Annotated in this window: 94 protein-coding genes, 1 tRNA gene, 2 pseudogenes and 2 CRISPR repeat arrays (1 of these 99 only partly in view); of the genes and pseudogenes, 42 read left to right on the top strand and 55 right to left on the bottom strand. The window is 65.5% G+C overall.

From position 1 onward, the window contains the following. Positions 1 to 64: 64 nt before the first annotated feature. From IEX91_RS13520 to glpA, 6 genes are all read right to left on the bottom strand, one after another. Positions 65 to 661, bottom strand: coding sequence for a zinc metalloprotease (locus IEX91_RS13520; RefSeq protein WP_188879619.1), 597 nt, complete (start codon positions 659 to 661; stop codon positions 65 to 67). Next, positions 658 to 1,938 carry a TraB/GumN family protein gene (locus IEX91_RS13515; RefSeq protein WP_188879617.1) on the bottom strand — a complete coding sequence of 427 codons (1,281 nt, stop codon included), beginning with the start codon at positions 1,936 to 1,938 and terminating at the stop codon, positions 658 to 660. Before IEX91_RS13515 ends, IEX91_RS13520 begins: the two co-directional genes overlap by 4 nt. Before the next feature lie 295 nt (positions 1,939 to 2,233). Further along, entirely contained in the window at positions 2,234 to 3,274 is a 1,041-nt protein-coding gene (locus IEX91_RS13510; RefSeq protein ID WP_188879615.1) for a ferredoxin--NADP reductase, read from the bottom strand. A gap of 46 nt (positions 3,275 to 3,320) precedes the next feature. Next, positions 3,321 to 4,658 carry an anaerobic glycerol-3-phosphate dehydrogenase subunit C gene (locus IEX91_RS13505; RefSeq protein WP_188879613.1) on the bottom strand — a complete coding sequence of 446 codons (1,338 nt, stop codon included), beginning with the start codon at positions 4,656 to 4,658 and terminating at the stop codon, positions 3,321 to 3,323. After that, the gene (glpB, locus tag IEX91_RS13500; RefSeq protein WP_188879611.1) at positions 4,655 to 5,905 is read right to left on the bottom strand and encodes a glycerol-3-phosphate dehydrogenase subunit GlpB; all 1,251 of its coding nucleotides are present in this window, start codon (positions 5,903 to 5,905) and stop codon (positions 4,655 to 4,657) included. The genes IEX91_RS13505 and glpB overlap by 4 nt, the downstream gene beginning before the upstream one ends. Further along, positions 5,895 to 7,634, bottom strand: a complete 1,740-nt coding sequence (glpA, locus tag IEX91_RS13495; RefSeq protein ID WP_188879609.1) for an anaerobic glycerol-3-phosphate dehydrogenase subunit GlpA — start codon at positions 7,632 to 7,634, stop codon at positions 5,895 to 5,897. Before glpA ends, glpB begins: the two co-directional genes overlap by 11 nt. Positions 7,635 to 7,756: 122 nt before the next feature. Between glpA and IEX91_RS13490 the strand changes: the two genes are divergently transcribed. The 5 genes from IEX91_RS13490 to IEX91_RS13470 all read left to right on the top strand — a co-directional run bounded on the left by IEX91_RS13490 (position 7,757) and on the right by IEX91_RS13470 (position 12,508). Next, positions 7,757 to 8,215 (top strand): hypothetical protein, encoded by a 459-nt coding sequence (locus IEX91_RS13490; protein WP_188879608.1) that lies wholly within the window; start codon positions 7,757 to 7,759, stop codon positions 8,213 to 8,215. 151 nt (positions 8,216 to 8,366) lie between these two features. Then, complete coding sequence (glpK, locus tag IEX91_RS13485) at positions 8,367 to 9,899, top strand: glycerol kinase GlpK (RefSeq protein ID WP_188879606.1); 1,533 nt, start codon at positions 8,367 to 8,369, stop codon at positions 9,897 to 9,899. Positions 9,900 to 9,903: 4 nt separating this feature from the next. After that, a complete protein-coding gene (locus IEX91_RS13480; RefSeq protein ID WP_188879605.1) occupies positions 9,904 to 10,980 on the top strand; it encodes a hypothetical protein in 1,077 nt (358 codons plus the stop codon). 59 nt (positions 10,981 to 11,039) lie between these two features. Continuing rightward, positions 11,040 to 12,212 (top strand): Cdc6/Cdc18 family protein, encoded by a 1,173-nt coding sequence (locus tag IEX91_RS13475; protein WP_188879604.1) that lies wholly within the window; start codon positions 11,040 to 11,042, stop codon positions 12,210 to 12,212. 110 nt (positions 12,213 to 12,322) lie between these two features. Then, complete coding sequence (locus IEX91_RS13470) at positions 12,323 to 12,508, top strand: hypothetical protein (RefSeq protein WP_188879603.1); 186 nt, start codon at positions 12,323 to 12,325, stop codon at positions 12,506 to 12,508. A gap of 30 nt (positions 12,509 to 12,538) precedes the next feature. On the opposite strand, the gene IEX91_RS13465 is transcribed toward IEX91_RS13470, so the two are convergent. Genes IEX91_RS13465 through IEX91_RS13455 form a run of 3 tightly spaced genes read right to left on the bottom strand, consistent with a single transcriptional unit; the run spans position 12,539 to position 17,037 of the window. Further along, complete coding sequence (locus IEX91_RS13465) at positions 12,539 to 12,934, bottom strand: hypothetical protein (RefSeq protein WP_188879602.1); 396 nt, start codon at positions 12,932 to 12,934, stop codon at positions 12,539 to 12,541. A 42-nt stretch (positions 12,935 to 12,976) separates the two neighbouring features. Continuing rightward, on the bottom strand, positions 12,977 to 13,912 hold the full coding sequence (locus tag IEX91_RS13460; RefSeq protein WP_188879601.1) for a DUF368 domain-containing protein: 936 nt from the start codon (positions 13,910 to 13,912) through the stop codon (positions 12,977 to 12,979). Positions 13,913 to 13,917: 5 nt separating this feature from the next. Then, a complete protein-coding gene (locus IEX91_RS13455) occupies positions 13,918 to 17,037 on the bottom strand; it encodes an oligosaccharyl transferase, archaeosortase A system-associated (RefSeq protein ID WP_188879600.1) in 3,120 nt (1,039 codons plus the stop codon). Between the two features lie 149 nt (positions 17,038 to 17,186). On the opposite strand from IEX91_RS13455, the gene aglG reads away from it, so the two are divergent. Genes aglG through IEX91_RS13440 form a run of 3 tightly spaced genes read left to right on the top strand, consistent with a single transcriptional unit; the run spans position 17,187 to position 20,392 of the window. Continuing rightward, positions 17,187 to 18,104: a glucosyl-dolichyl phosphate glucuronosyltransferase gene (gene aglG, locus IEX91_RS13450; RefSeq protein ID WP_188879598.1), complete on the top strand. Its 918-nt coding sequence runs from the start codon at positions 17,187 to 17,189 to the stop codon at positions 18,102 to 18,104. Positions 18,105 to 18,141: 37 nt separating this feature from the next. Beyond that, positions 18,142 to 19,299, top strand: coding sequence for a glycosyltransferase (locus tag IEX91_RS13445; protein ID WP_188879596.1), 1,158 nt, complete (start codon positions 18,142 to 18,144; stop codon positions 19,297 to 19,299). Continuing rightward, the gene (locus IEX91_RS13440; RefSeq protein ID WP_188879595.1) at positions 19,292 to 20,392 is read left to right on the top strand and encodes a glycosyltransferase; all 1,101 of its coding nucleotides are present in this window, start codon (positions 19,292 to 19,294) and stop codon (positions 20,390 to 20,392) included. Before IEX91_RS13445 ends, IEX91_RS13440 begins: the two co-directional genes overlap by 8 nt. Here the strand turns inward: IEX91_RS13440 and IEX91_RS13435 are convergent. Both IEX91_RS13435 and IEX91_RS13430 read right to left on the bottom strand, forming a co-directional pair. After that, complete coding sequence (locus tag IEX91_RS13435) at positions 20,389 to 21,693, bottom strand: sulfatase-like hydrolase/transferase (protein WP_188879593.1); 1,305 nt, start codon at positions 21,691 to 21,693, stop codon at positions 20,389 to 20,391. The two genes, IEX91_RS13440 and IEX91_RS13435, sit on opposite strands and share 4 nt — an antisense overlap. A gap of 39 nt (positions 21,694 to 21,732) precedes the next feature. Beyond that, a complete protein-coding gene (locus IEX91_RS13430) occupies positions 21,733 to 22,410 on the bottom strand; it encodes a glycosyltransferase family 2 protein (protein WP_188879591.1) in 678 nt (225 codons plus the stop codon). Positions 22,411 to 22,697: 287 nt separating this feature from the next. Between IEX91_RS13430 and IEX91_RS13425 the strand changes: the two genes are divergently transcribed. After that, positions 22,698 to 23,705: a glycosyltransferase family A protein gene (locus tag IEX91_RS13425; protein ID WP_188879590.1), complete on the top strand. Its 1,008-nt coding sequence runs from the start codon at positions 22,698 to 22,700 to the stop codon at positions 23,703 to 23,705. Next, the gene (locus tag IEX91_RS13420) at positions 23,702 to 25,237 is read left to right on the top strand and encodes a flippase (protein ID WP_188879589.1); all 1,536 of its coding nucleotides are present in this window, start codon (positions 23,702 to 23,704) and stop codon (positions 25,235 to 25,237) included. Before IEX91_RS13425 ends, IEX91_RS13420 begins: the two co-directional genes overlap by 4 nt. Here the strand turns inward: IEX91_RS13420 and glmS are convergent, their stop codons facing one another. The 6 genes from glmS to IEX91_RS13390 form a co-directional block, all read right to left on the bottom strand. Continuing rightward, positions 25,238 to 27,052, bottom strand: coding sequence for a glutamine--fructose-6-phosphate transaminase (isomerizing) (glmS, locus tag IEX91_RS13415; RefSeq protein WP_188879588.1), 1,815 nt, complete (start codon positions 27,050 to 27,052; stop codon positions 25,238 to 25,240). It lies immediately after the preceding gene. A gap of 2 nt (positions 27,053 to 27,054) precedes the next feature. Further along, positions 27,055 to 28,209, bottom strand: coding sequence for a sugar phosphate nucleotidyltransferase (locus IEX91_RS13410; protein WP_188879587.1), 1,155 nt, complete (start codon positions 28,207 to 28,209; stop codon positions 27,055 to 27,057). After that, on the bottom strand, positions 28,206 to 29,153 hold the full coding sequence (locus IEX91_RS13405) for an NAD-dependent epimerase/dehydratase family protein (RefSeq protein ID WP_188879585.1): 948 nt from the start codon (positions 29,151 to 29,153) through the stop codon (positions 28,206 to 28,208). The genes IEX91_RS13410 and IEX91_RS13405 overlap by 4 nt, the downstream gene beginning before the upstream one ends. After that, positions 29,150 to 30,130 (bottom strand): NAD-dependent epimerase/dehydratase family protein, encoded by a 981-nt coding sequence (locus IEX91_RS13400; protein WP_407647968.1) that lies wholly within the window; start codon positions 30,128 to 30,130, stop codon positions 29,150 to 29,152. Before IEX91_RS13400 ends, IEX91_RS13405 begins: the two co-directional genes overlap by 4 nt. After that, positions 30,045 to 31,187 carry an NAD-dependent epimerase/dehydratase family protein gene (locus IEX91_RS13395; protein WP_188879583.1) on the bottom strand — a complete coding sequence of 381 codons (1,143 nt, stop codon included), beginning with the start codon at positions 31,185 to 31,187 and terminating at the stop codon, positions 30,045 to 30,047. Before IEX91_RS13395 ends, IEX91_RS13400 begins: the two co-directional genes overlap by 86 nt. An 82-nt stretch (positions 31,188 to 31,269) precedes the next feature. After that, entirely contained in the window at positions 31,270 to 32,130 is an 861-nt protein-coding gene (locus IEX91_RS13390; protein WP_188879582.1) for a TrmB family transcriptional regulator, read from the bottom strand. Between the two features lie 271 nt (positions 32,131 to 32,401). Here IEX91_RS13390 and aglJ point away from each other — a divergent pair, with 271 nt between their 5' ends. The 8 genes from aglJ to IEX91_RS13350 all read left to right on the top strand — a co-directional run bounded on the left by aglJ (position 32,402) and on the right by IEX91_RS13350 (position 39,060). Further along, on the top strand, positions 32,402 to 33,310 hold the full coding sequence (gene aglJ / locus IEX91_RS13385; protein ID WP_188879581.1) for an S-layer glycoprotein N-glycosyltransferase AglJ: 909 nt from the start codon (positions 32,402 to 32,404) through the stop codon (positions 33,308 to 33,310). 521 nt (positions 33,311 to 33,831) lie between these two features. Next, entirely contained in the window at positions 33,832 to 35,019 is a 1,188-nt protein-coding gene (locus IEX91_RS13380; RefSeq protein ID WP_188879580.1) for an orc1/cdc6 family replication initiation protein, read from the top strand. 404 nt (positions 35,020 to 35,423) lie between these two features. Continuing rightward, entirely contained in the window at positions 35,424 to 36,341 is a 918-nt protein-coding gene (locus IEX91_RS13375; protein ID WP_188879578.1) for an NAD-dependent epimerase/dehydratase family protein, read from the top strand. 333 nt (positions 36,342 to 36,674) lie between these two features. After that, positions 36,675 to 36,980, top strand: a complete 306-nt coding sequence (locus tag IEX91_RS13370; protein WP_188879576.1) for a toxin-antitoxin system TumE family protein — start codon at positions 36,675 to 36,677, stop codon at positions 36,978 to 36,980. After that, complete coding sequence (locus IEX91_RS13365) at positions 36,970 to 37,401, top strand: HVO_A0114 family putative DNA-binding protein (protein ID WP_188879574.1); 432 nt, start codon at positions 36,970 to 36,972, stop codon at positions 37,399 to 37,401. Before IEX91_RS13370 ends, IEX91_RS13365 begins: the two co-directional genes overlap by 11 nt. Positions 37,402 to 37,726: 325 nt before the next feature. Beyond that, positions 37,727 to 38,251: a hypothetical protein gene (locus tag IEX91_RS13360; RefSeq protein ID WP_188879572.1), complete on the top strand. Its 525-nt coding sequence runs from the start codon at positions 37,727 to 37,729 to the stop codon at positions 38,249 to 38,251. Between the two features lie 154 nt (positions 38,252 to 38,405). Next, positions 38,406 to 38,894 (top strand): type II toxin-antitoxin system death-on-curing family toxin, encoded by a 489-nt coding sequence (locus IEX91_RS13355; protein ID WP_188879571.1) that lies wholly within the window; start codon positions 38,406 to 38,408, stop codon positions 38,892 to 38,894. A gap of 25 nt (positions 38,895 to 38,919) precedes the next feature. Further along, on the top strand, positions 38,920 to 39,060 hold the full coding sequence (locus IEX91_RS13350; protein ID WP_188879570.1) for a hypothetical protein: 141 nt from the start codon (positions 38,920 to 38,922) through the stop codon (positions 39,058 to 39,060). Positions 39,061 to 39,236: 176 nt separating this feature from the next. Here the strand turns inward: IEX91_RS13350 and IEX91_RS13345 are convergent, their stop codons facing one another. The 6 genes and pseudogenes from IEX91_RS13345 to IEX91_RS13320 form a co-directional block, all read right to left on the bottom strand. Then, positions 39,237 to 40,436 carry an orc1/cdc6 family replication initiation protein gene (locus IEX91_RS13345; protein WP_188879569.1) on the bottom strand — a complete coding sequence of 400 codons (1,200 nt, stop codon included), beginning with the start codon at positions 40,434 to 40,436 and terminating at the stop codon, positions 39,237 to 39,239. 542 nt (positions 40,437 to 40,978) lie between these two features. After that, a pseudogene (locus tag IEX91_RS13340) lies at positions 40,979 to 41,287 on the bottom strand (SDR family NAD(P)-dependent oxidoreductase); the annotation flags it as partial. Positions 41,288 to 41,434: 147 nt separating this feature from the next. After that, the gene (locus IEX91_RS13335; RefSeq protein ID WP_188879568.1) at positions 41,435 to 41,944 is read right to left on the bottom strand and encodes a hypothetical protein; all 510 of its coding nucleotides are present in this window, start codon (positions 41,942 to 41,944) and stop codon (positions 41,435 to 41,437) included. Then, positions 41,945 to 43,606 (bottom strand): sodium/proline symporter, encoded by a 1,662-nt coding sequence (locus IEX91_RS13330; RefSeq protein WP_188879566.1) that lies wholly within the window; start codon positions 43,604 to 43,606, stop codon positions 41,945 to 41,947. Next, positions 43,599 to 43,745: a hypothetical protein gene (locus IEX91_RS13325; protein WP_188879564.1), complete on the bottom strand. Its 147-nt coding sequence runs from the start codon at positions 43,743 to 43,745 to the stop codon at positions 43,599 to 43,601. The genes IEX91_RS13330 and IEX91_RS13325 overlap by 8 nt, the downstream gene beginning before the upstream one ends. Positions 43,746 to 44,548: 803 nt before the next feature. Then, a complete protein-coding gene (locus IEX91_RS13320) occupies positions 44,549 to 44,731 on the bottom strand; it encodes a M48 metallopeptidase family protein (protein WP_229772882.1) in 183 nt (60 codons plus the stop codon). Positions 44,732 to 44,863: 132 nt separating this feature from the next. On the opposite strand from IEX91_RS13320, the gene IEX91_RS13315 reads away from it, so the two are divergent. Then, on the top strand, positions 44,864 to 45,382 hold the full coding sequence (locus IEX91_RS13315; protein WP_188879561.1) for a DUF7342 family protein: 519 nt from the start codon (positions 44,864 to 44,866) through the stop codon (positions 45,380 to 45,382). 4 nt (positions 45,383 to 45,386) lie between these two features. Then, positions 45,387 to 45,830, top strand: a complete 444-nt coding sequence (locus tag IEX91_RS13310; RefSeq protein WP_188879560.1) for a hypothetical protein — start codon at positions 45,387 to 45,389, stop codon at positions 45,828 to 45,830. A 34-nt stretch (positions 45,831 to 45,864) separates the two neighbouring features. On the opposite strand, the gene IEX91_RS16335 is transcribed toward IEX91_RS13310, so the two are convergent. Beyond that, entirely contained in the window at positions 45,865 to 46,701 is an 837-nt protein-coding gene (locus IEX91_RS16335; protein ID WP_229772881.1) for a restriction endonuclease subunit S, read from the bottom strand. A gap of 183 nt (positions 46,702 to 46,884) precedes the next feature. Here IEX91_RS16335 and IEX91_RS13300 point away from each other — a divergent pair, with 183 nt between their 5' ends. The 3 genes and pseudogenes from IEX91_RS13300 (at position 46,885) to IEX91_RS13290 (ending at position 49,616) form a co-directional block, all read left to right on the top strand. Beyond that, positions 46,885 to 48,207: a transcription initiation factor IIB family protein gene (locus IEX91_RS13300; protein WP_229772880.1), complete on the top strand. Its 1,323-nt coding sequence runs from the start codon at positions 46,885 to 46,887 to the stop codon at positions 48,205 to 48,207. A gap of 79 nt (positions 48,208 to 48,286) precedes the next feature. Next, positions 48,287 to 48,514 (top strand): annotated as a pseudogene (locus IEX91_RS13295) (IS6 family transposase); the annotation flags it as partial. Positions 48,515 to 48,707: 193 nt separating this feature from the next. Beyond that, positions 48,708 to 49,616: a bile acid:sodium symporter family protein gene (locus IEX91_RS13290; protein WP_188879559.1), complete on the top strand. Its 909-nt coding sequence runs from the start codon at positions 48,708 to 48,710 to the stop codon at positions 49,614 to 49,616. A gap of 310 nt (positions 49,617 to 49,926) precedes the next feature. On the opposite strand, the gene IEX91_RS13285 is transcribed toward IEX91_RS13290, so the two are convergent. Next, positions 49,927 to 50,187, bottom strand: a complete 261-nt coding sequence (locus IEX91_RS13285; protein WP_188879558.1) for a hypothetical protein — start codon at positions 50,185 to 50,187, stop codon at positions 49,927 to 49,929. Between the two features lie 153 nt (positions 50,188 to 50,340). On the opposite strand from IEX91_RS13285, the gene IEX91_RS13280 reads away from it, so the two are divergent. From IEX91_RS13280 to IEX91_RS13270, 3 genes are read left to right on the top strand one after another with little or no spacing between them, the layout of a single operon-like run. Beyond that, positions 50,341 to 51,918: a TrkH family potassium uptake protein gene (locus tag IEX91_RS13280; RefSeq protein WP_188879557.1), complete on the top strand. Its 1,578-nt coding sequence runs from the start codon at positions 50,341 to 50,343 to the stop codon at positions 51,916 to 51,918. After that, positions 51,915 to 52,121: a hypothetical protein gene (locus tag IEX91_RS13275; RefSeq protein WP_188879556.1), complete on the top strand. Its 207-nt coding sequence runs from the start codon at positions 51,915 to 51,917 to the stop codon at positions 52,119 to 52,121. The genes IEX91_RS13280 and IEX91_RS13275 overlap by 4 nt, the downstream gene beginning before the upstream one ends. 37 nt (positions 52,122 to 52,158) lie before the next feature. After that, entirely contained in the window at positions 52,159 to 52,836 is a 678-nt protein-coding gene (locus IEX91_RS13270) for a potassium channel family protein (RefSeq protein ID WP_188879555.1), read from the top strand. Between the two features lie 268 nt (positions 52,837 to 53,104). Here IEX91_RS13270 and IEX91_RS13265 read toward each other — a convergent pair whose 3' ends face one another. Then, a complete protein-coding gene (locus IEX91_RS13265) occupies positions 53,105 to 53,848 on the bottom strand; it encodes an Lrp/AsnC family transcriptional regulator (protein ID WP_188879554.1) in 744 nt (247 codons plus the stop codon). A 444-nt stretch (positions 53,849 to 54,292) separates the two neighbouring features. Here IEX91_RS13265 and IEX91_RS13260 point away from each other — a divergent pair, with 444 nt between their 5' ends. Then, positions 54,293 to 56,626: an amino acid permease gene (locus IEX91_RS13260; RefSeq protein WP_188879629.1), complete on the top strand. Its 2,334-nt coding sequence runs from the start codon at positions 54,293 to 54,295 to the stop codon at positions 56,624 to 56,626. A gap of 246 nt (positions 56,627 to 56,872) precedes the next feature. Next, positions 56,873 to 58,526: a CRISPR direct-repeat array (repeat unit 37 nt; unit sequence GTTTCAATCCCGTTCTGGGTTTCTACCGCGCTTCGAC). Between the two features lie 117 nt (positions 58,527 to 58,643). Here IEX91_RS13260 and cas2 read toward each other — a convergent pair. From cas2 to cas6, 9 genes are all read right to left on the bottom strand, one after another. After that, positions 58,644 to 58,916, bottom strand: a complete 273-nt coding sequence (gene cas2, locus IEX91_RS13255) for a CRISPR-associated endonuclease Cas2 (protein ID WP_188879553.1) — start codon at positions 58,914 to 58,916, stop codon at positions 58,644 to 58,646. Continuing rightward, complete coding sequence (cas1, locus tag IEX91_RS13250) at positions 58,913 to 59,908, bottom strand: CRISPR-associated endonuclease Cas1 (RefSeq protein ID WP_188879552.1); 996 nt, start codon at positions 59,906 to 59,908, stop codon at positions 58,913 to 58,915. Before cas1 ends, cas2 begins: the two co-directional genes overlap by 4 nt. Further along, entirely contained in the window at positions 59,905 to 60,528 is a 624-nt protein-coding gene (gene cas4 / locus IEX91_RS13245; RefSeq protein ID WP_188879551.1) for a CRISPR-associated protein Cas4, read from the bottom strand. The genes cas1 and cas4 overlap by 4 nt, the downstream gene beginning before the upstream one ends. A 1-nt stretch (position 60,529) precedes the next feature. After that, positions 60,530 to 62,677, bottom strand: coding sequence for a type I-D CRISPR-associated helicase Cas3' (cas3, locus tag IEX91_RS13240; protein ID WP_188879549.1), 2,148 nt, complete (start codon positions 62,675 to 62,677; stop codon positions 60,530 to 60,532). Then, positions 62,674 to 63,429: a type I-D CRISPR-associated protein Cas5/Csc1 gene (gene cas5d, locus IEX91_RS13235; protein ID WP_188879548.1), complete on the bottom strand. Its 756-nt coding sequence runs from the start codon at positions 63,427 to 63,429 to the stop codon at positions 62,674 to 62,676. The genes cas3 and cas5d overlap by 4 nt, the downstream gene beginning before the upstream one ends. 3 nt (positions 63,430 to 63,432) lie before the next feature. Then, complete coding sequence (cas7d, locus tag IEX91_RS13230) at positions 63,433 to 64,419, bottom strand: type I-D CRISPR-associated protein Cas7/Csc2 (RefSeq protein ID WP_188879547.1); 987 nt, start codon at positions 64,417 to 64,419, stop codon at positions 63,433 to 63,435. 2 nt (positions 64,420 to 64,421) lie between these two features. After that, on the bottom strand, positions 64,422 to 64,859 hold the full coding sequence (gene cas10d, locus IEX91_RS16555) for a type I-D CRISPR-associated protein Cas10d/Csc3 (RefSeq protein ID WP_188879546.1): 438 nt from the start codon (positions 64,857 to 64,859) through the stop codon (positions 64,422 to 64,424). Further along, positions 64,856 to 67,357 carry a type I-D CRISPR-associated protein Cas10d/Csc3 gene (gene cas10d / locus IEX91_RS13220; RefSeq protein ID WP_188879545.1) on the bottom strand — a complete coding sequence of 834 codons (2,502 nt, stop codon included), beginning with the start codon at positions 67,355 to 67,357 and terminating at the stop codon, positions 64,856 to 64,858. Before cas10d (IEX91_RS13220) ends, cas10d (IEX91_RS16555) begins: the two co-directional genes overlap by 4 nt. A 288-nt stretch (positions 67,358 to 67,645) precedes the next feature. Further along, positions 67,646 to 68,494 (bottom strand): CRISPR system precrRNA processing endoribonuclease RAMP protein Cas6, encoded by an 849-nt coding sequence (gene cas6 / locus IEX91_RS13215; RefSeq protein ID WP_188879544.1) that lies wholly within the window; start codon positions 68,492 to 68,494, stop codon positions 67,646 to 67,648. A gap of 174 nt (positions 68,495 to 68,668) precedes the next feature. On the opposite strand from cas6, the gene csa3 reads away from it, so the two are divergent. Continuing rightward, positions 68,669 to 69,301 carry a CRISPR-associated CARF protein Csa3 gene (csa3, locus tag IEX91_RS13210; protein WP_188879542.1) on the top strand — a complete coding sequence of 211 codons (633 nt, stop codon included), beginning with the start codon at positions 68,669 to 68,671 and terminating at the stop codon, positions 69,299 to 69,301. A 116-nt stretch (positions 69,302 to 69,417) separates the two neighbouring features. Beyond that, positions 69,418 to 70,697: a CRISPR direct-repeat array (repeat unit 37 nt; unit sequence GTCGCAACGCGGTAGAAACCCAGAACGGGATTGAAAC). 293 nt (positions 70,698 to 70,990) lie between these two features. Here csa3 and IEX91_RS13205 read toward each other — a convergent pair. Beyond that, positions 70,991 to 71,302 carry a hypothetical protein gene (locus IEX91_RS13205; protein WP_188879540.1) on the bottom strand — a complete coding sequence of 104 codons (312 nt, stop codon included), beginning with the start codon at positions 71,300 to 71,302 and terminating at the stop codon, positions 70,991 to 70,993. A 156-nt stretch (positions 71,303 to 71,458) separates the two neighbouring features. Then, entirely contained in the window at positions 71,459 to 72,169 is a 711-nt protein-coding gene (locus tag IEX91_RS13200; RefSeq protein WP_188879539.1) for a hypothetical protein, read from the bottom strand. Positions 72,170 to 72,317: 148 nt separating this feature from the next. Between IEX91_RS13200 and IEX91_RS13195 the strand changes: the two genes are divergently transcribed. Then, on the top strand, positions 72,318 to 74,576 hold the full coding sequence (locus IEX91_RS13195) for an NADP-dependent malic enzyme (protein WP_188879537.1): 2,259 nt from the start codon (positions 72,318 to 72,320) through the stop codon (positions 74,574 to 74,576). 216 nt (positions 74,577 to 74,792) lie between these two features. Here the strand turns inward: IEX91_RS13195 and IEX91_RS13190 are convergent, their stop codons facing one another. The 4 genes from IEX91_RS13190 to IEX91_RS13175 form a co-directional block, all read right to left on the bottom strand. Next, a complete protein-coding gene (locus IEX91_RS13190) occupies positions 74,793 to 75,758 on the bottom strand; it encodes a 1,4-dihydroxy-2-naphthoyl-CoA synthase (protein WP_188879536.1) in 966 nt (321 codons plus the stop codon). A gap of 37 nt (positions 75,759 to 75,795) precedes the next feature. After that, positions 75,796 to 76,224, bottom strand: a complete 429-nt coding sequence (locus tag IEX91_RS13185; RefSeq protein WP_188879534.1) for a hypothetical protein — start codon at positions 76,222 to 76,224, stop codon at positions 75,796 to 75,798. 120 nt (positions 76,225 to 76,344) lie between these two features. Further along, positions 76,345 to 76,776, bottom strand: coding sequence for an adenylyltransferase/cytidyltransferase family protein (locus tag IEX91_RS13180; protein ID WP_188879532.1), 432 nt, complete (start codon positions 76,774 to 76,776; stop codon positions 76,345 to 76,347). Continuing rightward, a complete protein-coding gene (locus tag IEX91_RS13175) occupies positions 76,773 to 77,267 on the bottom strand; it encodes a Mov34/MPN/PAD-1 family protein (protein ID WP_188879530.1) in 495 nt (164 codons plus the stop codon). Before IEX91_RS13175 ends, IEX91_RS13180 begins: the two co-directional genes overlap by 4 nt. Positions 77,268 to 77,424: 157 nt before the next feature. Here IEX91_RS13175 and IEX91_RS13170 point away from each other — a divergent pair, with 157 nt between their 5' ends. Further along, on the top strand, positions 77,425 to 79,314 hold the full coding sequence (locus IEX91_RS13170; protein ID WP_188879529.1) for a DHH family phosphoesterase: 1,890 nt from the start codon (positions 77,425 to 77,427) through the stop codon (positions 79,312 to 79,314). A 31-nt stretch (positions 79,315 to 79,345) separates the two neighbouring features. Here the strand turns inward: IEX91_RS13170 and IEX91_RS13165 are convergent, their stop codons facing one another. Further along, the gene (locus IEX91_RS13165) at positions 79,346 to 81,040 is read right to left on the bottom strand and encodes a phospholipase D-like domain-containing protein (protein WP_188879528.1); all 1,695 of its coding nucleotides are present in this window, start codon (positions 81,038 to 81,040) and stop codon (positions 79,346 to 79,348) included. A 90-nt stretch (positions 81,041 to 81,130) separates the two neighbouring features. Here IEX91_RS13165 and IEX91_RS13160 point away from each other — a divergent pair, with 90 nt between their 5' ends. Beyond that, positions 81,131 to 81,376 carry a hypothetical protein gene (locus IEX91_RS13160; RefSeq protein WP_188879527.1) on the top strand — a complete coding sequence of 82 codons (246 nt, stop codon included), beginning with the start codon at positions 81,131 to 81,133 and terminating at the stop codon, positions 81,374 to 81,376. Here IEX91_RS13160 and IEX91_RS13155 read toward each other — a convergent pair. From IEX91_RS13155 to IEX91_RS13130, 6 genes are all read right to left on the bottom strand, one after another. Next, on the bottom strand, positions 81,373 to 82,761 hold the full coding sequence (locus IEX91_RS13155) for a HEAT repeat domain-containing protein (protein ID WP_188879526.1): 1,389 nt from the start codon (positions 82,759 to 82,761) through the stop codon (positions 81,373 to 81,375). The genes IEX91_RS13160 and IEX91_RS13155 overlap by 4 nt on opposite strands. A 26-nt stretch (positions 82,762 to 82,787) precedes the next feature. Beyond that, complete coding sequence (locus IEX91_RS13150; RefSeq protein ID WP_188879524.1) at positions 82,788 to 83,513, bottom strand: protein sorting system archaetidylserine synthase; 726 nt, start codon at positions 83,511 to 83,513, stop codon at positions 82,788 to 82,790. Positions 83,514 to 83,653: 140 nt separating this feature from the next. Then, entirely contained in the window at positions 83,654 to 84,280 is a 627-nt protein-coding gene (locus IEX91_RS13145) for a 30S ribosomal protein S3ae (protein WP_188879523.1), read from the bottom strand. Beyond that, positions 84,277 to 84,528, bottom strand: a complete 252-nt coding sequence (locus IEX91_RS13140; protein ID WP_188879522.1) for a KEOPS complex subunit Pcc1 — start codon at positions 84,526 to 84,528, stop codon at positions 84,277 to 84,279. Before IEX91_RS13140 ends, IEX91_RS13145 begins: the two co-directional genes overlap by 4 nt. Continuing rightward, positions 84,525 to 85,631, bottom strand: coding sequence for a hypothetical protein (locus IEX91_RS13135; RefSeq protein WP_188879521.1), 1,107 nt, complete (start codon positions 85,629 to 85,631; stop codon positions 84,525 to 84,527). Before IEX91_RS13135 ends, IEX91_RS13140 begins: the two co-directional genes overlap by 4 nt. A gap of 6 nt (positions 85,632 to 85,637) precedes the next feature. Then, complete coding sequence (locus tag IEX91_RS13130) at positions 85,638 to 86,105, bottom strand: 30S ribosomal protein S15 (protein WP_188879520.1); 468 nt, start codon at positions 86,103 to 86,105, stop codon at positions 85,638 to 85,640. A gap of 229 nt (positions 86,106 to 86,334) precedes the next feature. On the opposite strand from IEX91_RS13130, the gene IEX91_RS13125 reads away from it, so the two are divergent. Further along, positions 86,335 to 86,406: transfer RNA gene (locus IEX91_RS13125), tRNA-Ala, on the top strand. A gap of 104 nt (positions 86,407 to 86,510) precedes the next feature. On the opposite strand, the gene IEX91_RS13120 is transcribed toward IEX91_RS13125, so the two are convergent. Further along, positions 86,511 to 90,344 (bottom strand): Eco57I restriction-modification methylase domain-containing protein, encoded by a 3,834-nt coding sequence (locus IEX91_RS13120; RefSeq protein ID WP_188879519.1) that lies wholly within the window; start codon positions 90,342 to 90,344, stop codon positions 86,511 to 86,513. 492 nt (positions 90,345 to 90,836) lie between these two features. Here IEX91_RS13120 and IEX91_RS13115 point away from each other — a divergent pair, with 492 nt between their 5' ends. Continuing rightward, positions 90,837 to 91,283 carry a hypothetical protein gene (locus IEX91_RS13115; protein WP_188879518.1) on the top strand — a complete coding sequence of 149 codons (447 nt, stop codon included), beginning with the start codon at positions 90,837 to 90,839 and terminating at the stop codon, positions 91,281 to 91,283. A 15-nt stretch (positions 91,284 to 91,298) separates the two neighbouring features. Here IEX91_RS13115 and IEX91_RS13110 read toward each other — a convergent pair whose 3' ends face one another. Continuing rightward, entirely contained in the window at positions 91,299 to 92,408 is a 1,110-nt protein-coding gene (locus IEX91_RS13110) for an NAD(P)-dependent alcohol dehydrogenase (RefSeq protein WP_188879517.1), read from the bottom strand. Positions 92,409 to 92,665: 257 nt separating this feature from the next. Next, positions 92,666 to 93,394, bottom strand: coding sequence for a metal-dependent hydrolase (locus IEX91_RS13105; protein ID WP_188879515.1), 729 nt, complete (start codon positions 93,392 to 93,394; stop codon positions 92,666 to 92,668). A gap of 148 nt (positions 93,395 to 93,542) precedes the next feature. On the opposite strand from IEX91_RS13105, the gene IEX91_RS13100 reads away from it, so the two are divergent. After that, positions 93,543 to 94,526, top strand: coding sequence for an aldo/keto reductase (locus tag IEX91_RS13100; RefSeq protein ID WP_188879513.1), 984 nt, complete (start codon positions 93,543 to 93,545; stop codon positions 94,524 to 94,526). A gap of 45 nt (positions 94,527 to 94,571) precedes the next feature. Then, on the top strand, positions 94,572 to 95,309 hold the full coding sequence (locus tag IEX91_RS13095) for a fumarylacetoacetate hydrolase family protein (RefSeq protein WP_188879511.1): 738 nt from the start codon (positions 94,572 to 94,574) through the stop codon (positions 95,307 to 95,309). 6 nt (positions 95,310 to 95,315) lie between these two features. Here the strand turns inward: IEX91_RS13095 and IEX91_RS13090 are convergent, their stop codons facing one another. Then, positions 95,316 to 95,663 carry a hypothetical protein gene (locus IEX91_RS13090; RefSeq protein WP_188879509.1) on the bottom strand — a complete coding sequence of 116 codons (348 nt, stop codon included), beginning with the start codon at positions 95,661 to 95,663 and terminating at the stop codon, positions 95,316 to 95,318. A gap of 94 nt (positions 95,664 to 95,757) precedes the next feature. After that, positions 95,758 to 96,216: a transporter gene (locus IEX91_RS13085; protein WP_188879507.1), complete on the bottom strand. Its 459-nt coding sequence runs from the start codon at positions 96,214 to 96,216 to the stop codon at positions 95,758 to 95,760. A 178-nt stretch (positions 96,217 to 96,394) separates the two neighbouring features. Here IEX91_RS13085 and IEX91_RS13080 point away from each other — a divergent pair, with 178 nt between their 5' ends. The 5 genes from IEX91_RS13080 (at position 96,395) to IEX91_RS13060 (ending at position 100,341) form a co-directional block, all read left to right on the top strand. Then, positions 96,395 to 97,354, top strand: a complete 960-nt coding sequence (locus IEX91_RS13080; RefSeq protein ID WP_188879505.1) for a C-terminal binding protein — start codon at positions 96,395 to 96,397, stop codon at positions 97,352 to 97,354. A gap of 54 nt (positions 97,355 to 97,408) precedes the next feature. Then, positions 97,409 to 98,521 (top strand): histidinol-phosphate transaminase, encoded by a 1,113-nt coding sequence (gene hisC / locus IEX91_RS13075; RefSeq protein WP_188879503.1) that lies wholly within the window; start codon positions 97,409 to 97,411, stop codon positions 98,519 to 98,521. Then, complete coding sequence (locus tag IEX91_RS13070; protein WP_188879501.1) at positions 98,518 to 99,054, top strand: adenylate kinase family protein; 537 nt, start codon at positions 98,518 to 98,520, stop codon at positions 99,052 to 99,054. Before hisC ends, IEX91_RS13070 begins: the two co-directional genes overlap by 4 nt. Beyond that, on the top strand, positions 99,051 to 99,662 hold the full coding sequence (locus IEX91_RS13065) for a CDP-alcohol phosphatidyltransferase family protein (protein ID WP_188879499.1): 612 nt from the start codon (positions 99,051 to 99,053) through the stop codon (positions 99,660 to 99,662). The genes IEX91_RS13070 and IEX91_RS13065 overlap by 4 nt, the downstream gene beginning before the upstream one ends. A 160-nt stretch (positions 99,663 to 99,822) precedes the next feature. Beyond that, entirely contained in the window at positions 99,823 to 100,341 is a 519-nt protein-coding gene (locus IEX91_RS13060) for a multiprotein bridging factor aMBF1 (protein ID WP_188879497.1), read from the top strand. Positions 100,342 to 100,373: 32 nt separating this feature from the next. Here the strand turns inward: IEX91_RS13060 and IEX91_RS13055 are convergent, their stop codons facing one another. Further along, on the bottom strand, positions 100,374 to 101,006 hold the full coding sequence (locus IEX91_RS13055) for a DUF981 family protein (protein WP_188879496.1): 633 nt from the start codon (positions 101,004 to 101,006) through the stop codon (positions 100,374 to 100,376). A gap of 119 nt (positions 101,007 to 101,125) precedes the next feature. Between IEX91_RS13055 and tpiA the strand changes: the two genes are divergently transcribed. Together tpiA and IEX91_RS13045 are read left to right on the top strand one after the other, a co-directional pair. Beyond that, on the top strand, positions 101,126 to 101,773 hold the full coding sequence (tpiA, locus tag IEX91_RS13050) for a triose-phosphate isomerase (RefSeq protein ID WP_188879494.1): 648 nt from the start codon (positions 101,126 to 101,128) through the stop codon (positions 101,771 to 101,773). Between the two features lie 71 nt (positions 101,774 to 101,844). Then, positions 101,845 to 102,225, top strand: a complete 381-nt coding sequence (locus tag IEX91_RS13045) for a hypothetical protein (protein WP_188879493.1) — start codon at positions 101,845 to 101,847, stop codon at positions 102,223 to 102,225. Here IEX91_RS13045 and dinB read toward each other — a convergent pair. Beyond that, positions 102,222 to 102,960 carry the 3' portion of a DNA polymerase IV gene (gene dinB / locus IEX91_RS13040; RefSeq protein WP_188879491.1) on the bottom strand. It continues 503 nt past the right edge of the window, so only the last 739 of its 1,242 coding nucleotides appear in the window; its start codon lies off the right edge, out of view — the gene reads right to left on this strand; the stop codon is at positions 102,222 to 102,224. The two genes, IEX91_RS13045 and dinB, sit on opposite strands and share 4 nt — an antisense overlap.

Below are 102,960 nucleotides of genomic sequence, written 5' to 3'. Positions count from 1 at the left end.
ACGCCGTAGACCACAATATCCCAACGGCGGTCGGGAATCCTCGCGCTTCAGCGCGGGGAGGATGTCAAACGTACAACGCGTAGGCGGCGAGGGCGATGCTCGGGACGGCCACCGCGACGTAGACGGCCGTGCTCCACGAGCGGACGGTGTTGCCGTCGAGCGGCCCGACGGGGAGCATGTTGAACCCCGCGAGCAGGAGGTTGATCGTCACGCCGCGCCACGCGAGCGCGCTCCCGACGGCCGCGAACGGCGCGAAGAGCGCGGCGAGCGCGAGGTTCGTCACGGGGCCGGCGAGCGCGATCAGCCCGGATTGGCGGTCGGTGAGCCGACCGCGATGGACGACCGCGCCCGGCGCGGCGAAGAGGAAGCCCGCCAGCCCGCCGAGGACGGCGAGCGCGAGCAGGCCGTAGTCCGCGCGGAACGCCGCGACCTGTCCGTAGCGGACCGCGACAACCTTGTGGGCGAGCTCGTGCAGGAGGAAGCCGATGCCCGCCGTGAGGAGGCTGACGGCGAGCGCGACGAGGAACGCCCCGGAGGTGAGGACGGGGCCGAGCGTGGTGATCGTGATCCGCTCGTAGAAGAACGCGAACGCGACGCCGAGGGCGAGCCACGCGACGAGGAGGTCGCGCAGCTCACGCGCGCCGAAGGAGAGCCGGGTCACGCCACCAGCCCCCGGAGGAGTTCGAGGCTGTTCTGTGCGCCCTGCACGAGGACGGAGACGACCTCGCTCGCGCTCCCGAGGTCGCCGCCGACGAGCGGGAGGACGAGCGGGATGAAGAGGAAGCTGGCGACCATGCTCCCGAGGTTCGTGAGCGCGACGACGGCGATGAGCCGGAAGAGCGGCACCTCGGTCATCCGCGAGAACACCTCGCGGATGGGGAGCGCCTCGTCGTTGAGGATGTCGTTCAGCTGGCCGACGTCGCTGATGCGGACGGGCGTGTAGCGCAGTTCGACGTACCCCGCGAACCACCCGGGTGCGAGCAGGGGGTTGACGCTCGTCAGCCACGCCACCGCGCCGCCGACACCCGCGGACGTCCAGTGCGCGCCGCCGAGGAGCGCGAGACCCGCGGCGACGACGCCGTTGAACAGGAACCACGCGACGAAGAGCCGCAGGAGCGTCCCGTTGCTCACGCCCGCCATCAACACGAGCCCGAAGAAGGCGAGGAAGCCGAGCGTGAGGAGGCTGCCGAACGCCTTGAACAGCGAGAAGCGCTTCTCGACGCGTCCCGTCAGCGAGCTCATCGGCGGGAGCTCTTCGGGGTGGTCGAGGTACCGCTCGATCCCCTCCTTGTGACCGGCGCCGACCACCGCGACGACGTGCTTGCCCTGCGAGCGGAGGTCGTGGATGTTGTGCGCGAGGTAGGCGTCGCGTTCGTCGATGAGCGCCCGTGCGCCCTCCGGGCTGAACTGGCGGAACTCCGCCATCATCGCCGAGACCACGTCCGTGTCGGTGAGGTCGTCCATCTCCAGCTCCTCCTCGTCGCCGCCGATGCCGACGACGGCGAGGAGGAGTTGCCCGACGAGGCGGAGTTTTTCGACGAACCCCATCCGCGCCCAGAAGCGCTGGATCGTCACCTGGATGTCCCGGTCGACGAGCGCGACCTCGGAGCCGACGCGTTCGGCCGTCTCGACCGCCGCGAGCATGTCCGCACCGGGGTCGATGTCGAAGCGTTCGCCCATCCGCTGTTGGACGTAGGAGAGCAGCCAGTACGCGAGGAACTGCAGGGCGACGCTCCCCTGCAGGAGGTCGGCGGGCGCGATCTCGTCCGGCGTCCCGCCCTTCATCTGCCGGTAGCGTCCCTCGTCGAGTTCGACCGCCACCGCGTCGGGTTCCTCCTCCTCGATGACGCGTTCGACCTCCGCGACGCTGTCCGCGGAGACGTGCGCGGTCCCGACGAGTCGCACCGACCCCTCGCCGTCGCGCGCGCTGTCACTCATTGTCAGGAGCGTAGTCACCACCGGGCCTTACGTGTGTCGTCACCGCGCGCCGCACGGACCGGTCTCCGTGGGGCCGACCGGCATAACCGTTATGTCCTACGCCTCACGACGCAGCGCTCTCCCGACGACATCGAGACGGACCCGGAGCGGACCGCGAACGGTCAGTGATCCACGAGTGAACTCGTGGGTTTCCGCGCTGCTATTGTGTGAGCTGGAGCGGCTCACTTCGCTCGATGGCCGACCCGTCGCTCCCTCCCTCGTCCGCGGCGATGCGCCGTGACGCCCTGACGCCGTGTTACCCGTAGCCTTCGCCGCGGATGTCGCCCCCGGAGACGCCGACGCATGAGCACACGTCCTCGAGCGTCTGCACCATCGCTGAGACCCCGCAGGCGTACACTTCGAGGTCCGCGGGATCGATCCGCGCCGCGATGTCCGTCTCCGGCTCCGCGTCGAGGTACGCTTCGAGGTCCGGGTCGAGGTCCGGCGCGTCGACGTCCTCGGCGACGTACTTCAACAGCGTCTGCTGGACGTAGTCGGTCTCGCCCGTCCAGCCCGTGAGGTAGCGCTCTCTGGTGAGACACGGCACGAAGTGGAAGTGCTCGTGGGCGTCGTCGAGCGCCCGGAACTCCTCGCGGAACGCGAGGTCGTCCTCCCACGACGCCCCGAGGAACACCCAGATGTCGCGTGGTTCGCCCTCGTAGGTGTCCCGTCCCTCCTCGAAGACGTAGTTCACCATCGAGCGCAGCGGCGCGATCCCCGTCCCCGTGGCGAGGAAGGCCATGTCCGTCGGGGCTGGGTCCTGGAGGGTGAACTCGCCGTTCGGGCCGCGGAGCTCCGGGAGGTGATCACCCGGCTTCAGCTCCGCGCAGAGCTTCTCGGAGAGCCGCCCGCCGGGGACGCGTCTGACGCAGAGGGACATCTCCTCGGCGTTCGGCGACGACGCGATCGAGTAGGGCCGTGGCGTCCCGCGAAAGCGGATGGTGACGAACTGGCCGGGCGCGAAGTCGAACGGCTCCTCGGGATCGAACGCGACTTCGACGAGCGACGGGAAGTCCCGCTCGTCGCGCTCGCGGAGCGTCCGGAGTTTCTTCCGCGTGACGTCCGGCAGATCGAGCTCCGCGGTGGCGTCGAGGAGCGGCGTCCACGCGATGCTCTCCTCGCCGATGTAGCGCGTGACGTCCGCGCCGTGCTCGCGCAACAGACGGTGGACGGCGCGGCGGATCTCGTCGTGTCGCTGCTCGTCGAGCGCCTCGACTCGCGTCACGGTCGCCGTGTCCGTCAACAGGGGGAGTTCCTCGACCTGCTCGTCGAGGCGGGGGTGCGTGCCCTCGGTCATGCCTACACCCTCGGGGTCGAGCGCCGTAAGCGCGACGGGCGCGCTCTCAGGAGACGAGTGCGGACTCGACGATCTCCAAGGGGTGTCTGATCTCGTAGCCGGTGCCGTGCTCCATCTGCATCGCGCAGGTCGGACACTCCGTCATGCCGACCTCGCCCTCGACGTCCTCCATGTGGTCGAACATCTCCTCGCCGATCTTCATCGAGGTATCGTACTTCTCGGACTTCCAGCCGTAGGTGCCCGAGATCCCCGAACAGGAGTCCCCGACGTCCGCGGCGTCGACGCCCGCGAGGTCCGCGAACAGTTCGAGCGCCTGCCCGTCGAGGCCCTGATTGCGCGCGTGACACGGGGCGTGGTAGGCCAGTTGGGCGAGGTTCTCGTCCTCGACCGTCGCGGCCGAGAGCTCGCCGGAGAGGTCCTCCTGCACGCGGAGGTATTCGAGCGCTTCCCACGTGTTCTCGGCGAGCTCGTCGATCCCCTCGATGTCGAACAGCTCGGGGTACTCCTGGCGGAGCGCCATCGAACACGAGGTACAGGAGGCGATGGCGTCGTACCCCTGCTCGATCAGGTCGCCCATCGAGGAGACGTTCACCTCGGCGTGGCGCTCCGCGTCGTCGAGCATCCCGTTGGCGAACATCGGCGTTCCCGAACAGCGCTGTTCGGGGACGACGAGCTCGTAGCCGAAGTGCTCGAAGACCCGCACCATCGCCTTCCCGACCTCGGGGGTGTTGTAGTTCGCGTAACAGCCGTGGAAGTACGCGACCTTCTTCTCGGCGTCGGCGTCCTCGCCGCGTCGCTCGCGCGCCGCCCGCGCCCGCTCACGGGAGCCGTCCGCGCCGCCCTCGCGCTCCCACCACTCGCGGAAGGTCTCCGTGGCGAACGCGGGGAACTCGCGCTCGCTCGTGATGCCGAAGACGCGGTCCATCGCCCACCGCGCCGGCCCGAAGTTCATCGCGGCGTTCGCGATCCGGGGGACTTTGCTGGCGAAGAACGCGGAGGTCCGGTAGTTGGCGAGGATCCGGTTGCGCCAGTAGGTGAGACTCGTCTTCGAGAGCTCTTCCTCGACGTACTCGGCGCGCGCGGTGTTGTGCATCTGCGAGAGCGGCACGTCGCTGGGGCACGCGGAGTCACAGCGCATGCAGTTCGAACACTTCGAGATGGAGTCGTCCACCGAAGTGTCCTCCTTGCGCTTGAGACGCCACTGCTCGGGGCCCTGGAACTTCGGTCCGGGGAAGTCGTCGTCGACCTCCGCGACCGGACAGTTGGTATCGCAGGTCGAACACTTATAGCAGTCGTCGGCGCCCGGCCGGAGGTCGGGCGTCTCGTTCTCCGGGAAGACCTCGATCGGTTCGAACTCGTCGTTCGGGGATTCTGCGTCACTCATTGTGTATCACTGCCCGCGGCGGTTCCGGCGGCGTCGCCCGTCGCCAGACTGACGCCCGTCCCGGAGCACTCCGCGGCGAAATCGGCGCCGCCGACGACGCTGCCGGCGGCGCGGAGGTTCTCGAATTCGATACCGCCCGTCGCGTCCCGCGGTCGCAGATCGTCGTCGACGACGACGCCGAACCGGGGGTACGGCTGGTCGCCGAACGGGTCGTCGACGAACCACTCGTACCGGTCCGCGGGGTGTGGGACGTGACAGTCGAAGACCGGTTCGTGGACGCCCTCTCGGTCCGAATCGATGCCCTCGCCGACCAGGCCGCCGGTGGCGAGGACGAACGCGTCGGCGTAGTGGGGGACGCGCTGGCCGTTTCGCTCGACGAGCACCGCGGTCAGGCGGCCGTCCCCGTCCGTCTCGTAGCCGTCGACGGGCCGGCGGACGACGTTGACGCCGGCGTCGCGCAGCGCGCGCTCGTAGGCGGCCTCGAGGCGCATCCCGGGGAGGCTCGGCGGCCCCATCGGGACCTCGAAGACGTCCGCGTCGAGGGCGTCGGCGAGCGCCGTCCGGACGGCCGCGTGGTGCGACTCGCCGAGCACTGCGGGGAAGCCGACCCTCGGTTCGCCCTCGTGGACGCGCTCGACGCGTGCCGCGAGGCGCTCGCGTTCGTCGTCGTCGTTCTCGTCGAGGGCGTGGGCGTAGCGCGTGATCTTCGCGTCCGCGCGCGGCGCGCCGGGGAACGACACCGTCGCGCCTCGGACGTCGAACGGGACGTCGGCGGCGCGCAGGTGGTCGGCGGCCAGCGGCGCGTCGAAGTCGCTCAGCGTCTCGAAGCCGACGAGCAGGGCGTCGCGCTCGTCGCTGGCGAGACCCGCAGCGGCGCTCGCGGGGTAGCGCGCTGTCGGTTTCACCGCCCCGCCGTGCGTCGGCAGGAGGGCGTTCGCGTCGGTGTACCCGCCCCGGTAGAGGTCGCCGGTGACCGCGTCGAAGCGCGCGAGGCCGTCGCGGACCGCCTCGACGCCGACCTTCGCGTACGGGTGGTCGGCCGGGAGGTCCCCGATCGCGTCGAACGGGTCCGCGATCAGCTCCTCGTCCGCGTAGCCGAGCACGTCGACGAGCCCGCTCGCGTGCCGGAGCGTGCTCTGGCTCTTCGTGACGAGTCGAACGGACGCCCCCGTGTCGGCGGCCGCGAGCGCCGCGGTCATCCCCGCGACGCCGCCGCCGACGACGATGACGTCGTCCTCAATCGCCATGCGCGCCCTCCGCGTCGCCGCCCGCGGTCGATCCGCCCTGCGCGTCCTCGGCGTCCGCTCCCGCGCCGTCATCGAAGGCGTCCCACTCGACGGACGCGCCCGTCCGCGCGGGGTCGCCGTCCTCGTTGAGCGTCGCGCCGTGGAGCGCGTGGTTCAACATCGCTTGGGAGAGCTGCTCGCCCCAGAGCGCGTGGCGCTGGCCCTTCCAGCGCTCCGCGCGGAGCTCGTCGAGCGCCGCGCGCGCGCTCTCCTCGTCGTGTTCCGGGTGGAGCTCCGCCGCCATCCGGTGCGCGCAGCGGCCGCCTTGACAGTTGCCCATCGACGCGCGCGTCCGCAGGCGCACGGCGTTGAGGTCCGTCCCGGCCTGTTCGATGGCGTCCCGCACTTCCGCGCGGGTGACGCCCTCGCAGCTACAGACGACGGGGTTCGGGTCGCACGACGCGAGGACGTCCTCGGTGCGCGAGCCGAGTCGGTCCGCGCTCCGGCGCGCGACGGGCGAGCGCAGGCCGAAGCGCTCCATCGCGGCCTCGATGTCGCCCTCGCGCTCGCTCCCCGGGAGCGGGACGTCCGCGGTGTCGCAGGTCGCGGAGACGCCGAGCTTCTCGCAGACGTGATCGGTGATGGACTCGGCCATCATCCGGTAGGTCGTGAGCTTCCCGCCGACGATGCTCGTCATGCCCGGCACGTCGTCGCGCTCTGCGTGATCGAGCGTGAAGTAGTCGCGCGTGATGTCCGTGGGGTCTTGGGTGCCGGTCCCCGGCGGCTCGTACAGCGGCCGGACGCCCCAGAAGGAGCGGATCGTCCGGGCCTCCTGGAGGATGGGGACGAGCTCGCTCAGCGTGTCGATGACCAGATCGACCTCCCACTCCTCCTCGGGGTAGTCCTCGGGGTCGCCGACCTCCTCGTCCGTCGTGCCGAGGATGCAGGCGGTCTCGTGGGGGACGATGATGTCCGCGTCGCCCTTCGGTCGACAGCGGTTCACGACCGTATCGACCTGCCGGGTGTTCATCACCGTCATCACGCCCTTCGAGGGGCGGACGGCGACGTCGAGACCCGCGAAGTCGCCGATCCGGCCCGCCCACGCGCCCGCGGCGTTCACGACGTGGTCGGCGTAGATCTCCTCCTCCTCGCCCGGCGTCCCGTGCTCGCGGGGACCCTTCCCGGACGCGTGACGGACCGTCGCGCCGACGATCTCGCCCGACTCGACGAGGAGGTCGGTCACCTCGGCGTGCGTCTCGATCCGCGCGCCGTGGTTCTCGGCGTCGACGGCGTTGGCGACGCAGAGGCGGAAGGGGTCGACGGCGGCGTCGGGGACCGCGATCGCCTTCTCGACGTCGTGTGCGAGATACGGTTCGCGCGCGCGCGCCTCCTCGCCCGTGAGTACCTCGGCGGGGATGTCGCAGTCACGACACCCCTGCAACTTCTCCTGAAAGTACTCCTCTGAGTCCTCGGGACGCTTCACGAAGAGCCCTCCCGTCTCCTCGACGCAGTGGCCCGCGATGTCCCTGAGGACGCGGTTCTCCTCGATGCACTCGCGCGCGCTCGCCTGATCGGAGACGGCGTACCGCCCGCCCGAGTGGAGCAGGCCGTGCATTCGCCCGGTCGTTCCGTTGGTGAGGTTGCCCTTCTCGACGAGGGTCACGTCGACGCCCCGGCGCGCGAGGTCGCGGACGACACCACAGCCAGTCGAGCCCCCGCCGATGACGAGGACCTCGGTTCTCGTGCCCATACAGTTCGCCTCTATGTCTCTTCCGGGGCACCTTATGTTTATTCCCCCCGGTAGGGTGGGCGTAAACGGTCGCCGAAGCCAACGGCGCAACGTACTTCGGGCAGGGACACCCTTCACGGGGCATGAGCCTCGACGTCGAGACCCCCGATCCGCCGGAACTGGAGACGGACACCGACCCGAACGCGTACGACGACGTGGACGTCTCGGGCGCGAACGACACGCACCGATCCGATCTGGAGGCGTTCCTCCGCGAGGGCGCGTGGGACGAGGCCTTCGCCGAGTGGGCCCGGCAGAGCGACCTCGACGAATCCGAGTGGCGGATCGTCGTCGACCTCGGGCTGATCGAGCGCTTCGACTTCTTCTGGGACGACTTCGCCGACCGCGTGGGCTACCACGCGCCCGGCCTGCCGGAGGACTGGAAGGAGCGCGACCTCCACCCCGCCCTCGACTCGTGGAGCACCGTCTCCGCGATCAACGCCGAGCTCACCGAGCTCGGCCGGATCGTCTCCGACCGCATGAAGGCGGACTACGTCGACTGGGACGCCGACTACGAGGCGCCCGACGACCTCCCCGACTTCTGAGACGGGACGGGAGACGCCGTCGTCGCCCGCGCCCGACGCGCGTGCGAACGTTCACCCGACTCAGGGCGTCGGAGAAACCTTTATTATTGTTAGTATTTATCTATCCATAGGGCGGCGACATCGGTAAAGAATTCGTCGCCAGAGGGTATCTATGGACGACACATACGTCGGTTCGATCGACCAGGGGACGACGGGAACGCGCTTCATCGTCTTCGACCACGGCGGCGAAGTCGTGGCGAACGCCTACGAGAAGCACGAGCAGATCTATCCGGAGCCCGGATGGGTCGAGCACAACCCCGTCGAGATTTGGGAGAACACGCAGGCCGTCGTGACGCGCGCGCTCGACGATGCGGGTCTCGACGCCGATCAGTTGGCGGGAATCGGCATCACGAACCAGCGCGAGACGACGGTCGTCTGGGACGCCGAGAGCGGCCGACCGATCCACAACGCGCTCGTCTGGCAGGACCGCCGGACCACCGACCGCGTCGAGGAACTGGAGGACGCGGGGCGCGCCGAGGACATCCGCGCGAAGACCGGTCTCGAAGTCGACGCGTACTTCTCGGCGACGAAGACCGAGTGGATCCTCGACAACGCCGAGCCGCTGAAGCTCCAGTCCTCGCGCTCGCAGGACCTCCGCGATCGAGCGCGCGATGGCGAACTGCTGATGGGCACCATCGACAGCTGGCTCATCTACAACCTCACCGGCGAGCACGTCACGGACGTCACGAACGCCTCGCGGACGATGCTCTTCGACATCCACGAGATGGAGTGGGACGACGAGCTCCTCTCGGAGTTCAACGTCCCCCACGAGATGCTCCCAGAGGTCCGACCCTCCTCGGACGAGGACTACTACGGCCACACCGACGCCGAGGGATTCCTCGGCGCCGAGGTGCCGGTCGCGGGCGCGCTCGGTGACCAGCAGGCCGCGCTCTTCGGGCAGACCTGCTTCGACGCCGGCGACGCGAAGAACACCTACGGGACCGGCTCGTTCTACCTCATGAACACCGGGAACGAGGCCGTCGAGTCCGAGCACGGCCTGCTCACCACCGTCGGCTTCCAGATGTCCGGCGAGCCGGTCCAGTACGCCCTCGAAGGGTCGATCTTCGTCACGGGCGCGGCGATCGAGTGGCTCGAGGACGTCGACCTGATCGACAACGCCGCCCAGACCGCGGAGCTCGCACGCTCCGTCGACTCCACCGACGGCGTCTACATGGTCCCGGCGTTCACGGGCCTCGGCGCGCCTCACTGGGACGGCCGCGCGCGCGGCACCATCGTCGGGATGACCCGCGGGACGAAGAAGGAGCACATCGTCCGCGCGACGCTCGAATCCATCGCCTACCAGACCCGCGACATCGCGGAGGCCATGGAGGCGGACTCCGGCGTGGAGACCACCTCGCTGCGCGTCGACGGCGGCGCGGTGAAGAACAACTTCCTCTGTCAGCTCCAGGCGGACATCCTGGGGACGGAGATCGCACGTCCGGTCGTCGACGAGACCACGGCGCTCGGCTCGGCGTACGCCGCCGGACTCGCCGTCGGCTACTGGGACACCATCGAGGAACTCCGCTCGAACTGGCAGATCGACCGCGAGTTCGAAGCCGAGATGGATTCGGAGGATGCCGATCGGATGTACGGCCGCTGGGACGACGCGGTCGAACGCTCGCTCGATTGGGCACAGGAGGAATGATAGCATGTACGCACCACTCCAGACGATCCCGGTCCTCGACATGGGCGTCGAGCCGTTCCTCGTCCTGCTGGTCACCGCCCTGGCGGGCGGCGCGTTCGGCGCGGCGCTCGGCGCGCTCCCGTCCTTCGTCTTCACCGGCTTCGTCGTCCTCCTCGGTGAGGGCGTCGGCATCCTACAGGGCCAGTTGAACGGCCTCGACGCGATCAACGGGAGTCTCGCCGCGGGGATCACCGGCACGCTCGGCTTCGGGATGGTCGTCGGCCCGCACGTCGCCTTCGCGGGCGGCGTCGCCGCCTCCGCGTACGTCGGCAAGAAGTATCCCGAGATGAACCCGAACGGGTGGGACTACCACCTCGGCAAGGACATCTCCTCCGCGTTCGGCACCAAGCCGGACATCCTCGCCGTCGGCGCGCTCTTCGGCGCGCTTGGCATGCTCATCACGCAGATCGCGGGCGGTCTCGGGTTCCCGACCGACAACATCGCGCTGTCGGTCTTCCTGACCGCCATGATCGCGCGCGTCGTGTTCCGCTACCCGCTGATCGGCTCGCCCGCGGGCGACGGACTCCTCGACATGGGACCGTTCGAGCGCAACGAACCCCGTGAGCAGCCCGACGACGTCCCCGAGGGGAACGCCGGTCGACTGGCCGTCGAACCGTGGCTCGGCCACCAGTACAAGTGGCTGAACGTCACGGTCATCGGCGTCGTCGGTGGGATCCTCGGTGGCTACATCTGGCTGGAGACGGGGAGCGTCTTCCTCGGCTACGGTATCTCGGCGGCCAGCCTGCTGTTCCTCAACCTCGGCGTCGCCAAGATCCCGGTCACGCACCACCTCACGCTGATCGGCGTCGTCGGCGCGATGATCGCCGCCCCGATGGTCGGCGGCGAACTCGTGCCGCTGCTCGCCGCCGGCGTCTTCGGCGCGCTTTCGGGCGTCGTCGGGGAAGGAGCCCAGCGGATCTTCTACTCGCACTCCGGGACCCACGTCGACCCGCCCGCGATGGCCATCGCATCGATCATGTTCGTCGTCGGCGTCCTCTACCTGCTCGGCCTGCTCCCGAACGCCGGCTATCTCGGCCTCTGAGGTCGGATCCGTCGGCTTTTGAACACGCACGCAGTACGAGAGAGACGACCACACTCACCATGGACATCGACGCGCGAATACGACGACGGCGACACCGGGCCGACTCGCAGCGGCTGATCCGCGAGTACGGCGCGCTCTCGCCGGTCGCACACGTCGAGGACCCCGCCGGACGCGGACCGGTCGTCGAGCGCCTTCTCGATCACCTCGACCCGGTGTTCGACAGTCGCCTCCCCCGGAACGCGTACGTTCACGGGCCCTTCGGCGCCGGAAAGACCGCCGTCGTGACGGCGTTGTTCGCGCGTCTCGACGACCTCTCCGTACAGAGCCACTCCACCATCCACACGAGCACGCGCGCGAGCGCCTCGACGACGCCACGGTTCGTCTACGTCGACCTCCGCGAGACGGCGAGCGAGTTCGCGTTCTACCGGCACGTGCTCGACGCCGTCGTCGACGAGACGATCCCGGAGCACGGCATCGGCACCGAGGAGATCCGCGCTCGCCTCCACGACGCCCTCACGCGCTCGCCCGGCGGCGCCGTCGTCGCCGTCGATCACGTTGGCTCGCCGCGCGTGGACGCGAACGCGATCCGCGAGCGCCTCGACGCGCTCCCGGACGGCGCGCGCTGGCTGGCGGTCGGCCGCCCCGCTCCCACGGAGTGCCCGCTCGTCACGGCCGCCGTCGACGCCATCCGGATCGACGCCTATCGACGCCGCGTGCTCATCGACGTGCTGATGACGCGCGCGTCCGCGGGACTCGCACAGGGCGCGCTCGATCACGCGCTCGCCCGTCGGATCGCCGACTGGGCCGACGGGAACGCCCACGACGCGCTCGCGGCGCTCTTCGCGGCGGCAGAACACGCCGCCGAGACCGACGAGGCCCGCCTCAGCGAGGCCGATATCGACGCGGCCTGTCGCTCCGTCCCGCGTCCCGCGGTCTCGCTCGGCGAGATGCTGGCGCTCTCGACGAACAAACAGCGCGTCCTCCGGGCGCTCGTCGACTTGGACCGCGACGAGGGAAGCTCGGTCACGGAGACCGCGGAGGGGATCGCCGACGCCGACGCCGTCGACCTCTCGACCGGCACGATCGAGCGGTACCTCTACGAGCTCGCGGAGACCGGCGTCCTCGAACGCGTCCGCATGACCGACGGCGGCGGGAAGGGCCGTTCGCCGAGTCGCGTCGAGCTCCGCTTTCCCCCCACCGTCTTTCAGAAGCTATACGACCTCCGGCAGTGATTCGGCCGGCCGTCTTCGGCGGCGGATACCGCCGTATAGACGCTTCTAAACGCCGAAATTCCGGACTTTCGGGGGAAGCGTTTTTACTCCACGATCGTGTACGTCTGCCCATGTCACACTCACCGGAGAACGTGGCGCGATACGTCTGTAGCGACTGTCAACTCATTCACGCCGGGGTACCGCGACGGACCGCGACCGGCAAACGAAGCTTCGATCCGCCCGAGACCTGCGGCGGGTGCGGGGGAGACGACCTCATCCCCATCCAGAACTGGGTCCACCACCACAGCGCCGAGTAGCACCGCTCGCGACGACCTCACTCCGTTCTTTCAGCGCCGGAGAACGAGCGCACCGCCGTCGTCACCGTCGCCGACATAGCTCTCCTCGTCACCGCTGAGCGCCGCGGCGAACGCGCGCTCGTGGGCAGCTCGCACGGCCTCGCGGACGGCCGCGTCCCAGTCGAGACGCGACGCGAAGTCTCGCCAGACGCGCTCGTCCACCGCGAGGTAGTAGGCCTCGGCCGTCCGCTCGACGAGCGGGTCGTCGCGGAACGCGTTTCGCCACTCGTAGACGAGGTCCTCGACGCTCTCGACGCCGGGCGAGTCGCTAGCGAGCTTCTGGAGTGCGGCGAGCGCCGCGTCGAGCCGGTCGGCGGGGACATCGCGCTCCGCGAGTACCTCGTCGATCTCGCTCGTCGACACCGGGTGATCGTGATCGTCGTCCATACCGGTCGTCGGTCCCGCGACGCCTTCAGGGATGCGCCCCGGTCAGTAGCCGACGGTCCCGCTCGCGCGTTCGAGGGCGACGAGGACGACCGCGCCGACGAGCGCGAGGAGGACGAAGCGTCCGACGACGGCGACGTCGAGCGCCGGAACGTCCCCGAACGCGAGGCGGAGCGGCGCTCGCAGCGCCCCGGCCATCAGCGCGACGAGGAACGTGAGCGTCGCCGTGCGGTAGTGTTCGAACGCCCACGCGACGACGCGCGCGGAGGAGAGCAGTCCGACGAAGGCGCCCACCGCGAAGACGACGAGCGTCGTCACGTGCTCACCGAACGCCCCGACATCGCCGGCGAACGCCGCGGCCGTCGCGCCGTGGACCGCGCCGGTCATCCGATCGTACTGGCCGAGCGTCAGGAGGATCAACGAGCCCGAGATCCCCGGCAGGACCATCGCGCAGATGGCGAGCGCGCCGACGAGAAACGTCGTGACGGGGTTCGCGGGGAGGTGGGCGCCCGCGCTCCCGCTCGCGACGAACGCGAGCGCGAACCCACCGACGGCGGCGGCTACGTGACGCGGCGTCCCGAGGCTGACGTCGCCCGCGAGCACGAGCACCGAGGCGAGGACGAGCCCGAAGAAGAAGGCGTACGTCGCCACCGGATCGGTGGTGAGGAAGTACTGGACGACGTTCGCCACCGTGACGACGGCCGAGACGACGCCGATGCCGAGGACGCAGAGGAACGGCACGTCCATCCCGACGAGTTCGTCGCGGACGGTCGCGCGGGCGTCGGCGTCGATCGGCGTGCGAACGGCGGGGCCGAGCAGCGCGAAACACGCGCGCGGGTCGAGGCCGGCGATCGCGTCGATCAGCCGGGTGTAGATCCCGGTGATGAGCGCGATCGTACCCCCGGAGACGCCGGGGACGGCGTCCGCGGCGCCCATCGCGGCACCGCGGAGGTAGACGCCGAGCCACGCGCGCACACTCATGTCGTTCAGGCTGCCCGTGCGGTCGGCTCCGTCACGGCCGCGGTGGTGTCGCTCGCGGTGCCGTCAGTGCTGGTGCTACTACCGCCGTCGCTGCTACCGCCGCTACCACTCTCGCTACTGCTACTGCCACTCGAACTACCGTCGCCGCTCTCGCTACTTCCGCCGAGGAGCGACGAGAGGTCGAGCTCGCTCATCGAGACCTGCGTGGCGGAGTCGTTCGCACCGTTGACCTGCCCCTCGGTCACGTCCGCGGAGCCCGTCCAGTAGGTGCCGTTCGCCGTGGCGCTGAACGTGTAGTTCCCGGTCGAGCGGACGCTGACGTTCGTGTAGCCGTTCTCCGGGCCGTACTCGTCGTAGCCCGTCGTCGAGTACGGCAGCGTCATCGTGAACTCACCGTTCGGCCCGGTCTGGGCGCGCTGCGTGTAGGTGAAGTTCTGATTCTCCCCCTGCTGGGTCGAGTACATCGTCACTGACGCCGTGACGTTCGCGTTCGCGGGGCCGCTGCCCTGGACCGTCGCGCCCGGCACGCGCTCGTAGAGCTTCGCCCACGCCGGCATGTTCGAGAGCTGCTGGCTCGGTGCCTTCGAGCTCAGTCCGACGAGCCGGTAGTGCTCTAAGGCGGGGACGTACTCGCTCGGGTAGCGCCCGACGCCGCCGATCTGCGACGTCGAGTCGTTGGCGACGTACGCCTCCGCTTCGGCCGTCGTATTGAACTGCCGGACCGTCGACGACGACCCCTGACCGTTGGAGAGGTAGTACGGCCCCTGGCTCCGGTCCCAATCGACCACGATCGGCTCGGGCGACATCGCGGAGCCCTGATAGCGGAACAGCCGGACCAGCATCGTCTCGTAGTAGTCTTGGGAGTGGACGTACGCCTGGAGCTGGTAGCCGCCGTTCTGCGTCTGACTCAGCAGCGGGCGGTAGAAGTCGTAGCGGTTCACGCCCTCCCGGTCGTCGTAGAAGACCGTCGGCGCGCTGAACTTCGAGTTCACCGCGGCCATCTGCCAGTCGACGGCGACGTAGCGCGTCGTCTCGTTCGCGTCGCCCTTCGAGTCGAGGATCTCGTTGGCGTGCGTCTCGTTCTGCGCGAGCAGGTAGTTCGCGGCGTACGTCGCGCCGCCCTGGAACGGGTTCGCGTCGGGGATCCGCTCACCGAGCACGGTGATCCAGTGGCCGTAGTCCCACCAGCTCATCACGCCGTAACTCCCCTTCGGGTAGTCGTAGTCGTCCGTCTGGTGGTACGTGCCGTAGTAGTCGAGCTGATCGGCGTTACCCGCGCCACCGTAGTTGCCCTCTGCAGGCGTGTTGTTCTGCATCCAATCGAGCATCGGCGCCCATCCGGTCACGCCACCGGGGCCGGCGGACGCGCCCGTCTGGACCGCCGTGGTCGTCTGGAAGTTGCCGCGATCCGTGCTGAGCGTCACCGACGCCGCGAGCGGCGCGATCAAGACGAGCAACACGGCGACGACGGCGATGACGTGGATCGCCTCGACGTTCTCTGCGGACTCGCGGACCGCAGCGATGTCGACGTAGTCCGAGCGGAGCAGCGTCGCGCCCGCGTAGCCGCTGATCACTGCCACTGGCACCGCGAGGTAGTAGTTGAAGCGCACCTGCGTGAACGCCGCCGCGATCAGGAACAGCGTCCAGACGACCACGAAGGCCTTCTCCGCGTCGTGATCGCCGATGACGACGGAGGCGAAGAGGAGACCGCCGACGACGACGATTCCCGTCCACGTCGGGTTCAGCCCGAGGGTGCCCGCGATCGTCGGCAGCAGGCCCGGGAGAAGGGAGACGATCGCCGTGACGACGAGCGCGACGACGGCGAACCAGCGCTTCCGACTGCTCGCGTCGATGAAGGGCCGCCAGAGGAGCCACGCGAGACCCGCGAGCATCGCGAAGAACGCGAGGCCGTACTGGCTGAAGAACAGCGCGAAGCGCGACCCGCCGTAGTTCGAGAGGCTGCCGAGCCACGGCTGGGCCTCGCCGATAGTGCGCTGTGACGCGCTCGCGTCGAACGCGACGAAGCGCTGGAGGTTCGAGAAGATCATCGCAAAGACGTCGGGAAGGAGGACGGCGACGAGTCCGGCGCCGACGGCCGAGATGAGGAGGACGACGACGGGATACGCGCGCCGATCGACGTCGCGCGACTCGAAGGTCCGCGAGAGCCACGCGAGGAAGAGACAGGCGACTGCGACGGCGAACGCCGCCAGTGGTTGTAGGAGGGAGAAGCGCGACGCCGAGAACCCGATCGTGTCGAAGGGCAGGAGGAGGAGGGCGCCGGTGACGACCGAGCTCGTCACGCCGACGAAGGCGAGGTGATCCGGGCTCGTGCCGTTGTAGTGGTTGCTCGCGAGCTGCAGGAGGAAGAAGACGCCGACGATGCCGACGAGGAGGACGCCCGGCGGCCACGTCCACATGTAGAGGGCGGTGGCGATTCCTGCGAGTGTACTCCACCCGAGAACCGGTTTGAGTGCGTCCCACTCGCGCGCACGGACCTGCTCCCAGACCGGGCTGTCGCGCTCCGCGACGTGGAACGCGACGAGGAGGGCGAGCACGGCGAGCGACTGGAAGAGCGGCTCGACGATGTTGTGGTCCGCGGTGCCGACGAGGCTCCGCTGGAGGAAGACGCCCGGGATAAAGCCGAGGACGGCGACGGAGAGGACCCCTCCGGCGCGGCCAGCGAGGCGCTTCCCGAGGTAGTACATCGGAATGGCGACGAGCGTCCCGACGACGACAGGCGTGAAGAGGACGACCAGACGGATGAGGTGATCGCTCGGGCTTCCGAGTCCGATGATCAGGGCGACTGTCGCCATCACTTGGTCGAACAGCGTCCCGAACTGGCCGACGCTCGTTCCGGTGGGGAATTGCGTCCAAATTTCGAACGGTCTCGTCGCCGGCCAATGGTGGACGACGTATTCCGTGCTTCGGAGATGGTACCACGGGTCGTTCCCGCTGAGGAGGATCTGTCCGTCTTGTACGAAGTTCTGCCACGACTGCCCGCGCACCCACAGCATGAACGCCATGAGGAGCGCGACCACGGGGACTGGATACCAGTCCGCTGCGATGTCGAGGACTGAGCGTCCGCCGCTGGAGGGACCGGCGGACTGGTCAGTATCGTCGCTCATTGTGTGCGTGGAGACGCAAAGTGAGGATAAGCCTTGTCATATACCCACGGCTGAGCGCGCGTCTCGCGTCCGTCAGACGGCGAACCCTTTCGTCAGTCGGCCGCCGGTAGCAACCCCTTTGTCGCCGCTCCCGCTAGGTGGAGGAAACGATGCGCGTCTCCGTCGTCCTCTGCACCTACACGCTCGACGAGTACGACAACTTCCGCGAAGCCGCGAATAGCGTGCTCGCCCAGACACACGACGACGTCGAGCTCGTCGTCATCGTCGACGGCTACGAGGACGTCTACGACGTCGTCACGGACGACTACGGCGACCACCCCGACGTGCAGGTCCACTGCAACGACGAGAACGAGGGCCTGCTCGTCAGCCGCAACCGCGGCGCCGAGCACGCCACCGGCGACGTCGTCGCGTTCATCGACGCGGACGCCGTCGCCGCCCCTGACTGGGTCGCCGAACTCGTCGAGAGCTACGAGACGCACGACGCCATCGCGGCCGGCGGGAAGATGACGCCGCGCTGGGTCGCCGGCCGGCCGTCGTTCCTCCCCGAAGAGTTCTACTGGCTCGTCGGCGTCACCCACCGCGGGTTCGCCGACGGCGAGGGCGAAGTCCGCAACACCTTCGGCTCGAACATCTCCTTTCGGGCGGACGTGTTCGCAGAACTCGGCGGCTTCGACCCCGAGATCGGCGGTCGGAAGGGCGAGAAGAACCTACAGGGCGGCGAGACAGAGCTCTGCGCGCGAATGCGTCAGGAGTACGGCGAAGGCGTCTGGTACGACCCCGACGCCGTCGTCGAGCACAAGGTCTTCGACTACCGCACCGACCCCCGCTGGCTCGCCGACCGGGCGTTCTGGCAGGGCTACTCGAAGCGGGCGATGGAGACGATTTTGCCAGATTCGAGCAGTGAAGAGACCGCTTTCTTCAACCACCTCCTCACTGACGCGACGCCCGCGCACGTCCATAATGTCGTCCGGCAGCCGTCATTCGCGAGCGTCGCGCAGTTCGTGATGCTCTATGTCTTCACCGTGCTGGTCGGACTCGGCTACGTCTACGGCTTCCGGAAGTGGTAGCGGCACGCTTTTCCACAACACCCCGCTTCTCAGGGGTATGGAGCGGTCAGCCCGAGACGACACCGAACCACCGGACTTCGACGACCTCAACGTCGCCGTCGCCCACTGGCACGTCAACGCGTGGGGTGGCGCGGAGTACCTCGTCACGAAGCTCGCCGACGCGGTCGGTGTCGACACCGTCTACACGCTTGGCCCACCCGACCCCGACGACCCGAACCCCTACGGGGACGTCGCGTTCGTCGACGTGACCCCGACGCTCGACTACGCGCCCGTTCGCCGACTCCAGCGTCGCGCCGGGCGGGTGTTCGAGTACGCGCAGTGGGAGGACGTCGACTGGCGGGCGTTCGGTAACCCGGACGTCCTCGTCACCTCGGGTGCGACGACTCGCGCCGTCATTACGCCCGTCGACACCCTGCACGTCAACTACTGCCACTCGCCGCCGCGGTGGTTCTACGACCTCTACCACGACCGCAAGTCCTCGCTCGCCGGCATCGCCACCCGCCCGCTCGTGCGGTATCTCCGGATGCGGGACGCGACGCTCAACAGCCGAGTCGACCACTACTTCGCGAACAGCCCCATCATCGAGCGCCGCCTCTGGAAGTATTACAAGCGCGGCTCGGAGGTACTCTACCCACCGCTCGACCTAGAGAAGTATCACGAGGACGGCGACGGCGGTTACTTCCTCCACCTCGGCCGCCTCGACGAGGAGAAGGGCGTCCCCGCCGTCGTTGAGGCGTTCGAGGGTCTCGACGAGCGTCTCGTCATGGCCGGCGGCCGTGGTGACGTCGACGACGACGTTGTCGAGCGAGTTCGACGCGCCGACAACATCGACTACCGAGGGTTCGTGAGCGAGGAGGAGAAACTCGACCTGCTCGCCAACTGCACCGCAGTCGTCTTCAACGGCAAGAACGAAGACTTCGGTATCGTGCCGATAGAAGCGAACGCGAGCGGCAAGCCCGTGCTCGCACGTGACGAGGGGTTCCCAGGGGTGTTTGTCGAGGACGGGACGAACGGCTACCGCCATGACGGGACGGCCGAGGATATTCGGGACACCGTCGAGCGAGTACAACAGGACACGTACTCCATCGGTGGGGCGGTCGTCGCAGAGTTCGCACTCTCCACGTTCGAGGCGGAGATACAACGGTCGCTCGTCGACTGGTACACCGACGTCGTGACCGGGAAGACCCATGACTGAGGTCGCGATAGTCGCCACGCCCGACGACGGGTCGTGTGGTGTCGGAACCTACGCCGGCGACCTCCGCAGCTACCTCGACTGTGACGTCGAACACGTCGAGCTACACACGAACAGTACAGATCCCACCCATTTCGCGCGGGTCGCGGTCTCCGCCGGCACAACGGCTGCCGACGTGGTCCACGTCCAACACGAGTACGGCCTGTTCGGAGCGAAGACGCTGTATTGGTGGGTTTTCTTTCCGCTCCTCTGGGTGAGCGCGCGTTTGACGTCGGCCCCGGTCGTCCTTACAGTTCACGAAGTATGGGACGCGGAAACTGCCGGCGACTCCCTGCGATGGCTTCAACTGCTCTACATCCGAGTCGTGAACCTCAGTATCACACTGGTCGCCGACCACCTCGTCTTCCTTTCGGAGACGAGCGAATCGGCGTTTCACACGGCGACGCCGGTCGCCGTCCAGTCCACGAGCCGGCTTCCACACGGTGTCAACGTCGGGGAGACGAAAGACGTAGCACCGGCGGAGGCGAAGTCGACGTTCGGGTACGAGCCGAGCGATACTGTCGTCGTAGAGCCCGGGTACGTCTCCCGGCAGAAGGGTGTAGACGTCTTCGTTGAGCTAGCCGATCGCTTCCCGGACCACGAGTTCCTGCTAGCTGGTGGACCCCGTCAAGCGGCCGACGAGGCGTTCGTCTCCGACCTCCGCGACCGCAGCCCCCCGAACGTCCAGATAACCGGTGTTCTCAACGACGACGACTTCCACGACGCCTTCCGTGCCGCCGACCTCGTCGTGCTCCCCTACCGGAAGAACGGACAGAGTGGCGTCTTCAACTGGTGTGCCGCCTATAGTCTGCCGGTCGCCGGGAGCAGCTGTGACTATTTCGAACGGGTAGCTGCCGAGTGGGGCTGTATGCAGCTATTCAACCCGAGCGACCTCGACGACACGGAGTCGGTGACACGGACGTTGCTACACGACGACGAGCAGCGTAGAGCCCTCCGTGAACGGATGAGCGCGTTCAGGGAAGCAAACCGGTTCGAGCGCGTCGCGGCAGAGCATCGGTCCTTGTACCGTGAGTTGGCGGAGAGAAGAGCCGGTTAGGCGTAGCCCAAGTCTTCGAGCTGCTGGCGCGTCTCGGCGTCGAGTTCGCCTTCACGTGCCTCCACTGCGTCACGGTCGGCGGCGAACTCGTCGACCACGTCCCGATCGTCGCCGACGAAGCCGTCGAACGTCTCGTAGTGGTACCCCGATTCGGTAACGACGCCGTAGAGCGGGCGGTCGTATCTCTCAGCGTCGTATCCACGCTGTTCCATTCCTTCGATGTGCTGCGAGGAGAGCCCGTGGTACTCCACACCGACGGTCCGACCGTCCGTCTCGGAGAGACGACGGAGGTCCGCTCCGTGTGACTCAGTCGAGACACCGGCGATTTCCGAGACTGTCCGGTGGACGTCGAGCAACGAGACTGGCGAATTCGTCGACTCGAGCGTCTCGTCGGGCGCGTAGACGGAGAGTGGGACGTTCGTCACTTCGGGTGGGATACCATACCAGTGTTGCCACACTCCGTCCTCCCCCAGCGATTCACCGTGGTCGGCACAAGTGACGACCACGTCGAAAGACGACTTGACCGCCTCGAATAGGTCCTGGTACAGATCGGAGAGATATCGGACCTCGTCCTCGTAAGCAGTCCGAATCCAGTCCGGATCGTCGTAGCCGTCGCCGAGTGTCGCGTCGAGCCAGCGGAGCCCTGGCGCTTCGACCCGCCGATACTCCTCGGGAGCACTGTACGGCCAGTGGGGCTCAACGAGGTTGATGAAGAAGAACTCCTGGTCGCCGAACGACGTCGTCGTGGCCATATCGAGTGCCTCTCGTGCACCGTCGTCGGCGAACTCACCGCTCCTGTCGCGATACTCGTTGAGCTTCAATCGCGCACCGTACTTCAGTGACGGAAGGGTGTCGCAATCACTCCGTAGACACTCCCACAGGGCGAGCGGGAATCGTTCAGGGCCGTCGTCGCTATGGCGGGCGATGAACGAATTCCAGTCGAAGAGGTCGCCACGCGGGATCTGGCGAACTCGCCAACTCCCCTCGAACTCGTCGAACCCTTGGTCGAACCCGAACTTCCACGAGAGGTACGCGTTCGCGCTGAACGCCCGTGTGGTGTATCCCTCCTGTTGCAGTTGGGTGGGCAGCCACGGTACGGATTCGGCCGGAAACGAAGCGGCCTTCTTGGTCGCGGGCACGTCACTACCGTACTTGCCCGTGAACATTGACGCGTGCGCCGGGACGGTCCAGTGACTCGTGCTCCACGCGTTGTCGTACGAGACGCCCGGTAGCCAGTCGAAGTAGTCATCGAACGAGTCCTTTCGTAGCGTGTCGAGGACGATTACGGCGATATTTGTCATCTGGATTCTCTCACTTTCGACAGTGTGTTGGGCAGGCCATCAGTGTTCTCCACGGTACCGGATGTCGTCAACTCGGTCCCAGAACCCGTGACGCCAGAGCCAATCGTTGATCCGACCGAGTATCGTATCAGGAACGATGATGTCCGAATACTTCTCGGGATACTCTCGTTCAAGCCGTCGCTCGTTCTCTTCGATGATCTCCGCTCGGGGGCGGTCCTTGTGGACCATGTACATTCGGTCGTCGTATCGGGCGGTGCCCTCCGCCTCGATACGCCAGCCGAACTCGGTGTCTTCACGCCAGTATTCGTACTCCGGTCTAAATCCACCCGCACTCTCTATCGCCGAGCGGCGGACCGCGAGGTTGCAGGTGGGATATTTTCGAGTTCCGTCGTAGTTACCGTACCCACCGACCGGTCCCTCGAGTATGACCAGGTCAGGGTCGTCCCGGAACGCTTCGGCGATGACGCTGAGCCATTCTGATGGTGGCTCGCAATCGTCGTCAGTGAACGCGATGACGTCGCCGCTCGCTTCCTCAACCCCCCGGTTCCGGGCTTCACACACGCCAAGACTCTCATCGACGACGAAGATGGCCTCAAATTCGTCGAGCTGTTGGTTGCGGAGAGCGGAGACAAGCGCCGAGAGATCGTGGTCCGGAAGGCTCGGAACGACGACGGAGAGATACGGGTCGGGGTGGGTTATCCGGTGCTCGACAGTCATATCTGGAGATTATAAGGGTGAATAGCTCGACCGTTCGATTCGTTGGTCTTTTCGAATATTAAGTCCGTCGCTGGAGACGTATGAAATCGAACAGCGTATATGACCACCCGTTGAATAAATACGAGAACGATGATTTTGCGTCCGGTGACTCTGTTCTACGGTCGCGAGACTAGTGTGAAGGTCCAGTCCGGCGGATGGCGGCTATTCCGGGGCGAGCGTCACGTTACCGGCGGCCACCGACTTGCGGAAGCGATGTTCAAGTCCACACGGCGTCCCCAGTCGCTATAATGAACGAGTCAGACGGGTACTCGATAACGGTCGGTATTCCGACCAGAAATAATAGTGACACCATCGAGCACACGCTTCGGATGCTGGTCAACCAGACCCGTCCACCCGACCGTATTCTGATCGTTGACGCGAGCTCCGACGAGACGCCGCGTATCATCCGTGAGTTCGCAGAAGGAACTACGGTCTCGATCGACTGCTACGAGCAGTCGTCACGAGGACGCGGTGTGGGCGCCGCCCGACAAGATATCTACGAGCGATTCACCGGCGACTTGCTCGCCTGTCTCGACACGAACCGCCACGTCGCCGACAACTGGATCGAGCGGCAAGTGGCGTTCCACAGGGCTAACCCGGAGTACGATGTCCTCTCCGCGACCTATTTGTCGTCGTGGGACCAGCAGGTAGACAGCCCGAAGAGTGGTTTTTTCTTCCAGCAGGCGAACTGCAGCATCAAGAGGGAGGCGCTGGACCGGGTCGAGGGATGGGACCCGTGGCTTCCGCGGGGTGAGGATTGGGACATGCAGATTCGGCTGTGGCTGTCAGGAGCGAAGGCGTACGCTAAATCCAGTCTGCATGGCGACGAAATAGCTGAAACCGAGGAGAGTACACTCAACAAGGCACTGGGACGGCCGAGCTCGGTCGCGTTTCTCCGGAAGTACGGCTGGTGGTACGCGCGGTTCCATCCGGAACATCCGACGGGTGATGCAGCCTCGGTCTTCTCGGTTTTGGCCCTGCTCGCGACGCCGCTTCTCCTGCTTTCCGTGCCGGTCCTCGGTGTCCTATCGCTTCTCACGGTCGTCGCGCTGACCGTCGTGTTCATCTACATGAAGGCCATCCGCTATCGTTCGACGTTCGAACTCCGAGCCAGGGATTTCCGGTTGGCGCCGCGCTTTTTCGTCCTCGGATACACTGCACTCCGCGAGTTCCGATCCGGCGATTTCTCGTGGAACTACGGCGGCATGAACGATGGCGATGAACGCGATGGGGCGAGCCCTGGCCCGCAGAGATGACTGACGAAGACGGTTTCGCGACTATCCGCTCGCTATTCAAGGGCGGAGGTGTCGTCCTGCTGGGTCTCGTTCTCGAACTCGCGATCTCGTTCATCGCGAAGGTCCTCATCGCACGCTCGCTGGGCCACGTCGATTACGGGGCCGTCTCGCTCGGCATTACCACGGCCGCAGTCACCTCGACGCTAGTCATACTTGGTCTCCACAGTGGTATCGGTCGGTATCTCCCGCGATACGAGAGCCGGGCAGATCGCCGGTCGGTCCTCGTCTCCGCGTTTCGAGTGGCTTTTCCACTCTCCCTTCTCGTCGGGGCCGCTCTATTCGTGCTCGCCCCCTTCCTCGCGACACGGGTATTCGACGACCCGTCCCTAACATTCATCTTTCGAATATTCGCCGTCGCGATTCCGTTCGGCGCAGTGATGAAGCTCGCGCTCGGGTCCGTGCAGGGCATGCAGGAGTCGCTTCCGAAGGTCGTGGTTCAGAACGTCACGTTCCCTGTCGTCCGATTCCTGGGCATCGTGGTCGCCCTGCTGTTCGGCCTCGGCGCAATCGGCGTCTCGTACGCCTATCTCGCGTCGTATGCGGCGGCAGCGCTCGTCGGGCTCGTCTATCTCTCGCGACGGACGCCTCTCTTCGACCGTACCGTGTCGACGGTGAGCCGTGAACGCGAGCTACTGTCCTTCTCGCTCCCGCTCGTGGCGAGCGGAGCGATGACAATAGTCATCTCCGATATCGATTTCTACATGCTCGGCGCGTTCGGTGGCACGGGTGCTGTCGGCGTCTATAACGTCGCGTATCCGCTCGCACAGCTCCTGATGACTGCGATGACGGCGTTCGGGTTCGTCTTCATGCCGATCCTCTCGGAGCTCGACGCGAGCGGCGAGCACGACCAGATGAAGCGCCTCTATCAACTGGCAACGCGGTGGGTGGTACTTGCGACACTCCCCCTCTTCTTGCTCCTGTTCCTGTTCCCGGAACAAGCGATTCGCTATACGTTCGGAGCCGAGTACGTCTCCGGTGCTGCGGCCCTTTCAGTTCTGGCTGCCGGGTTCTTCATTCACACCACATTCGGCCTGAACAAGGGTACGTTGACCTCGCTCGGCCACACGCGCCTGATAATGCTCGACGACATCGCGGCCGCGGTACTCAACGTCCTACTCAATCTCGTTCTCATTCCGAAATACGGCCTCCTCGGTGCGGCGTACGCGACCACGGCGTCGTACCTCCTGTTGAACCTCCTCTACTCGATACAGCTCTATCGGCGCACGCGCATCCAACCGTTCACGCGCTCGCTCCTCCTTGCACCAGCAATCGGTGCTGCGACGTTGCTCGCACTAACCGTGTTCGGCCCGACCGTCGGGATGTCGCTCCCGAGACTGGTCGGGATATTTACCGTCTTCCTCCTCGTCTACGGTGTCGCTGTCGTCCGGTATGGTGTCGAACCGGAGGACATCCGTCTCCTCCTCAGCTTCGAGGAGCGCTTCGGCGTTGACCTCGGACCGCTAAAAGAGATCGCGAAGCACTTGATGGGCTGACTACTCCACGGTGACGCTCTTCGCCAAGTTCCGTGGCTTATCTATCGCGCGCCCCTTTAGGTTCGCGACGTGGTAGGCGAACAGCTGCAGGTAGACGTTCGCCACGAGCGGACTCATCTCCCCGATTTCGGGAACGTCGAGCGTGTCGTCGAGGAGTTTCTCGCCGCGTCCGTCCGAGAGGCAGCCAATGACCGGCGCGCCGCGTGACTCAGCCTCTTTGACGCTGTTGAGCGTCGCGTCTGCGTTCGCGCCGTCGGTGAGCACCGCGAGGACCGGCGTCTGCTCCGTCACCAACGCGAGCGGGCCGTGCTTCAACTCCCCCGCGGGGAAGCCCTCGGCGTGGTCGTAGCTGATCTCCTTGAGCTTGAGCGCGCCCTCCAGCGCGACAGGATGACCCAGGTGCCGCCCGATGAAGAAGAACGCCTCCGAGTCGGCGTATTCCTCTGCAACCGCTCGCACCTGTTCGTCGGCGTCGAGGGCCTGCTGGACAGCACCCGGGAGTCCGCGGACGTCGCCGAGAATCGCGCTCGCTTCGGTCGCGCTGAGCGTGCCGCGCACGCGCCCGACGTGCACCGCGAAGAGCGCGAGCGTGGCGACTTGCGAGACGAAGGTCTTCGTGGCGGCGACGCCGATCTCGGGGCCGGCGCGGATGTAGAGCGCGTCGTCGGCCGCCCGAGTGACCGACGACCCGACGGTGTTCGTGACGGCGAGCGTGCGGGCCCCGGTACGCGCGGCGTCGCGGAGCGCGCCGAGCGTTTCGGCCGTCTCGCCGCTCTGCGTGACGGCGACGACGAGCGTCCGCCACGGGTCGCGCCCGCCGCGGAACGCGTACTCGCTCGCGACGTGGACCGTCACGCGGACGTCCGCGTGCGTCTCGATCAGGTGGGCGGCGTAGAGTCCCGCGTGGTAGGACGTCCCGCAGGCGACGATCTGGATCTCCTCCAGCGAACGCAGGTACTCCGCGGGGAGGTCGAGACCGAGGTCGACCGTGCCCTGTAGCTCGTCGACGCGCCCCGAGAGCGCCTGGCGTAAGGCCTGTGGCTGCTCGTGGATCTCCTTGAGCATGTAGTGCTCGTAGCCGCCCTTCTCGGCGGCGTCGGCGTCCCACTCGATCTGCTCGACGGGGCGCTCGACGGACTCGCCGTCGTGCTCGACGGTGACGCCGTCGAGCGTGACGACCGCGAGGTCGCCGTTTTCGAGGTACGTGACTTCGCGGGCGTGTTCGAGGAAGGCGGTGACGTCGCTGCCGACGAAGGTCTCGCCGTCGCCGTGGCCGACGCACAGGGGGGAGTCCTGGCGCGCGAGGTAGATCTCGTCGCTGTCGCCGACGACCATCGCCAGCGCGAAGCTCCCCTCCAAGCGGTCGAGGACCGCGCGGAACGCCTCTTTCGCGCTCTTGCCGTCCGCGAGTTCGTCCTCGACGAGGTGCGGGACGACCTCGGTGTCCGTCGCGCTGGCGAAGGTGTGGCCCTCCCCCTCTAACTCGGCTTTCAGCGCGTCGTAGTTATCGATGATGCCGTTGTGGACGACGGCGACGTCGCCCGTGCAGTCCGTGTGCGGGTGGGCGTTCTCGTCCGTGGGCTTCCCGTGCGTCGACCAGCGCGTGTGGCCGATCCCGACCGTCGCCTCGGAGGATACGGGGACCTCCGCGCGGAGCGCGTCCACCTCGCCGACGGTCTTGTAGACGGTGACGCCGTCGCCCTCGCGGAGCGCGACGCCCGCGGAGTCGTACCCGCGGTACTCCAGGTTGAAGAGCCCGCCCGTGAGCAGCGGTAGCGCGTCGCGGCGGCCGGCGTAGCCGACGATTCCGCACATCGTCAGGCCCTCCGTACCAGCGCGTCGCTCTCGATCCGACCGTCGGCGTGACTCCCGGTCTCAACGTCGACGCGATTGCCGAGCACCGTCCCGGGTGCGAGCGTCGTCGCACCCCCGACGTGCGCGTTGTCGCCGACGACGCCGCCGAGGCGCACGTCCGCGTGGACGCGGCCATTCACGGGAACGTCACTTTCGCCGCCTTCGACCGTGACATTCGGGCCGACGGTCGCGTTCTCGCCGACGACGGCGTCGCGGACGACCGCGCCCGCGCCGATGGTCGCGTCCGGCAGGACGACGCTGTTCGCCACGACGGCGTTCGCGCCCACGGTGGCGCTGTCGCCGAGCGCCGTGCCCGTGAGGACGCGCGCGCCTGGACGAACACGGACGTCGTCGCCTACCGCGACGTCGCCGAGGACGCTCGCGCTCGCGTCGATCTGCGCCGATTCAGCGGTCTCGGCCGTCACGATGGAGGCGTTGACGCGGAGGAGGTCCCAGAGATACGAGACGTCGATCCACTGCCCATTGAGCATCACCGCCTCGACTTCGCCCGCGCCCACGAGCCGTTCGAGCGTGTCCGTCACGGCGAGCTCACCCTCGGCGGTCGTCTCGCGGAGCGCGTCGAAGATCGAGGGGCTAAAGCCGTAGATGCCGGCGTTCACGACGTCCGACGGCGCGGCGTGCTTGGGGGGTTTCTCGACGATGTCGACGACGCTGTCCCCCTCCAGGCTGACGACGCCGTAGTCGCTCGGCCGCGAGGCGCGCGAGACCGCGAGCGTCGTCTCGCCCGTCTCGCGGAGCGCGTCGACGACGCGTTCGATGTCGTCGCTCTCCACGATCCGGTCGCCGTTGAGCGCGACGAACGGCCCCTCGACGAACGACTCGGCCTGCAGGACCGCGTGACCGGTCCCGAGCTGCTTCTCCTGGATCGCGTACGTGACGTCGACGCCCCAGTCGTCGCCGTCGCCGAAGTAGCTCTGGATGCGTTCGCGCCGGTAGCCGACGACGAGGACGATCTCGTCGATCCCGGCGTCGCGGACCGCCGTGACGACGTGTTCGAGGAGCGGTCGGTTCGCCACCCGGAGCATCGGCTTCGGCCGGGACTCGGTGAGCGGCTGGAGGCGGGTGCCCTCGCCGGCCACGAGAATCACGGCCTTCATTCCGCCAACAACCCCCTGACCGTCTCCTCGACGGTGTGGTGTGCCTCGAAGCCGATGGCTTCCTGCGTCGCGCTGGTGTCGACGGTGAAGTCCTCGCCCGCGGCCTCCGAGCCGCGCGGGTTCTCGACAATCTCGACGTCGATGTCCGCTCCGCGGACGTCGGCGGCCGCTTCTCGAACGATCTCGGCGATCTCGAGGATGGAGTGCTCCTCGCCGCTCGCGATGGGAAGCGTCGTCGCGCCCACCTCGGCGCCGAGGAGGACGTCAAGCGAGCGTGGGTACGCCCGCGCGACGTCCTTCACGTGGATGAAGTCACGGGACTGCGTCCCGGGCGCGTGGACTTCGAGGTCTTTCCCCTGCTTCGCACGGTCGACGAAGATGTTGATGACGGTGTTCTTCCCGATCGTCTCACCGTCGATCTCGTGGTGGCCGTAGAGGTTCGACTTCATGTAGACGTGTGCGGGGAACTCGTCGCGCGCGAGATCGTGGACGTCGGACTCGCTCATTTTCTTCGTCAGCCCGTAGTGGTTGACGGGCGCTCGCGGATGGTCGGCAGTGATGGGAAACTCGGTCGGTTCGCCGAGGATGGCCATGCTGCAGGGGAAGACAAGCGGGAGGCCGCGTTCGCGTGCGAACCACGTGACGGTCTCAGTCCCGCGGACGTTCACGTCGAACGCCTCACGCTCGTTCTCGGCGCAGGACTGGACGCCGCTCACGGCGGCAAGATGCATCACGGCGTCCACGTCGTCGAAAGCATCGCGGAGCGCGTCACCGTCTCGGACGTCGAGTTCTCGGACTGTGCGGCCGTCGATTTCGGTGACGTCCCCGTAGCTAAAGTCGTCCACGGGGACGACGTCGTGGCCGTCGGCGAACAGTTCGCGTGTGACGCGCGAACCGATGTAACCGGCGGCGCCGGTGACGCCGATGGTGTGCGTTTCGGTCATGCTTGGAACTGTGCGGCGAGGGCTGAAATACCTTCGCGCAGGTCGTGCATCGGTTCGAAACCGCGCTCGTGCATCCGGTCGAAGTGGACGTGATAGGACGGACCGGGGTCTCGCTCCGCGAGGTAGTCCGTCTCGATGTCGCGTTCGGCGACGTCGGCGACGGCGTCGGCGATCTCGTCGATGCGGAAGTTATCGAGGCCGACGTTGTAGGTTCCGGCGGGCCAGTCGAGCGCGGCCTCGAAGGCGCGCGCGGTGTCCTTGACGTGGAGGAACGGCCGCCAGTTCGTCCCGTCGCCGTACACGGTGAGCGGTTCGCCGGCGAGCGCGCGGAAGACGAAGGAGTTCACGACGAGGTTGAAGCGCACGCCCGGCGAGTAACCGAAGTTCGTTGCGAGCCGTAGGTTGACGTCGGTGAAGTCGCGCGCAGCGACGATATCTTCGCAGGCGAGTTTCGACTCCGCATAGGGGTTGCCGGGCGCAGTCGTCGACTCCTCGTCGAGTTCCTCATCGTGGGTGTCGCCGTAGACGTTACACGAAGAGGCGAGGACGAACGTCTCGACGCCGGCGGCCTCCGCGGCGTCCGCGACGACTTCGGTGCCGTGAACGTTGATGTCCTCGACGCGCTCGCGCATCCCGTGGGACTGCGCAGCGCCCGTGACGGCGGCGAGGTGGATCACGGCGTCAACGTCCGCCATCGCCACGTCGACGGCGTCACGCTTGCGGATGTCGCCGCGGTGGAAGTCGACATCGGAGAGCGACGATCCCATCAGATTGCGGGGGGTGGAGAGGCTGAAGTCGTCGAGGACGCGGACGTCGTAGCCTCCGGCAAGGAGGCGCGGGACGAGCGCGCTCCCGACGTAGCCCGCGCCGCCGGTGACGAGGATGGTGTTGCTAATCGGAGAGCACCCCCGGCAGGAAGCGGTCCTCGTGGGCAGCGATGCGTTCGTCGTGCTCGACGAGCGTCGAAAGAACGTCACGGATGCCCTCTTCGAGGCTTGTCTCGTCGTCGACGAGCGAACGGAAGCGCTCGTTATCCATCTCCATCTCGTGCTCCTCGTCCTCGTCACGCGGATTCTCGAAGTGCTCGACGTCGGCATCGAGATCGAACTCTTCGCCGACCTCGGCGATGGTCTCGGCGAGTTCGACGATGGCGACGGGACGATTCACCTGATTGTAGACGGTGACGTCGTCATCCGCCGCAGGACCAGCCTCAACGAGGGAAACGAGGCTCTCAACGGTGTCCTCGAGCGTGACCATCGGCTTGCGCTGCTCGCCCTTCCCGTACACGGTAATGGGATAGCCTGCGACGGCCTGCGCGCAGAAGCGGTTCACGACGGTGCCGAAGTAGTAGTCGAAGTCGAAGCGCGTCGGCGAGGCGTGCTCGCGCGTCTCCGCCGTCTCGGTCCCGAAGACGATGGCGGTGCGGACGTCGCTAATGGGCATGTCCCACTCGCCGCTTGCGAGGCGCATGTTCCCGGCGTCGAACGCCTTCGTCTGGTGGTACCAGGAGCCGCCCATCGCGGGGAACGGTACGTCGTCGCTCTCCCCACTGTTCGACATCTCGGTGGGGCCTTCAGGAATGGGGAACTCGGGCGCGCCGTAGACCCCCGTGGTCGTCGTCTCGATGAAGTGCGTGTCGTCGAGGCCGGCCTCGTGCAGGCAGTGGAGGAGGTTGAGCGTCATCGAGACGTTGTTCTGCTGGGTGAAGAGCGCACGCTCGCCGTTGATTCCCGCATAGACGGCGGAGGGCTGGGCGGCGGCGTGGAGGACAGTGTCCGGCTCGTACACCTCGATGAGCTGCTCGACGAACTCCCGATCGGCGAGATCGCCCTCGACGTAGGAAAGACCGTCAACGGCCGCGAAGCGCTCTTCGGGGGAGTCGATGGGCACCGCGGAGACGCTGCCGGATTCGGCGACCCACTCGCGGCGATAGCCGTTGTCGACGCAGACGACGCGGTCGTCGAGACGGTCGGCGAGTCGGAGGGCGGTCGGCCAACCAACGTAGCCGTCGGCACCGGTGAGGAGCACGGTCATAGTTACTCAAATTGTGAGTAACAGAAGGCATAAGTCTTCCGTCCGCTCGCGTCACAGCGTTCGAAGCCCGCGTAGGAACGACCTACTCGTTGATACTGTCCGCGCTCGCCGCCTCGTATTCCCAGACAAGGTCGAAGAAGCGTTCGAGACCCGCGACGAACGAGCCGTTCTCCGTGACCGCCGCCTGCCGCATCGAGAGCGGGACGTCGCGTTCCTCGACGAGGAGGATGGCTCGGCCGGTCTCGTAATCCATGCTCGGGTCCACGAACGTCCCGCGCCACGGCAGCTGCTCGCGACTGAATCGTACGTCAACCGAGGGATAGGTCTCGCGGAGATACGCGACGATTTCGTGCTGGATCTCGCGGTTCGTCTCGGTAAGATGTGAGGGGTGGAGAAAGAGGACATCGACGTCGACGCCGCGAGAGAGCGCGTCCGCGAACGCTTCCTCGACGCGCTCGAAGTACTCGAAGGACTTCGTGATCACCGACACTGACTCTTCGGCCTCCCGATAGAGCGAGCGTGTCTCCTGCTCGGAGGGATCCCCAACGTCCACGACCCAGAAGAGCTCTTCCGTGGGCGTGACGCCCTCGCTCGCCCCCTCGTACATCGGCTCGAACGTGTCGAGAAACTCTTCGCGCATTGCCTCGACGTCCTGCCGGTAGCGCTCGAACGCTTGGCGCTCGTTCTCGACGGCGCGCTCGAGGATGCGCTCGGGTGGCTTCGGTTGGTAGTGCTTCGGGCGGCCCGGAATCACCTTCACGTAGCCCCGGTCGGCGAGCCCGTCGAGGACGCCGTAGATGCGGGCCTTCGGGATGCCGGTCGCCTCCGAGAGGTCGGGCGCCGTCGTCCGCCCGAGCGCGAGGAGTTCCGCGAGTGCTGTCGCCTCGTACTCGGTGAGGTCGAGACGTTCGAGCACGTCCGCGGGTTCGTCGTCTCCGATCATACACGAACTTCGGGTGGTGGTGCGCAATAGCGTGGCGGTCGATTGGCACAACTCTTATCTCGACGCGGAGAGTTACTCGAAGTATGAGTAACCAAGATGGTGCACACCTGGACGATGTCGAAGACGGTGCCGGTTGCACCGAGATCTGGGAACGCCTCAGCGAGAGCCGCGAAGAGTAGGGCAGTCTCCCGCGACGCCGTGAAGTTCGTGAAGACGACGCAGTAACCGAACACGCAATCCTTTTTCCCTCTCCGCGTCGCGTTTCGAATCGATGCCGGACTACTCCGAGGTCTGCGTGCTCATCCCGACGCTCGACGAGGCGGAGACCGTCGGCGACGTCGTCGACGACTTCCGGGCGGAGGGGTTCGAGTCGATCCTCGTCGTCGACGGTCGCTCGGACGACGATACCCGGGAGATCGCGCGCGAGCACGGCGCGGACGTCATCACGCAGTCCGGGTCGGGGAAGGGCCAAGCCGTCCGCGAGGGCGTCGCCCACGTCGACGAACCGTACGTATTGATGCTCGACGGCGACGGCACCTACCGGGCAGAAGACGCCCCCGCGATGCTCGACCCGCTCGTAGAGGGCGACGCCGAGCACGTCATCGGCGATCGCTTCGCGGACATGGAGGAGGGCGCGATGAGCACGCTCAACGGCCTCGGGAACTCGGTGATCAATCGCGCGTTCGCGTTCATCCACGGCTACGACTACCGGGACATCTTGAGCGGGTATCGCGCCTTCAGCGTCGAGTCCTTCGAGCGGATGCACCTCACCGCGGACGGCTTCGCCATCGAGACGGAGATGGCCGTCAAGTGCGCGAAACACGACATCGAGACCCGCGTCGTCGACATCACGTATCTCGCGCGCCCGGACGCCTCGGACACGAACCTCCGACCGTTCCGCGATGGGGCGCGCATCATCTTCGCACTCTACAAACTCGCCAAGACGAACAACCCGCTCTTCTACTTCGGGAGCGTCGGCGTCGTCTCGACGCTGGCCGGCGCCGTCACCGCGATCTACGTCGCCGTCGAGTGGTTCACCGCCGGTGTTTCGCACAACATCATGGCGCTCTTCTCAGCGTTCACCGTCCTCCTCGGGATCCAACTCCTCATGTTCGGCGTCCTCTCCGACCTCCTCGTCACGCTCCACCGCGAGCAGCTCCGGCGACTGGAAGACGACTGAGGGCGAGTCGACAACCGCTGTCGCCGATCAGTCGGTCGATAACGCTCGCCCCAGAAGTTCGAAGATGTGGACTGATTCGCACTCCTTGTTTTTGTTGTTCCCTGTGGTTTCGCCGACTGTCCAGCCGACGACGGTCGGACTTGACCCCATCAATACGGCCGCGACGCCGTCGTGAGTACCCGATATAGAAAGGGCACCACACTCTCGCGGACCACCACACAGCCGTTCCCCTCTCCCAGCGGTGCAGACTCGGAGTCGCCTACTGGCTTCCGATGCCTCGGACACCACCGCCAGATTGTTTTGGTGAGCAATTGATCGGTGGACAACGAACACACGCACACCACCGTCAGATTGCTCCGCGATATACTGCTATCTGGGATTCTAAGATCCACCTTCAGAATGTATCCTCAGCCATTAAATCCTCAAACATCTACCAGTGTCCTTTCCACATACCACCTATTGTTGTTTCAGACACCACCGTCAGATTGTTAATGGTGGTCTCTGTAGGAGAAGTAACTACCATGGGAAAGGCAGAGAATCCATTCACATCGCTTAACGAAATCTGGGCAAACAGAGACGTCCTACACGAGGATTACACGCCAACCGAAATTCTCGAGCGAGAGTCGGAACGCGACAAGCTTGCTGCACATCTCGCACCCGTCGCAAACGGAAATCGTCCCAACAACATCTTCCTCTATGGGAAGACGGGCGTCGGCAAAACCGTCGTGACGGAGTATATGCTGGGGAAGCTCGACGAATTCAAAGATCCAACCGTCGATCTCTCCGTCGTCACTCTCAACTGCCAGAACTGTTCGTCCTCCTATCAAGTCGCGGTCGCACTCGTCAACGAACTCCATGACGAAACCGATCAGATCAGTCCCACTGGCTATCCAGCGGAAACGGTCTACCAGTACCTCTATGATGAACTTGATCAATTAGGGGGCACTGTCCTCGTCGTCCTTGACGAGATTGACGCAATCGGTGATGACGATGGATTGCTCTACGAACTCCCACGAGCACGATCGAAAGGCGACGTTGAAAACGTCAAACTCGGCGTCATCGGTATCAGTAATGACCTCGAGTTCAAGAAGAACCTCTCCTCGAAAGTGAAGTCGACTCTCTGTGAGAAAGAACTCGTCTTCACACCATACGACGCCACCGAGTTGCAGACTATCGTCATGGACCGCGCTGAGTCAGCATTCCTCGATGACGTCGTTCAAGACGGTGTTATCGAGCACGTCGCGGCAATCGCCGCAAAGAACAGTGGTGATGCACGCCAAGCTATCCGGCTGCTGCGAGAAGCCGGTGATCTCGCGAAACAATCTGAAAGTGGGGCGGTCGTGACCGACGACATCGTCGAAGCAGCAAAAGAGGAACTCGAAGCGAGTCGAATCGAGCGCGCGGTTGACGACCTCCCACTCCAGACGAAACTCGCAACACTCACACTCGCCTTCCGTACAGAAGCAAGCAGCGGCCCAATCCGAACAGCGGCCCTCCACGACACCTATTGTCAAATAGCGCGTGAAAACGGTGTCGAGCGGCGTTCACACGATGCGTTCCGTGATCAGCTTGATGACCTCGATATGCTTGGCATCGCACTCAGGCATCGACACAACGAGGGACGCGGTGGCGGAATCTACTACACCTGGGAGAGTGACATCGCGTACGGGGTCGTTCGTGACGTTCTTGATGAGTTGAACACCCCCTGAGAGAACATCCTCGCCGGTATCGGACCCCCACTCGACGCTAACAATCTGAGGGTGGTGTCTCTGCTGGAAAGTGGTGCCCCCAAGCAGGCGACGAGATGGAACAATCTGAGGGTGGTGTGTCTCCCTCAATTTTCGTCTCGCGTAAGCAAAACGATGACCTCGAAACGAAGACACACGAGTTCAAAGAGAGGCGCTCGCGGCTACGCGACGACGTTGAGGCGGAGGCTTCTGTACGAGGTCCGCTTCACGCACAGTATCCTCCAGATCTCCATTCGCGTCGGTCGACGTGGTAGAGTATCGACGCGGTCACGCCCGCGGAGTCCGATACGCCTCCGTTCTGAGGCGAACCGTCACGGAGACCGACGACGGCCAGATACATATATATCGACCGACCAGACTGCGGTATGCAGAACCAGCGGATCCTCGTCACCGGGGGTGCGGGCTTCATCGGGTCGAATCTGGCAAACCACCTCGCCGCGGACAACGACGTCCTCGCGCTTGACGACGGCTATCTTGGCACGCCCGAGAACCTCGACGACGACGTGGAGTACGTGGACGCGAGCGTCCTCGACGACGATCTCCCGACGGACGTCGATGTCGTCTTTCACCTCGCCGCGCTCTCGTCGTACGCGATGCACGAGGAGAACCCTCAGCGCGGTGCGCGCGTGAACGTCGAGGGATTCGTCAACACCGTCGAGCAGGCCGTCCAGGACGGCTGCGAGACGATCGTGTATGCCTCGACGTCCTCCATCTACGGCAATCGGACCGAGCCGAGCCCCGAGGACATGGACGTCCACGTCAACACGGGCTACGAGGCCTCGAAGCTCGCCCGCGAGAAGTACGCCGAGTACTACTCGAACTTCCACGACATCACCTGTGCGGGCATGCGCTTCTTCTCGGTGTACCAGGGCTACGGCGGGAGCGAGGAACACAAGGGCGAGTACGCGAACGTCATCGCGCAGTTCGCCGACGACATGGCGCACGGCGACGCCCCAGTCCTCTACGGCGACGGCACGCAGACCCGGGACTTCACGCACGTCTCCGACATCGTCCGCGGCCTCGAACTCGCCGCCGACGAACGCCTCGACGGCGTCTACAACCTCGGCACGGGCGAGAGCTACTCCTTCAACACGCTCGTCGAGATGCTCAACGACGGGCTGGGCACCGACATCGAACCCGAGTACGTCGAGAACCCCATCCCCGAGGACGTCTACGTCCACGACACCATGGCCGACATCACGAAGATGACGGAGGCGACCGGGTGGGGACCCCGAATCTCCTTCCAGGAGGGCATCGAAGAGGTCTGCGCTCAGTATCAGTAGAGTCGCTCAATCGAAGAGTTGCACCGCTTCCTCAGTGGAGAAGTCAGCACGAGCAGGGAAGCGGCCTGCCCCTCCGTTCAGCAACGCTGCTTGAACACAGACGGAAACGTCTGATTCCACCGAAGGAGCCCGACTGTCGCTTGGTCCCCCCTTCTTCGCCGCGGTATAGCGTGGGAGAAAGAGCGAGCACGACGCGGGGCCGGCTTGAGGAGCAGCGAGACGTCCTCGATGCGCTCGCTGGTAGTGACCAGTCAGATGAAGGCAGCAACAAATAGTACTATTGGCTATTAGCCAATAATCTTATTGTATATTGGGTTGTACCCTCTAGTATCGATGGCTGAGGGCGACGTCCACGTCGATGAAGACATCATCCTCGCGGATGGGACACGAATCCGGCTCTTCGCCGTCGAGAGCACGGACTATCCCGGAGGGTACAACTACCGGTTCCAGTACTATGACCCGGAGACCGGCGACGAGTTCCTTCGGTACGATAGCTCTCAGATCCCTCTTCACGACGCTGGCCATCACCATCGCCACGAATGGACCAACGGCGAAGAAGACGTCAACGGCATCAAATTCGAGGACCTCAACGCCCACCTCGCCAACTTCCGGGAGGAAGTAACCGACTATGAACGATAACACCCATTCCGACGACCCCGAGGCCGACGCAGAGAACTACCCCAGCACCCTCCGTATCACCGTCGGCGGCATGGACGATGTCTTCGACCGCGCCATCGACCAAGCCGGCTCCGAGGGCGTTGCGGACGAAGCCGTGCGGACGTTCGAGAGCGTCGCCGAGATCCGCAAGCTTCTCACCGACCGTCGCCTGGCGGTCATGCGCGCTATCATGACCGAAACACCGGACAGTATCAGCGATCTCGCCGACCGCCTCGACCGCAACTATGCCGATGTCCACGCCGACGTCCAGGTTCTCGCCAACCAACACATCGTCTACTTCGAGCAGGACGGCCGCGCAAAGCGCCCCATCATCCCCTACGAACGCATCCACCTCGACATCGAGGTCGTCGGCGAGCCGGGCAGTGAACGCGCTCACGCATGACGTCGTGAAATGATGTCCAAACGGCATTGAGTCGCCCCGTCCTAGTCGCTTGGGGTCGAAGCGAAAGAGAAAGAGCCGTTGGTAGTCGCTTGAGTGACTCTGTCTGATTGGACGGACGATGTCGATCTCGGAAGCGAAGAACCAATGCGGCATCGAGAACGACAGCGAAGAGTGAGGGTCGACGTGTGGCCCACGATGTCGGTCTGAGTCGACACTCATCTCGTCGTAATACCGAGAGCAGAACGAGAGGTCGCACTCAGCCCACACCGAAGCGGATCGAGTCGACGGAAGGATTTTGCGCCCGCTCCGCGAATCGGAGATACCTATGGGGATGTACGACCCGCTCGTCGTCGAAGACGAGATTGACCTTCCGAAGTTCCCCGCAGACCGACGGCCGAGCGAGATCGAGTGGCAGACGAAGGACATCGGCTACCCGGCCGGACAGCAGTACAAGCTCACTACGGATGGACGCCTTCTCCGCCACGAAGAGGAATTCCGGGAGAAGACGGAGTCGGAGAAACGAGCTGAGGCGGAATCGCACGGCTTCGACTCGTGGGCGGACTACGTCGCGTTCTGTGAGGACGCGACTCTGAGCGACTGCCTCGAACGGGGGCTCTCCCCGGCGGCACCGCGAACGCAGACCGTCGCCGAAGAGTTCTGGCTTGACCACAACATGCACGGAACCTTCGAGTTCCACGGGTCGCGCGACGACATCAGGGACGGATTCTTCTGGTCGTACGAAGCCCGTTTTACCCGCGGCGCCCTCGACGCCATCGTCTTCCTCGGCCGCCGTGGTGGCGATGGTTCCGACTCGTTCAAACCCGACGAACCTGACACAACCCAGTTCTAGAAGAGAGAGGGCGCCATGTCCTACACCGCGATAGTCGATAGTCAAATCGTTAGGTCACGACGAATGCACTGCTCAACAGTAGTGGGGGATTCAGCGAAGCCCGATTCTGGACGACGAAAAGGGTTACACCGACTCAGCTTGGAAGTACAACCGAATGGCTGAGTCGTTCTGGTATCCATCCGTGGGGAACGTTCTTGCCATCTACGACGATATCGTCGCAGAATACACAGACACAGCGTCCGGTATCCAGAACCAGGGAGACATTGCGTTCGCGCTGACCTACATCGAAGAGGGGGCGTTTGGAGCGGTACCTGAAACGATTCACGAGAAGGCGTTTCACCTGCTCCGCCTGTTGGTGACTAACCATCCGTTTGTCGACGCCAACAAACGGACTGCACTCAACACGACGTCAGTCTTCTACTTTCTCAATGGCTACCAATTCGACTACGACGACGAGATCATCTCGGTCCTCAAGCAGTTCGGAACCGATGAGGCAACCGTCGACGAAGGAGAGACGATCGATTACCTGCGATCACAGACCGAGAACATAGACTTGGCGGGAGAAATCGAACAGTGGCGTGACGACATCATTCAGTACGGACTAGCGGAACTAACCGGTGACTCAGCAGACCCGAACGATTAACGGCACTCGGACCGGGATCTCAATCATGGCGACTGAGGAAGGAGCTGAATCAGCCACTCCGCTTGACGACGTGATGGAAGACATTCGAGGAGAACTCGTGCGTCGAGTCGCAGCAGCAGACCGGGACGCGAACCGCGGGATCTACGACGCACTCGAACACGAGTGAGAGGCAGTACGTTTCGTATGCTTTTGGAGAGCAGCAGAGAGTGATCCGTTGTGCTGTGTCCTCCAACACAGTACGTTTCGTATGCTCTCCACATCGGACGACACGAGAGGACAGCACTGTTCGCAGGCGTCTTGAAGACGGATCAAGCAATCTGTTTCGATGCTCTCGTCACGTATTCAGCGAATATCGGCTCCCTCGATCGTCTGGCGCGTCTCCAAAACGAGATCCGCGTCAAGGTCGAGCTCGTACTCGTAGTGTTGTCCACCACTTAGGCCATCGTTTTTGTCGTGACGGGTAAGGAAGCCAAGCATGTGGAGGTCCGCGAGGTGATCCTGAATGCTCTTGAGCGTGGTAAGGGGATCAGAGGCCCATGACTCTGCAACGCCCTCGTAATGCTCCTTGATCTCCTTGGAACGTGTCGGTGCACGATCCCTTTGCTCAAGAAGTGCGATCGTCTCAAGGACGTATTGGGCATGCTGCGTCTGATCGCGAATTCGGTTCTGCAGACGCCCACGCCGTACCCGCTCTTGAGCATCGCTGATGTGGGCGTCGGTGACTTGTAAATCGCCGTTCTCCTCAGCAACTTCAGCGCCAACCCGGAGCATATCGATCGCTTGGCGGGCGTTCCCCATATCGCGTGCCGCGAGAGCTGCTGCTTTCGCGATGGCTGCCTCGTCGCATGTCCCCTCAACGAATGCGCGTTCAGCTCTATCCGAGAGGATTGTCCGCAACTCCTCTGCATCGTACGATCCGAACGAGATTTCCGTCTCCATCAGGGTGTCTCGAACCTTCGACGAGAGACTCTTCCGGAACGTGTAGTTGTTCGAGATTCCGATCACGCCGACCTTAGCGTCGGTGAGCTTTCCGTTCGAGGGCGCTCGCGGGAGTTCGTAGAGTAGGGTGTCGACGTCGTCGAGGTGATCGATCTCGTCGAACACAAGAAGATGTGTGCCGCCCCGTTGATTGAGTTGATCGTAGAGTTCTTCAAACGCGTCAGTGACCCCAAGGCCACGTTTCGGAAACTCACTCGCGTTCGGCGGGAGGAGGTCGTTGACGAGATAGCGGAGCGTCTGGTAGAGGGTCATTCCGTTGCAGTTAATCTGGTGTACGTAGAGGTCATCCGCTGCGGGGCGCTCTGCGACTGCCTCTTGAAGCTCAGCCATCATGTAGTTCGTGACCGCAGTTTTTCCAAGTCCGGCCTTCCCGTAGAGCATGATGTTCTCCGGATCGCGACCAAATAGAATGTCTCGGAGGGCGTAGTGATATTGCTCAATCTCGTCATCGCGTTCGAGAATCTCGTCAGGTTGGTGGCGCTCAGTGAGGACGCTCTTGTCTGCGAAGAGCGTATCTGTGAAATCATCGAACGACGTGACCATGTGCGTAACAGAGCCATCGGCGAGTTAACATATAAAACTACCTTTCGCTTGCTTCGATTGCTAATATCGTCCGCCTCATATAGTTCTAAGACCGCATTTATGGGCAGATAACATACGAAATGTACTGTCCCCCGCCGATATATTGTCGGCCCATCGGGACGAACGTGGGGAAAGCATACGAATTGTACTCCCCCGATGAGGGGACTGGAGAGACCACCTGCGACAAAGCATACGAAACGTACTGTCTCCGTACGATCAACCAACGACACGACACAAAGAAGGGAGACGCGGTTGTCCCGAGATGGGTCAGCGGGACTTCTGTGCATCTGGCAGGGTAGTCTGCAGGAACAACATCCAAGTCATTACCAAGATGATTATTTTCCAGATCATGAGCTTCTACTACATATAGGAGAGTGACATCGCGTACGAGGTCGTTCGTGACGTCCTTAGTGAATTGAACACCCCTTGAGAGAACACTCCCCGCAGGTATTGGACCGACTACTCAACGCTAACAATCTGGAGGTGGTGTGTCTCTCTCAGTTTTCGCCTTTCACAACGTCCCTGTCCATGAGGCCGGTCCACGACGCCGCGCTCGCGTGGTTCACGAGGACGTCCACGGGGCCGAATTCCTCGCGGACGGTCCCGAAGGCCTCGCGGATCGCCTCGACGTCCGCGAGATCGACCGTGACCGCGAGTCCCTCACCCGGATCGGGGGGGTCGTCGGCGAGCTCCTCGATGTACGCCGTCGAGCGCGCGAACAGCGCGACTCGACAGCCCTCCGCGGCGAACGTTCGGGCGAGTGACGCACCCAGTCCGGGGCCGACACCGGCGATGACGGCGGTTCGTGTCATAGCGACGCGTTGGACTGCCGATCCGAAATGCGTTCGGACACCGGCGACACGGGACGAGCGCGAGGAGCGCGGCGTAGACGTGCCCTCGGTGCGTGAAGGGGAGACGCTCCGTCGATCTCCACTTCTCGCCGCGAGAGGACGAGTCGATCAGCCGTCGAGGCGCGACTCGTCGCCGGTGGCGCTGTCGACGATGACGTCGCCGTCGTCGCGCTCGGCGAGCCAGAAGAGCTTGCGGGCGTCGACGCCGCGCCCGAGGTCGACGTCGGGAGCGCTCCCGAGCGCGAACTTCCGCGCCGTCCACTCGAAGACGGTGTCGTGGGCGCGCTCGCGGCAGAGCTCCGCGGGGAGGTCGGCGGGGAGCACGAGCACGTCGTCGACGTCGTTCGATTCGACGTCCGGGACGGTGTCGGCGCGGAGGACGAGGTTGCGTGCGCGGTCGACGCTCGCGACGTACGACACCTCGCGCTCCGGGAGGAACGCCCGCTCGATCGTGGCGTTCGCCTCGTAGACCCGGTAGGGGTAGGCGACGGCGCCGACGCGGCCGTCGGCGTCCACGTCACCGCGCTCAACGTGCGGCGGGATGACGTCGAGGGTCGCGGACGCACGACGCGTGCCGGTTCGCGGGTCGGGCGCGTCGTCGGTGGGTTCGGCGGCCATCTACTCCTCCCAGTAGTCCGCGGCGTCGACGTGCGCGCGGATGGTGTCGGTCTCAGTGACGGCCTTCGGGGCGTAGTCGCGCCCGCCGTCGGTCGCGTACTCCGGGGTGTCCTCCTCGACGACGGCCGCGAGGGGTTTATCGAAGACGTCGAAGTGCTCGTCGACGCCCTCCGGGGGCTGGGTGAGGAGGGAGACGACGACGAGGACGAGGACGGAGAGGATGAACGCGGGGAAGAGCCCGTAGACGCCGAGGAAGTTCGCAACGAAGCCCGAGCCCTCGGTGAGGCCGCCGAGGCCGAGCGCGCCGAGGACGGTCGAGAGCTGCGTCCAGAGGATCATCGTCCCGGCGCCGACGATCATGCTCGCAGCGGAGCCCGTCGCGGTGACGCGCTTCCACCAGAGCGCGGCGATGAGCGTCGGGCCGATGGCGGCGCCGAGGCCGCCCCAGGCGTAGTCGAGGACGAGCGTGTAGATGGGAGTGTCCTTCGCGACGTACGCGAAGACGATGCTGCTGGCGCCGAGCGCGAGCGTGACGAGCTGGGAGTACCGCACGAGGGTCTCGTCGCTCGCGTCGGGGTCGACGAAGCCGTGGTAGACGTCCTCGACGACGGCGCTGGTGGCGACGAGGAGCTGGGAGTCCGCGCTCGACATCATCGCGGCGAGCGCGGCGGCGAGGATGATGCCGGCGAGCCAGCCGGGGAAGAGGTCGAGGGTGAGCATCGGCATGACGTTGTCCGTGTTGGAGATACCGCCGCCGAAGACGACGAGGCCGTAGAGGCCGACGAAGCCGGCGCCGATGTACGCGACGAACATGAAGAGCTGGGCGACGACGGCGGCGAGACGGATGTTCTCGACTTCGTCGATGCCCATGAAGCGCACCATCACGTGCGGGTTGCCGGGGATGCCGAGGCCGATCGCGGCGTAGCTGATGATGCCGAAGACGGCGGCCCAGCCGGTCATTCCGGCGGTGACGCTGGAGAGGCCGCCGCCCATCGCGGCGAGGTCGTCGAAGGGGAGTCCGTAGGTGGTGAACGCGAGGACGGGCAGGAGGATGAAGGCGGCGAGGATGATGGCGCCCTGGAAGTAGTCGGACCACGCGACGGCGAAATAGCCGCCGAGCATCGTGTAGCCGACGACGATGACGCCGCCGGCGAGGATCCCCACGAGCGGGGAGACGCCGGTGAGGACCTGGAGGAGGGTGCCGGCGGCGACGATCTGCGCGCCGACGTAGCCGCCCTCGAAGAGCATGAGCAGCACGGCGGAGATGCCCTTCACGAGGCCGGTGTCGTCCTGGAGGCGCGTCGCGAAGAACGTCGGGAGCGTGACGGCGCGGACGATCTCGGAGTACTTGCGGAGGCGCTTGGCCATGCCCGCCCACGCGAAGAGGTCGGCCGGGATCATGCCGAGGCCGTTGTAGAACGCCATGACGCCGGTGTTGTAGGCGTCGCCGGGGACGCCGAGGGTGAGCCAGCCGCTCATCTCGGAGGCGCGCTCGGAGAACCCAGTGACGACGGGGCCGACCTCGCGGCCGCCGATGACGTAGTCGTCGACGGTGTCCATCAACTGCGAGGAGTAGAGGCCGATCCCGAGGAGGACGAGGAGGTACGCGGCGAACGTGCCGAGCACCCACGTGCCCGCGGCGCCCGCGATCCCACTAGGCATGCTCGCCCTCCGTCTCGTACGTCTCGTGGAGGCGACGCTCCCGTCTGCCCTCCCAGACGTAGTAGACGACGAGCATCGCCAAGTACACGGCGAACGGCCCGAACAGGTATAACAGGGTAGTCGAGTTTCCGTCTGGCATCGTTCACCCGTCCGCCCCATCTATGTATAAATGCTTTGAATAAAAAGCCCATGTGGCGTGTTAGAGCGGGATATTTAGGATATAACTACACGTATGTCTAACTTCGACGCGGGGTACGGCGCGCTTCTCCGACGCGTACCGGATAGAGCGCGGGCTCGAAGACACAGACGAGTCGGTCTGGTGCAGTCGGCGACGACTCGTCGATCGCGGAGCGAGTAGCGTCGCCGAGACGCTCGGCGATGAGTGAGAGTCGTTCGAAATCGATCGGGACACCATCACCCACGTCGAGTTCGAGCGTCCCGTCACCGCTGCTCACGCGGGGGACTGCTGGTCAGCGAGACCGTCGTCCGCACCGAGGATGTGGTGGCCCGATCGATCGGCTCCATCTCTGCGTAGTGCTACCGTTCTCTGTCGCCACCAGTGCTGTTTTCGAGACTGTTTCTGATGTGGCCGCACGTACCGCTCGTTGATTTCCCCCGACTACTCTCGAATTCTGCTACCGCTTTCAGTGGGTGATTCGGAGTTCTCGTGGTCGTGGTCAGTGTCTCTTCGGCGCTCGCGAGTGTTGGTCCCCCAAAGGGATGAGGGATTCGAGACGACCAACGTCCAGTCCGACAGCGGCGAATCGACACCGACCACACCGATAGTTCCAGTCTCAACGCCCCTGAGGCGGTTCCTGCCCCCGAGCGCGAGCCCGTCAGCGTCGCGTGCAAGACCGGCGATGGACCCGAGTTCCGCACGTCCGACCACGACCCGCATAGCGAGACCGGAGCGTGCACGGCAATCGTCTCAGCTCGTTGCACTCACACTGTCAACGTATTCCCGTTGACACGCAACCACCGCCGACGGTCCGAGTAGTCCGGGAGCACCGTTCCAACGGCGTTCCAGAACCGATCCGAGTGGTGTGGATGCTTCGCGTGAACGAACTCGTCGACGAGGACGTAATCCTGGATTCGGACTGGGGCGAGAACCAATCGCCAGTTCACTCGAATCACTCCGTAGGTTCACCGCTCGGGGCGACGCTGCGCGTGTTCGACACCCGCCGAAAGCAGAACCGCACTCAATGCAACTATTCGACTTCCCAATAGAACTATTGCAATCTGTCTCGTCGTTCGTGTATGGTCTCGGATGTCGGTGTCGAGCGGTGGAAAGAACACCAGAGCGCGTTCGACCGCGTGCGCTCTGTCGCCGTCACGGTTTCCGAGCCCGAATCGGCGGACCGGATAGCCGAGCGCTCACACGTCGCGGAGAATACCGCTCGCGACCACCTTCAGCGTCTCGTCGAGATGAACGTTCTCCAGACCACCAACGGGGAGAGCGCGACCCTGTACGCGCCCGACCCGCTCTACACGCGCATGCAGGCGCTTCGCGACCTCCTCGATGGCCGCGACCGAGACGACCTGCTCGAACTACGCGGTGACCTGCAAGAGCGGGTCGAAGTCTGGCAGGACGAGCACGGCGCCGACTCCCCCGGCTACCTCCGCGAGCAGGCCGCCCACGCGGACACCGCCGAGGGGACCCGCGAGATGCGCCGAGCTGCCAACGACTGGGACATCATCGCCTACCGTCTTCGACTCGTCGAGGACGCCATCGAACACTACTCCGACTACACGGGAAGCACTCCCGCTCCCGCCTGACGCGATGTTCGCGTTCGACGGCGGCTACGACCCCGGTGAAGCTTCACATACCGCCCTCCTCGAACTTCGACGCACGGTCGAGCGCCACCCCGCCGTCCGGCACGCCACCGGCGAGCCGCCCGGCCAGTTCATCCACGTCGCCGCAACGCTCGACCCCACTGTCCTCGGCAGCGACGCCGATGCGGGAACACTGACGATCCGGTGGTACGCGGGCGAAACCGCCGACGCTGAGCCGGCGTTCGCCTTCCACTACAGCGACGCCACGGGATTCGACTGCGGGTGGCATCACGAACCCAACCCTCACGTCGAGGAGCGGGCGCACTCTCAGGAACGTCCGATAGCCGACGATGACTACGAGTACGACGCGGTCGAGTTCGGGAGTTTACAGCCAGTTCCGCTACTCTGGGCGATTCTCGACCGGCTCGAAGCCCGCCTGACCGACCGCTGAACCAAGTTGGATGCACTTAGCGAGGGGTGAGCGGCTACGTGTCTTCGCTCACGCGGGCCTTCCCCGTGAGGAGGTCCTGCATCAGACCGCGCTTGAGGTCTTGGTAGGCCCGTTTGGTTTCGCGCTCCTGCTCACTTCGTCGTTGCACGTAGTCAAGCGCTTCCACGATTGTCCGCTGCTCCTCCATCGGAGGAACCGGGATCCGAATGTTCTGCTCGAACGTATCGGATGGGACCCGTTGGCGGCCCGTCGAACCCTCCATTAGGGAAACCGTGACGGCACGGAACTGCGGGAGGCTCAAAAGGTAGTAGGCGTACTTGGGGAGCATCAGTCCCTCCCGGGCACGGAAAACGAGAAACTCTGTCGAGCCGAAAGCGAGGCCATCGGGCTGTTCGATGAACGCGATCCTCCCGGTCTCGGTACAGGGCGTGGTCTTCGCGTACACCGTATCTCCTTTACGGAATCGAGGTCGTGTGCAGTCCTCGGCGTCGCGTTCTTCCCAGTAATCGACGGTACGGGTGTCTTCATTCACCGCGTCCATCGGGAGGAATGGGAACGAATCCTCGTTTGGCACGTCGTCGTTGGGATTCAGTTCGATCACGTCGTCGAAATAGTCCACCTCCCAGTTGTCGGCAATCTCGACCGGCATCGGCCCGATCCTCGCTTCTGTCGTCCCCACGTTGTCCCCGGGACCGGTCGTAAGCAAGCCCTGCATCAGGCCACGCTTCAACGCCTCCGTTTCCTCGATGATCTCGTCCGTCCGCTGAATTTGCTCATCAACTGTCGAGAGGATGTCGGCGATGCGGTGCTGTTCGGGGAGAGATGGGAGCGGGACGTGTAGACGCTCCTCAAATACGGCAGTAGCAGACACGCGACACCGGGCTGCCGACTGACAAAAAGCGCAGATGAGTGATGTCTCCTCTCTAGGTCGCGCTCTCGCTAGTCTCTCTCGACATCAGTGCCCGGGTTTGGCTTTGCGGTCGACTCCAGTCGCCGTTTGTGGGCCGCCCCTGACGGGCGCGGGGCGGCCCGGAGAGCCGTCCCGGACACGACCATGAGTAGCCGTATCTACGAGCGACAGTTCGACGAGGACGACGGACAGACACTGCCGACCGATCCGGGGTGCCCGGAGTGCGAAGGCGACACGGCGACCGACGGCGGCGAAACGGCGTGCGTCGAGTGCGGGCTCGTCATCGATGAGTACCGGATCGACCACCGTGGACGACTCTACACGGGGTTCGACGAGGAGGAGACCGTCGAGCGGACGGGCCCACCGCTCACCGAAGGCCGACACGATCGCGGGCTCTCCAGTGAGATCGGGTGGAAGCGGGATGCACGCGGGAACACGCTCACGTCGCGCAAACGTCGCCAGCTCGCGCGCCTCCGCACCCGGCATCGCCGCGGTCGACTGCCCCCGCGCTGTCCGCGAGTCCGCGTCCGCCCTCTATCCGGAGCGTCTCGCCGCCCACGCGCGCGCGGCGTCGACCCGCTCTTCCACGTGCCGACGGATAGCTATGCGATCATCAACCCCCACGACGTCTACACGCCTCTCGAAGCCGTCGTCGCCGAGAAGACGATCGACGGCCGGCCGCTCGGCGACGCCATCTTCGGCGCGATCAGACAGTACCGTGGTGGCGGCGAGGTCCACATGGACGTCCTCTTCGACGGCCTCTCCGTCACGCTCCCGGGGCGCGAAGAACCGATCGCGGTCGGGTTCTCCTCCGGCTACGACTTCTTCGGCGGCCACGCGGTCTACGTCGAGGGGTTCGCACAGGACTCCTACTGCGCGAACTCGATCCACGCGCTGACGGATCGCCGAACCGTCAAGCACGTCGGGGACGTCCAGTCCTTCGAGACCTGGTGGGAGCGCCTCCTCGGCCAACTCCAGATCGTCGCTGACGACCTCGCGGCCTTCATCACTGATGCCCGCGAGATCACGCTCGACCTCCGCGAGGTGCCCTTCGACGTCGAGACCTTCTACGCCCTCCTCGACTTCCCCGACTACCTCGCTGAGCGCGCGGCCAGCGACGCCCGTGCCGAGGCCGACGATCCCTTCGAGATCGACATGTGGACACTCCACACGGGCGCGACGCACGCCCTCACCCACTTCTACACCGGTAAGGAGGGCGCGGCACTCGACCGGTACGTTCGGGTTGCTAACGACATCCTGTTCAACCCCGCAGGCACGCTCGATCGACTCACGCGGACGTACCGACAACAGGTGAGTGAGGCGACGAGGGACGATGGTCAGACTGGTCTCGACGACCACGCCGCGCTCGCCCAAGTCGAACGCGTTGAGCGCGACCTTCGGGCCGACATCGAGCAGTTCGAGACGCGTGAAGCCGCACTCCGAGAACGGTTCGCCCAGGGTGACTGAGAGGCAAGGTCGGGCCTCAGCCCCGTGGGATTCTACCACGTCGCGACACGAACCCTCCGTCGGGCCCGGGCGGTTAGTCCAATACGACCTCTCAGACACTGTACCTCTCGTTGACCAATTTGGCTATCGGACTGCTCTTAGTCGATTAGGATTGAGGGGTCGGATCAACTATACTGAGCGGAACTTCATCGAGAAGTGGTTTTACACCCTCAAAATGCGCGCCGACTACTGCCATAGCTCGTGGGTGGGCAGTCGGTCGAGTATACGCGAATAGCTTGAACGATTCCCGCACTACTACAACCGTTAGAGACCGCACCAAGATCTCGACGGAAAGACGCCAATCGAGGGGGTTCAGAATTAGACAGTGGCAATCTTCTGCCAATCCGCCATCGGATAATAAAACAATTCACTGAAAGCGTCACTCGTCGAGGCTTCAGGGGAGTGCAAATCCCGGTCAGTAGAACCGGCACCGATTCAACCGCACTCCAGCAAACCCCAGTGTGCGCTTGACACGCCTGATCGACGAGTACCTCATCGGGTGGGTCATCCTCGCCGTCCTCCTCGGTGTACTCGTACCATCGCTGCGCGTGGTGACGCAGGCGACCACACCGATTCTCGTCGTGATGGTCGGAAGCACCTCACTCCTCCTCTCGATCGAGGACGTCCGTGCGGTTGACCGACGCGTCCTCGCAGGCGTCCTCCTCGCACATCTCGCAATGCCGCTTCTCGCGTTCACCATCGCCACCGTCCTGGGACTCTCACCTACGCTTACGGCGGGGTTCGTTCTCCTCGGCGCGGTTACACCCGAACTCGTCTCCCCGACGATGACCGCGCTCGCCGACGGTGATATTGCGCTCTCCTCGATTTCGCTCGTCGCTATCGGCGTCGTGAGCGTCCTTTACACGCCCGCTTCCGTCATCACGCTACTTGGTAAGGCGGTCCACGTCGATAGCGGGCGCCTCGTCTCCGAACTCCTCGTCGCCGTCGTCCTCCCGATGGTGACCGCAGTACTCGCCCGCTCGCGCTACGAGCGCGTCGTCGTGCACTACGACGACTACTACACGAGTATCGCGTCCGTGATGGTCGTCCTGATCATCGGCGGGGTCGCCGCCGCGAATGCCACCCATCTCCGTGCGGTCACTCCCCATCTGGCGCTCGTCGTTACCGGCGCGTTCACGCTGAACCTCCTCGGCTACGGCCTCGGGTGGAGCGTCACACGCATCGCGGACGCGACGCACGCCGAACGCCTCGCCGGGACGTTTTCCGTCGGAATGCGCGACTTCGCCGTCGCCGCCGCGCTCGTCGTCGCCGCCGGCTTCCCCGCAATTGCTGCGCTCCCCGCAGTCTGCTTCGGCATCGTCGAAATGGTGACCAGCGCCGCAATCGCGCAGTTGGCGACGCGCAACTGACCCGGAATTTGCAGAGGGTCGGAGTATCTCTTGGGGTGGACCGTCTGCGTCTCGAGACCATGGGGTCGTTGCACTCGGCCTGAACTTCAGCCGTGGGATTCCGAGAAGCGCCCTTGGAAATCATCCGCGGAGCGAGCGGCAGCTAGTGAGGCTGACAGTCTCTCGGAAGCCGAAGTCAATGACGAGACTGTGCGCTGCCGGAAGCGAAGGCGGGTGTCCGAGCGGGCGACGGCACGAGCGATTCCGAGATCGACGGACCTACTCGGGGTTCCCGGTGAGAGATGCCGCTAGAGGGAGTCCCCGCAGATTCTCACTCACCGTTGCCACGGTAGCCGATGAATGTCCAGTGGACGTGGTAGTCCCCGCCATCAAGTGCGTTGGTGATGTCGACTTGGTAGAGTGCTTGCTTGATCGCACCCGTCTCGTCTTCCTCGAAAAGAATGACTTCTGCTTCGTGGCGCGTGCGTTCAATGATGCTGTATCGCTCGACGTTGTCCCTGCCCCCGATTTCGTCGTCGAGGATTCCCTCGATAGAGGGAAGGGTATCCTCCGATTTATCATCTGTTCCCATATCACAGTATACCAGGTCCCCGCACATGAGATTTGCTGATTGCCAAATATGGGTGGTGTATTTTTCTCTCAGAGAAACCAGGCATATATAGGAGTTGTGTACTGACGACCGGCATCGGTAGGTATTTGTTTCGGCTCTTAGTACGGACGGGGCATGCAGGAGTCCTCTGCGACGATCGGCCGGGATCTCGGCCGAATCTTTCAGGCGTTCTCCGTGATGCCGCTGCTGTCGCTCCCGGTCACCCTCGTCTGGCACGAGCTCTACGCAGTTCCTGCACTCCTCGTCTCGGCGGTCCTTCCACTCGGAATCGGAACCGCACTCACCCGTCGGTTCGCTGGCGCTGCCGAGCCGGGGAAGCTCCACGGGATGATGATCGCGGCGAGCGGTTGGTTCCTCGTCGCCATCTTCGGTGCACTTCCGTTTCTCCTCGTCGCGTGGACACAGCGATTTGCACTCTTCGGGGCGCCGCTCCTCTCGGAGACGACGGCGGCACACCTCTCCGCGCTGAACGCAGTCTTCGAAAGCCTTAGCGGCTTCACGGGTACGGGACTCACGATGAGCGTGAACGAGTCCGAACTCCCGCACGTCCTGCAGTGGTGGCGGTCGTTCATCGAATGGATCGGCGGTGTCGGCGTCATCGTGTTGACGACGGCGATTCTCGCACGCCCAGGGTCGGGGAGCCTGACGCTTTACGAGTCGGAGGCACGCTCCGAGAAGATCCACCCGAGCATCGTCTCGACGGTCCGCACCATCTGGTGGATCTTCCTCCTCTTCACCGTCTTCTCCATCCTGGTGTTGTGGCTGGCGGGAATGCCGATGTGGGACGCAATCAACCATGCGATGACTGGGCTCGCCACCGGCGGGTTCTCGATCACGGACGGCTCTATTGCGACCTACGACAGCCCCCTCATTGATTTCGCACTTCTTCCCATTATGGTGCTCGGGAGCATCGCGTTCCCCGTCCACTACCTCGTCCTCCGTGGCGACCTCTCCCAGCTGTACGAGGACCTCCAGACGCGCTGGGTATTCGGTTTCTTCGGACTCCTGTCGGCATTCCTCGTCGCCATCATCTACAGCCAGGGCGTGTATCAGTCGACGGAGACGGTCACCTTCCTCGGTACCACGCTCACCGGGAACGCGGCGGCGCTCTTCCAGTCGGTCCGGTACGGCGTCTTCCAGTTCGTCTCGGCGGCTTCCTGTACGGGCTTCCAGACGGCCAACTCGCTCGGAACGCAGTGGTCGATGGCCGCGCAGGTGACGGTCGCAATCGGGATGGTAGTCGGGGCGGCTGCGGGGTCGACCGTCGGCGGCATCAAACTCGTCCGTCTCGCCACGCTCACAAAGGGGACCGCCTACCGCATCCGGAACGTCTTTCTGCCACAGACCGCCGTGACGCACTTCGATCTCGGGAACCGGAAGCTCGACGATCAGGAAGCCGCCCGGGAGTTCGAGGAGGCCGCCATCATCACGTTCCTCTGGTTCATCTTCCTCGCCGTCGGTGCGTTCGTCCTCATGCTCACCGTCGACTCGTCGTTCACGCTTCCGAACGTCCTCTTCGAGATCGCGAGCGCGCAGGGGAACGTCGGACTCTCGGCGGGCATTACCGGCCCCGAAATGCCGACGCCCGCGAAGGTGACCTTCCTCTTCAACATGTGGATCGGCCGCCTCGAAATCATCCCCGTGCTCGTCTTACTCCGCGGCCTCCTCTACCGCGAGGGTGTCTTCCAATGAGCCTCCGAAACTGGCCGGTCATCCGGCAGTTCCGCGAGTTCGGCGGTGACGACTCCATCGTGGACGCACTCATCGTCGTCGGTCTCGCACTCGTCGCCGCCGGCGCCACCCTCGGCCGGCATCCGGCCATTCTCGGTGCCGCAGCCCTCTACGTCGTCGCCGTCGCAACCTACCCCGTCTACCGTTGGGTGCGGCGGCCCTGACAGCATCGACTACGACTAACTCACAACCACACAATCCATGTACGTCATCATCGTCGGCGCGGGCAATATCGGCTCGCAAGTCCTTGAGCTAGCTGAACAGACACAGAACGAAGTCGTCGTCATCGAACGCGACCCGGACGTCGCAGACCGCGCCGGTCGCAGACACGACTGTCTCGTCATCAACGCGGACGCAACGGAGAAGGAAACACTCGAAGATGCAGGTGCTGCACAGGCCGACGCGATCATATGCACGACCGACGAGGATGCGACCAACATCATGTGCCTCCTGCTCGCGAAGGAGTTCGAGATCCCCTCGCTCGTCACCGTCGTCCAGAATCCCGAGCACATGAACGTCTTCCGCCAGATCGGCGCGAACGTCCTCGAGAACCCCCAGCGCCTCATCGCCGAATATCTCTTTCGAGCCGTCCAGCGTCCCGCGATCAAGGACTTCATGTCCCTCGCCGGTGGGGCCGAGGTGTTCGAGGTCACGGTCACCGACACCGCACCCATCGCCGGGAAATCCCTCCACGAAGCCGACGGCGCCGACCTCATCCCGGAGGATGTCCTCGTCGTCGCCGTCGAGCGCGGTGAGACCGTCGTAACACCCCGGGGCGGGACCATCGTTGAGGCCGGTGACCTCCTCACCGTCTTCTCACGGGAAGGCGCGACAGACGGGATCCTCCGGACGTTCACCGGGACGGACACCGAGCAGTAAGCCGACCGAACGTGACGATGAAAACCGATAGACTGCACAGCGATCCGTCCCATCGGATAGATAACGATACCCACAGAGTACTTACTGGTAGGTGTGTCTCATGAGGGCCCTCGTACGGCTGTGGGAACTGGGCGTCCGACTCGACGAAGACGGGTTCTACGAGTGTCGTCACTGCGGAACCATCGTGGAGTCCGCGAGCGAGACGTGTCCGGCCTGCTGTTCCGAGGAGATCGCGAGAATCGACCTCCGCTAGTTCGATGCTGGAACCTCAGGCGTCCGCCTCGAACGGCTCGATGGCGACGCCGTCCGTACTGTAGCGTGAGAAGATGGTGACGAGATCGTCGGCTCGGATCTCGGTGAACCCGCGTGGAGTGATGATCTCGTCGTCGCGCTCGATGGCGATGACAAGCAAGTCCTTATCGAGGAGCCCGGATTTATTCGCCTCGGAGAGTGTGAGGCCGGCGATCGGTGAGTTTTCGTCGACAGTAAGCTCGATCACCTCGGCCCCTCCGGTGAGGCTGAGGAAGTCCCGCATCGGCGAGTTCCGCGGTCCGTCGCCTGGCCCGAAGTGGTCGAGCGGAACCGTCTCCTCCATGTGGACGATGTGTTCGTCCTCGATGTCGAGCCCGATGTCAGCGAGTCTCCGCGAGATGACCGTCAGCTCGTCGGAATTTGCGCCGATCGCGGTGACGTGGAGGTTTCGCCGACCAGCGAGTAGTTCACGGACGTTGACGACGCCCGGGATATTCGACACTTTCTTCGCTTGTTTCTCGCGGTCGGCGACCGGCGCGGTGCAGATGAAGAGGTTCTGCATCCAATTATCGCCCCGCTCGTAGTTGATGGCTGCGTGATAGCCAGTGATAACGCCTCGTTCCTCAAGCTGCTCGATACGGTTCCGAATCGTCGCACCCGAGACGTTCACCTCGTCGGCGATCATCGGTGCGGACGTGTTCCGTGCGTCCTCGACGAGACGATAGAGGATACGCCGATCGACTTCGTCCAACCGCTCCATATCGACGGTACGAGCCCCGAAGCTAACAGTCTTCGCATACCACCTCGGGGGCTCGTCTAGCTCGGCTTGGCTCGGCCACGCCGCGACGTTCGCGTCGTCGGGCGACTCGCGCCCTATCGACCACCGACATATTTCCTGAAACGAAACTAAACACCTCTTTTGTGCGTTATACGCAACTATCTGCTGTTTTTATATGGGTCGAGAGAAACGTCCGTATATGAGTACGTCGAGGCTCGGCGCGTTGGGCTATCGGTCAGACCCGATCTGTGAAGCCCGTATCGGGAGAGCCCACGAACGAACTCGCAATCTCACGCATCGAATAGACGTCGGAGCCTGCCCGGCACCCCGCTGTCTGAGCGGCCAAACTAGACAAGTCTCTCAACTGGGGGGACTCACGTGAGCGACGCGGCCTCCGGAGGGGCGACCACGGAGCTGTCCCGGGACATGAGCCTCTTCGACATCACGTTCATCGGTGTCGGCGCGATGATCGGTGCCGGCGTCTTCGCCCTCACGGGCTTCGCCGCCGGTATCGCCGGTCCCGCGCTTACCATCGCGTTCATCATCAACGGCTTCGTCGCACTCTTCACCGCCGTGAGCTACGCCGAACTCGGCGCCGCGTTCCCCGAGGCGGGCGGCGGCTACCTCTGGGTGAAAGAGGCCCTCCGGGACCCCAACGGCTTCTACGCCGGCTGGATGAGCTGGTTCGCCCACGCCGTCGCCTGCTCGCTCTACGCGGTGACGTTCGGGACGTTCTTCACTGTCCTCGCCGTCTACGCCATTCCCGGTCTCTCCAACCACTTCGTCCTCTTCGGCGTCCTCTCCCAACACTGGGCGGAGAAGATCGTCGCCGTCCTCGTCGTCATCGCGTTCGCGTACATCAACTATCGCGGCGCCGAGGAGACCGGGAAAGCCGGCGTCGTCGTCACGGGACTTAAGCTCCTCATCCTCGGTGCCTTCATCGTCTTCGGCGTGCGCGCCACGCTCACCGCCCCCCAGTGGGCTGGCAAGTTCCTCTCTAGCCCCATGTTCGCTCCGAACGGCGTCTTTGGGATCATCGGCGCGATGGGCTTTACTTACATCGCCTTCGAGGGCTACGAGATCATCGTCCAGTCCGGCGAGGAAGTCGTTGACCCCGGAACGAACATCCCGAAAGCCGTCTTCTACTCGCTCGCCATCGTCATACCCATCTACGTTCTCGTCGCCTTCGTCTCGATCGGCGGCATCACCGTCAACCAGCACATCATCGATCTCGCCGGTGTCGCGGGTACGCCCGCCGACTGGACGACGTGGCAGATCCTCGGCGAACTCGGTGAGCTCGGCATCATCCGCGCGGCCGGCCAGTTCGTCCCTTACGGCGTCCCGCTCCTCCTCTTCGCTGGGCTCGCCGCCACCGTCTCCGCGCTCAACGCAACCGTCTACTCCTCCTCGCGCGTCTCCTTCGCGATGGGGCGCGACCGCGTCCTCCCGCCCGTCTTCGACAACGTTCACCCGGAGAAGCGCACGCCACACATCGCGATCGCCATCTCGGCGGTGATCATTGTCGTGATGGCCATCGCCCTCCCGATCGAGTCCGTCGCCGCCGCGGCGGACATCATGTTCATTTTGCTGTTCGTGCAGGTGAACTGGACGCTCATCCGGATGCGCAAGACCCACCCGGACCTCCCACGGACCTACGAAGTCCCCTATATGCCGTGGCCGCCACTCATCGGCATCGTCCTCCAGTTCCTCCTCACGCCCTTCCTCGTCTACGAACTCGGCCTCCAAGCCATCGGCATCGGCACGAGCAACGAGGGATTGATCGCGCTCGTCACGACCATCGTCTGGATGGGGCTCGGTCTCGTCGTTTACTACGGCTACTCGCAGGCAAAGGAAGAAGAGCAACTCGAAGAGGAGACGCCGACTGTCGTCGTCGAGCAGGAACCCGCCGACCGGGAGTACCAGATCGTCGTCCCGGTCGCCAATCCGGAGACCGCAGAACAGCTCATGCACACCGCCATCGACATGGCGCGTGAGAACGACGGCGAAATCCTCGCGCTCAGCGTCGTCACCGTTCCCCAACAAACCCCGCTCGACGAGGGGCGCGAGTTCGTCGACGACGAACGCGAACTGTTGGCCCAGACGATGGAGATCGCCGAGGACGCCGACGTTCCGGTCAGCGGCACGATCAAGATCGGCCACCAGGTCTCCACAGCGATCCTGAACACGATCGAGCAACACGACAGCGATGCCGTCATCCTCGGCTGGCGGGGGCGCTCCCGGCGTCGCGACTTCGTCCTCGGGAGTAACGTCGACGACGTCGTCACGGGCGCGAAGTGTGACGTTCTCGTCGAGCGCATCGACGAGACGGTCCAAGACATTGAGCGAATCCTCGTGCCGACCGCCGGTGGTCCGCACGCCAAGCTCGCAGCCGAAGTCGCACAGGCGATCTCACACACCACGCACGCGCACGTTGACGTCGCCCACGTGGTCGAACCGGATGGCTCAGAGGCTGACCACGCGGACGCTGAAGAGCTCGTGGATACTCTCGTATCGACGCTCGCCGACGACGTCACGGTCGGAACGCGCGTTCTTGAAGGCAACGTCGTGGACGAAATCGTCGACGCGTCGGGAGAATACGACGTGACCGTGATCGGGTCGTCACGAGAAGGCCTCCTCCAACAACTCGTCTTCGGGGCCGTTCCCGAAGCTGTCGGCGAACGAGCGAAGGGCACGGTCATCATGGTCAAGCGCCACGGGACGTTCCGCTCGTGGCTCTCACGGTGGTTCACCTGGAAGTAGCGAGAATATCACGTCCACCAGCACGGTATCGGAAAACGAGCGACGGCATCATACGGACGCATCGCGCTCGTCCGCCTAGGCCAACTCGGCCCCGGAGCGAGCGTTATCGCCTTCGTTATCTACCTCGGATATGCATTCGTTTTGGGTGATCTCTCAGTCGGAAGCCGATCTTCTCACTCAGTCAGTCAGTTCCTGCCAACGTCATCCTTGGCGTGTCCGGAATGTCGGTGTACGTCCTGAACGGCGGTTTCAATCCCGTTCTGGGTTTCTACCGCGCTTCGACACCCCGTCAGGACGACGAGGTCGCCCGGTCCGACGGGTTTCAATCCCGTTCTGGGTTTCTACCGCGCTTCGACCACCCGCTTCCGAACCTCCCAGACCGGGAGGTGCGGTTTCAATCCCGTTCTGGGTTTCTACCGCGCTTCGACCCGTCGGGACCGACGACGTCGACGTCGCGCGTCCCGTGTTTCAATCCCGTTCTGGGTTTCTACCGCGCTTCGACGGTTCGGCTCGTCCGGGCCGAACTCACCCGACTACAGTTTCAATCCCGTTCTGGGTTTCTACCGCGCTTCGACTCGGTTTCGCGATCCTGGCCGAGCGTCTGCGCCCCACGTTTCAATCCCGTTCTGGGTTTCTACCGCGCTTCGACAATAGTCCTGATCGCCGATCGACCACGAGAGATAGTGTTTCAATCCCGTTCTGGGTTTCTACCGCGCTTCGACGCCCTCCACCGACGTCGTCGAGCCGCCGATGCGCCCGGTTTCAATCCCGTTCTGGGTTTCTACCGCGCTTCGACAGGCCGACAACGACAACGAGGACGGTGCGCCGATGTGTTTCAATCCCGTTCTGGGTTTCTACCGCGCTTCGACAGCTCGCTCGGGTGCGTGAGGCGGCGAGCCAGTACGGTTTCAATCCCGCTCTGGGTTTCTACCGCGCTTCGACCGCATCCTCATGTCCAGCCGTCAGGGCCCCGGCAAGTTTCAATCCCGTTCTGGGTTTCTACCGCGCTTCGACCGAACCCGGCGGCTGACCAGCTCGTCGTCCGGTCGATGTTTCAATCCCGTTCTGGGTTTCTACCGCGCTTCGACGTCGGCGTCCTCGACGTCGTCGGCGTCGTCAAGCGGTTTCAATCCCGTTCTGGGTTTCTACCGCGCTTCGACCCGGCCCCGTCATCAACGGGGTCGACTACGGGGTCCGGCTCGGGGTGTTTCAATCCCGTTCTGGGTTTCTACCGCGCTTCGACTCGAACTCCCGCCGTCGTCCTGGGGGTCCTCCCCCTGTTTCAATCCCGTTCTGGGTTTCTACCGCGCTTCGACGACCATCCGAATCCCCCACGACCTACAGGGAATCCTGTTTCAATCCCGTTCTGGGTTTCTACCGCGCTTCGACCCAGCGAGCCGGCTACGTAGGACTACTCGAAGACGTGTTTCAATCCCGTTCTGGGTTTCTACCGCGCTTCGACACGTCGAGGTTGTCGAGACACCGCAGAGTGGCACGTTTCAATCCCGTTCTGGGTTTCTACCGCGCTTCGACCGCTCGCGGCGGTCGTCGGCCTCGACGATGATGGGGGGTTTCAATCCCGTTCTGGGTTTCTACCGCGCTTCGACGCGTGCAGCGGACTCTCTCGTCGATTATCGGGGGGATGTTTCAATCCCGTTCTGGGTTTCTACCGCGCTTCGACCGCACTTCCGCCGTTCAGCGGTGTCGGAGCCCACTGTTTCAATCCCGTTCTGGGTTTCTACCGCGCTTCGACCGGCGCTCGCGTGGACGGTGGCTTCCTGGATATCCGGTTTCAATCCCGTTCTGGGTTTCTACCGCGCTTCGACGCGACGACCGCGCAGGACGATTGCGGCGATCCTCTCCGTTTCAATCCCGTTCTGGGTTTCTACCGCGCTTCGACAGGGGGTGTTTTGTCGGGGATAGCACCTATAGTTTTCTCTGACGGTAGGAGAGAGCGGCGGTTGTTCGTGGACCCCTGCTGTACACGGCTTTGAAAAAGGTCCACGAAGGGGGGACGTCAGATAACGTTCGACTGCTCGTCCGGTGGCTCCGTTCCGAGGTCGGTCGTCGCCTTCTGACAGGCCTCACAGAGTCGATACAATCGAATACGGTCGCCATCAGCTGGCTCGATGTGGCTCTCGAGTTCGTCTTCGAGTTCGACCCGCTGGCTCTTCGAGACATCGACTTCAAAGACGCTGTACTGTCGCCACGCGCCGTATCGTTCGAGCGTCCGATAGACGCGCCGCCGATTCCCGTCGTCGCTGACGTCGTACGTCACTGCCAACCTCATCTCGATACCTCCAGCGCGTGGTAGTCGTCGAGTTCACCTGTGATCGCTTTCCGCAGGAGGATCACTTGCTGTCGGATCGCCTTCCGACGGCTCACGCGATAGTCGAAGTGGGGATGTGTCAGCTCCTCGTCCATGTAGTCGTCGAACTTGTCCAGGTACGCTTGGAAGCCGTCGTCGGTGAGACGGTTGTCGGTCCCGAACTGGTCGTGCGTGATCGTCCCGCGGTTGACCAAGCGGGTGACGAACGCGTCGCAGAAAAGCGGCCGGAACTCCTCTTCGAGGTCGAGCGCGAGCGACGGCCGGCCGTGTCGATCAGCGTGGAGTACGCCCAGGAAGGGATCGAGATTGTAGCAGCGCAGCGCGCTCAACACCTCGTTCTTCATCATCACGTACGTCAGCGACAGCAGGGAGTTGATGTGGTCTTCGGGCGGGCGCTTACTGCGCGTCTCGAACGTCCAGTCGTCAACGAGCGTCTCGTCGAGTCGGTCGAAGTAGCGCTCGGCGGCCTCGCCTTCGATGCCGCGGAGATCGTCCTTGTTCGATGCGGTCGAGACGTGCTCGCCAAGGTCCTTGAGCACGGTCGTCCCGCGAACGCCCTTCCGCGAGAGGATTGTCCGCGCGTTCCGAATCTTCGCCGCGATCATGGCCTTTGCGATGGCGAGCTCGGCGTCGTCGTTGAGTGCGTACTGCGCGCGACGGACTTCTGCGATGGTGTTCCGCTCGGGCACGAAACTCCCCCGGTACTGCCCCTTCTGCGTGAAGTAGTTGAGCACGATTCCGTGTTCGTTCGCCGTCGCGACGAACGGCGTCGAGAAGTTCACGCCGCCGAAGACGTTGATCGTGTCGAGTTTTTCGACGGGGAACGACGCGAGTTCGCCGTCGTCCCCCTCGACATCGTAGACGACGACCTGGCCGCCGTCGATACGGACCTGCGAGCCCTGCGTCGTCACGTAGACGACCGAGTCGTCGAACATTCCCTGGCTCTCTTTCACGTCAGGTCACCTGACGACGTCCCCTCCCATCCAGTTCCTTCTGCTTCGGATGGGGAGAGAACGGCTGTTTCACCGGGCATACAGTACGCTCTCGCTGAGCACGCCTCGCACTTCGAGGGAGTTTGAGTCAGCGGTGGAATCGAATCGACGGACATGGTCTGGATTCGCTGTAGTATCTCGCGGACTGTGTCGCGGTGGTCCTGTGTGATACGGACCGAGTGTCGGGTATCAGTCGAGTAGAGGTAGATGTACCCCACGTTCACGGGTTCGTCCATGGCGTCTTCGAGCAGCATACAGTAGCCGGCGAGTTGGACTTCGTCACTCGGATAGTACGATCCGCTCTCCGAGCGCTTCCGCTCGACCGGAGTCGGTGTCCCGCTCTCGGTGTCCACGAGGTCGATCTTTCCGTGCATCCCGAGGTCGTCCGAGCGGAAGTACCGCTCTGTCACCCAACTCCCACGACGGGACCCGTGCTCGTGTTTCGAGCGACCGTCGACGAGTTCGTACGGTTCGCCGATTTCGTCGTAGTACCGCTGGTAGTAGTATCGACGGGGACAGTAGACGAACTCGTTCAGCGCACTCACGTAGACCAGTTCGTCCTTGAAGCTCGATCCCGGCATCTCAGAGATCGATCCCCAAGCTCTCGAGGTCGACGGCGTTCTGCGACTCCTGTACCGCGCAGTGAAGATAGAGCGCGTCGAGACCGAGTGCGACACACCACTGCTCGTCGCCGAGGGTGAGTGGGTAAAGGAAGAGGAACGTCCCAAGATCGTATCGGTTCTTGACCTTCGAGGGATTCCCCTTCAGGGCGTAGCAGAGCACGTCGAGGTCCTCGTCCATCTCGTCGCGGAGGTGGGCGATCGACGTGATCCGATCCGCTCCGTCGGGATCGACGTCAATCCCGATTCCATCGAGTTCGCGAGGTTTCCGCGTTCCCTCGTCAGCGCCGTCGCCGCGAAGCCAGCTGTATATCTCCGGGATAGCTTGGAGACGTACGCTCCGTCCGTATCCGTCGTCGTTCGTTTCGATCGTTCCGTCGTACGTGCAGTATCCCGTGACGTACGGCGCGAGGTGGGAAACGTCGTCAGCGTGATCCTCCGGGACGAGTTTGTCGAAGTCAGATCGTGAGAAGAACTCGACGTCCCCGTAACGAAGGAGGTAGAACAGGTCGTACGTCTTGATCGGCTCGTCGGCGCCCGGGTCCCTGTCGTAGACGAGGGCTTGTAGCGAGCCGCCGCGGTACCACTGGAGCGTTCGTTCGGCCGCACTGTCGATGACGTCGGCGTGCGTTTCGACGTCCGATCGAGTGAGCGGTGGATCGCCACCGCTGAAGTGTCGGAGGATACGCGCCCACCCTTTCTCGCGGATCTCTTCGGCCCGTTCTGAGTTGGCATCGCGAGCACGCCGCTCGACGTGGTAGTATGCTTCGGCTGCCGAGTACCGCCAGTCGAACGATTCGAACTCCCGAGGGTCGTGATAGGCGTCCTCAAGCACCTCGATGAGACGCACCCGCGGGACACGACCGTCGTGTTCGATCTCGGAAATCGAAGCCGCGACGGTCGATGGAACGTAGCAGCGGGCGGACTGTCGCTCGGATTTCGTTCGGAGACGACCGAGGCGCTGGACGAAACTCGCCCGGTCGGGAGCCGAGAACACGAGACGGTCGACAGAGAAGTCGATACCGACTTCGACGGCGGAGTTACTCACGAGCACGTCGAAGTCGTCGAGTTTCTCCTCGGCGTCGCCGCGATGGAACCCGTCGATTCGAACGACGGTCTGTTCGTCGAGCGCGCTCGAGAGGCGAGTATACACCTCGTCCACTTCGTGTATCCCGTCGAGGATGAAGACGGTCCGTCCAGACCGCTTGGCGAATGCTTCCGTGTCCTCCCAATCAGCACCGAGGAGTTCACTCGCGGTGTCGAACGTCGACGCCGAGCGGACGTCGAGGTCGACGGGCGGCATGACTGCACTCCATCCGTCCGTCGGCGTCTCGTCGAACGGGCGCTCCTCGACGGTTTCGCGACGCGCGGTCACGCGGTGGTACGAGGCGCTCATCGCTTCCTCGAAGCGGTGTTCGAGACGCGTCGTCGGTGTCGCGCTGAGGAGCACGACCTTCGAGAGCGCGCACTGGTACTCGGGGAGGTCGTACATCTCGTCGAGCGCGAACAGGAGCGTGTTCTGCTCTTTTCGATCGGCGCGGTGGAACTCGTCGACGACGACCGTCTCGAGCTCATTGAGCTGTCTGATTCGTGACCCCGGATCACCGGACCGTCCGTAGATGTGCCGCCGCATCATCACGAGTATGTCGGGATTCGTCAGGACGAGAACTGGGCCTTGACGCTGGTGCACGTACGTTCGAAGGAGGCGTTGTAACCGTTCCCCGTTCGTCTCCGCTTTCGGGTACTCGGTTGCGTACCGTGTCCTGAGTGTCTCGGCCGTGATCGGGAGCACTTCGACGTCCGTTCCCACCTTCGGGAAGCTCTCCTCGAGTTCGTCAGTGAGCTGGTCGTACTGGTCGTGGATGAGTGCGTTCGTCGGGTAGACCGCGAGCGCGTGCTCGCCCCGTTCGACGACGGGAGCGAGCCACGACATCGTCTTCCCACCACCGGTCGGACTGTCGTTCACCGCGAGGAACTCGTCCGAGGTGTCGAACAACTCTCGGAGGTCCTGTTGATGGCCGTACGGCTCGAAAGTGTCCCCTTCGACCGGATACGTCGGGTCGTCGTGCCGTCGTAGTTCGACGCCCGAGAGGGGAAGCGTAGCGTTCATCGCTTGGTCTCGAGGAACGTCGCGTCGGCGGGGAGGCGGATGCCGTCGTCGTCCCCCCCGTTCTCTTCGTCTTCGCCGTCCGGATCTAGTACCTCGAGTTCGAGGTACGAACCCTCGTACGATGCCTGCATCACGAGCGGCGTCGGTCGCATCCGCTTGGTTACGAGGTTCCCGACCGGCGTGAGGCTCGTGTCGTACGCCCCGATCGGATGACCGAGATCGAACTCCCCGGATCCTTCCGAGACGGTCAGCGGTTCGGTTTCGATGCGGGCTTTGCCGCGTTTCTTCCCGAGGCGAGCGTAGCCGGGCACCAGTTCCTCGAGCTCGGCCGTATCGAAACCGCGCCCGACGACGTAGCACGTGAGTTCGTTCCCGTGGCCGAGCACGCGACGCCGACCGTACGTCGGGAGATTCCGTTTCGCGTCCGGGTCTTCCTGTGCCGAGTAGTTGATGGTCGCGTAGTCGTCGCTGCTCGTGTTGTACGTCGACGTGATCCGGTTCGCGAGTCCCACCCCGGGGGAGTCGGACGGCGTCGCCGGTGTCACGTACAGCTCGTCGGCGATCGCGTCGGTGTCGTCGAGGTACGTCGGTTCGAACGAGCGATCGACGTAGCGGCCGGAGGCGAATCCGAGCGCGTAGTAGAGCGCCGTGTTCAGGAAGTAGGGTTCGGTGTCCGCGAGCCGGCCGACCTCGCGGCTCGCGAACCAGATCTCTCCCTGCGTCCGGAGCGTCACTTCGAGTGCTGCCGTCATCCCTCAGTCGGTCTGTTCGAGGAACGCGCGTGAGGCGTCCAGTTGCGTTTCGAGGACGTCGGCGAGTGAGTCGCCCGTTGCGGCGTCGAGCAAATCGTCGACGGTGTCGTCCGGGACGCGCTCGAGGTCGAGGCCGCCGCGCTCCGCGTTGACGCGCTCGTCGAAGGCGGACTGAAGCAAGTCGCCGACGAGCTCAGGGTCGTGTGCTGCTGCCGTGATGACGTCCTGGATCGAGTCGGCAGTCGTCTCGTCGGTATCACGGAGGCGCGTGAGGACGTCCCGGGTCAGCCCGAGGTTCGCCGGGCCCTCTTCGCTCCCGGTGTAGACGCCGAGGACGTGATTCTTAACGCGGCCGAGGCGGGACGTCGCGGCGCCGTAGCGTTTGTTCTTCGCCGTGATCCCGAGGACGAACGCGAGCTCCTCAGGCGTCGCGTCGCGGAGCGTGATGACCGAGGGGAACAGCGTCCCGGGTTCGAAGAAGTCAGGTTCGCGGATCGTCGCCTCCGCGCTCTTCGCGTAGTCGTCACCGGGTGCGTTCTGGAACTTCTCGTCGATCACCGCAGTCGCGTCCCGCAGCGTGTAGGCGGTGTCGTACATCACGCGAGACGTGATCGAGAGCTGTTGGTCGGCGTCGTCGCTCGCGGCGCTCCCGTAGAGGATGCACTCGACGCACTCCTGACACATCTTGTTGACCTGCATCGTACACTCGGTGTCAAGCAGGTCGCGCTGGAGGGACTTGCCGAAGCGCCGATCGCTCCCCGTCTGCTTGCGCATGAACATCAGTCCTGGCGAGTACGTCTCGCGGTCGTCGCCAGACCCGACCGCGACGTTCGCGAGATCGGCGCTCTGCCCGTCTGTCGTGAAGACCGCGTGGCTCTCCAGCTCGCGGAGGACGAGCACGTTCGTGAAGTTGTTCTCCGGGGCGATCGTCATCTCGTCTCGGGAAACGGTGCCGCGCTCCAGTTCGGGGTAGGTGTCGTAGTCGAACATCGTTAGTTGGTCTCCGTGGTGTCGTCGGTCGTCTCGCGCTGTAGCTTGATCGTCGCCGCGTAGAAGCCGTCTGCGAGGTTGTTTGCCCGCCGCTTCAACAGCGACGGCTTCCCCTCGCAACGGTCGACGAGTAACCGCCGGGCAAACGCCTCCGCGTAGCGCTCGATACGTTCGTTCAGCTGGTCACCGCTTCGGCTCTTGTCCGCGGGTACCGGCCACACTTGTTCGCTTCGCTGGTGAAGTTTTTCGAGCCGACCGGCGACGAGAAGCGCAGCCTCGTCTGCACTGAGTCGAAACTCGTTCGAGTCCTTCACTGCCTTCACCGATTCGCGGAACACGCGCTCGATCGCATACGGGCTGTCGTTCCCGTAGACCGGACGCACTGCATCGTAAGCCAGTTCCGCGAGTTCAGTGACGGTGTCTTTCGTCGCGTTCGTCATCTGTTGATAGTCTCCGTTGTAATCTGCATGTCGTTCGTGAGATTCCCGTGGTGGTCGAGGTAGTCCGCTTCCTCGAGCAGGTACCGTGCGGCCCCGCCGTCATCGGAACCCTGGACCGCCCGTTTCAGCAGGTACGATCCGGGAAGCGGCTTGTTCCGGACGATCCGAAGGTACTTCGCGAACCGTGCGTCGTCGAGCGCGAGCTCGTAGCCGAGTCCGATCAGCGCCGCGGCAGAACCGAGGCGCTCCCGGAACTTCGAGAGCGGGATGTCCCGACCGTAGAACCCGCTCACGGTCGAGAACCCCGCGTCGAGTTTCGCCATCTCCGGGAAGTCACGACCCCTGAGGTCGGGAATCGGGGACTCCGAGACGTACGCCCGGAGCCCCATCGCGGACGCGACCGAGAGGCCGACGAAGACGCCGAAGAACTGGAACTCCGTGTCGTTGTCCCTCGGTTTATAGAATGAGAGGGTCTGTGTTCCGAACCCGGCGTCCGACTCGAAGTCCTGTTGGATGCTTTCGACCATCGAACGACCACCCCCGTCGTCGGCGCGTGTCGACTCTCGAAGGACGGTCGAGATCAGCTCAGCGCACGGGGCCGGGCTGGACCGGTCCGCGTCGCTGGTCGCGAGGTCGAACATCGCGGAGGCGAGGTGTCCGACCCGCGTCATCGCCTCGCCAGTGAACTGCGCGAACACCTCCTCGGAGTAGAACTCCCACATCGTCGGCGTGTAGAAGTAGTCGGGGACGAGGTGGACGAAGATCCGGCCAGCGTCGCGACGACTCGAGCCGGTCTCCCGGAGGGAGAACTCGATCTGACACGGCGTGCAGACGAGGAGTTTCTCCGGCTGGCCGGCGTCGGCGGAGATCCGGTTCGAGTACCCCGCTTGGAACGTCGTGAGCGACTTCGGCGCCTCCATGTCGCTCTTCCGCGTGCTCGTCGTGCCCCGGTTGCAGAACGTGCACGTCTTCCCGCGTCGGATCGCGTGATGTTCCTCGAAGGAGTCGGTGAGGCCGTTCATCTCCTCGGTCGGCGGGGACGCCTGTCCATCGACGCGGAGGACATCGCCGATGTACGCGCGGAGCTCGGTCTCGAAGCGGCCCGTGTGTGCGGCCATAACGGCGTCTTCCCACTCCTCCTCGAGCGCGTCGAGGTTCGTGACGAGGAGTTTCGCGACGTGCCGGGGCACGTTCCCGGTCCAGCCGTCGCGGCGGGCGCGGTCCGCGACGTGTTGGCCGATCGCGTACGCGTAGTCCCACTTGCCGCCGGCCGTGAGGTCGATGTCGTCGTCCTCCCGTAGCTCCCGGAGGCCGTCGAGGACGCCCTCATCGACCTCGAAAAGCCGGCACGTGAGCGTGAGCGAGTCCTCGTCCGTCGAGCCGGCGTCCACGATCGGAGCGACGAACGACCGTTCGAACGTGTACACCAGACGCGCGTATCCCGGAGCGACGCGCGTGGTCGTATCGATCTCGATGGGGAGCCGGTCGTTCAGTGTCTCCATCGTCTCCGCCATGCTGTCGGTCGGATCGGCGTCGGGATCGGCGTCCTGCGTCGCCTTCACTGCGACCGCATAGAGGAGGTTCCGTGCGCCCGCGTAGAAGAAGTCTTGATCGTTGATTGTGTAGAAGCCCTGCGACTGCGTCGAGAGGTTCTCAGCGAGCGCGTCGTGGTCGTCGTACGCGGGATGGGAGTCACCGATCGTGGACTGGAGCCGGTTATACACGTCCCCGATCAGTGCGTCGTCGACGGTCACGTCGGGAGCGTCGCCGTCTGTCAAATAGACGCAGCCGTCCTGATAAACGAGGAGCGGCTCGTAGCTCACGCGATCACCGAGGGCCTCACTGACGGCTCCGTTGAGCAGGTTCGTGAGCATCCCCTTGACGTCGTCGAGCGTGTGCTGGCGGAGTTCGAGGTCGGTATCGGGGTACGCGACGTCGAGCGCACGCTGGTTCCGCTCGACGACGGCTGACTCCGGCGTGGGACAGGACGCGAACGCGTCCGCGAGGCGAACGTACGGACGAAGCCGACCGTACGTTCGAGTGGAGTGCTCTGGCTTCGAGTTCCACGTGTTCGCGTGGTCGACCGCGGACGCGTGGAAGTCCTCGATCCGGAGGTTTGGTCCGAACTCGTCGACCCCGAGCGCGTCGACGAGCTCTTCGACCTCCTCTCGTGGGATGTCGTACTCCTCGTCCATCGACTGCTCGCCGCGTAGCTTGTGAAGGTCGTGGACGGCGAACAGCGCGATCACCCGACGGAGATCGTCGTCGTCCAGCTCGTACGCGTCGAACGACGGCGCGACCTCGTTCAGCCACGTGATCGCGAACACGCCGTTCCGCACGTGGTTGAGCATCGACTGGTCGGTGAGATCGTACTTGACGCTCTTTGCGGACTCGAACGCCCAGCCGACGTCGAGGAGTCGTGGGTCGACGTCCGCAAGGTACTCGGCGAGGGCCGGGTGGACGTCTCGGTCTCCCCAGATGGAGTCGTTAACGGGCATTTTGTACTCGAACAGCGCTTTGCGATCGTAGCACGACCGAGCTGATCGGGGCGTACCGAATTCTACCGTCGTATTCGACGGCTCTATATCTCTGTGGGCTGTTTGTGGTTTCCACGTGCCTTTCCTCGATACCAGAATACGTATCCCAAGGGCAAAATTCTAGGGTGGCGTCTGTATAGGTTGTACTATACCCAACATTCGAGTGTACTCCCGACCATATAGACCAGTGCGACCCCCGAAGAAATCCAAGCGGAATTGAAACTCTGTCCGGGTCGTACGAACAACCGTTCATTCTTTCACCTCCACAGAGGCCGTCCCGCACCCACGAGAGACGAACCCGCCCACGCCCGCGTACTCGCTGAAGAGCGCGAGCGCCGTGACCGCTGTCCGGATGGCTTCGCTTGAACCCTTGAATCGATAGGTGCAGTCGGCGGTGAATCCCTGGCGGAGGATTGGGCCACCGTCTTCACCGCGATTGACGAGAACGCTGTGCGTCTCGTACGTGTTCGCGTCGGGCTTCTCGATGAGGTTCGTCTCAAAGTCCTCGCGAGTCATCGCGAGGTCGAGTTCGTCGGCCCGCTCATCCGGGATCGTCGACGACCATTTGCGGAGGAGCGAGCGGAAGACGCTGCCTCGATGGGGAAACATCGTCGTAATCTCTCCACTCTCCTTGATGCAGGTCGGCGTCTCGAAGCGCACCTCGATTTCGAAGGTGTCGTGGTTCCGCTTGACGATCTGCGAGGCTTCGGTGAGGAGCTCCTCGTGCGTCGTGTTCGTACTTGCGAAGTCGCGCACGCGGAAGTTGCCGTCGGCGAGTTCGAGCGTGTCGCCGCTGAAGACGAACGCGTCGGCGAGCGCTTGGAAGACCGACTGATCACGTGGGTCGGCGACGCCCAGCTTGAGGTCGTAGGTCTCGTCGCGGATCACGCGTTTGTGGTGGTCGCGGTGGCTCCCGTCGAAGCTCCCGAGGAGGCCACTGTTCGTCAGGCTCCCGATCGGGGAGTCATGGACGCGCATGCTGACGTCCTCGTCGACGTCGTCGAGCGCCGAGAGCACGGCCCCGTAGATCTGGTAGCCGTTCGCGGTCGGCACCGGGAATGACCCCTTCGGCTCAAGCGTTAAGTCGACCCGACGCATGACACCTCACGAAGCAGGGTAATCGTGTGTCGATTCACGATCACATCTGTACCGGTCACCCTATTGAATCTTTTCGTGGTTATGCAAACGTATTTGTGTATGTGAAATACTAGACGTTCAGTTGCACTATATCGAAGCCAAACCGTTTAGTCACACTCGACTGCAAGCGAACGTATGCGCACATACGTCTCGACGATCGGGCATCACAGCCCACGCGTGATGCGCCCGATCCTCAACAACGGCCTCAATGCGGACGACGTTGTCGTTCTCCTCCGACCGCACGACGACACGAGCGACCGGGCGAAGAACGCAATCCGAGACGTCGAACAGACCGTCAACGAACTCGGCCCTGGATCGGATATCGTCGTTGAGGAGATCAGCTACGGATCGTTTCAGACAGCCGTGTTAGAGTGTGTCGACATCCTAGAGGCGGCAGATGGAGCTGTCGTACTCAACTTCGATGGGGGGCCGCGAGAAATCTTCCTGCCGTTGACCGTCGCTGCGATTGCTCGACCGACCGTCGTTGACCTCGCTCTTCAGTTCAGAGACGTGGACGAAGAGATCGAGGAGCTCACGATTCCGAATCTAATGAGTCGTCCATCGGATGCGACCCTTGATACGCTCCGCTATCTCGTCTCTACTGCTGAAGAAATGACACTCCCCCAGCTCTCCAATGAGACTGATAAATCTCGGAGTACCGTCGGCCGACATCTCGATGCACTTGAGGCCGATGGCGCTGTCGAGACGTGGATGGAGGGGAAAACGCGCCACGTCTCTCCGACGCTCGCCGGTCAACTTCGCGTATGAGCACCATCTTCGTGGACCCTTTTCAAAGCCGTGGACAGGTGGGGTCCACGAATCAACTCTCCTCTCATGCGTCTTCAGAGAAAAGTATAGGTGCTTTGCACCGAAATAAGACCCCTGTCGCAACGCGGTAGAAACCCAGAACGGGATTGAAACTCCCCTGTTCGGAGAGGAGGAGGCGTTTCAGCTCGGGTCGCAACGCGGTAGAAACCCAGAACGGGATTGAAACTGTTCACCGCACGCCCGCCCGACCATGTGAATTCAACGCGAGTCGCAACGCGGTAGAAACCCAGAACGGGATTGAAACAAGGTCGTCCTGGTCCGCGAGCCACTCCCGAACGTCGCAACGCGGTAGAAACCCAGAACGGGATTGAAACTCGGCCTCCTCGTCGCTCGGCGCGTCGTCCACCACGTGTCGCAACGCGGTAGAAACCCAGAACGGGATTGAAACATGCAGATGGGGGTGTTTCGGCGTGAGTCGTATGCAGGTCGCAACGCGGTAGAAACCCAGAACGGGATTGAAACACGTCCGCGACGCGACGCTTCAAGCGCACCACTACCGTCGCAACGCGGTAGAAACCCAGAACGGGATTGAAACGAACCTCGCACGTGGCGAGGACGCGCCGGGGAGGACCGTCGCAACGCGGTAGAAACCCAGAACGGGATTGAAACGGTCGTCGACGAACTCCTGGGCTTTCTCCCGGATTGTCGCAACGCGGTAGAAACCCAGAACGGGATTGAAACGCTGTGGTGGTCCGACGCAGATCAATATGGACTTGACAGTCGCAACGCGGTAGAAACCCAGAACGGGATTGAAACACCCCTGCTCGTCGATCGAGTCCGCGACCTGCTCGGTCGCAACGCGGTAGAAACCCAGAACGGGATTGAAACACGGATCGACGACGTCCTCGACGTCGGGCTCGTCGTGTCGCAACGCGGTAGAAACCTAGAACGGGATTGAAACGATCGACGGTGCGATCAGTAAGGGCGCGATCGGGTCGCAACGCGGTAGAAACCCAGAACGGGATTGAAACTATTGATCCGCAGCCAGTCGAGGGCATCCGCGTCACTGTCGCAACGCGGTAGAAACCCAGAACGGGATTGAAACAGCGCGGTGTGGTACCGGAAGCAAACCGCGAACGGCAAGTCGCAACGCGGTAGAAACCCAGAACGGGATTGAAACATCCTGGGGGCCGTGCTGTGCGAGTTCCGCGACCTGTCGCAACGCGGTAGAAACCCAGAACGGGATTGAAACACCCGGTCGCCCTCAAGGAACTCCGACACGCTCACGTCGCAACGCGGTAGAAACCCAGAACGGGATTGAAACGGCCGGACGCGATCGTTGTCGACTCCGACTACTTCGTCGCAACGCGGTAGAAACCCAGAACGGGATTGAAACCGAGGAGCGCGGTCTGATGAACGTGAACGACGTCGAGTCGCAACGCGGTAGAAACCCAGAACGGAGCAGTGGATGCGTGCGTTCGAGGTGTAACACGCTAAACGCGATTCCGAGGCCGGCGCTGGCGCTCAGTACGACTTGTACGCCGCTTACCGATCGACCCACCCTTGGACGGAGCACGCCGACTGGGGAGTTCGGGTTCCCGAGCACGCTCGCCGTTAAGACGAAACTTCCGAGAGCGAGACAGCCCAGACCGACCTTCGGGACGAAATCAACGGCCAGCGAGAGCAAACTCATGACTCGGGCGTGATCCGAAAGTGGTCGATGACCTCGGCGAGGAAGCCAGATGCGAATATGAATACGAAGGCGGCCGTCGAGATGTCCGTGAGATCAAGGCCGAATATCTCACGCGGGATCGGAGTAGCGGCGTAGATGATGTGTAAACACCACAAGGAGAGCGGTGTGAGGACGAACACAGAGAGGGCGATCGGAGCCTGCGCTGACGGCTCTTCGAGACTCGCGCCGAGTGCGAGGGCTACTGCCGAGCTCGTGAACAACCACGTTCCGAGCACGTAGTAGACCCCGAAAGTGTCGAAAAGAGTCACTACAGCGTCCCCTACGGCATCAATTATCAGGTGGGGCGTACCCGACTGGATCCGTTAAAACTACCGCCGTAGTGGCCTTCGTAGGACGACGTCTGGTTACGCCACCGAAATGGCGTGCCCTTTTGCTAGGTCCACTTCTCTCGCTGACCGACGGGTCTACCGGAACAGTTCGCGCACCATCCCCGCCCACACGCCGGGCGCGTTCGAGCGTGAGTGTTCCAAGGCGTAGCGGAGGCTGTCCGCGGCGGCCTCGTGGACGCCACGACCGTGGCCGACGAGGATGCGCTCAGGTCGGAGGCCTCGAAGCGTCGAGGGCGGGGTGAGTCGGAGCATCGGGTGGACGCCGAGTTGCTCGTCGGCGCCGTGGAAGAACGGGGCGGTGCCGACGGCTTCGGGGACGACGAGCGTCTCACCGTCGAAGAGCGCGGCCTCGTGCCATCCCGGGACGGCGAGCGTCCGGAGGAGACCGTAGTCCGTGCCGGGGAGCGACCCGTCGAAGCGCTCGGTGGGAGCGTCGACCTCGCGGGTGAGAAACGACGGGAGGTAGACGGGGACGTCGTGGCGACGCGCGACGGTCGCGGCGTCGCGTTCGTGGCGATTGAGCAGGAGGACGACGCCCGCGACGTCGCCGGAAGCACCCGCTTCCGGCTGGCCCGCGGGAGCGTCGCTCCCGCGACCGTCGCCGAACTCGGCGGCGAGGTCGTCGATCCCGGACACGTCGATCGGGTCGACGAGGAACACCCCCGCGTCGGTGTCGAGGACGTGACTGACGCGTTGCATCGCCTCGTCAGGGTGAGCAAGCCAGCTCGTCCCGCCGTCGAATCGGTTCAGTTCCTCGTAGGTGTCGTCGCCGTCGGCGCTCGGCATACGTACGACTTCGTCCGGTGGTCACCTAAGTACTGGGTGGGGGAGTGTGGCCCGCGTTCGCCCGTGGATTCGGGGTCCCGGGAGCGAGTCGGAAACACGACCGTCGACGGCGGCGGGGTTTTTCGTCACGTCGTCCGTGGGGCCGGACATGGGATTGGACGAAGACGCGTTGGAGTACCACGAGCGCGAACCGGCGGGGAAGGTGGCGATCGCGACGACGAAGCCGACGAACACGCAGCGCGACCTCTCGCTGGCGTACTCGCCGGGGGTCGCCGCGCCCTGTCGGAAGATCGACGCCGACGAGACCGACGCCTACCGGTACACGGCGAAGGGGAACTTAGTGGGCGTGGTGTCGAACGGGTCGGCGGTGCTCGGCTTGGGTGACATCGGCGCACAGGCCTCAAAGCCGGTCATGGAGGGGAAGGGCGTCCTCTTCAAGCGCTTCGCGGACATCGACGTCTTCGACGTCGAACTCGATCAGACCGATGTCGACGCCTTCGTCGCCTCCGTCGCCGCCATGGAGCCCACTTTCGGGGGCATCAACCTCGAAGACATCAAAGCCCCGGAGTGCTTCGAGATCGAGCGACGCCTCCGCGACCAGATGGACATCCCCGTCTTCCACGACGACCAACACGGCACCGCCATCATCTCCGGTGCCGGACTCCTCAACGCCCTCGACGTCGTCGATAAGGACGTCGAGGACGTCGAGGTGGCGTTCTCCGGTGCGGGGGCGGCCGCCGTCTCGTGCGCGAAGTTCTACGCGTCGCTCGGCGTCCCGCGCGACCATATCACGATGTGCGACATCGACGGGGTCCTCTCACAGGAGCGCGCGGACGCGGGCGACCTCAGCCGGCACGCCGAACCGTTCGCGCAGGGCGTCGAGCCGGGCGACCTCGCAGACGCGATCGAGGGCGCGGACGTCCTCGTCGGGCTCTCCGTGGGCGGGATCGTCTCGCCGGAGATGATCCGCTCGATGGCCGACAACCCGATCGTCTTCGCCATGGCGAACCCGGATCCGGAGATCGGCTACGAGGAGGCGAAGAACGCCCGCGACGATCAGGTGATCATGGCGACGGGGCGCTCGGACTACCCGAACATGGTCAACAACGTCCTCGGATTCCCGTTCATCTTCCGTGGGGCGCTCGACGCCCGTGCCACGGAGATCAACGAGGGGATGAAGGTCGCCGCCGCGGAGGCGCTGGCGGATCTCGCGCGGGAGGACGTGCCGGATCAGGTCGTGAAGGCCTACGGCGACCAGCCCCTCCAGTTCGGCCCCGAGTACATCCTCCCGAAGCCGCTCGACCCGCGCGTGCTCTTCGAGGTCGCGCCCGCCGTCGCCGACGCCGCCATGGAGTCCGGCGTCGCGCGCGAATCGCTCGATCTCTCGGCGTACCGCGAGCGCCTCGAAGCCCGTCTCGGGAAGTCCCGCGAGATGATGCGCGTCGTCCTCAACAAGGCCAAGAGCGACCCGAAGCGCGTCGCCCTCGGCGACGGCGACCAGGAGAAGATGGTTCGTGCGGCCTACCAGCTCCAGGATCAGGGGATCGCGGAGCCGGTCCTCCTCGGCGATCGGGAGACGATCGTGGCGATCGCGGACGACCTCACGCTCGACTTCGAGCCCGAGATCGTCGACCCCGGGACCGCCGGCAACGAGGCGTACGTCGATCGCCTCCACGACCTCCGCAAGCGCAAGGGGGTGACGCGGAGCGAGGCTTCCGACCTCGTCTCGCGCGACTCGGCGTACTACGGTAGCGTGATGGTGGAACAGGGGGACGCGGACGCCCTCCTCACCGGCCTCACGCATCACCACCCGACGGCGCTCCGCCCGCCTCTCCAGGTCGTCGGCACCGCCCCTGACGCCGAGTACGTCGCCGGGATCTACATGCTGACGTTCAAGAACCGCGTGCTCTTCTGCGCCGACGCCACTGTCAACCTCGATCCGACGGCCGAACAGTTGGCGGAGATCACGCATCACGTCGCGGAGACCGCCCGTCGCTTCGACGTCGACCCGCGCGTCGCGCTCCTCTCCTACTCTGACTTCGGCAGCGTCGAGAACGAGGGGACGGCGAAGCCCCGCGAGGCCGTCGAGATGCTTCACGACGATCCGAGCGTGGATTTCCCGGTGGACGGCGAGATGCAGGCTGACACCGCCGTCGTCGAGGACATCCTCGCGGACACGTACGGCTTCGCGGAACTCGATGGGCCCGCGAACTGCCTCGTCTTCCCGAACCTCGAAGCCGGTAACATCGGCTACAAGCTCCTCCAGCGTCTGGGTGGTGCCGACGCGATCGGCCCGATGCTCGCGGGCATGGACGAACCCGTCCACGTCATCCAGCGCGGCGACGAGGTCAAGGACATCGTCAATCTGGCCGCCGTCGCGGTCGTGGACGCCCAAGAGGAAGAGTAGCGGCCGCGGTGTGGTCGCGGCTCGGTCACGGTCTAGTGCGCTGGGTCGCGGTTCGGCCACAGTGGGGTCGCGGTTCGGCTCGCCGTCGCGGTGTGCGATTGCGGTACGGTCACCGCCACCGAGTCGTACCGCGAGCGCGGCGCGCTCGCGGGCTTTTTTAGTGGAGGTTTTTGCTGCGAGCGGTCGCCGGAGGCGGCCCGAGCAGGAAAAAGTCCGTTAGTAGTACCAGGCGTCGTCGTCGAAGTCCGGGTCCCGCCCGTCGAGGAAGGCGTCGCGGCCCTCGGCCGCCTCGTCGGTCATGTAGCCGAGGCGCGTGGCTTCGCCGGCGAAGACCTGCTGGCCGATCATGCCGTCGTCGGTCGCGTTGAACCCGTATTTGAGCATCCGCATCGCCATCGGGGACTTCGCGCACATCGTCTCCGCCCACTCAAGCGCGACATCCTCCAGCTCATCGTGCGGGACGGCCTCGTTGGCCATCCCCATGTCGACGGCCTCCTCAGCACTGTAGGTCTTCCCGAGGAAGAAGACCTCGCGGGCTTTCTTCTGTCCGATCTGTTTGGCGAGGTAGGCGGAGCCGAAGCCGGCGTCGAAGGAGGCGACGTCGGGGTCGGTCTGGAGGAACTTCGCGTGCTCCTCGCTGGCGAGCGTCAGATCGCAGACGACGTGGAGGGAGTGGCCGCCGCCGACCGCCCAGCCGGGGACGACGGCGACGACGGGCTTCGGCATGAAACGGATGGCGCGCTGGACTTCGAGGATGTGAAGTCGGCCGGCCTCAGCCTCGTCGATGTCCGCGTCCCCGTTCTCGTCTCGCGGCTCCGCCGCTCGACTGTCCCCGTCGCTTCGCTCCGGGTTCTCGTCGCCCTCGTCGCGGTACTCGTACCCTTCGTTCCCGCGGACGGACTGATCGCCGCCGGCGCAGAAGGCCCAGCCGCCGTCCTTCGGACTCGGACCGTTACCGGTGAGGATGACGCATCCGACGTCCGACTTGCGTTTCGCGTGATCGAGCGCGGTGGCGAGTTCGTCCACCGTCTGCGGGCGAAATGCGTTGCGAACCGCGGGGCGGTCGAAGGCGATGCGGAGCGCGCCGACGTCCCGGGCGCGGTGATAGGTGAGATCGTCGAAGTCGAAGTTCGCTACCTCCTCCCAGCGCTCGGGGTCGAAGGTCTCCGAGACGGTGTCCATACCGGGTGATCGGGCCGGGTCGCGCTAAAGGCTTCCCTCAGCGCCGCGGGTCGTCAACGCGTCCGTCGCGCCCGTGGGAGTCGGTGTCGGCGGTGTTGATCCCGGGGCGGCCGGCATCGTCCCCGTTCGCTGCGGCGTCGGATACGGGTAGGATCGTCGTGTCGGGAGCGTCGAGGGGGCTGTCGGGACCGGTGAGCCACGCGGTGAGGTAGACGACGCAGGCGGCGACGACGGCGGCCGGCAGTTGGAACGAGACGGCACCGTAGACGACCGTCACGGCCATCGTCGCTCGGGCGAGCGTCTGCCGGTCGGCTCCACCGTAGTAGACGATGGCGGCGAGCGCCAGCGCCGCGATCAGGACACCGACGCCGAGGAGGACCTCTTGGACGATGAGCATGCTGTACACGAGCGCGAGGACGCCGAGGAGAACGACGACGCCCGCGGCGACGCGGTGTGTTGAGGGCATCGTTCGGTGGTGTCGCGTCCGGACGCAAAACGGTACCGCTCGGTACCGCTTGGATCACGCGAGAACGGTCTCGTTCGGGTCGGTGTCTCACGCCCGCGGCCTCGTGGCACCGCGGCGCGTTCACTCGCGCTGATCGAGGATCCGGTCGATGATCGCGCCCGTCGAGAGCAGTTCGTCGTCGTATCGGCGTTCGCGTGCCGACGCTCGGCGGACGGCGCAGTCTAGGCCGCGCTCGGCCAGTTGCGCCGCGATCGCGTCGGCGTCGTGGTGTTGGTCGTAGCCGAGTGCGATGACCGACGGCTCGATCTCCTCGATCGGCGCGAAGATGTCGTCGGGGTGGCCGACGCGCGCCTCGTCGACGGGGTCGAGCGCGGCGACCATATCGCGGCGCTGGCGGTTCGGAAGGATCGGCTGTGCTTTGTGCGTCACGTTCTCCCGACGGGCGACGATGACGTGGAGTTCGTCCCCCATCGCCTTCGCCTCGCGGAGGTAGTGGACGTGGCCGGGGTGGAGGAGATCGAAGGTGCCCTGCGCGACGACGCGCGCCGTCATCGTCGGTCCTCCTCTTCGAGCTCGGCGTCGATGTCGGCCTGCGTGAAGTCGAAGAAGTCCTCCGGGTCGGGAAGCGAGACGTCGTAGACGTCGAGCGTCGCCGGTTCGCCCTCGCGGTCGAACGCGCGCCAGCAGTCGCGCTCGTAGGGCGCGCCGAGGATCACGTGGACGTTCCCCTTCGTGAACATCTGTCGGTCCTGATCGCTCGGCCGGAGGACGCCGTTCGGGTGGGAGTGGATGGTCCCGACCGTGTGGCTGTCGTTCGGCACGAGGTCGGACTGGAGGGTCGCCTGCACGGGACTTGACGTCGTCTTCGGGATGAAGAGCACGTCCGTGATGAGATCGCCCTCGCCGTCGAGGTCGTACTCCGCGGCCGGCGTCCCCCGAAGGACGCCGAGGTACTCGTTCGGGTGGGAGTCCTCGGCCGCTTCGAGGGCGAAATCGAGCGTCTCCCCGGCGATGCCGACCACCGGCCGCGAGCGGAACGCCATACGTCGTCGTGGTCGCCCGCGCGTGCTAAACCTTTCGAGGGCGGGACGAGCGGCGCCGGTCGGCGGACGCAGTGGGCGCGCGGGAACGCCGCTGTGCGCGGAGCCGACGCCACGCGACCTATAAAGTCTTAAACGCGCCGGTGCCGAAACTCGATCCATGACTGACGGTTCTTCCGACGACGACGCCACGCCCGTCGTCTATCGGCTCGCCCCCGAGTGTACCGTCGAGGCTACCGACGTGGGCGAGCGTTACACCGCGACCGTGAACGGCGTGGTCGAATACGGCGTCTTCGTCGACCTCTCAGCGAACGTCTCGGGACTCCTCCACGAGTCCGTCCTCCCCGCCGAGGCCGACTACGATGTCGGTGACGACCTCGTCGTCGAGCTCACCGAGATCCGCGAAAACGGCGATCTCGGCTTCGAGCTCTACGAGGGCGACGACTACGCGATCGAGGAGCGGATGTTCGCCTACGACCGTACCGCCGCGGGCGCGCTCGCCGGTCGGACCGGTGACACCGTCCACGTCGAAGGCGAGATCGTCCAGATCAAACAGACCGGCGGCCCGACGGTATTCCGCCTCCGCGACGAGAGCGGCACCGTCCCCTGCACCGCCTTCGAGGAGGCCGGCGTCCGCGCCTATCCCGAGATCGAGATCGGCGACGTCGTCCACGTGACCGGCGAGGTCGAGGAGCGCGAGGGCGCCCTGCAAGTCGAGATCGACGCGCTCGAAACGCTCGATGCCGGGGCGGCGGAGCACGTCCGCGCCCGCCTCGACGCCTCCGCGGCCGAGCGCGCGACGCCCGCCGACGTCGACCCGCTCGTCGACTGGTCGGCGATGCGCGAACTCTACCCCGACCTCCAACGGGTCGCGCGCCGCCTCCGCCGGACCGTCTTGGAGTCGCGTCCGATCCGGATGCGCCACCACGCCGACGGCGACGGGATGTGCGCGAGCGTTCCGGTCCAGCTCGCCTTGGAGCGCTTCATCGAGCGCACCCACGAGGACCCCGACGCGAAGCGCCACCTCCTCAAGCGCCTCCCCTCGAAGGCCCCCTACTACGAGATGGAGGACGCGACGCGGGACCTCAACTTCGCCCTCGAAGACCAGACCCGCCACGGGCAGAAGCTCCCGCTCCTCCTCATGCTCGACAACGGCTCCACGGAGGAGGACACGCCCGCCTACGAGACGCTCAGTCACTACGACATCCCGATCCTCGTGGTCGATCACCACCACCCGGATCACGACGCCGTCGACCCGTTCGTCGACGAGCACGTCAACCCCTACCTCCACGGCGAGGACTACCGCGTGACGACGGGCATGATGTGCGTCGAGCTCGCGCGCATGATCGCGCCCTCGATCGCCGACGACCTCGATCACGTCCCCGCGGTCGCCGGCCTCTCCGATCGCTCGAAAGCCAGCGCGATGAGCGACTACCTCGATCTCGCGCGCGAGGCCGGCTACGACGAGGAATTCCTCCACGACGTCAGCGAGGCGCTCGACTACGAGGCCTTCTGGCTCCGCTATAGCGCGGGTCGGAACCTCATCAACGACGTGCTGAACGTCGGGGGAAGCGAGGAGCGCCAGCGCGAACTCGTCCCGTGGCTCGCCGAGCGCGCCGAGCGCGACGTCGAACTCCAACTCGACGCCGCACTGCCCCACGTCGAGCACGAGACCGTCGACTCGGGCGCACACCTCTATCGGATCGACGTCGAGAACTACGCCCACCGCTTCACCTACCCCGCGCCCGGGAAGACGACGGGCGAGATCCACGACCGGAAGGTCGAGGAGACGGGCGAGCCCGTCATCACCATCGGGTACGGCCCCGACTTCGCCGTCCTCCGAAGCGACGGCGTCCGCATGGACATCCCGCAGATGGTCACCGAACTCAACGAGGAGTTCCCCGGGGCCGGCGTTTCGGGCGGCGGCCACCTCGTCGTCGGCTCCATCCGCTTCGTCAACGGGATGCGCGAGGAGGTCCTCGACGCCCTCGTCTCGAAGATGGCCGACGCCGAGATCGACGAGGAACTGCACAGCACGCTGACGCGCTAGCGCGTCACGTCGCCAGCGAACGCACGGGCGCTCACTCCCACTCCTCGCCGCGCCACCCGACCACGTCGGTCTCGGCGGCCGCACCGCCGGCGCCGGCGTCGGCGCGCACGAACGCGATTTCTCGACGGAGATACGCACACGCGCCCCCGACGCCACAGAGTACCGCGATCACCAGTGCGACCGGGAGCGTCCAGACGCCGCCGCGCCAGTCCGCACCGAAGAGTCGCGCGTAGTAGCGCCCGACGGCCGGGTCGTCGACGACGAGTTCCGTCTCGCGGTTGGCGGTCACGGCGTTCGCGTTCCAGTTGACGCTCCCGACGAGGACGCGCTCGCCGTCCGCGATCGCGCCCTTCACGTGGAGGTGCCCGTAGCGTCCGCGGGAGTCGGCGAGTTTCGCGCGGAGGTCGAGGCCGTCGCGTCGCGCGCGGTCGTTCAATCGCGCAACGAGGGCGGCGTTCTCCTCACGAGCGTACCACGCGCCGCTCAACAGGACGCGGACGCGGACGCCGCGTCCCGCGGCCGCGAGCGTCTCGTTCCAGAGGGCGGTGTCGGGACTGAACTCCATCTGTTCGACGGCGAGCATCTCGGTGGCGTTGCGGACGAATCCGACGAGCGCGCGCTTCGAGGTGTCCGGTGAGACGACGAGCGAGACGCGATCGGCGGTCGTGGTCAACGGCGCGAACGTCGACGGATACGTCGCGTTCGCGGGATGGGGCGGCTGGAACGTCGCGTTCGCTCGGTAGCTCGGCCACGCGACGCCGTCGATCCACCCGCTGTCGGCGCGGTGGACCGCGGCGAGGGCGTCGGCGAGCGCCGCGTCGTCGACGACCGCCCCCCAGCCACGGGTCGCGTGCCCGCCGACGCCGCTCGGATCCCAGTTCTCCGAGGTGACGAGCGCCGCGTCGTCGACGACGGCGTACTTCGCGTGGTGGAACGGGTAGCGCGCGTGTGGGCCGTCGAGAACCGTCACCGTGACGTTCGGCGCCGCGGCGAGGCGATCGAGGACGGTCGCCTCCCGTGCGGAGACGCCGCCGACCGGTCCGCCCTCGACGAGGACGTGCACGCGCACGCCGCGTCCGGCGGCGTCGCGGAGGGCCGCGGCGACGCGCGTCGACGTGAACGTGTAGCCGCCGAGGAGCACGCGACGCTCGGCCGCCCCGAGGGCGTCCGTGACCACGTCGGGAGCGTCGGGGAGCGCGAACACCGTCGTCGAGGCGTCCGTCACCGATCGTACGTCGAACGCCGTTCGGCCGGGCGAACGCCACTCGCCTCGCGCGTACACCTCACCCGAGGGAGCGTCCGTGTAGCTCGCGGCGTCGACGACGCGCCCACCGCAGACGAGGACGAGGCGCTCGCCGGCGTTGGCGAGCGACGGGAGCGCGCTCTCGATCACGCGGCCGGAGACGAGCGCGCGCGTCCGGTTCGGGGCGGTGCTGAGCGTCACGCGCCCTCGGACCGTGACGTTCGGGAGGCTGACGGTTTTTTCGTCATCCGCGAGCGTACACCGTCCGAGGTGCGTCTCCTCGGGGAGCGCGACGGTGACAAACTCGCCGGCGTCGTTCGGGAGAACCGGGTTCGGGTAGAGCGCGACGACGGTCGGGGTTCCGCCCGCGGCGACCGGGTCGCGCTCGCCACCCGCGTCCGTTCCGGCGACCGTCCCGGAGACGCAGGCGACGAGCAGGAGCGCGCAGGCGAGTCGCGCGGCAAGGCGTGTCCGTGGCGTCACGCTCCCGAGTGCGCCCGCCATCGCACAAGAAGGCGCGCTGACGGCGGCGCGGTCGGCACGCTTTAGCGACCGGCGACCCGAGGGCGGCGTATGGTCGCGTTCACGCTGATCGAGGGCGTCCGCATGGCCGGCTACGCGCTGGCGACGCTCGGGATGTTGCTCGTCTTCCTCGAATTCTTCCAACAGCCGAGCTACGTGAGTTACGATCCGGAGTTCGAGAACTACACCGTCGACATCTCTCCGAGGGCGGTCCGCGAGCACACGTGGATCGGCCGGATCGGCGCGCTCTGCGCCGCGGCCGGGTTCGCCGTCGAGTTCCTCGCCTTCTTCCTCTAGTCGAGCGCCGCCGCCGCCTTCTCGGCCTCGGACTGCACGAGGAACGACCGCGTCTCGGCGTGTTCGGCGGCCGTTTCGAGCGCCCGCGCGGTGCCGATCTGGTAGAGCGCCCACGCGGCGCTCGCGCGCACGCCCTCGCTCTCGTCGTCGGCGAGGACGTCGCCGAGCGGGGCGATCGCGCGCGTGTCACCGAGGAGGCCGAGGGCGCGCGCCGCCGCGCTCCGGACGTCCTCGCGCTCCGCGACGAGCCACTGGGCGACGTCCGCCGTGTAGTCGGTCGCGCCGAGCTCGCCGATCGCACGCAGCGCCGTCTTCTGGAGTTGGGGGTTCGAGTCGGAGTCGATGTAGTCCGCGACGCCCTCGACGGCGTCGGGGTGCCCCGTCTTCCCGAGCGCCTCGACGGCTTTGAGGGTGCGCCGCTGGGCCTTCTCCTTCAGGACCTCGATGGCCTCGGGGTTCCCCATGCGGACGAACGCCTCCAGGCAGTGCTTTTGCATGTATTCGGAGTCCCCGAAGTGCTCCATGCAGAGCGCGACCATCTCGGCGTCGTCGCGCTTCGTCCACTCCTTCACCGCCGACCACTCGGGCGGGTAGTCCTTGTGTTTGCCGAGGACGTCGTAGAATCCCTCGTACTGCAGTTTCGCGCGCGAGGAGAGGTCGGCGAACGCCTGTGAGTCCTCAACCCCGGAGTGGAGCGCGTCCGCGAGATCGAGGAGCGCGGCGATCGTCTCCTCGTCCTCGTCGGCATCGAGGGCCGCGTCCTCTACGGCTGCGACCGTCGCGTCGAGCGCGTCGGCGTCGTCGCCGGCGAGATCGGTCCCGAGCTCTGCGGCGACGTCCGTCACGAACGTCTCGATCGCGGCCGCGACCTGCCCGTCGCCCGTCTCCGTCCAGCGCGTACCCTCGACCGTCGATTTCGCCGCCTCGATCTCGCTCACCACGTCCTCGGCGTACGGGCCGCGTTGCTCTTCGAGTTCGTCCTGGAGGTCTTGGAGTTCGTTCGTCAGCTCTTCTTCGAAGTCGAGGAGCTCCTCGACCTCCTCGTCCTCATCGAGTTCCTCCTCGTCCGGCTGGAACGCCTCGGGGTCGGTGAAGTCGGCGGCCTCGATGTCGGCCTCGATCTCGTCCAGGGTCGCCTCGACGCCGTCGAGGTCGGCCTCCGTCTCGGCGGCCACGAGCGCGTCCTCGGCCTCGCTCAAGCGGGCGAGGAGCGTCTCGTAGCGCTCGCGCTCCTCGGGGCGGGGACCGTCGTCTTCGCTCTCGGTCGCCCCGTCGCCGGCTGTCTCGGCCGCGTCGGGTTCGTCGGCCGGCGCGTCCGTGCTCTCGGACTCGTCGGGGGCCGGCTCGTCCGCGGCGTCCGCCGGCTCGTCGTCCCCGTCACTCATACTCCAGCGTTCCGCCAGCGCGCCTATCAGCGTTTCCCTTCGCCGGTCCGATAGAACCACGGTCCGAGAACCGTGTAGGCGAGCGCGAACGCGAGGAGCGCCCGAGGAAAGAGTCGCCCGAGGACGGTCGGCGCGAGGACCGCGAGCGCCTGCACCGCACCCATCACGAGCGCGTCGCGCACGCGCAGATCCGGATACGGGAGGCGCGTCACCATCGCGGCGGTGAGCACCGCACCGAAGCCGACGAGCGGGGCGGGCGCAGCGACGCCCGCGAGCACCGCCGCGGCGAGCAGCGTTCCCGCGAGCGTCGTCGGGACGCCCTCGGTGTGACCGTTGCCGACGTCGTCGGCCGTGTAGAGGCCGAGACGGACGACGGCAGCGCCGACGAAACACGCGCCAACGGCGACGGCGACGACGAGCGGCGTCCCGCGCCACGCGGTGTGTGCGACCGCGACGAGGAGCGCGGCGGGCGCGACGCCGAAGGACGCGACGTCCGCGAGCGAGTCGAGGTACGGCCCGACGGTCGACCCGCCGTATCGCCGTGCGAGGATGCCGTCGACGGCGTCGACCATCGCGGCGAGGAGGAGGACGCGTGCGGCGAGTGCGGGCGAGACGGCCGCGGCGACCGCGGCGCAGAATCCGAGCGCCGCGTTCGCGACCGTGGCGACGTCCGCGACGCCGAGTCGCCCCGTAAACCGGGGGCGGAGGCCGCGCAGACGTGCGCGGCGGCCGTCGTCGGACCCGGGAGGCATACCCCACGCGACGACCAGCGCGTCCTTACGTGTTTATATCCGTCCGAGCGGTGGCGGCGGAGAGCATCCAACGGGGGCGCGTCTCGTCGCCGGCGCCGTCGCTGGCGGGCCGTCGCGCGCCGAAAGAAGGGCGAGAGTCGTTACTCCTCGGTGTCCACGGCGGAGGTCTCCTCCTCCTCGTGGACCTCCTCGGGGTGGGCTTCGAGCGTCGCCTTCTCCACCTCGACCCGGCGGAGCGGGTAGATGGTGTTGGCCTCGCTGTAGATGGCGCTGGAGAGGCGGCCCTCGATGACCGAGTCGATGAGCCCCTCGAAGGTGCGCTCCTCCGCGGCCTCCTCGACGAGGTCGATCATGAGGCGGCGGATGGCCTTCTGCTGGCTGTCGTCCGCGCTCTTCGTCGTGTACGAGACCGGCTGCAGGCGCACGCGGTAGTCGTCCGTCGTCTCGACGGTGATGACCGACGCGATCTTCGAGGAGCCCCGGCGGACGAGGCTGCGCTGGTAGTCGCGGGTCAGCTCGGACTCGACGAACTCGGTGTACGCCGAGTCGCTACCGACGTCCGTCACCTGGAAGGTGAGCTTGAGGTTGTTCTCGCCACCCGACTCGCCCGTGACGTCGTCGAGAGTGGCTTCGATGGTGCGATCGAGCACCTTTTCCGGTTCGTCCGCGAGGGTCTCGCCGAGCTCCGCCCGGTCGAACTGCTCGGGGGCGAGCACGGTGTACCATCGCTTCTGCTGGTTCTGCTTGGATACTGAACGTTCGCTCATGTGTCGTGTGTCATGTGTCGTTTCGCGTGCTGTGCCACGTCCGCTGCCACCGTGACGTTCACCACGTAGTCGTCCGTCGTCGCCCGCAGGCCGCCGGTGTCGTCGCGCCGGATCGTCGTGACCACGGCGTCGCCCTCGACGCGCGTCGTCATCGACTCGGTGTTGTCCGGCCGGATCGCGCGCGCGATCAGCCCGGCGTCGTCGTGCGTCGTCCGGACCGTCGCCGTCCGCGGGGCGTCCTCGGTCATCCCGAGAGCACCCCTCGGACGGCGTCGATCACGGCCTCGGCGTCCGACTCATCCGTCCGCGCGTGCGTCGACGCGCCCGCGACGACGTCGTCGCCGAGCGCCGCCGCGATCGTCGCGTGGGCGTCCGGACCGTCCGGCGCCGTCGCCAGCGCCGCACCGGCGTCACCGACGACGAGCACCGCGGGTTCGTCGGCCCGAGTGTCGCGCAGGAGTCGCGCGAGCGGCCACGCGGGCGCGTCGGCCTCGGCGGCGACGAGCCCGCTGTACCGCGCGGGGTCGGCCGTTCGGAGCGCCGCGTGGGTCGCGCTCGCGTGCTCGCGCCACGCGTCGAGCGCCGTCGGCCGGTCCGCGACGCCGAGCGCGAGCGCCGACGCGAGCCCCGGGTCGGCGACCGCGAGGCAGTCGAGGACGTCCGCGTGGCCCTCGGCGGTCTCGAACGGCCCGTCCGGCGTGACGTGCGGCCGGAGGACGCCGTCGAGCGCCCCGACCGCGCGGGGCGCGGCGTTCTCGGTCGCGTCGAGCGCGACCCGCGACGCCAGGCGGCGCCGCGCGTCGTCGTCGAGTTCCGCCGGGAGGTCGAGCTCCGCGAGCAGCGCGCCCGCCTGCCGGTCGTCGCCCGACCAGTCGGCGTGCAGCCGCGTCGCGTGCGCGAGCCCGTCCGAGAGGTCCGCGACCGGCAGGCCGACGCCCGGCCGGCGCTCGAACGCCTCGGCGAGGTCGCCCGACGGGACGCTCCCCGCCGCGCGGACGCCCGCGAGTGCGAGCGACGCCGCCGGCTCGTGGAGTTCGCGCGCGGCCGCGAGCGCTCCCGTGGAGAGGGTGTCCCCGGCGAGCGTCGCGTCCGCGGGCGTCCCGTCGAATCCGAGCGCGAGCGTCGCGTCGTCGTCAGCGGCGAGCAGGCGATCGCTCGCCGCGCCGCGGGTCGCCGCAACGCTCACCTGATAGGGCGTCCGGATCGCCGCGCAGGCCCGCCCGAGCAGGCCGGCGGCCGCGATCGCGTCGCCGTCCGGTCGCGCGACTATGCGGACGAACGCCGCCTCGCGGCAGCGCTCGGCCAGCGTCGCGGCGTCACCGGACGACTCCGAACGGCCCGTGGTGGACATCAGGGGTTACTCTTCGAGGAGTTCGACCGCGGCCTCGTACGAATACGTGAAGTCCTCGTCGAGCTGGTCACCGCGGTAGTAGTCCGCGAGCCGGCGGATCTTCGACTCCGTGTTCTGGAGCGAACGCCGGTTCTGGTGGTCCTGGCCGTTCTCCTCGACGTGACGGCGCAGGCGGATCGCCTTCTCCAGGAGGTTACGGAAGTCCTCCGGGAGCTCGGGGTCGGCGTCGTTCTCCTCGAGGATCTCGGTGACCTTCTTGTCCGTCGCGAGCTTCACGTCCGGGATCGGCGTCCCCTGGACGCCCTCGTCGCGCAGCTTCATGCCGATCTGGCTGGGGTCGTACCCCTCTTCGGCCAGTTCGACGACGCGCTCCTCGACGGCGTCGGCGTCCACGTCGCTCCACTCCGGGGGTTCGTCTGCCGCCGGCTTGTCCGAACCGGACGAGCCGCGACGGCGGGTGTGCATTCGTGCCATAGTGTGAATTGGAACGACACGAACCGCTGTGCGGCGCTGGGCGCGAAAGGCGCCCGAGCACTGCCACACTCCCAAGCCGCCCAAGCGGACGGCGCGTCGGATATGCGGCCGTGCAGTTCCCTACGTCGTTGTGGGCATCTCGGACGCTAAAGGGTTTCCACTTCCGCCGGCGTCGAGAGCGGATCGAAGGGTTCAATTACGTCCCCCGGATACGAAGAATTGCGTTCGCGGGCTCGTAGATCAGTGGTAGATCACTCCCTTGGCATGGGAGAGGCCCCGGGTTCAAATCCCGGCGAGTCCATCCAGTTTTCGCGGTCGCTCCGATTGGACAGACGGCGGTGGGTTACTTATAAAGAACTCCCTCGTACAGAACGCCGGCGTTCCCGCCGCACTCGACGCTCCCGGTTAGACGAGGTCGTTGTATTTCTCCAGTACCATCTCGAAGTAGTCCTCGTCCATCAGCCGGGGGTTCTGCACGCGGTGGAAGTCGTCGAGGACGAACGCGGTCTGCTGGCGGTCGAGCCCGTAGGCGTGGAACGCGGCGGCGTCGAGTTCGGCCTGAACCTCGCGGCGCTCGTCCATCTCGGTCGCCGGCTCGATCCCGCCGAGCCGGTCACGCATCTCCGCGAACTCCTCGCCGTAGCAGTTCAGGCGGGCTGCGCGGGTCGAGATGTAGTCGAACCACTCGTCGCCCTCGGTCAGGTGGGGGACCTGTGATTCGGTGAATTTGTACATCACGATGTGGGTGTCTACCTTCGTCTTAAGCAGGAAGTCGAACGGGATACTGTTAATCAGGCCGAGAGCCGCAAACAGTTCCTCGTCGGTGAACAGTCGCTCGTAGGCGCTGTGGAGCGGATAGTCTTCGAGGTCGCCCTCCGTGGGGACTATCTCGTAGGGGCGTAGCGTGTGGACCGTGTTCGTACAGACGACACCGGGTGGAATGATGGCAGCGAGAATCGACCTCTCGTTCGTCGCGCTCGTCACGTCGCGGATGGCGATTCGGTACTCCGTACAGTCGAGAAGAACGTCCTCCTCACTTAGCGGCTCTCCACGGTGTTCTTCGAGGAGATCGTTGACGAATCCGACCTGTGACCCAGTTCCGTCGAAGGCGTCGTAGACGGCGCGTTTGAGGTTTCGAAGATTCTTCTCTCGTACGCGGTGTTTGGCACTCTTCTCGGGCGGTGATTCGACGCTCCAGAACTCGGGCTCGGCAATGTCGAAGTACGTCGAGTCGTGAACGAACTGGTAGACGTTCTTCCCGCCCAGTACAGGATACTCACCATCGGATTCGGACTCGACGAAGCGGTCGGTATCGTTCGTTCGGTCGAGTTCCCGATAGGGGTCCGCGTACCACTCGCCTCGTTCATCCTCACCGATTGACTGGTGCGTAATAATCCTCCGTAGGACTTCGCTCTCTTGTTCCGACTTCAATAGGGGGAAGATGCGCGCTTCAGGAGAGTATTGCTCAAGTACCGGTCGTGGCGTTATGAAGGCCGTCTGACCAAGGTTACGCAGTACGTCGGCGTCACCTTCCCGGTATAGGCTTCGAATTTCTTCGGTATGCCCTTGGTTTTCGAAGGTGAGCACGGTGAACTTGTACCGGCTGTCGATGTTGTCGAAGATGCCGTGGTTCATGAAGTGCGCCAGCACGTCTATTCGAGTCTCCTCAAGAAGATGTAGGCGGAGATCCTTACCAGAGGATCCGGTGAAGATCGTACCGGGGAGAATCTGCGCGACGTAGCCGTCGTCGCGGGCAATGTGGAAGACCCGTTCGAGGAAGAGTGCGGAGAGGTCGTTCTCCGTTCCCTCTGTCCGCCCTGCGACGGTCGGTCGTTGGAGTTCGTAGGCGTCCGCGTTGTTGAAGTATTCCGCTTGGATCTGGATTGCGCGTTTGTACTCCTCCCAGCCGTCCGCTATCTCGGGATCGTCCAGTAACTCCTCTTGGCGTTCGTTCTTCTTCTCCGGGAGGTACGTTCGGAAGTCCCGGTCGTAGCGGACGAAGTAGTCGTCGCGGAGCGGCTTGATACGGTCCCACGGCGGATTCCCGACGACCACGTCGAAGCCGCCGTCCGCGTACACCTCGGCGAACTCCAGCACCCAGTTGAACGGCTCCATCTCGGCGACGGTCTCGGGCGTAATGTCCTCGATGCCGGCGTCGACGAAGTCGCCGTGTATGTCCTCGATCAGCTCCTCGCGGGCCGTCTCCAGTTTCTCGTTCGCTCGTTCCCGGTGTTCCTCGGCAGTCTCGCTGTCGAGGGCGCGTTCGTGGGCTTCGATCTCCTCGATAATGTCCTCGTAGCGGTCCCGAACACTGTCCTCGCTGAAACTCCCGAGTTGGTACTGTGCGTCGTCGTCGGTCGTCTCGGGGAAGCCCGTGTACCCGATCAGGCTGTTCCCCTCGCGGAGGTTGAACGCGACGTTCGGGAGCGCGAGGGCGTCGTCGGCGGCGAGGTCGTCGACGTTCTCCGTTTCGAGTTCCGCGATGACGGAGAGCCAACACCGGAGTTTCGCAATCTCGACGGCTGGCCCCATCAGGTCCACGCCGTAGATGTTGTTCAGGACGGTCGTCTTCTTCAGCTTGTACTCGTCGGGGTAGGAGTCATTCCGGGCGTAGAGGGCCTTCCGGACGTTGACGATCTCCTCCAGCACGGAGGTCAGGAAGTGGCCGCTCCCGCACGCGGGGTCGACGACGCGGAACTCGTCCACTTCGGCGAGAAGGGCGCTTATCGTACTCCAGCGCCCCGGCAGTTCCTCGATGAGGTCGTAGACGGAGTCGAATCCCGTCGCTTCGTGTTCGGGCCAGTTGGCTTCCTCTACCAGCGCGGTCTCGAAGCGATCCAAGAGGGCCGGGCGGACGGTCTCCTCGGCGCTGAACCGGGTTATCTCGCTCGGCGTGTAGTAGGCCCCGAGTTCCTTGTTGGTGTCCGCGTTGTCGCTGGTGATGTAGTTGATCGTCTTCTCGAAGACGTTCCCGAGGATGCTGGGATCGAGGTCCGTCGGGGAGCCGCCGGCGGAGAAGCTGTAGCGTTCGAGGAGGTCGATGATGGAGATCAGCACGGAGTTCCGAACGTCGAAGCCCCCTTCCGAGAAGCCGTCGCCGTTGATCGTGGGCCGAAAGAGGCCGCCGTTGAGGTAGGGGATGTCCTGGAACAGGTCGATGTTCTCGACGTGATCGGGGCGGTTCCCCGGCTGTTCGTTCATCACGTCGTAGAACAACGGCTGGAGGAAGGATTCGTAGAACGACCCGGCGTACATCCCGTCCTCGTAGGTGTCGACGAGCGTCTGTAGGAGGTCGGGGTCGACGAGCGCCTTGTCTTCGAGGAACTTGATGAAGACGAGCCGGTTCATCAACTCGACGGAGAACAGCCGGGCGTCGTCTTCGGTCGCGCCGTCCGGAGCCACGACGCCGTCCCCAACGAGCGAGCGGGTCGTCGTCTCGTCCTCGCTAACGATCCCGAAGACGTACCGAATGTAGTCGTCGTAGAACTCGTCTGTGACCTCCTCGCGCTTCTCCTTGATGACCTGCCGAGCGTCACCGGCGATGGAGAGGAAGTTCTCGTACTCGAACGTCCGAATGAGTCGAGTAACCCGATCCCGGTCGGCGTCGAAGACGGCCTCGGTCGGGTCGTCGCGCTTCCCGACTTGGTTCTCGAAGACGGCGAGAAAGACGGGCTGTAAGTCCACTTCCTCGATGACGTTGTGGGTGTAGGAGTCGGGGTCGTACCGAACGAAGGCCCAGCGGAGACCATCGGTGGCGAAGCCGAAGTCCGATTCGAACTCGCGTTGACTCAGCCAATCCCGGACTTGTCCAATGCCGTGCTTCCGGCTGTCGAGGTCCTTATTGATGGGTTCGGCTTCGACGAGAAGGCGCGTCGAGTCGATCTCGGGGTGATCGCGGAGGGAGATCGTGTAGTCGGCGACTTGTGTCTGGCCCCCAGAGAGACCGCCGGCCTCGGTCCGGTAGTCGTAGCCCAGTACGTCGAGGAGCGGATTGATGACCCCGTCCTGCGTGAAGGATTCCGGTTGGAGGCCGTCCCTCGTCATGCTACTCTTGAGGACGTAGGAGCCGGCGTCAGCGCGGAGAATCCGTTCGAGGGTGTCGTCGTCTATCTGGTCGCGGAGGTTCGAGACAGCGCCGTCGATGGCCCCTATGAGCCGGTCTACTTCGGTCTCACCGACCTCAGTCTCGAAGGATTCGGCGACGAACTCGGCGACGACGGTAGAGGAGTTGGACGACATGAATGCGAGAGAGTCCGTTATACATGACAGGAACAGTTGAGTAAATAAAGATACGGAATAGGTGGCAGAGTGGGGGCCCAAGAGGGCGGGAAGGGTGCTTTCGGAGATCCGAGGTGGAAACCCCCTACAGAGATAGCTTCAAGACACCTGCCCCGAACAGAGGGGTGAGAGAATGCTGGAGTGATAACCGGCTGAATCAGATTTGGTCGCGTTCCTGAATCCTTCTTAGCGAGAAGCGTGCCCGATGCTGGTGTTCTCTCTCGGAGAAATCAATGTACGACGAGTCACAACCAGAGCCGTTGGAAGAGTGGGATACGGATAGCCACACGAAGTTTCACGCGAACGATGAAGACGCAAGGTATGATGGATGGTATCGGTTAGATCATAGCATCACATTCGAACGCCACCACTCGAATCTGACATTATACAATACGGGGGGTCTGGAATCGGGAATGGGTAGATAATGATCGGCAACGTCGGATAGATGATTTCATGATCTACGATTGCGTCGTCGACTCGCTTGAATTATCGGAGTTCCAGAAGCGGGTCGGCCGCGACGTATTCAACTCGATCTCACTCCGGGATTTAAGCTCGCCTGGCCCAGGAGGTATCAATGTATTCTTAGTCGCTATCATCGTCGCCGCCTTGACTGTTAAATGGGACACAGCCGGCGCTCGGTCAAAGACTACGCGAGCCTATCATCCGAACTGTCGAGAGAATGACGAGCTATTCGAGTCGCTCCTCGAAGGATTCGAATATAGCGATCGGATAATTAAGAGATGCTACCAGAAGATCCGCCGCCGGTACGAGGACCGAAGCGAGGAGATGCTGTACGGCCTCGGCGACGGGGAGACGCTCTGTCGGGCCTGTCACGCGAAGCGCCACCGCGAGCGCGGCGACGAGTCGATCGCGCGCCTCCTCAGGCACACGCCGAACTGACCCGCAGCAGCGCCCTTAGGCCTCGCTCACGCGGAGGACGGGCTTGATCGTCTCGCCGCTCTCGGAGTCGGCGACGGCCTGTTCGATCTCCTCGAAGTCGTAGTAAGTGACGAGTTCGTCGAAGGGGAACTTCCCGCGGCGATAGAGGTCGATGAGGTCGGGGATGAACTGCTGGGGGTTGGAGTCGCCCTCGGCGACGCCGACGATGTTGCGGCCGGTGAGGATATGGTCGTTGACGTCGTAGCTGGCCTCGGTTCCCATCGCGGGCGCGCCGACGATGCCGAGCGTGCCGCGCTGTCCGAGGGCGTCGGTGGCCTGTTCGGCGACGGCGGCGACGCCGCTCGTTTCGAGGGCGTAGTCGACGCCGCCGACGAGATCGTCCAGCGCCTCGACGACGTCGTCCACGTCGTCGGGGTTGACGACGTCGGTGGCGCCGAGTTCGAGCGCCTTGTCGAGACGCCCCTCTTGGAGGTCGACGGCGATGATGTCCGTACAGCCCTTGACGTCGGCGGCCATGACGGCGGAGAGGCCGACGGAGCCCGCACCGAAGACCGCGATGGAGGAGCCGGCCTGCGGATCGAGGGTGTTGATGACGCCGCCGGCGCCGGTCTGGATGCCGCACCCGAGCGGGCCGAGGAGTTCGAGCGGAACGTCGTCGCCGACGGGGACGACGTTCCGCTCAGTGGCGATCGCGTGCGTGGCGAAGGAGGACTGACCGAAGAAGCGGCCGCTGATGGACTCGCCGTCCTGCGAGATCGGTGACGTCTCGTCGGTGGGCCGGGAGCCGCCGAAGTTGTGCTCGAAGAACGACTCGCAGTACGCGGGATGGCCGTCCCGACACTGCTCGCAGGTGCCGTCGTAGTCGAAGCTCATCACGACGTTGTCGCCGGGTTCGACGCGCGTCACGTTCTCGCCGACGGCCTCGACGACCCCCGATCCCTCGTGGCCGAGCACCACGGGGAGCGGCGTCGGATACAGCTGATCGCGGACGGTCATGTCAGTGTGACAGACGCCGGCCCCGACGACGCGGACGAGCACCTCGTCCGGTCGCGGATCCTCGAGCTGTACGTCCTCGATCTCGAACGATCCGCCCTCTTCGCGTACGACTGCGGCTTTCGCGTCCATTGTGATGTACCCGTTCGGTGGGTTTCGCGGCGCGCTCGATATAGCTTGGGGAGCGATGAGGGCGAAAAAGCGGTGAGGATAGTGGACGATGAGAGTGAAAAAGCAATGCGGATAGCGAACGGTGGGGAGTAGAGAGCGATGAGAGCGGGAAACAACGGACATCGACGACGCGCACGCGATCGAGGCCGGCGAAAACGAGACGGTAGGTAGTCGGAAGACGGATGCCGAGACGACGGCAGCTACCGGAGCCGGGCGCCTCAGTAGCCGAGTTCGCCGCCGAGGTCGAGGGACTCGTCGCCGTCGAGGACGACGACGTCCGCGGTGCTACCGGTCGCTTCGACCTCGCGGACGAAGTCGTCGGTGTCCTGCTCGATCGGCGGGAAGGTGTCGTAGTGGATGGGGACGGCGTAGTCCACGTCGAGCCAGTCGACGGCGACGGCGGCCTGCCACGGGCCCATCGTGTAGTGGTCGCCGATGGGGACGGCGGCGACGTCCGGCTCCAGATACGGCGCGATGACGTCGCGCATCTCCGTCTGCAGCGCGGTGTCGCCGGCGTGGTAGAAGGTCTGGGACTCGTCGTCGGAGACCTGCGTGGGCTTGGTGTCGCTGATGACGTAGCCGGCGGGCATCCCGCCCGACGCGCCGTAGTCGGTGTCGAGGCCGTTCGTGTGGTCGGCGCGGACCATCGTGATGTAGGCCGATTCGGTCTCGAAGGTGCCGCCGAGGTTCATCCCGGTGGCGTCCTCGATGCCGTACTCGTCGGTGACGTAGCTGACGACTTCCGGGGTGGCGACGAAGTGCGCGCCGCGGAACCGATCGACGTCGGCGATGTGGTCGGCGTGGCCGTGCGTGAGCAACACGTAGTCGGGGTCGAGCTCCTCGGGGTCGGTCTCCGTCTTCGGGTTGTCGAAGAACGGATCGATGAGGAGCGTCTCGTCACCGATCTCGACGCCGAACGTGGAGTGGCCGTACCAAGTGATCTCCATGACGGCATCGACTACTCGCGGACGCGTCATAAAGCCTGTCGGCCGGGTGGATCCCGCCGCCTCCGCGCCGTCGAGCGCGCACCCGCGTCGCGGCGGCCGCGACGGCCGAGACCCGAACCGTTAGGGAGCGCCCGCCGCGAGGGCCCGTATGGACGAACGCACCCTCGGATCGACGGGGCTCGACGTGACGCCGATCGGTCTCGGCACGTGGGAGATCGGGAGCGACTGGGGCGAAGTCGGCGAGGCGGAGGCCCGCGAGGCGCTGCACGCGGCGCTCGACGAGGGGATCACATTCCTCGACACCGCGGACGTCTACGGCGACGGGCGCTCGGAGCGCCTGATCGCCGAGGTGCTCGCCGAGCGAGCGGAGACCCCGACGGTGGCGACGAAGGCGGGCCGCCGCCTCGATCCGCACGTCGCCGCCGACTACGACGAGGACCACCTGCGCGAGTTCGTCGAGCGCTCGCGCGAGACCCTCGACGTCGACGCGCTCGATCTGCTCCAGCTCCACTGCCCGCCGACGGACGCCTACTACCAGCCCGAGACGTTCGACGCGCTCGACGTGCTGAAGGACGACGGCCTGCTCGCCCACTACGGCGTCTCCGTCGAGCGCGTCGAGGAGGGGCTGAAGGCCGTCGAGTACGACGGCGTCGAGACGGTACAGATCATCTTCAACCCGTTCCGTCAGCGCCCCGCGGAGCGCTTCCTCGATCGGGCGGCCGCGGAAGACGTCGGCGTCATCGTCCGCGTCCCGCTCGCCTCGGGCCTGCTGACGGGCGCGATCGACGCGGAGTCGGAGTTCCCGGAGAGCGACCACCGGAACTTCAACGTCGAGGGCGAGGCCTTCGACGTCGGCGAGACGTTCGCGGGCGTCCCGCAGGACGTCGGCGCGCACGCCGCGGACGAACTCGCCGCGTACACGCCGGCGGACGTGACGCTCGCGCAGTTCGCCCTCCGCTGGATCCTCGACCACGACGCCGTCTCGACCGTGATTCCGGGAAGCACGTCGCCCGAACACATCGCGGAGAACGTCGAAGCCGCGGAGCTCGCGCCCCTCAGCCACCGCCAGCACGGGGCGGCCCGGGACGTCTACGAGGCGTACGTGAAAGAGTACGTCCACCACCGCTGGTGACGACGAACCCCAACGCTTAGCCTCCGCCGCGCGAATCGGCCACGCATGCGACACGTTCGCTTCCGCGACGAGGCAGGCGCGGTCCGAGAGGGCGAGTACCACGACGATGGAACCGTCAGCTTCGGCGGCCGGACGTACGCCGCCGACGACGTGGACGTCCTCCCGCCCTGCGAACCCTCGAAGATCGTCTGTATCGGGCGCAACTACGCGAAGCACGCCGAAGAGCGCAACGAGGACGTGCCGGATCGGCCGCTGCTCTTCTTGAAACCGCCGAACGCCGTCGCGGGCCACGGCGACGCCGTGACGCTCCCGCGAGAGCGCGAGAACATCGAGCACGAGATCGAGTTCGGGGTCGTGATCGGCGAGCAGTGCCGGAACGTGGCGGCCGCGGACGCGTCCGACGTCGTCGCGGGCTACACGATCGCGGACGACGTCTCGAACCGCGACGACCAATCGCGCGAGCAGAACTGGGTGCGCGGGAAGGCCTTCGACGGCGCGTGTCCCCTCGGGCCGGTGCTCGCCGACCCCGAGCACGTCGATCCGAACGGCGCGGCGCTCGAACTCCGCGTGAACGGCGAGGTGCGCCAGTCCTCGAACACCGAGCACTTCATCTTCGACGTGCCGACGCTGATCGAGGAGATCACGCGGTACATGACGCTCGAAGAGGGCGACGTGATCCTCACGGGGACGCCGGAGGGCGTCGGGCCGCTCGAAGCCGGCGACCACGTCGAGGCCGAGATCGAGGGCATCGGTACCCTCGAACACGACGTCCGTCGGGACTGAGCCGGATCAGGCCCCGAGAACGCCGATTCCGGTGACGGGGACGCCGAGCGCGCCGAGGACGAAGACGACGACGGCGGTGGCGATCCACGCGACGAGCGCGATCAGGATCGCGTTCACCCAGCCGCCCCGGTAGCGCCAGTTGATGACGGCGACGTACGCGATCAGGGCGAGGAGCCCGCCGAGCAGCGGGATCCACGAGAGCACCGCCCACGCGATCGCGCCGATGAGCGCGGTGATCACGGCGTGCGAGTAGTCCTCGACGCCGGTGATGACGCGTGCGCCGACGTAGATTCCGAGGCCGCCGACGAGGAGGCTGATCACGAACAACAACAGCGAACCGATCGCGCTTGCCATGGGGCGGAGAACGGGGCGGAGGACGAAAAGCGATCGGGTGGTCGCGGGCCGTTCGTCGTGCCCCGCGGGGATCGAACCGGGAGCCGCGCCCGATTCAGAGGCCGGCGGTGAGCGCGCCGGCGTCGAGGAGGAGGAGGAACGCGACGACGCTCGCGGCGCGGAGTCGCGTCGAGGCGTCGCGGGCGGGGCTGCGGACCTTATCGACGGCGATGCCGTCGCGGATCGTCGACGCGCCCATCTCGGTGAGGGCGGCGAGCGCGAGCCAGAGGACGACCATGGCGATGACGAGGTAGCCGCGCGTGCTCGACCAGTAGGCGGTCGTCGTCGCCACGCCCATCGGGCTCGACATGAAGGCGCCGGTGAGGAGCTGCACGACGGCGCTGACGCGTGTGACGGTCGTGAGTTTGCTCGTCACCGATCCGAGCGCGCTGGCCGAGAGCTCGCCCCCCCGTCCGAGCGGGAGGACGGCGTACGTGAAGTAGAGGACGCTCCCGGTCCACAGCGCGGCGAAGATCAGGTGGATCGCGAGGCTCGCGGAGAGTGCTGTCGCCATAGGCTCCCGTGCGGACGGCGGCACCTAAGGCGTAGCGGTCACGCGACGTGCTCGGGGAGAAGCTCGCGCGGCGTGCCCCCGGTGGATCGTTCCCCGGTCTCCGTCGCGCCGCTCCGTGGCTCCACGTCACGGAGCGGTGGTGCCAACGATCAAGGCGGTGCCCGCCGTCCGCTTACTCATGCCGACCGTCGTCCTCGCCGACGACCCGAAGCTCGACGCGCAGGTGTTCCGCGACCGCCTCGCCGCCGACGTCTCCGTCGCCCCGCTCGACACGCCTGAGGCGTTCCGCGCCGCCGTCCGCGAGCGCGAAGCCGACGCCGTCGTAGCGAAGGGCCGCCTCGCCGTGACCCACGACCTCCTCGCCGGCCTCGACGCCCTCGCCGTCTACGGACAGGTCTCGGTCGGCCTCGACAACGTCGACGTCGACGCCGCGGCCGCCCTCGGGGTCACCGTCACGCACGCGCCGGACTACTGCGTGGACGAGGTTGCGACGCACAGCCTCTCGCTCCTCCTCGCGTGCGTCCGCGACGTCCCCGCGCACGATCGGCGCGTCAGCGGGGGCACGTGGGACGTGTGGGCGGGCCCCGAACTCCATCGCCTCAGCGGCGACACGGTCGGTCTCGTCGCCTTCGGCGACATCGCGCGGGGCGTCGCGGACCGACTGGCGGGGTTCGGCGTCGACGCCGTCGCGTACGATCCGTACGTGGACGCCGAGGTGATGCGCGAGCACGGCGTCGAGAAGGTCGACGCGGAGGGGCTCCGCGACGCCGCCGACCACCTCTCGGTGCACGCGCCGCTCACGGACGCGACGCGCGGCCTCGTCGACGCCGCGTGGTTCGACGCGCTCCCCGAACGCGGCGTCGTCGTGAACACCGGTCGCGGCGGCGTCGTCGACGAGAATGCGCTACTGGCAGCGCTCGATGCCGGGTCGATCGCGGCCGCGGGTCTCGACGTCTTCGAGACCGAGCCGCCCGAGGGATCGCCGCTCGTCGAACGCGACGACGTGATCGCGACCCCGCACGTGGGATGGTACTCCGCGGAGGCACGCGCCGAGGCGAACGAGACGGTCGCGGCCGACGTCGATCGAGCGCTCGCCGGCGAGACTCCGGTCCACGCCGTCGGACCGGGCGACCGATAGGCGACGACACCGCGCATCGGCCGCTTTAAGTCCCGGCGGCGGCTCTCTCGGGACATGCGACCACGGGACCTCTCGGACCACGTCGAGTACCGCGCGGGCCGCGGCATCGAGGAAGTCGCCCGCGAGCTCGGCCGCGACCCCGAGGAGTTCGTCAAGCTCGCGTCGAACGAGAACATGTTCGGGCCGAGCCCCGCGGCCGTCGACGCCGTCGAGGCCAGCGCCGACGAGGTACACCACTACCCCACCGCGGACCACCAGGACCTCACGGCCGCCATCGCCGAGCGCTGGGGCGTGGCGGACGAGCAGGTGTGGCTCGCCAACGGCGGCGACGGCGCACTCGACTACCTCTCGCGGGCCGCCCTCGAACCCGGCGACGCGGTGCTCGTCCCCGCGCCCGGCTTCGCCTACTACGGGATGAGCGCGCGCTTCCACCACGGCGAGGTGGCCGAGTACGACGTGACGGGCGACGACGGCTTCACGCTCACCGCCGACGCCGTCCTCGACGCCTACGACGGTGAGCGGATCGTCCACCTCACGAGCCCGCACAACCCCAGCGGCGCGCGCTTCGCGCTCGACGCGATCGAGCGGATCGCCGAGGAGACGCGCGAGGAGACGCTCGTCGTCGTCGACGAGGCGTACGGGGAGTTCGCCGACGCACCGAGCGCCGTCGGTCTCGTCGAGGGGCGAGACGATGCCGACGCGTCGCACGCTACCAGTCACGCCCCGCGTGACGACGTCGCGGTCCTCCGCACCTTCTCGAAGGCGTACGGGCTCGCGGGGCTCCGCCTCGGCTACGCGATCGTCCCCGAGTCGTGGGCGGAGGCGTACGCGCGCGTGAACACGCCGTTCGCGGCGAGCGTCGTCGCCTGTCGCGCCGGCCTCGCCGCCCTCGACGACGACGAGCACGTCGAGCAGACGGTCGAGATGGCGCGGTGGAGTCGCACGTACATGGCCGAGCACGTCGACGCGCCGACGTACGAGAGTCACGCGAACTTCCTGCTCGTGGAGGTGGGCGACGCGAGCGCCGTCGCCGAGGCGCTGCAGGAGCGCGGCGTCATCGTGCGGGACTGCTCGAGCTTCGGGCTCCCCGAGTGCGTGCGGATCACCTGCGGCACCGAGGCGGAGACGGAGCGCGCCGTCCGCGAGCTCAACGAGGTGCTCGCATGAGAGCCGTCGTCACCGGGACGCCGGGCACGGGTAAGACGAGCGCGACGGAGCGCCTCGACACCGACCTCGACGTCGTCCACCTGAACGACGTGATCCGCGAGGCGGACCTGTACACGGAGCGCGACGAGTCGCGCGACAGCCTCGTGGCCGACCTCGGCGCGATCGGCGAGGCGTACGCCGACCGTGACGACGTGCTCGTCGAGAGCCACCTCGCCCACCACCTCGACGACGTCGAGCGCGTGATCGTCCTCCGCTGTGCGCCCGACGTGCTCGAAGACCGGCTCCGGGAACGCGGCGCCGAGGAGGGTGCGGCGCTGGACGCGCGCGAGCGCGAGGCGACGGAGAACGCCGAGGCAGAGTCCCTCGACGTGATCCTCGGCGAAGCGGTCCGAAAACATGGACAGGAGCGAGTCTACGAGATCGACACGACGGACCGGACGCCCGAGGCGGTCGCCGCGGAGATCGAAGCCGTCCTCGACGGCGAGCGCGAGCCGAGCGCGGGCGAGGTGGACTTCACGGAGTATCTGCTGTGACGCTCGATCAGTTCCGGCCGCTCGCGTCCCGCCTGCTCCGGCCGTTCGTGACGGTGTCCGTGCGTCTCGGGCTGACGCCGGACGCGATCAGCGTGCTCGCGTTCCTCCTCGCCGTCGCCGCGGCGGGCGTCTTCTACCTCGGGAGCGCCGCGGGGTACGTCGCGGGCGCGGTGTTCGTCTTCCTGAACGGCTGGCTCGACCTCCTCGACGGCGCGGTGGCGCGCGAGACGGGCGTCGACTCCGAGGGCGGCGATCTCCTCGATCACGTCCTCGATCGGTACGCGGACGTCGTCATCCTCGCCGGCCTCGCTGCGGGCGTCGGCTCGTGGCTGCTCGGCTTCGCCGCCGTCACGGGCGTCCTCCTCACCTCCTACCTCGGGACGCAGATCCAGGCCGTCGGCCTCGGCCGCCAGTACGGCGGCCTCCTCGGGCGCGCGGACCGCCTCGCTCTGGTGGGCGTCGTCGGCGTCCTCTCCGCCGTGATTCCGGTCGTCGGCGGCTTCAGCCTCGTCGCGTGGCTGCTCGGCTTCTTCGCCGTCGTCGGGCACCTCACCGCGCTCCAGCGGTTCTGGGGGGCGTGGGGCGACCTGCGTGGCGCCGAGCGATGACGAGGCGCCACGGTTCGGCGGGCGAGAGCGAAACGACACGGGGTCGGGCGTCCGAGGAGCGGTCCGCGGTGCGTGAGCCGAAATCCGTCGAATACCGGAGTACGGGCGCACGACTGGCCGACGGCGTGTGCTTTATACACGCGGCGGAGCTAGATTAGATATGGTTCAGTGCGAGATGTGCGGGGCCGAAACGGCGAACCCCAAGACCATCAAAGTCGAGGGGGCCGAACTCGACGTCTGCAGCGACTGCACGGAGTTCGGTACCGAGGTGAAGACCGAGTCGTCCTCCTCGACCTCGACGAAATACTCGACCTCGTCCGGTGAGTCCTCGGGGTCGTCGAGTTCCGGCGGGAACTCGTCGGGCGGGTCGCGCCGGCGGCGGCGCGACATGTTCGACGAGATGCAGGAGCTCGCCTCCGACTACGACGATCGCATCCGGAACGCCCGCGAGGGGGCGGGCTACAGCCAGGAGGAATTCGCCTCCGAGCTCAACGAGAAGGCCAGTCTCGTCCGGAAGCTCGAACGCGGCGACATCCTCCCGAGCGACGACGTCCGGGAGAAGCTGGAGAAGAAGCTCGGCGTCAGCCTGCTCGAGGCCGCGAGCGGCGACGAGGAGTGGGAGGGCGGCTCCGACGAGGGCGGGCTCACGCTCGGCGATATGGTCAAGCGCAAGGACTAGTCTCAGGTCGAGTTCTCGCGGCCACGCCGTCGTCACCCCATCGCTTCAGCGATGTGGCTGTAGTGGGCCTCGAGGCCCATGCCGAGGCTGGCGGCGGCGAGCACGACGGCGAACAGCACGCCGAGGTAGACGAGGGAACGACGCGTCCCGGAGCCCGTCGGGGCGTACGAGGCGGGTAGGACGACGACGGCGGCGAGGCCAGCGGTCACCCAGATGAGTGCCGATACGGCCGGCGAGAGCGTCAAGTCGAAGCTGACGATGGCGCGTGCGCCTTGGAAGAGCAGGAGGCCGCAGACGGCACTCATCCAGGCGAACGGCCGCGGATCGAGGTTGTGGTAGATGGTGAACGCCGCGGCGAGCATCACGACGGCGTAGAGCGTCTGTGCGACCCCGAACAGCTCGGTGTACTGACTCGCGGGGAATCCCGCCCAGTTCGCCCAGAATATCTCCCCGGAGACGAGGAGTGCGATGGCGCCGACGAGACCGAACAGCCACGCGAACGACTGCCTGTCCGAGGGCGGATGGCTGTCGCGCGCCTCCCGGAAGAGGAAGAGCGCGCTCAGGGTCGCCCCGGCGGCGAGGAGCACGAGCGCGACGACCAATGGGTTGTACGGGCTGATCGCGGAGGCTGGCGCGCCGACCTGTCCGAGGAGCGTGCGAAACATCAGCTCGGAGAGACGCGCAGACGGGTTATAAATCCGGACGGCCGGTCGCGTCGCGAGAGACGGGGTCCGTCCGTCGCTTCCGAAAGCGGTAATCCGGAGGTCCGCGAATCCCCACGCGCATGTTCGTTCTCGTCAATCTGAAGGCGTATCCCTGTGACCCGATCGCGGTCGCGGAGGCCGCACGCGCCGTCGCCGAAGCGTCCGGCGTCCGCATCGCCATCGCGCCGCAGGCCGCCGACCTCGCCGCGGTCGCCGACACCGGCGTCGAAACGTGGGCGCAGCACGTCAGCCCGAACGGCTACGGGAGCCACACGGGTAGCACGCTCGCGGAACGCGCCGCCGCCGCGGGCGCCGAGGGCACGCTCCTCAATCACTCGGAGAACCGGATGAAGCTCGCGGACATCGACGCGTCGATCGAGGCGGCCCGCCGCGCCGACCTCGAAACGTGCGTCTGCGGGAACAACCCCGCACAGATCGGCGCGGTCGCGGCGCTCGGCCCCGACTCGGTCGCGGTCGAACCCCCGGAACTCATCGGCGGCGACGTCTCCGTGGCGTCGGCCGACCCCGACATCGTCAGGGACGCCGTCGCGGCCGCCGAAGCGGTCGACGACGGCGTCGACGTCTACTGCGGGGCCGGGATCTCCACGGGCGACGACCTCGACGCGGCGGCCGACCTCGGCGCCAGCGGCGTTCTCCTCGCCAGCGGCGTCGCCAAGGCGGACGACCCGAAGGCGGCGCTCGAAGCCCTCGTCGAGCCGCTGGCGTAAGCGACGGCGCGACAACCGGTTCGCGCGTCGGTTTTCAGTGTGTCTATACTCCGTCGGGTCTACGTATCGGTATGACCGACATGGAACGGCGCCACTACGAGCTCGTGAAGCTGGTCCGCGAGCGCGCCCGCGGGTACTTCCGCACCGCCGTCCGGTATACCGACGACGACTGGCACGTCATCTATCGGCGTCAGGACCTCCCGGACGAGCGCTCGAAGCGCCGCTCGGGGCGGATCATCGCGAAGATCCGCGAGCGCGAACCGCTCCGCGAGCTCGACAGCCCGTTCGGCGAGTTCGAGTCCGTCGTCGAGCTCTACGAGAACGGCGTCTTCATCGTGATCCGGGAGTCGGAGACCGCGGGCGTCGTGCTGTCGCTCGAACGCGGCGCCGCGGAGAGCCTCGCCTCGTTCGTCGTCGAGTGCGAACGCGTCGTCGCCCCGACGGACGACTAGAAGTCGCCGAGCGACGCCTGACCGTCGGTCCCGGTCTCGGTCGCGTCGGTGACGTCGGCGTCGTCGTCGGTCGTCGTTTCGTCGGTCGCCACCTCGGTCGTCGGGCCGTCGAACCCCCCGAGCTGCGCTTGCTCGCCGGCGGTGAACGAGAGGTTCGAGACGCGCACGCCCACCTTCCTGACGGACGCGTCCGCGAACTCCGCGAGGAGGTCGGCGGCGACGTCGCGCACGAGTGGCGGGTCGTCGACGGGACCCGGGAGCGAGCGCGCCCGGGTGTGGACGTCGTAGGGCGGCGTCACGACCTTCACCCCGATGGTGCGGTAGAGGGCGTCCTTCCGGCGCGCGCGGTCGGCGACGGCGTCGGCGAGCGTCAGCGCCTGCTCCCGGACGCGCGCGTGGTCGTCGACCGCGCCGTCGAACGCCGACTCGCGGCTCAGGCTCTTCGGATCGTCGCGGGGCTCGACCGGGCGGTCGTCGCGGCCGCGCGCGCGGTCGTAGAGGTCGCGGCCCCGCTCGCCGAAGCGCTCCGTCAGCTCGTAGGGGTCGGCGTCCGCGAGGTCGCCCGCCGTCTCGATCCCTAACTCGCGGAGTTCGCGCGCGCGGACCGGCCCGACGCCGTGGACGTCCGCGACATCGATCGGCGCGAGGAACGCCTCGACCTCGTCGGGCGGGACGACGACGAGGCCGTCGGGTTTGTCGTGGTCGCTCGCGATCTTCGCGGTGCTCATGTCGGGG

Source organism: Halarchaeum nitratireducens (genome assembly GCF_014647155.1).
Taxonomy (GTDB): Archaea; Halobacteriota; Halobacteria; order Halobacteriales; family Halobacteriaceae; genus Halarchaeum; species Halarchaeum nitratireducens.
Note: the sequence above shows the minus strand (reverse complement) of the source record. Positions and strands in the feature narration are given on the sequence as shown.

Excerpts from the sequence above, each read along its gene's own strand:
- IEX91_RS13095 (WP_188879511.1), top strand. The coding sequence starts at position 94,572 with ATGCGACACGTTCGCTTCCGCGACGAGGCAGGCGCGGTCCGAGAGGGC.
- IEX91_RS13360 (WP_188879572.1), top strand. The coding sequence starts at position 37,727 with ATGGGGATGTACGACCCGCTCGTCGTCGAAGACGAGATTGACCTTCCG.
- IEX91_RS13440 (WP_188879595.1), top strand. The coding sequence starts at position 19,292 with ATGACTGAGGTCGCGATAGTCGCCACGCCCGACGACGGGTCGTGTGGT.
- IEX91_RS13200 (WP_188879539.1), bottom strand. The coding sequence starts at position 72,169 with ATGCCGAGCGCCGACGGCGACGACACCTACGAGGAACTGAACCGATTC.
- glmS (WP_188879588.1), bottom strand. The coding sequence starts at position 27,052 with ATGTGCGGAATCGTCGGCTACGCCGGCCGCCGCGACGCGCTACCGCTG.
- IEX91_RS13355 (WP_188879571.1), top strand. The coding sequence starts at position 38,406 with ATGGCTGAGTCGTTCTGGTATCCATCCGTGGGGAACGTTCTTGCCATC.
- IEX91_RS13505 (WP_188879613.1), bottom strand. The coding sequence starts at position 4,658 with ATGAGTGACGCAGAATCCCCGAACGACGAGTTCGAACCGATCGAGGTC.
- IEX91_RS13055 (WP_188879496.1), bottom strand. The coding sequence starts at position 101,006 with ATGTTTCGCACGCTCCTCGGACAGGTCGGCGCGCCAGCCTCCGCGATC.
- IEX91_RS13265 (WP_188879554.1), bottom strand. The coding sequence starts at position 53,848 with ATGGAGCGGTTGGACGAAGTCGATCGGCGTATCCTCTATCGTCTCGTC.
- glpB (WP_188879611.1), bottom strand. The coding sequence starts at position 5,905 with ATGGCGATTGAGGACGACGTCATCGTCGTCGGCGGCGGCGTCGCGGGG.
- cas6 (WP_188879544.1), bottom strand. The coding sequence starts at position 68,494 with ATGCGTCGGGTCGACTTAACGCTTGAGCCGAAGGGGTCATTCCCGGTG.
- IEX91_RS13310 (WP_188879560.1), top strand. The coding sequence starts at position 45,387 with ATGTTCGCGTTCGACGGCGGCTACGACCCCGGTGAAGCTTCACATACC.
- IEX91_RS13435 (WP_188879593.1), bottom strand. The coding sequence starts at position 21,693 with ATGACAAATATCGCCGTAATCGTCCTCGACACGCTACGAAAGGACTCG.
- IEX91_RS13170 (WP_188879529.1), top strand. The coding sequence starts at position 77,425 with ATGACTGACGGTTCTTCCGACGACGACGCCACGCCCGTCGTCTATCGG.
- IEX91_RS13185 (WP_188879534.1), bottom strand. The coding sequence starts at position 76,224 with ATGCCCTCAACACACCGCGTCGCCGCGGGCGTCGTCGTTCTCCTCGGC.
- IEX91_RS13190 (WP_188879536.1), bottom strand. The coding sequence starts at position 75,758 with ATGGACACCGTCTCGGAGACCTTCGACCCCGAGCGCTGGGAGGAGGTA.
- IEX91_RS13175 (WP_188879530.1), bottom strand. The coding sequence starts at position 77,267 with ATGGCGTTCCGCTCGCGGCCGGTGGTCGGCATCGCCGGGGAGACGCTC.
- IEX91_RS13270 (WP_188879555.1), top strand. The coding sequence starts at position 52,159 with ATGTACGTCATCATCGTCGGCGCGGGCAATATCGGCTCGCAAGTCCTT.
- IEX91_RS13300 (WP_229772880.1), top strand. The coding sequence starts at position 46,885 with ATGAGTAGCCGTATCTACGAGCGACAGTTCGACGAGGACGACGGACAG.
- IEX91_RS13350 (WP_188879570.1), top strand. The coding sequence starts at position 38,920 with ATGGCGACTGAGGAAGGAGCTGAATCAGCCACTCCGCTTGACGACGTG.
- IEX91_RS13390 (WP_188879582.1), bottom strand. The coding sequence starts at position 32,130 with ATGATCGGAGACGACGAACCCGCGGACGTGCTCGAACGTCTCGACCTC.
- IEX91_RS13455 (WP_188879600.1), bottom strand. The coding sequence starts at position 17,037 with ATGAGCGACGATACTGACCAGTCCGCCGGTCCCTCCAGCGGCGGACGC.
- IEX91_RS13465 (WP_188879602.1), bottom strand. The coding sequence starts at position 12,934 with ATGGACGACGATCACGATCACCCGGTGTCGACGAGCGAGATCGACGAG.
- IEX91_RS13405 (WP_188879585.1), bottom strand. The coding sequence starts at position 29,153 with ATGACCGAAACGCACACCATCGGCGTCACCGGCGCCGCCGGTTACATC.
- cas5d (WP_188879548.1), bottom strand. The coding sequence starts at position 63,429 with ATGACGGCAGCACTCGAAGTGACGCTCCGGACGCAGGGAGAGATCTGG.
- IEX91_RS13100 (WP_188879513.1), top strand. The coding sequence starts at position 93,543 with ATGGACGAACGCACCCTCGGATCGACGGGGCTCGACGTGACGCCGATC.
- IEX91_RS13105 (WP_188879515.1), bottom strand. The coding sequence starts at position 93,394 with ATGGAGATCACTTGGTACGGCCACTCCACGTTCGGCGTCGAGATCGGT.
- IEX91_RS13430 (WP_188879591.1), bottom strand. The coding sequence starts at position 22,410 with ATGACTGTCGAGCACCGGATAACCCACCCCGACCCGTATCTCTCCGTC.
- IEX91_RS13045 (WP_188879493.1), top strand. The coding sequence starts at position 101,845 with ATGACCGACATGGAACGGCGCCACTACGAGCTCGTGAAGCTGGTCCGC.
- IEX91_RS13425 (WP_188879590.1), top strand. The coding sequence starts at position 22,698 with ATGAACGAGTCAGACGGGTACTCGATAACGGTCGGTATTCCGACCAGA.
- IEX91_RS13285 (WP_188879558.1), bottom strand. The coding sequence starts at position 50,187 with ATGGGAACAGATGATAAATCGGAGGATACCCTTCCCTCTATCGAGGGA.
- IEX91_RS13515 (WP_188879617.1), bottom strand. The coding sequence starts at position 1,938 with ATGAGTGACAGCGCGCGCGACGGCGAGGGGTCGGTGCGACTCGTCGGG.
- IEX91_RS13365 (WP_188879574.1), top strand. The coding sequence starts at position 36,970 with ATGAACGATAACACCCATTCCGACGACCCCGAGGCCGACGCAGAGAAC.
- IEX91_RS13090 (WP_188879509.1), bottom strand. The coding sequence starts at position 95,663 with ATGGCAAGCGCGATCGGTTCGCTGTTGTTGTTCGTGATCAGCCTCCTC.
- aglJ (WP_188879581.1), top strand. The coding sequence starts at position 32,402 with ATGCCGGACTACTCCGAGGTCTGCGTGCTCATCCCGACGCTCGACGAG.
- IEX91_RS13480 (WP_188879605.1), top strand. The coding sequence starts at position 9,904 with ATGTACGCACCACTCCAGACGATCCCGGTCCTCGACATGGGCGTCGAG.
- IEX91_RS13145 (WP_188879523.1), bottom strand. The coding sequence starts at position 84,280 with ATGAGCGAACGTTCAGTATCCAAGCAGAACCAGCAGAAGCGATGGTAC.
- cas7d (WP_188879547.1), bottom strand. The coding sequence starts at position 64,419 with ATGTTCGACTACGACACCTACCCCGAACTGGAGCGCGGCACCGTTTCC.
- IEX91_RS13070 (WP_188879501.1), top strand. The coding sequence starts at position 98,518 with ATGAGAGCCGTCGTCACCGGGACGCCGGGCACGGGTAAGACGAGCGCG.
- IEX91_RS13150 (WP_188879524.1), bottom strand. The coding sequence starts at position 83,513 with ATGCCTCCCGGGTCCGACGACGGCCGCCGCGCACGTCTGCGCGGCCTC.
- IEX91_RS13470 (WP_188879603.1), top strand. The coding sequence starts at position 12,323 with ATGTCACACTCACCGGAGAACGTGGCGCGATACGTCTGTAGCGACTGT.
- cas4 (WP_188879551.1), bottom strand. The coding sequence starts at position 60,528 with ATGCCGGGATCGAGCTTCAAGGACGAACTGGTCTACGTGAGTGCGCTG.
- IEX91_RS13410 (WP_188879587.1), bottom strand. The coding sequence starts at position 28,209 with ATGAAGGCCGTGATTCTCGTGGCCGGCGAGGGCACCCGCCTCCAGCCG.
- IEX91_RS13510 (WP_188879615.1), bottom strand. The coding sequence starts at position 3,274 with ATGACCGAGGGCACGCACCCCCGCCTCGACGAGCAGGTCGAGGAACTC.
- cas3 (WP_188879549.1), bottom strand. The coding sequence starts at position 62,677 with ATGAACGCTACGCTTCCCCTCTCGGGCGTCGAACTACGACGGCACGAC.
- IEX91_RS13330 (WP_188879566.1), bottom strand. The coding sequence starts at position 43,606 with ATGCCTAGTGGGATCGCGGGCGCCGCGGGCACGTGGGTGCTCGGCACG.
- IEX91_RS13155 (WP_188879526.1), bottom strand. The coding sequence starts at position 82,761 with ATGAGTGACGGGGACGACGAGCCGGCGGACGCCGCGGACGAGCCGGCC.
- cas10d (WP_188879545.1), bottom strand. The coding sequence starts at position 67,357 with ATGCCCGTTAACGACTCCATCTGGGGAGACCGAGACGTCCACCCGGCC.
- glpA (WP_188879609.1), bottom strand. The coding sequence starts at position 7,634 with ATGGGCACGAGAACCGAGGTCCTCGTCATCGGCGGGGGCTCGACTGGC.
- IEX91_RS13375 (WP_188879578.1), top strand. The coding sequence starts at position 35,424 with ATGCAGAACCAGCGGATCCTCGTCACCGGGGGTGCGGGCTTCATCGGG.
- IEX91_RS13445 (WP_188879596.1), top strand. The coding sequence starts at position 18,142 with ATGGAGCGGTCAGCCCGAGACGACACCGAACCACCGGACTTCGACGAC.
- cas10d (WP_188879546.1), bottom strand. The coding sequence starts at position 64,859 with ATGACGAACGCGACGAAAGACACCGTCACTGAACTCGCGGAACTGGCT.
- IEX91_RS13110 (WP_188879517.1), bottom strand. The coding sequence starts at position 92,408 with ATGGACGCGAAAGCCGCAGTCGTACGCGAAGAGGGCGGATCGTTCGAG.
- IEX91_RS13260 (WP_188879629.1), top strand. The coding sequence starts at position 54,293 with ATGAGCCTCTTCGACATCACGTTCATCGGTGTCGGCGCGATGATCGGT.
- csa3 (WP_188879542.1), top strand. The coding sequence starts at position 68,669 with ATGCGCACATACGTCTCGACGATCGGGCATCACAGCCCACGCGTGATG.
- IEX91_RS13345 (WP_188879569.1), bottom strand. The coding sequence starts at position 40,436 with ATGGTCACGTCGTTCGATGATTTCACAGATACGCTCTTCGCAGACAAG.
- hisC (WP_188879503.1), top strand. The coding sequence starts at position 97,409 with ATGCGACCACGGGACCTCTCGGACCACGTCGAGTACCGCGCGGGCCGC.
- IEX91_RS13460 (WP_188879601.1), bottom strand. The coding sequence starts at position 13,912 with ATGAGTGTGCGCGCGTGGCTCGGCGTCTACCTCCGCGGTGCCGCGATG.
- IEX91_RS13130 (WP_188879520.1), bottom strand. The coding sequence starts at position 86,105 with ATGGCACGAATGCACACCCGCCGTCGCGGCTCGTCCGGTTCGGACAAG.
- IEX91_RS13335 (WP_188879568.1), bottom strand. The coding sequence starts at position 41,944 with ATGGCCGCCGAACCCACCGACGACGCGCCCGACCCGCGAACCGGCACG.
- IEX91_RS13475 (WP_188879604.1), top strand. The coding sequence starts at position 11,040 with ATGGACATCGACGCGCGAATACGACGACGGCGACACCGGGCCGACTCG.
- IEX91_RS13395 (WP_188879583.1), bottom strand. The coding sequence starts at position 31,187 with ATGACCGTGCTCCTCACCGGTGCCGACGGCTACGTTGGTTGGCCGACC.
- IEX91_RS13180 (WP_188879532.1), bottom strand. The coding sequence starts at position 76,776 with ATGACGGCGCGCGTCGTCGCGCAGGGCACCTTCGATCTCCTCCACCCC.
- IEX91_RS13085 (WP_188879507.1), bottom strand. The coding sequence starts at position 96,216 with ATGGCGACAGCACTCTCCGCGAGCCTCGCGATCCACCTGATCTTCGCC.
- IEX91_RS13195 (WP_188879537.1), top strand. The coding sequence starts at position 72,318 with ATGGGATTGGACGAAGACGCGTTGGAGTACCACGAGCGCGAACCGGCG.
- IEX91_RS13060 (WP_188879497.1), top strand. The coding sequence starts at position 99,823 with ATGGTTCAGTGCGAGATGTGCGGGGCCGAAACGGCGAACCCCAAGACC.
- IEX91_RS13280 (WP_188879557.1), top strand. The coding sequence starts at position 50,341 with ATGCAGGAGTCCTCTGCGACGATCGGCCGGGATCTCGGCCGAATCTTT.
- IEX91_RS13120 (WP_188879519.1), bottom strand. The coding sequence starts at position 90,344 with ATGTCGTCCAACTCCTCTACCGTCGTCGCCGAGTTCGTCGCCGAATCC.
- IEX91_RS13325 (WP_188879564.1), bottom strand. The coding sequence starts at position 43,745 with ATGCCAGACGGAAACTCGACTACCCTGTTATACCTGTTCGGGCCGTTC.
- IEX91_RS13275 (WP_188879556.1), top strand. The coding sequence starts at position 51,915 with ATGAGCCTCCGAAACTGGCCGGTCATCCGGCAGTTCCGCGAGTTCGGC.
- IEX91_RS13380 (WP_188879580.1), top strand. The coding sequence starts at position 33,832 with ATGGGAAAGGCAGAGAATCCATTCACATCGCTTAACGAAATCTGGGCA.
- IEX91_RS13160 (WP_188879527.1), top strand. The coding sequence starts at position 81,131 with ATGGTCGCGTTCACGCTGATCGAGGGCGTCCGCATGGCCGGCTACGCG.
- cas2 (WP_188879553.1), bottom strand. The coding sequence starts at position 58,916 with ATGAGGTTGGCAGTGACGTACGACGTCAGCGACGACGGGAATCGGCGG.
- IEX91_RS13140 (WP_188879522.1), bottom strand. The coding sequence starts at position 84,528 with ATGACCGAGGACGCCCCGCGGACGGCGACGGTCCGGACGACGCACGAC.
- glpK (WP_188879606.1), top strand. The coding sequence starts at position 8,367 with ATGGACGACACATACGTCGGTTCGATCGACCAGGGGACGACGGGAACG.
- IEX91_RS13135 (WP_188879521.1), bottom strand. The coding sequence starts at position 85,631 with ATGTCCACCACGGGCCGTTCGGAGTCGTCCGGTGACGCCGCGACGCTG.
- IEX91_RS13420 (WP_188879589.1), top strand. The coding sequence starts at position 23,702 with ATGACTGACGAAGACGGTTTCGCGACTATCCGCTCGCTATTCAAGGGC.
- tpiA (WP_188879494.1), top strand. The coding sequence starts at position 101,126 with ATGTTCGTTCTCGTCAATCTGAAGGCGTATCCCTGTGACCCGATCGCG.
- IEX91_RS13490 (WP_188879608.1), top strand. The coding sequence starts at position 7,757 with ATGAGCCTCGACGTCGAGACCCCCGATCCGCCGGAACTGGAGACGGAC.
- IEX91_RS13115 (WP_188879518.1), top strand. The coding sequence starts at position 90,837 with ATGATCTACGATTGCGTCGTCGACTCGCTTGAATTATCGGAGTTCCAG.
- IEX91_RS13315 (WP_188879561.1), top strand. The coding sequence starts at position 44,864 with ATGGTCTCGGATGTCGGTGTCGAGCGGTGGAAAGAACACCAGAGCGCG.
- aglG (WP_188879598.1), top strand. The coding sequence starts at position 17,187 with ATGCGCGTCTCCGTCGTCCTCTGCACCTACACGCTCGACGAGTACGAC.
- IEX91_RS13080 (WP_188879505.1), top strand. The coding sequence starts at position 96,395 with ATGCCGACCGTCGTCCTCGCCGACGACCCGAAGCTCGACGCGCAGGTG.
- IEX91_RS13370 (WP_188879576.1), top strand. The coding sequence starts at position 36,675 with ATGGCTGAGGGCGACGTCCACGTCGATGAAGACATCATCCTCGCGGAT.